A 104,669-nucleotide genomic window follows, 5' to 3' on the forward strand; every position below is an offset into this window, starting at 1 on the left:
CGGTCGGTGTCGGTGTCGACGGCGTGGTGGCCCCGGGCGGCAAGCATCCGCAGCGCGGTCGACTTGCCGGTCCCGGACATCCCGGTGATCAGGACCTTCGCCATGGCATGAGCCTAGGCTCGGCGTCGTCGGCTCGCCCTTCCCTGGGCCCGGCCCCGCCCTTCCCTGGGCTCAGCATCGTCGGTGGTAGACGTTGCGGCGTGGACGGCGCTGCGGGTCGATCCAGGGTGGAGGGATGAACTCGGGTAACCCGTCGGCGGCTAGCCGCACCGCCCAGCCGTCGTGATGCACGGCCCGGTGATGGTGGCCGCACAGCAGCACCCCGTTGTCGAGGCTGCTCACGCCTCCGGCTGACCAGTGCACGATGTGATGGGCCTGCGTCCAGCGCGGCGGCCGATCGCAGCCCGGGAACGCACAACCGGCGTCGCGGATCACGAGGGCCCGGCGGGTCGCGCCGGTGAACAGCCGCCGCAGCCGGCCGAGATCCAGCACCTCGCCGCGGCCGCCGAGCACCGCCGGCAGGACCCCGGCGTCGCAGGCAAGCCGGCGAACGGCCTCGGGACCGAGCCGGTCGCCGGTGTCGAGCGTGCCGACGCCGAGCTGCCGGGCCGCCGCGTCGAACGCGGTCGTCACCACGATCTGGGGCGCCTCGCCGCCGTTGTCCGGCAGCTCGCCCAGTCGGAGAGTGAGCCGGCACACCTCGGCCAGCGCGTCGTGGCGCCGCTGCCCCGGTGTGCGCTCATCCGCCTGGCCGGCCGGCTTGGTGAGCGGGTCGAGGGCGGCGCGGAGCACCGCGCCGGTCTCGGGGTCGAGCAGGCCGGACAGCCGCACCCGACCGTCGCCCGCGGCCGAGAGCGTCAGGTGGCGGTCGCGCTGGGCCCGTTGGTCGGCCCGGTCCAGCGCCCGCTTCGCCGCCTGCTCGGCCATCTCGGGAGCGACGTGCTCCAGGATCCGGTCGCCAAGCCGGCGCAGCCCCTCGGGGTCGAACTGGCCGGCCCAGTCCAACAGCATGCCGGTGGCCTTGTCGGCCGCGACCGCGCCGGCCTCGTCGTGCACCGTGGCCACCGTGCGGCCGATGACCCGGGCCTGCTCGGCGCCGACCGCGCCCGAGGTCACCGCGTCCCGCAGCAGCGCCGGTCCGCGGTCCAGCGTTTCCGCGTCGGCCACCATCGCCCGCGCCGCGCCCGGCGGCATGCGCAGCCGGTGCCGTAACCAGGCGGCCGTGGAGGTGGCGCCCTGCTCGCGCGCCAGACCGGACCGGTCCACCTCCCCCACCAACCCGAGCACCAGGGCCGCGGCCTTGCGCTGCACCAACACGGCCGCGTCCAGCGCCGCCGCCAGCTCAGGCCCGGCCAGCGACCACGGCGGCACCTCGAGGCAGTCGTCGATCGCCTCCCCCGCCCGCGCCAGCGTCCCCCGCATGACCCCACGTTCGCACTGGGGTACGACGGAATCACCGTCCGCGATGGCGCCTCCGACGCTATCCGAAAAACCGGTCAAACCGTCGCCGCCGATGCGCGTCCGGACCCGCTCGGCCAAGCCGCCGGAACCGCAGCCGCGTCCAACCGAACCGCGAAGGCCAACGCCCCGCAGCCACGTCCAAGCCACCGGGAACCACAAGGCCAAAGACCCGCACCCACATCCACGCTACCGGGAACCGCAAGGCCAGAGACCCGCGACCACGTCCGAGCCACCGGGAACCGCAAGGCCACCGCCCGCCCGGAGCCGTGCGGCCGAGCCGTCCGCGGCGGAGCGACGAGGTCGCGTACGACGAGGCTGCCGGGCCGCTCGCGGCGGGCCCTGCCGGCGCCGCTACAGCGACAGGTAGCGCCGCCGCTCGTACGGGGTGACCTCGCGCCGGTACTCCTCCCACTCGGCGCGCTTGTTGCGGAGGAAGTAGTCGAAGACGTGCTCGCCGAGAATCTCGGCGACCAGTTCGGAGTCGGCCATCACGTCGATGGCCTCGGCGAGGTTCTCCGGCAGCGCCTCGTACCCCATGGCCCGGCGCTCGGCGTTGGACAGCGACCAGACGTCGTCCTCGGCGCCCGGCGGCAGCTCGTAGCCCTCCTCGATGCCCTTCAGGCCCGCGCCCAGCAGCACGGCGAAGGCGAGGTACGGGTTGGCGGCCGAGTCGATCGACCGGACCTCGACCCGGGCCGAGGTGGGCTTGCCGTACGCCGGCACCCGCACCAGCGCCGACCGGTTGAGGTGCCCCCAGCAGACGTACGCGGGGGACTCGGTGATCCGGTCCGGCAGGGTGAGCGGGAACAGCCGCTTGTACGAGTTGACCCACTGGTTGGTGACCGCCGTGTACTCGCGGGCGTGCCGGAGCAGCCCGGCGATGAAGGCCCGGGCGACCTTGGAGAGCTTCATCGGGTCGCCCGCGTCGTGGAACGCGTTGCGCTCGCCCTCGAACAGCGACAGGTGGGTGTGCATCCCGTTGCCCGGCTGGTCGGTGAACGGCTTGGGCATGAAGCTGGCGCGTACCCCGGCCGAGAGCGCGACCTCCTTGACCACGTGCCGGAACGTCATGATGTTGTCGGCGGTGGCCAGTGCGTCGGCGTACCGCAGGTCGATCTCCTGCTGGCCCGGCGCCACCTCGTGGTGGCTGAACTCCACCGAGATGCCGATGCGTTCCAGCGCGAGCACGGCCTGCCGGCGGAAGTCCCGGGCCACCGAGTGGGTGGTGTGCTCGAAGTAGCCACCGGTGTCGACGGGGATCGGCGGCGAGCCGTCGGCCGGGCCGTCCTCGAGCAGGAAGAACTCGATCTCCGGATGGGTATAGAAGGTGAACCCCTTCTCGGCGGCCCGGGACAGCGCCCGGCGCAGCACGTGCCGGGGATCGGCCCAGGACGGCGTCCGGTCCGGCAGCAGGATGTCGCAGAACATCCGCGCGCTCTCCCCGCTGACCCCGCCCTCGAACGGGAACACCTGGAAGGTGGTCGGGTCCGGCATGGCGATCATGTCGGACTCGAAGACCCGGGCGAAGCCCTCGATGGCCGAGCCGTCGAAGCCGATGCCCTCGTCGAACGCGGCCTCCAACTCGGCCGGCGCCACGGAGACGCTCTTGAGCGTGCCTAGCACGTCGGTGAACCACAACCGGACAAAACGGATATCGCGCTCCTCCAACGTACGAAGCACGAACTCCTGCTGACGGTCCACATCCACCCCTCGGGCCCGGTGCGCCGCCGGCCGGCCGGGCCGGTCAGGCGGCAAGTCTCTCCCGACCGCGTTTCCGCCGCGTTACGCCCGTCGGCCACGCGCCGGTGCCCCGGCCGGTTCCCCGCCAACATACGCCGGCAGCGCCGCTCCGGCGGGGCCACCCGCGCCGCGCGCCGGGCCGGCAGCCGAGCGCCCGGGCGACCGGCCGGTCGCCGTCGCCGGGGTGGGGCAAGATGGGAGGCATGGTGATGTTGCGTGTCGCCCTCGCCCAGGTGAACCCCACGGTCGGCGAGCTCGCCGGCAACGCCGGCACCGTCCGGCGTATCGCGCGGGCGGCCGCGGACGCCGGCGCGCACCTGGTCGCGTTCCCGGAGCTGATGCTCACCGGATACCCGGTCGAGGACCTGGTGTTCCGCGACTCGTTCGTGCGGGCCTCCCGGCACGCCCTGCACGCCCTCGCGGCCGAGCTGGCCGGCGACGGGCTGGGTGAGCTGCCGGTGCTGGTGGGCTATCTGGACGCCGACGGCCCGCCGGCGACCCGCCCGGAGGCGGTTCCGGGCAGGGGCCCGCGGAACGCCCTGGCGGTGCTGCACGGCGGCGAGGTGCGGGCCACGTACTTCAAGCATCATCTGCCCAACTACGGCGTCTTCGACGAGGACCGCTACTTCGTCCCGGGCGACACGCTGACCGTGGTCCGGATCGGCGGCGTCGATGTGGCGCTGACCATCTGCGAGGACCTGTGGCAGGCCGGCGGGCCGTTCGCGGTCGCCCGCCGCGCGGGCGTCGGGCTGGTCGTCACCATCAACGGCTCGCCGTACGAACTCAACAAGGACGACGTGCGGCTGCCGCTGGTCCGGCGCCGCGCCGCCGAGGCCGGGGCCGCCATCGCGTACGTCAACATGGTGGGCGCCCAGGACGAGCTGGTCTACGACGGCGACTCGATGATCGTGGCGGCCGACGGCACCCTGCTCGGCCGGGCCCCGCAGTTCGTCGAGCACCTGCTCGTACACGACCTGGAGCTGCCGGCCGCGGACCCGGCCCGCCCGGCGACCGAGCCCGGGCCGCGGGCCGCGCCGGACCGGCCGGCGTCCGCGCCCGGAACGGCCTCCGCGCCCGGGGCGGCTTCCATGCCCGGGGCGGCTTCCATGCCCGGGGCGGCTTCCATGCCCGGGGCGGCGGGCGAGGCCGGGACGCCGGCCGCGCCCGCGGAGATGGGCGTACGTCGGGTGACGGTCAGCGACGCGGTGCCGGCGCCGCCGGGGCCGGCCGCCACGGCCGGGATGGCGGAGCCGGTGCCGGATGAGGCCGAGGTGTGGCAGGCGCTGGTGCTGGGGCTGCGCGATTACGTCAACAAGAACCGGTTCCCCTCGGTGATCCTCGGCCTGTCCGGCGGGATCGACTCGGCGCTGGCCGCGGCGCTGGCCGTGGACGCGCTCGGGCCGGACCGGGTGGTCGGCGTGTCGATGCCCAGCCAGCACTCCTCCGAGCATTCCCGGACCGACGCGGCCGAGCTGGCCAAGCGCACCGGACTGGACTTCCGGACCGAGCCCATCCAGCCGATGGTGGACACCTTCCTGGCCAACGTCTCGCTGTCCGGGGTGGCGGTGGAGAACCTCCAGGCCCGGGTGCGCGGGGTGCTGCTGATGGCCCTGTCCAACCAGGAGGGGCACCTCGTGCTGACCACCGGCAACAAGACCGAGCTGGCGGTGGGCTACTCGACGCTGTACGGCGACTCGGTCGGCGGCTTCAACCCGATCAAGGACGTCTGGAAGACGCTGGTGTGGCGGCTGGCCCGGTGGCGGAACGCCGATGCCGCCCGCCGGGGCGAGACCCCGCCGATCCCGGAGAATTCGATCAGCAAGCCGCCGAGCGCCGAGCTGAGCCCCGGCCAGCTGGACACCGACACCCTGCCGGACTACTCCCTGCTGGACGGCATCCTGAGCGGCTACGTGGACGGGGACGCCGGGCGGGACGAGCTGATCGCGGCCGGCCACGACCCGGCGGTGGTGGACCGGGTGCTGCGGATGGTCGACATGGCCGAGTACAAGCGCCGGCAGTCGGCTCCCGGCACCAAGATCTCGATGAAGGCCTTCGGTCGGGACCGGCGGCTGCCGATCACCAATCGCTGGCGGGAGCACGGGGTCGCCAGGGTGTGAGAACCTCCACTGCGCCCTGCCTCCCGGCCCCGCCCCGGTGCGACGATCGGCCCGGGGCGGGTGTCGCGGCAACCCGGGACGCCGGCCCCGGAACCCGGGGACCGCGCCTGCGGCATCGAGGAAGGAGACAGTCATGGTGGAGTCCACCCCCGCCGAGGTGACCGCGCTGTACGGCGGACCGGCCACCCGGCGCATCCGCACCCGCGACCTGCTCACCGCCAAGGAGCGCGGCGACCGGTGGGCCATGCTCACCTCGTACGACCAGTACACGGCGGCCATCTTCGACCAGGCCGGCATCCCGGTGCTGCTGGTCGGCGACTCGGCCGCCAACAACGTCTTCGGGTACGAGACCACCGTCCCGGTGACCGCCGAGGAACTGCTGCCGCTGGTCCGGGCCGTGGTCCGGGCCACCCAGCACACCCTGGTGGTCGGTGACCTGCCGTTCGGCTCGTACGAGGAGGGTCCGGCGCAGGCGCTGCGGACGGCCGTACGGTTCATGAAGGAGGGCGGCTGCCACGCGGTGAAACTGGAGGGCGGCCGGCGGTGCGCGGCGCAGATCGCGGCCATCACCGGCGCCGGCATCCCGGTGATGGCGCACATCGGGTTCACCCCGCAGAGCGAGCACGCCATCGGCGGGTACCGGGTGCAGGGCCGCGGCGACTCGGCCGAGGACGTCCTCGCCGACGCGCGGGCGGTGGCCGAGGCGGGCGCGTTCGCCGTGGTGCTGGAGATGGTGCCGGGCGAGGTGGCCAAGCGGATCACCGCGGAGCTGCCGATCCCGACGGTGGGCATCGGCGCCGGCCCGGACACCGACGCGCAGGTGCTGGTCTGGCAGGACATGGCCGGCCTGCGGTCTGGCAAGGCCCCCCGGTTCGTGAAGCGGTACGCCGACCTGGCCGGCACCCTCGCCGAGGCGACCCGCCGGTACGCCGCCGAGGTCCGGGACGGCGAGTTCCCGGCGGCCGAACACACCTTCTGACCGCCCCGTCACCCCCCACCGGCAGCCGCCCGCCGGCCGCCCCCGAGTGATCAAGAGGTTTGCGTCATCGGCACGCTCTCCGGTGACGCAGACCTCTTGGTCAACGCGGGGAGCGGGGTAACGGACCGGCGAGTTGGGCCGCGAGAAGCGCGGGCGCGTCGGCCAGGGACGGGCCGTACCAGGTGAGGTGCCGGCCGGAGACGAGCGCCGCGGGCAGGCCCGGGAACGCCTCCGGGCCGTCCCCCGCGGCGAACGGGTACGGCTCGTCCGGCAACACCACCAAGTCGGGCCGGCGGGCCAGGATCTCGGTCAGCGCCGGCCGCGGGTACCGTTCCGCGGCGTCGTCGAAGCAGTTCCGGACGCCGAGCCGGGCCAGCAGGTCACCGGCGAACGTGCCGGGACCCAGGACGATCCAGGGCCGCCGCCAGACCGGTACGACCGCACGCCGCATCCCGGCCGGCGACCCGGGCGCGGAACCGGCCGGCAGCCCAGGCGGGGAACCGGCCGGCGACCCGGGAGCCGGCAGCGCCGCCCAGGCGGCGCGGGCCGCCGCCAGCCAGGGCGGATCGGCGCGGTCCAGCCGGGCGAACAGCCGGGACAGCGAGGCCAGGGCCTCGTCCAGGCCGCGGGGATAGGTCACCCACACCGGTACGCCGGCAGCGCGCAGCGCCTCGACGTCCTCCCGCCGGTTCTCCTCGGCGTTGGCCACCACCAGATCCGGGGCGGCGCCGAGCACGCGGTCCAGCGCCGGGTACTTCGTCCCGCCCACCCGCGGCACGTCCAGGCCGGCCGGGTGGCTGCAGTAGTCCGTGGCGCCGGCCAGCAGCTCGGGCGCGGTCACCGCGATGGCCTCGGTCAGCGAGGGGACCAGCGACACCACCCGCCGCGGCGGGGCCGCCAACCGGCACTCGTCGCCCAGGTCGTCGCGCGGGGCCCCATCCGTACCGCTCAGAGGTCGGTCACCCGGATCCCGGCGTGCGCCTTGTACCGCTTGTTGATCGCGATGAGATTGGCGGTGAACGCCTCGATCTGGTGCGCGTTGCGCAGCCGGCCCGCGTAGATGCCGCGCATGCCGGGAATCCGGGCGGCCAGCGCGGCCACCACGCCGACCAGCTCCCGGTCCTCGGTGCAGATCAGCACGTCCAGCTCGATCCGGTCGATCTCGGGGTCGGCCAGCAGCGGCGCGCTGACGTGGTTGAACGCCGCGCACACCCGCGCGTCCGGCAGCAGGGCGGCGGCCTGCTGCACGGCGCTGCCCTCCGGCACCGGCAGCGGGTACGGGCCCTGCTTGTCGAAGCCGAGCGGGTTCACGCAGTCGACGACGATCTTCCCGGCCAGCGGCTCGCGGAGCGACGCCACCAGGTCCGCGTGCCCGTCCCAGGGCACGGCCACGATGACGACGTCCGCACCGCGGGCCACGTCGGGGTTCGCGGCGCCCTCGACCGTGGCCCCCGCCGGCAGGCCCGGCAGGGCGGCGATCTCCCCGGCCGCCTGGGCGGCACGGTCGGCCGAGCGGGAGCCGATCAACACCCGCTGACCGGCCCGGGCGAACCGGTACGCCAGGCCGCGCCCCTGGTCACCGGTGCCGCCGAGGATGCCGATGGTCAGCCCGGAGACGTCGGGCAGGGAACTCGGGTCGATTGCCATGTCCGCCATCCTCGCAAACCCCGGCCGACCCGGCCCGGCGGGTACGCGACCGCCGGAAACCTAGCGGCCGCCGGAAACCTAGGCCCGGGCGAACCGGACCTTCCGCTCGGCCGGGTCCGCGGTGACCAGCCGCACCGGCACCCGTTCCCCGAGCGGGAGGTCGCCGTCGCAGCGGGCCCGCACCGGCGGGTCGTCCAGCGCCACGGTGCCGCCGGCGGGGCGCTTGCCGCCCGTACCGTTGTCGGGGTGCTTGCCGCCCGCGCCGTCGGGGTGGTCGCCGCCGGCCGCTCCGTCGCGGTGGTCGCCGCCGCCCGTTCCGTCGCGGTGGTCGCCGCCGGCCACGTCCACGACCGCCGCCTCGAAGACCTCGCCGACCCGGTCGCGCAGCAGCACCGCCTCGGTGAGGTCCACGGCCGCCCGCTCGGCGCCCGAGGCCACCCGGTCCGAGGCGGTCATCGCCTCGGGCAGCCGGGGCAGCGCGGCCCTGACGTGCTCGGGCAGCTCCGTCCCGGCGTGCAGCGCGAGGCACACCTCGGTGGCGTACCGGTCGGCCAGCCGGCGCAGCGGCGCGGTGACGTGCGCGTACGCCGCGGCCACCCCGCCGTGCCGGTGCTCGGCTGGCACCTCGCCGTCGAAGGCCGTGTAACCGGCGCCGCGCATCAGCTCCGCGGCCTGGTCGAGGAACGCGGCCACCCGCGGCCGGGCCGGGTCGAGGCGGGTGAGCAGCCGGCCGACGCTCATCCCGGCCGGCCAGTCGACGCCCAGGGCGGCGGCGGCCACGCGTAGCCGCTCGACGGCCGCCGCGGCGGGGTCGGGCATGGTACGCAGCAGCCCCACCCGGCCGGCCAGCATGATGTCGGCCGCCACCATCCCGGTCAGCAGCGAGATCTGGGCGTTGTGGTCCTCCATGGCCGCGGGGGCGCGCAGCGTCAGCCGCCAGCCGTCACCGTCGGGCTCGACCTCCTGCTCGGGCATCGGCAGGTTGATGGCGCCCCGGTCGAGCCCGCGTTCCAGCAGCAGGGCGCCGAGCTCCGGCAGCAACGCGATGGGCTCGGCGAGCCGCCCGGCGTCCGCGTCGGCCTGCACGCCGACGTAGTCGAGCTTGGCGCGGCTGCGTACCAGGGCCCGCTGCACGTCCGCCGCCACGACGGCGCCGGCGGAGTCGAGGTCGATCGTCCAGAGCACGGCCGGCCGGTCCTGCCCCGCCAGCAGGCTGGCGGCGCCCTCGCTGAGAATCTCCGGGTGCAGCGACACCTTGCCGTCGGGCAGGTAGACGGTCTGGCCGCGACGCCAGGTCTCGGCCGCCAGGGCGCCGTCCGGGGGTACGAAGCCGGCCACGTCCGCGATCGCGTACTGCACCCGGTAGCCGCCACCCGCCCGCGGGAGCAGGCACATCGCCTGGTCCAGGTCGGTGGAGGTGGCCGGGTCGATCGTGACGAACGGGATGTCCGTCCGGTCGGCCACCGGCCGCGGCGGCCGGGCCGCGGCCTCCTCGGCCTCGCGCTGCGCCGCGGGCGGGAACCGCTCGGGCAGTTCCAGCTCGCGGCGCAGCGCGGCGAAATCGATGTGGGGTGCCACGACCCGTCTGATCACCACGGGTTCTTCCTACCAGGGCGGCCACCGATCCGCTCGGCCCGGGACGCCGGGCCGAGCGGATGTCGGTCAGCCGGCGATGCGCCGGATGGCGCCGCCGGCCCGCTTGGTCGGCGCCACCCGGGCCGCGGCCCGGCCGGCCGGTGACCGCCGGGCGGCCATCTTCCGCGTCGCGCCGCCCTGCGTGGTTGCGGTCCGGACGCCGACCCGCTTGGCCGGGGCGGCCGTACCGGATCGCCTGGCCGCCGCCGCGGAGGTCGCCCCGGCCCGCTTGGCCGGGGCCTTCTTGCCGGCGGTCACCCGCCGCACGCTCGGCCGGGTGGATCCGGCGTTCGCGGCCGCGGTTCGCTTGGCGGTCGCCTTCTTGGCCGGGGCCTTCTTCGCGGCCGCCTTCCGGGCCGGGGCCTTCTTCGCGGCCGCCTTCCGGGCCGGGGCCTTCTTGGCGGTGGTCTTCCGGGCCGCCGAGGTGGTCTTCCGGGCGCCGGTCGACTTCTTGGCCGCGGTGGTGGTCTTGCGCGCCGCGGTGGTGGTCTTGCGCGCCGCCGTGGTCGTCTTGCGCGCCGCCGTGGCGCCCGCCTTCTTCGCGGTGGCCTTCTTGGCCGGCGCCCGCTTGGTGGCCGTCTTGCGGGCCGTCGCCTTCGTGGCCGTCGCCTTCTTGGCCGGCGCCCGCTTGGCGGTGGTCTTCCGGGCCGGGGCCTTCTTGGCGGCCGCCGAGGTCCGCTTGGTCGTGCTGGCCTTCTTGGCCGGAGCCTTCCGCGCCGTCGTCGTCTTGCGGGCGGTCGTCTTGCGGGCCGCCGTGGTCTTCTTCGCGGTCGCCTTCTTCGCCGGCGCCTTCTTGGCCGGCGCCTTCTTGGCGGTGGTCTTCTTAGCCGCCGCCTTCTTGGCCGGCGCCTTCTTCGCCGGCGCCTTGCGGGCCGACGTTCCGGCGGTGCTCTTCCTGGCGCCGGCGGTCCTGCTCGTGGCGGCGCGCTTGGTCGCCGGCCGGGTGGTGGCCCGTGCTGCTTCGGCCATCTGGGTTCCTCCTCGGAACATGCTCTCCGGGCCCCTGGCCAGTCCAGGGGTCGGAGTTCCCCTCGACGCGGGCCCTTGCCGCGCCTATCTCTCCTCCCCGGCCCAGCGGGCGTCCTCCGCATCCCACGCCTCGTTACGCTGCCGCACGTGTTCCAGCGCGTTCGCCGCTTCCGCGGAGCTGGAATACGGGCCCATCACGTAACGGGCGGGGCAGACGTCGGCCTCGGTCTCAACCCGATGGTGTCGCGTGCACCAGAAGTACTGCGCGCCACGTCCGCTGTCGCTCATGGGAACACTGTGCACTGCGGGACGCGTTCGCGCCACCGATTCGCCCAAAAAACGGCATCGCATCCACAGTAGACCCGACGCGTTTCCGCAGGTGAGGAATGACGAAACTCGGCCGTACGCCGGAAACCCCTTTACTGGCAACGATTGTTACGAACATCGCGCCCACCTCGGCCGGACGGCCGGCGCCGGAAACACCGGTTCACCGTCAAAAATAATCGGCGGCGGCAGGCGTCCGACCGGGCCGGAGGCCGTACCGACGATGGCGCGCCGCGGGACGCGGGTCGGCCGCGGCCCGGCGGCCCGCGGTGGGCCGGGCGCGGCCGGTTGACTCGCCCGGATGCCGGCCGGCGCGGGACGGCCGGGCCGGCGGGTTAGGGTCGCCACCATGGCGATCCCTGACTACATCGTCCGGATGCGCAAGCACGTCGGCACCGAGCTGCTGTGGCTGCCCAGCGTCAGCGCGGTGGTGCTGAACGACGCCGGAGAGGTGCTGCTGGGCCAGCGCGCCGACGACGGCCGGTGGTCGGTGATCAGCGGTTTCGTCGAGCCGGACGAGCAGCCGGCCCGGGCCGTGGTGCGAGAGGTCGAGGAGGAGACCGGCGTGCTGGTGGCGCCCGAACGCATCTCCAGCGTGTGGTCCCATCCGCACACCTACCCGAACGGCGACCGGTGCCGGTATCTCAACATCGGGTTCCGCTGCCGCCTCGTCGGCGGCACGGCACGGGTCAACGACGACGAGTCCACGGACGTCCGCTGGGTGCCGCTGGACCGGCTGCCCGCGATGGACGAGCACGCCCTGCTCACCATCGAGCACGCGCTGAATGACGGGCCGGCGGCCTGGTTCACCGCCGACTGAGGTCGAGCCGCCGGATCAGTAGGACTGCAGCTCGATCAGCGTGCCGGCCGGGTCGCGCAGGTGACCGGCGCGCATCGTGGGGCCCCACTCCGGCCGGTCGGCCGCCGCGGCGACGACGCGCGCTCCGGCGCGTACGGCGACGTCCATGGCCGCGTCCACGTCCGCGACCCGCAGGACCAGCAGGACCGGGTCGGCGCCGGGCGGGCCGGCCGGGTCCGTGGACGCGGTGCCGGCGGCGGCCATCAGCCGGCGGTCGAGCAGGGCGAACCGGGTCTGCGCGGCCACGTCCCAGCTGGCGTACGGGCCGGCCGCGTCGCCGCGGGTCAGCACCGCGCCGGCCAGCTCGGGCAGCACGGCGGCGTAGAACCGGAAGCTCGGGGCGAAGTCGTCGACCAGCAGCCGCGGGTAGGGGCCCTCCATGACGCTCCAATCGTTGGTGGTCACCAAGTATTGGTGGTGTCCTACCATAGCCCGGTGACCGACGACGTTCCGGCCCGGCCGCCCACCCTGCTGGCCATCACCACCTTCCTGCTGTCCAAGGTGGGTCACCGGGCGCGGCGGCGGCTCGCCGAGCGGTTGTCGGCGTACGACCTGAAGCTGTGGCACGTGGCCGCGCTGGCCGCGCTCGCCGACCACGGACCGGCCAGCCAGCGCGACCTGGGGACCCGGCTCGGGATGGACCCCAGCGACCTGGTCGGCGTTCTGGACCACCTCGAGGCCGCCGGCCGGGTCGAGCGCCGTCGCGACCCGGCGGACCGCCGGCGGTACGTGGTGTCGGTGACCCCGGCCGGCCGCTCGGTGCTCGCCGAGGTGGTCCGGCTGGCCGCCGACACCGAGGCCGAGATGCTCGCGCCGCTCACCGCCCGCGAGCGACGCCAGCTGCACGACCTGCTGCACCGCGTCTTCACCCACCCCGGTTAGGAAAGGAAGGGCCCCCTCTTATCGTTTTTGGTAGTAAAAGGGCCCCCGCTTAACCGCCGGGGGCGGGATGGAGGCCGGGCATGAGCATGGTCCACGTGCTGTTCGTCGACGGGCCGGCCGGGGGCGGCCGGCGGGAGCTGCCTGCCGAGCCGGACGGCTCGCCGCCGCCGCGGTGGGTGCTGAGCGGGCACGACGAGCCCGGCGACCACCTCTACGAGCGGGCCGCTCGGGAAGCCGGGGGCGGCTGGACGATGCGGTACGTCCGCACCTACCCCGCCGGCATCACCCAGTAGGCGACGCCGCGAGCCCGGGCGCCGCGGACTCGGGGCCGCGCGCTCGGGGTCCTGGGTAGCCTCTGCCGGATGACCACGAACCTGACGGTGTTCTTTCTGGGCGGGACGATCGGGATGGCGGGCCACCGGGCCGGGGTGGTGCACCGGCTGACCGGCGCCGAGCTGGTCGAGGCCGTACCGCAGCTCGCGGACGTGGGCGCCAACCTGGCGGTACGGGACTTCCGGGCCCTGCCCAGCGCCTGCCTGTCGTTCGCCGACATCCTGGAGCTGGCCGACGCGGCCGATGCCGCCGTGGCGGCCGGGGCCGACGGCATCGTGGTGGTGCAGGGCACCGACACGATCGAGGAGACCGCGTACCTGATCGACCTGGTGTGGTCGCGCCCAGCGCCGGTCGTGGTCACCGGCGCGATGCGCAACCCCCGGCTGGCCGGCGCGGACGGCCCGGCCAACCTGCTGGCCGCGGCGCGGGTGGCCGCCTCCGGGGCGTTCGCCGGGCTGGGCTGCCTGGTCGTGGCGAACGACCAGGTGCACGCGGCCCGGCACGTCCGCAAGACGCACAGCGCCAACCCGGCCACCTTCGCGGCGCCCAACACCGGCCCCATCGGAATCCTGGCCGAGGACCGGGCGGTGCTGCTGACCCGGCCGGCCGGCCGGGTGACGCTGCCGCGCCCCCGACCGGACGCCGCGGCCGCCGCGCCCGTGGCGCTGCACACGGTCGCCCTCGACGACGACGGTGGCCAGCTGGTCGGGTTGGCCGACCGGTACGCCGGCCTGGTGGTGGCCGGATTCGGCGTCGGGCACGTACCGGCGGCCCTGGCCGAGCCGCTCGGCGAGCTGGCCCGGCGGATCCCGGTGGTGCTGGCCTCCCGCACCGGCGCCGGTCCGGTGTTCACCGCGACGTACGGGTTCGCCGGCTCCGAACGCGACCTGCACGGCCGCGGCCTGATCGGCGCCGGGCTGCTCGACCCGTACAAGGCGCGGGTGCTGCTGCGGCTGCTGCTGGCCGGCGGGGCCGACCGGGAGGCGGTGGCCGCCACCTTCGCCACGGCCGGCGGCCTGTCCGCCTGACCGCCGCCGCCGGCCGGCTCACGGCGCCGGCGGGCGTCGGCTCAACCCCAGGCCCGGGCGCCGGCGGCGAAGACCTCCGGCGCGCTCTCCACCGGCAGTACGCAGAGCAGGTGGCCGGCGGGCGCCCGCAGGATGCGGCACTCCTGCCACTGCCGCAGCTCCACCGCGCCGAGGCCGACCAGCCGGGCCGTCTCGGCCGCCCACGTCGTCGGTCTCGATGTCCAGGTGGAATCGCGGGGCGTCGTCGCCGCCGATCGCCTGCACGGCCACCTCGGCGTCCGGCAGCACCCCGGGCAGGTTGGTGAACTGCGGCTCCGGCGCGTACGGCCGCGGGGTCACGCCGAGCGCGGCCGCCCAGAACCCCGTGGCCCGGTCGGCGTCGGCCTCGGGCGTGTCGATGATGAGCGCGAAGAGCCGGCTGCGATGCATGCCTCGCAGGCTAGGGCGTGTGTCAAGGTCCTCGGGCCGCCCAGGGGCTTCGACAGACGCCCTGAGGGCGTGTGTCAAGGCCCGACGTCGGCGCGGACGTCCGGACCGGGTTGCTCGGGCGGCCGGCGGACCACCAGCAGCGCGATGTCGTCGGCCGGATGCTCGGCGTCGAGGGTGGCCATCACCGTGTCGGCCACGGTGCTCGGGGACGCCACCGGGACCGCCGCCGTCAGCCGGGCCACGCCGACGTCGAAGACCTCACCGCGGCGCTCGACGAGCCCGTCCGTGTAGGAGACCAGCACCGCGCCGGGCGGCAGGGCCGCCGTGGCGCTGCGCCGGCGCGGCTGCCGGGGCCCGGTGCCGAGCGGCGGGTCGATGGGCGCCGGCAGCAGGATCTTCGGCCCGTCCGGCGCCACCAGCACCGGCCGGGGATGCCCGGCCAGCGACACCCGCAGCTCCGTCCGGTCCGGCGAGATCATCGCGTACAGCGCGGTGGTCAGGCTGCCGGCCTCGAAGTGGACCACCTTCCGGTCCAGCAGCGTCAGCGCCTCCGCCGGGTCGTCGCAGATCAGCGCGTACGCCCGCAGCGCGCTGCGGACCCGGCCCATCACGATCGCGGACTGCAGGCCGTGCCCGGAGACGTCGCCGACCACCATGCCGACCCAGCCGGAGGGCAGGGTGAAGACGTCGTACCAGTCGCCGCCCACCCCGGAGGCGTGGCCGGGGACGTACCGCGCCGCCAACTCCAGGCCGGGCACCTGGGGCAGCTCCTCCGGGATCAGGCTCCGCTGCAGCGCCAGCGCCGCCGCCTGGTCGAGGCTGTTGGCGCGGGCCCGGTTCGCCAGGCTGACCCGGTCGGCCACCATCTCCAGCAGGCGTACGTCGTCCTCGGTGAACTTGCGCGGGCTCAGGCTGCCGACGTGCAGGACGCCGACCAGCTCGCCGTGGGCGATGATCGGCACCCCCAGCAGCGAATGCAGCCCGATCTCCAACAGGATCGGGTTGACCACGTTGTCGGCGGTGACCCGGGAGAGGATGACCGGCTGCTTGGTGAGCGCCACCCGGCCGGCGAAGCCCCGACCGACGGCCACCCGGAACCCCTGACGTACCTCCTCCTCCAGCCCGCGCGCGGCGGTGGCCACCAGTTGCTGGGCGCGCGGGTCGAGCAGCAGGATCGTGGCCGTGTCGACGTCGAGCAGGTCGCGCACCCGGTCGAGCAGCTCGTCAAAGAGGTCGGCCACATCGAGACGGGACAGCGTCGCATCGGTCACCGCCTCGATGCGGTGCAACCGCTGCTCGTCTCGGAGAACATTCGCGCGGACCACCCCAGAATCCTAGTTGCGGTCGAGCAACAACTCCTATCGAGCAGAGCCGACCTCCGGCCGGGTGACGGATTTGTTCTTCAATGGGGTGAACAGCGCCGCGAGCCGGCGCTGTCGGGGGTCCGTCGTACCGTGGAACGGTGCGGATACGGATCGAGGGCCGTGACCTTCCCGGGCGGGTGTGCGACGCCGGCGGCGACTTCCCCGGCTATCGCGGCATCCACGTCGGCGTCCAGCGACGCGACCGCCCGACCGAGTGGCTCGACCTGCAACCGGCCGACGCCACCACGGTGACGTGGGACCTGGACTGCACCGCCGCCACCGTTACGGACGGCCGCCTCGACGCCCGCGGTCCCTACCTGCAGGGCGGGCCGGGCCGGCGCTTCATCTACCTGTCCTGGGGTGAGCTGGACGACGCCGGCGCCTTCACCATGTTCCGGCGGGCCAAGCTGTGGCTCGACGGCGTCGACCCGGACACCGCGCGAGCGGCCGTGGACGCCGGCCGGCTGACGGCGCGGCTGGGCCTGACCGACAGCAGGGGGCAGCCGCGCTGCGCCAGCGTACGACCACCGCACATCAACTGGTCCGCGGGCTAGCGGCGGCGCCGGGCCGTGGGCGACGGACGAGTCGACCTGTACGCCGGATTCTGTGACCGGCGCGCGCCGTAGCCGGCACGCGTCGGCGGCGGCCATCCATCTCGGCCTGCCGTCGCCGGCAGGCTCCAGCGGCCTACCCGCAGGCATCGGGCGGGCCGCCCTCGAACGCCTGCGCGGGTCGTCATCTTGCGGTGACGGCCCTTTCTTGGCCTTGCTCCGGGTGGGGTTTACCGAGCCACCCCGGTCACCCGGGGTGCTGGTGGGCTCTTACCCCACCGTTTCACCCTTACCGTGCCCGTACGGGCTCGGCGGTCTGTTTTCTGTGGCACTGTCCCGCGGGTCGCCCCGGGTTGCCGTTAGCAACCACCCTGCCCTGTGGAGTCCGGACGTTCCTCGGCGGCGGGCCCGTAGACCCGCTCGACGCGACCGCCCGGTCGACTCGTCCGTCGCCCATCCATCCTAACGACGGCGCGAGCCGGCCCATTTCCGCCCCGCCGACGTCCCGTGGCGGGACGAGCGCGCGGGGCCGACCCGTACTAGCCTCGGCTCACCATGGATCTTTCCGAGGCGGCGCTGCTGGTCGGCGCGGGGCTGGCGGCCGGCACCGTGAACGCGATCGCCGGCGGTGGCTCGCTGATCACGTTCCCGGCGCTGATCGCCATTGGGCTGTCTCCGGTGCCGGCGAACGTCACCAACTCCGTGTCGGTGTGCCCGGGATACCTGTCGAGCGTGCTGGGCAGCCGCCAGGATCTGCCGCCGCGCCGCCAACTCCTGCCCCTCCTGCCGACGGCGGTGCTGGGCGCGGCGGCCGGCTGCGTGCTGCTGCTGGTCACCCCGGCCCGGGCGTTCGAGCTGGTCGTACCGTTCCTGGTGCTCGGCGCGTCCGCCGTGCTGGCGTTCCAGACCAAGCTGCGGCGGCTGGTCGGCCATCCCGCCGAGCTGAGTCCGCGCCGCCGGATGGTCACCGTGCAGGCGATGGTCGCCCTCGGTTCGGTGTACGGCGGGTACTTCGGCGCGGCCCTGGGCGTGATGCTGGTGGCGGGCCTGGCGCTGGTGCTGGACGAGTCGCTGGTCCGGGTGACCGCGATCAAGAACCTGCTGTCGGCGCTGGTGGGGATCGCCACGGTGGTCGTGTTCGGGCTGTTCGGGCCGGTGAACTGGGCGGCCGTGGCGGTGCTGGTGCCGGCCACCATCGTCGGCGGGTACGGCGGCGCCCGGCTGGCCCGGCGGCTGCCGCCGGCGATCCTCAAGACGGTGATCGTGGTCTTCGGTACGGCGATCGGCCTGCTGCTGCTCTACCGCGCGCTCCGCTGACCGGCCGGTGCGAGCGAGAACAGGTCGCCGGGCCGGCAGTCGAGCGCGTCGCAGAGTGCGGTGAGGGTGCTGAACCGGATGGCCCGGGCACGCCCGTTCTTCAGCACCGACAGGTTGGCCAGGGTGACGCCGACCCGGTCGGCCAGTTCGGTGAGGGTCATGCCGCGCTCCGCCAGCAGCGCGTCGAGGTGGACGACCACCCGGTGTTCCTCGTCGGGCGGCATTCAGATCACCCCGTCGAGTTCGGCCCGCAGCGCGGTCCCGCGGTCCAGCACGGCCGCGATGGCGAAGACGACCACCGCGGCGAACAGCCAGCTGAGCAGGCCCGCCGCGGAGCGTGCCGGCACGCCGGGCGCCAGCGTGCGGGCCAGCGCCGACCGGCCGAGGTGTTGGCCCGCCTCCGCGACGCAGCCGCCGAGCAGCAGGACCGCGCCGATCCGGCGCAGCCGCCCCGCGACGGCCGGTACGAACGGGTCGGCGAACCGCGCGGCGCGGACCACCCGGAGGAGCAGGACGACGGCCACCAGCACCACGAGGGTTCCGGGCAGCCGGGCGAGGAGGTCCAGCAGTTCCTGGCGCAGGCTCGGCTGCCAGGTGCAGACCTCGGCGGTGCTGGCGGCGACGGAGCGGCCGGTCGGCAGGGTCCCGTTCACCACCAGCCGGCCGAGTTCGCGCAGCGACACCTCGACGCAGACGTCCCGGTGGCGGGCCGCGCCGACGAGGCCGGCCAGCAGGTGCCCGCCGGCCAGCAGCACGGCGCCGAGCAGCAGCAGTTCCATGGCGGCGAGCCACCGCCCGGGACCCGGCACCAACCGCCGGACCAGCCGGGCGAGCCGCCCGCGATCGCGCAGGTCCACGAGAACCGCCTCCTTATCGAAAATCGATATACCGATAATCGATAAGGCGACGACCCGCGTCAAGCCCTCGTACGGCCGCAAAATTGGCTGTACCGTACAGGTATGAGCGCTGTTCCGGAGTTCGGCGACGGGACGCTGGGCCGGATCGAGACCGAGGTCGCGCTCCTGATGCGCCTCGGCGAGGCCACCCGGCGGGCCACCGGCGCCCGGGAGCACCGGGTGCTGGACCGGGCCGCGTACGTGATCCTGCGGCACCTGGCCGACGCCGGCCCGCGGAACGTCTCGGCGCTCGCGGCCCGGCTCAATCTCGACGGCTCGACGGTGACCCGGCAGGTCACCGCCATGGAACGCGCCGGGCTCATCACCCGGGCGGCCGACCCGCGCGACGGCCGCGGCACCGTGGTCTCCCCCACCGACGCCGGCCTCGACCGGGTGGCCGCGGTCCGCGCCGCACGCACCCGGCTGTACGGCGACATCCTGGCCGGCTGGTCCGCCGAGGACCGGACGGCCCTCGCCGGAATGCTCGAACGGCTCAACTCCGCCCTGGCCGCGCACGTCCAGCGCCGCTGAGCCGAATTCCACCGGCGGCTCCACCCGCATCTCCACCCGCAGTTCCACCCACGGGTGGCGGTGTCCGGGCCCCGGCGTTCCTACCGTCGACACCGACACGACGAAGGGAACCCGGTGAACTCGCTGAACATCCTGCTGCCCCTCCTGGCCATCGGCTACGTCATGGTCCGCCGGCTGGCCGGTGAGCCGCTGACCAGCCGGCGGATCGCCGTCCTGCCGCTCATCCTGACGCTGGTGGGCGCCTCGAACGTCGCCGGTGCGGCGCACCACCTCTCGGCCCTGGATGCGGCGGCGCTCGCGGCGGAGATCCTGCTCGCGGTGCTCGCCGGCGTAGCCCGGGGCAGCACCGTGCGGGTGTACGCCCGGGACGGCCACCTGTGGTACCGCTACACCGCCCTCACCATCGCGATCTGGCTGGTCCTGCTCGCGCTCCGCCTCGGCGTCGGCTGGGCGGCCCGGTCCGCCGGCGCCGACGCCGCGGTGCTCTCGGCCGCCCTGCTGCTGATGCTCGGGCTGAGCCTGCTCGGCGAGGGCGCGGTCATCGGCCGGCGGGCGCTCGCCACCGGCGTACCGTTCGCGCCCCGGTCCGCCCGCCGGCTCGCCCGGGCGGGCCTCGAGAACGATCGCGGGGCCGGCGTCGGACGCCGGTGACGGACGGCGGCGGCGGACCCCGGTGATGGAGACTGGCGGCATGCTGGGAGCGACCGACCGTGCGCCCGGGGCCCGGCGGCTGACCCGCAGCGTGCTCGGCCTGGCGGCGCTGACGTGGGCCATCCTCGGCGGCCCGCCCCCGCCGTCCGGCGGTCGCACGGTGGTCCTGCTGGTCCTCGTCGCGATCGCCGGACTCGGCTGGGTGGTCATGGCGCTCCGCCTGGGCGACCCGCGGGCCTGGCTCGCCGCTGCGCTGGCCTGCGGGGGCGCCGGGATCCTCGTCGTGGTGGTGGGCGACCGCTACCTCGGGGTGTTCTATCCCGCCGTGGCCTGCCTGGTGGCGGGGGCCACGTTCGGGCTGGCCGTCTCGGTCGGCCTGACGGCCGTGCTGCTGGTGGCCCTGGTGGTCACCGAGGCGGCGACGGGCACCCCGCTGGTGGCCCTGGGCCTGTCCGCCGGCTATCTGCTGCTCGGGCTGCTGCTCGGGGTGATCCGCCGGCAGCGCGAGCAACAGTCCGAACAGCGTGAGCTGCTGCTCGTCGAGACCGAACACGCCCGGGAGGAACGGGCCCGGGCCGCGGCGCTGGCCGAGCGGGCCCGGCTGGCCCGGGAGATCCACGACGTGCTGGCGCATTCGCTGTCGGCGCTGTCCGTCCAGTTGGAGACCGCGGCCGCGCTGCTGGAGCACGACCGGATCCGGCAGGCCGCCGAGGTGGTCGACCAGGCCGGCCGGATCGCCCGGGAGGGCCTGGCCGAGACGAGGCGGGCGGTCACGGCCCTGCGCGGCGACCCGCTGCCGCTGCCCGAGCTGGTGGCCACGCTGGCCGAGGCGCACGGAGCGGACGTCGGCGAGCCGGTCGAGGTCCGGGTCACCGGCACGCCGCGCCCGCTGTCCGCGGAGAGCGGGCACGCGCTCTACCGGGCCGCCCAGGAGGCGCTCACCAATGTCCGCAAGCACGCGCCGAACGCGCGGGTGGAGATCGACCTGTCGTACCGGCCGGAGGAGGTCCGGCTCACCATTACCGACGACGGCGGCCCGGGCGCCGCGGACCGGCCGCCCGACGCCACGCGCCGGCCGCCCGACGCCACGCGCCGGCCGCCCGACGACGCGGACCGGCCGCCGGACGGCGCGCCGACCGGGGCCGCCGGCCGGTCGCGCGGAGCCGGTCTTCCCCCGGGGTACGGGCTGACCGGGTTGCGGGAGCGGGTCGAACTGGCCGGCGGGACCGTCGAGACCGGCCCGCTCGGCGCCGGCTGGCGGGTCGATGTGAGGATGCCCGGGTGAGCATCCGGGTCGTGGTGGCCGACGACCAGACGGCCGTACGCGAGGGGTTGGCGCTGTTGCTGGACCTGCTCGACGACGTGTCGGTGGTCGGCCAGGCGGCCGACGGCGACGAGGCGCTGGCGCTGGTGGCCGAGCACCGGCCCGAGGTGGTGCTGATGGACCTGCGGATGCCGCGCTGCGACGGGGTACGCGCCACCGAGCTGATCCGGGCGGAGCACCCGGACACCCAGGTGGTGGTGCTGACCACGTACGCCGACGACGAGCACATCCTGGCCGCGCTCCGGGCCGGGGCGCTGGGCTACCTCACCAAGGACTCGGGGCGGGCGCAGATCGCCCAGGCGGTCCGGGCCGCGGCCGTGGGACAGTCGGCGCTGGATCCCCGCGTACAGCAGCGGTTGCTGGCCGCCGCGGCGGCGGCCGCACCACCCGCTGCCGACGCGGTCGGGCCGGACGACGGCGCGAGCCTGCCGGACGGCGGCACGGCGGGCGGGCCGGCGCCGGACGGGCTCACCGCGCGGGAGGTGGAGGTGCTCCGGCTGATCGCCGCGGGCCTGGGCAACCGGGAGATCGCCGCCCGGCTGTACGTCACCGAGGCCACCGTGAAGTCGCACATCAACCGGCTGTTCGCCAAGACCGGCGTGCGGGACCGCGCCCAGGCCGTCCGGTACGCCTACCAACACGGCCTCACCCGCTGACCGCGCCGCCCCAGGCGTTAGGAAGGGCCCCTTCCTATACAAAAAGCGATAACAAGGGGCCCTTCCTTAACGCTCAGGCGACGGGCTCCGGGGCGGCCTCGGCGGTGTCGCGGCGGGCGGGGTCGATCCGGGGGTCGTTCTCGTCGGCGAAGTAGTCGTCGTGGCTGGTGCCGTCCGGCCCGTCGGCCACCTTGCCGGCCCGCAGCGCCAGCGTCACCAGCGCGGCCACGGCCAGGTTGACCAGCACCGCCACGATGCCCACGTAGATCGTCTTCTGGGTGTCGAAGCCGAAATCCGAAAGCTTGAAGGCCGACCCACCGAAGTGGATCCGCTTGGTGACCGGGTTCGGGATCTGGTAGAGCATCCACATTCCGAGCCCCATCCCGGCCACCCAGCCGGCGATCAGCCCACCCCGGTGGAACCACCGGGTGTAGATGCCCAGCGCCACGGCCGGCAGCGTCTGCAGGATGATCACGCCACCGATCAGTTGCAGGTCGATGGAGAACTGCGGGTCCAGGAAGACGATGCAGGCCACCGCGCCGAGCTTGACCACCAGCGAGGCGATCTTCGAGGCGTTCGCCTCCTGTGCCGGGGTGGCGTCCCGCTTCAGGTACTCCTTGTAGATGTTGCGGGTGAACAGGTTGGCCGCGGCGATCGACATGATGGCCGCCGGGACCAGGGCGCCGATCCCGATGGCCGCGTACGCCACGCCCGCGAACCAGTCCGGGAACTGCTGGTCGAACAGCAGCGGTACGACCGTGTTGCTGTCCGGTGTGCCGGCCGTGGAGCCGGGCAGCGGCTTCACCTTGGCGGCGATGGCCATGTAGCCGAGCAGCGCGATCAGCCCCAGCAGCAGGCTGTACGCCGGCAGCGCGGACATGTTCCGCTTGATGACGTCGCGGTTCTTGCTGGCCAGCACCCCGGTGAGGCTGTGCGGGTAGAGGAACAGCGCCAACGCCGAGCCGAGCGCCAGGGTCCAGTACTGCAACTGATTGTTGGCGTTCAGCAGCACGCCATCCCCGGGGGCCGGGGTGGCCTTGAACTTCTCGTCCGCGGCGTGGAAGATCGCGCCCCAGCCGCCCAGCTTGGCCGGCAGCCAGATGATGGCCACCAGGATGACCACGTAGATCAGCGCGTCCTTGACGAACGCGATCAGCGCCGGGGCGCGCAGCCCGGACTGGTACGTGTACGCGGCCAGGATCGCGAACGCGATGATGATGGGCAGGTGCCGGGCGATCGCGCTGTGCCCGGTGACCCCCATCGTCTTGAGCACCGACTCGATGCCCACCAGTTGCAGCGCGATGTACGGCATGGTGGCCGCGATCCCGGTGATGGCGATCAGCAGCGCCAGCGTCGGCGAGCCGAACCGGGTCCGGACGAAGTCGGCCGGGGTCACGAAGCCGTGCCGGTGCGACACCGACCAGAGCCGGACGAGCACCAGGAAGACCAGCGGATAGATGATGATCGTGTACGGCACCGCGTAGAAGCCGAGCGCGCCGGACCCGAACATCAGCGCCGGCACCGCCACGAACGTGTACGCCGTGTAGAGGTCACCGCCGACCAGGAACCAGGTGATCCAGCCGCCGAAGCTGCGCCCGCCCAGTCCCCACTCGTCGAGGTGCGCCATGTCGTTCGGTGCGCGCCACCGGGCGGCCACGAAGCCCATCGCGCTGACCAGCAGGAACAGCAGGGCAAAGATGATGATCTCGGTGAGATGGTCCTTCCACACGGCACTCACCTCCGCTTCTTGGTCATCTGGTAGACCACCGTGGTGGTGGCGACGCCGAGCACGATGAAGGCCAGTTGCAGCCAGTAGAAGGTCGGGAATCCGAGGACCCGCGGGCTGCTCCGGTTGAACAGCGGCGTGATCAGCGGAACGACGATCGGCAGGAAGAGCAGCCAGTTCCAGGGGCTGCGGTCCTTGGCCTCGACCAGGGCCGTCTCCGCCGGTCCGGCGCCAACCAGAGCCGGTTCACCCAGAGCCGGTTCACCCAGAGCCGGTTCACCCAGAGCCGGTTCACCCAGAGCCGGTTCACCCAGAGCCGGTTCACCCAGAGCCGGTTCGACCGGAATGTCGTCGGCCGAATCCCGATCGACCGGGTCCCGGTCGAGCGGATCCCGATCGGCCGGATCCCGATCGGCCGGATCCCGGTCGACGGCAGCATCGTCGGCCGGATCCCGGTGGACCGGATCCCGGCCGACGGGATCGGGCTCGGCGGGCCGCCCAGGCTCGCCCACGGGGGGTTCGCTCATCTGCCACACCTCCTTGAGAAGCCGTAGATCGAATCGACGGCCCGGAGGGTATCGGCGTGGTGACGGCGGTCACGTCACGTGCCCGTGCCAGTGCGCCGAACGGTGTTCGGCCAGCGCCGAACGGTCGCCGGATCGGAGGGTCAGGCGGTGGGGAGGTGGGCGGTCTCGTTGACGCTGCGCACCGCCACCCCGCCGTCCGGCCAGTAGTCGACCACCGAGACCCCGGCCGCGTCGAGGTACAGCCGGTGCAGGAAGGCGTCGTCGGCCGCGAGGGCGTCCCGCAGCAACAGCTTGATCGGCGAGACGTGCGAGACCACCACCACGGCCTGACCGGGGTACGCGGACAGCAGCCGGCGCACCGCGCCGGCGGCCCGGGCCGCGACGGCCACGAACGACTCCCCGTCCGGCGGCGCCACCGCGGTCGAGGCCAGCCAGCGGTCCAGCTCGGCCGGCCACCGGTCGCGCACCTCGGCGAAGGTGCGCCCCTCCCACGCGCCGAAGTCGCACTCGATGAGGTCGTCGTCAATGGCCACCGGTGGATCGTCCACGGCGGCCGCCACCGCCCGGGCGGTCTCCGTACACCGGGACAGCGGCGAGCTGACCACGGCCGCGACCCGGGGCGCCAGCTCGGCCACCCGCCGGCCGGTGGCCGCGGCCTGGGCGCGGCCCAGGTCGGACAGCGGCACGTCGCCCCGCCCCGAATACCGGCCCCCGGCGGTGTACTCGGTGGCGCCGTGCCGGACCAGCACCAGCCGGGTGGCGGTGTCGGCCGGCCGGGGCTCCCAGGAGCGCACCCCGGACGAGCCGGGCGCGGCCACCGCGGCGGCCCCGCCGGACTCGGCGCCGGCCGGCGCGGCCGCCGACTCGGTCGGCGGGACAGACCGGGGGTTGCGGCCGGCCGCCAGGTCCATGGCCGCGTTGGCGAGCGCGTCGGCGTGCCGGTTGCGGTCCCGGGGAATCCACTCGAAGTCCACCGAGTCGAACCGGTCGACCAGGGCCGCGGCCCGGGCGGCCAGCGGCCGCAGGCCCGGGTTGCGGATCTGCCAGCGACCGCACATCTGCTCGACCACCAGCTTGGAGTCCATCCGTACGGCGACCCGCGCGGCGCCCAGCTCGGCGGCCGCCTCCAGGCCGGCGATGAGGCCGCGGTACTCGGCCACGTTGTTGGTGGCCACCCCGATCGAGTCGGACCGTTCGAGCAGGACCTGACCGTCCACGGGATCCCGCACCACCGCGCCGTACCCGGCCGGCCCGGGGTTGCCCCGCGCCCCGCCGTCGGCCTCCACCACCACCCGGTCGATGGCCACCGGCTACAGCCCCGACTCGGCGGTGCGGACCATGATGCGCCGGCACTCCTCGCAGCGCACCACCTCGTCCGGGTCCGCCGCCTTGATCCGGGCCCGGTCGGCGCCGGAGAACTCGATCCGGCAGCCGCCGCAGCGACCGGACCGCAGCAGCGCCGCGCCCAGCCCGCCGGAGGACTCCCGGATCCGGTCGTACAGCGCCACCAGGTCGGCCGGCAGGTCGTCCGCCAGCGGCTGCCGGGCGGCCGTGCGGAACTGCTCCTCCTTGGCGATCTCGGCGAGCGTCTCGTCCCGACGCCGCTCGGTCTCCGCCCGGGTCTCGCGGGTGCCGGTCAACCGCTGCTGTACGTCGTCGAGGGTGCCCTGGGCGGTCTCACGCTGCTCCATCAGCTCCAGCTCGGCGTCCTCCAGCTCGGACTGGCGGCGCTTCAGCGAGGCCAGCTCGTGCTGCAACGCCTCCAGCTCGCGAGCCGGGCCGGCGCCGGCGGTCAGCCGGGTCTGGTCGCGCTGGGCGCGGTTGCGCACCTGCTCGACGTCGCCCTCCAGCCGCGCGATGTCCCGGTCGAGGTCGTCCACCGCGACCTGCGCGCGCACCCGCTCGTCCTCCAGCGCCGACAGTTGCCGCGCGAGGGCGTCCAACTCGGCGTGCTCGGGCAGGGTCCGGCGCCGGTGCGCGAGCTGGGCGAGCGCCGTGTCGACCGCCTGCAGGTCGAGCAGCCGGCGCTGGTCTTGCGGGTCGGCCTTCACGTGGCCTCCTTGTCGGTTGGGGGTACGGCGGACCGGGCGTGCCCGGTCCACGGGTCGGTGACCAGGTCGGAGACCGTCACGGGCAGCTCGAACCGGTCCCGCAGGAAGCGCGCCAGGTCGTCCAGCCAGGGTCGCTCGGTGGCCCAGTGCGCCGCGTCCAGCAGCGCCGGGCCGCCGGCCGCGAGGTGCTCGCTGACCGGATGGTGCCGCAGGTCCGCGGTGAGGTACGCGTCCACCCCGGCCGCCGCGACGGTGGCCAGCCAGGGGTCGCCGGCGCCGCCGGTCACCGCCACCGTGCCGATCATGCGGTCCGGGTCGCCCGCGGCGCGCACCCCCCAGGCGGTGCCGGGCAGGGCCGCGGCCGCCTGCCGGGTGAACTCGGCCAGCCGGACCGGGCGGGGCAGCCGGCCGATCCGGCCGGAGCCCCGGCCCGCGCCGGCGGCCGGCCCCTCGGCCGGGTCCAACGGGCGCAGGTCGGTCAGCCCGAGCCGCTCGGCGAGCGCGTCCGAGACCCCGGGGTTGGCCACGTCGGCGTTGGTGTGCGCCACGTACAGCGCGGCGCCGTTGCGGATCAGGTCGTGCACGATCCGCCCCTTGTACGTGTCGGTGGCCACCGAGGAGACGCCGCGCAGCAGCAGCGGGTGGTGCGCCACGATCAGGTCGGCGCCGCCGGCCAGCGCCTCGGCCACGGTCTCCGGCACGCAGTCGACCACGCAGCTGATCCGGCGTACCGCGGCGGCGCGGTCGCCCACCACGAGCCCGACCCGGTCCCACTGCTCGGCCCAGGCGGGCGGGAAGCGCTCCTCGAGCGCGGCCACCACGTCGGCCAGGCGGGGTTCGGCGGGTCCGGTTGTGCTCACGGCGGCCCAGCTTACCGGCGGCCGGCCGGGGCTGGGCGGCTCAGTGCACCGGCTCGCCCGCGCCCAGCCGGGCGCGGAGCGCGCCGAGCGCCCGGTGCCAGGGGAACTGGTCGATGTAGCGCTCGCCGCTGCCGGGCTGGTGCGGCGGCAGCACGTCCGCGCCGAACAGCACGGTCACGTCCCACTCGCGCAACCGGCGCAGGCCCTCCTGGAACGCCGGGTGCGTCGCCATGGCCGCGTTGGTGAACGGCATGGCCACGATCGGCCGCCCCAGGCACTGGCTCTCGACCAGCAGGCCGAGGGCGAGCGTGTCGGTGATCCCGGCCGCCCACTTGGTCACCGTGTTGACCGTGGCGGGCGCCACCACCAGGGCGTCCGGCGCCGGCAGCACGTCCGGTTCGTCCGGGTCCTTGTACGCCGACCGTACGGGGTGTCCGGTCTGCTCGGCGAGCGCGTCCTCGTCGGCGAACTTGCGGCCGTCCGGGGTGAGGACGGCGCACACGTCCCACCCGTCGTCCTGGGCGGCGGTGACCAGCCGGCCGAGGCGGCGGGTGAGCGGCGAGCCGCAGCCGATGGCGTACAGCACCCGCGGCCGCGATGATCCCGGAACGGACCCGTCGGCCGCCCTCACACGCCCACGCCCATGTGCTCGGCCAGCTCGGCGATCGGGGCCGGTGGGGCGCCCCGGGTCCGGCGGAGCACGTCCGACATCACCTCGTGGGCCAGCGGCCGGCACCGGATCTCGGAGGGCGCCATCCGGTCGCCCTCCAGCAGCATGGCGCCGGCCTTCTCCACGTCGCCCACCTGGGTGCAGCCGCGCGCGATGTCGAGCAGGTGGTGCGCCCGCCGCTCGGGCAGCAGCGCGTTGAACTCGGCCGGCTGGATGGCCTCGTGCGTCTCCACGGCCTGGCGTCCCTCCCCGAGTTCCACGGCCGCGGACGCGCGGTGCAGCAGCACGTTGGTGGGGCCGAAGCAGGTCCAGTAGTAGTTGTGGTCGCCGCCGAGCAGCTCGGCCGCCTCCTCGGCGCCGTTGATCAGGTCGCGTACGGTGGCGCTGTCCCCGATCCGCGCCGCCGCCATGGCGCCCTGCAGCAGCAGCATGCCGTAGACGGAGAGCCGCTCCGGGGTGGCCTCGTTCTCGGCGTTCGGCGCCAGCCGGTTGGCGATGTTGACGTTGATCTCCAGGGCCGGCCGGGCCCGGCCCAGGGCCAGCAGCGCGTTGCCGACCCGGAACGTGGCGAGCCCGGCCAGCAGCTGGTCGCCGGCCCGCTGGGCCACCGCCATCGACCGGTCGGCGGCCAGCCAGGACAGGTCGTGCTCGCCCAGCTTGCGCAGCGTGGACGAGGCGATCTGGTAGACCTGCCCGAGCAGGTGGGCGGCCTTGTGCGCCTCGTCGCCGCCGGAGAAGGCGGCATCGGCCGCCTGGGCGTCGCGGAGCAGCTTGGGCAGGGCGCGGGTCAGCACCCCGTACCGGGCGTACTGGTAGGTGAGCCAGGCGTGGCTGACGGCCTTGCGCATCTCGTCCAGCGGCGGCGGGCAGGGCGCGGCGTCGAAGAACGCGGTCATCGAGTCGTACCGCTCGAGGGCCGCCCGGATCTCCTCCACCTCGATCTGGTCGATGCAGTTGAGCGCGTCCGTGCGCCGCTCGGGGTCGCGGCCCATCAGCAGCTGGACGTCGAGCTGCAGGACGTCGGCGATCTCGTGCAGCACGGAGAACTTGTCCAGCCGCCGCACCCCCCGCTCCACCTTGTCGACCCAGCTCTTGGACTTGCCGAGCCGGTCCGCGAAGACCTGCTGGGACATCCGGCGGCGGCCCCGCCAGTAGGCGACACGGCGCCCGATGGGCAACTCGTCCACGGTCGACCCCTCCCCTGCGCCCCCGGCGTCCCGTGGGCGCTGCTACGTGGGATTTTATCCGGTTCTATCGCTTTTGCGGTGGTCGCACTGTGTGTGCGGCGTTCATTCGGTTCTTCCCCGTAGTTTTCATGCAAGTTGCAACCGCTCGTCTGCCTGGGACCAACGATCCCGCGAGATACCGGTAACGGGGATCGATCTCTTGGGTGGATGTCCAACGCCGAAATGACGAACGCCGATTGAGGGGTGTCTCCGCGATGTGGGGCAGTAACCGACCGCCACTCGTTGAACTGACGTCACTGGAGCGGACCCGGCTGCGCCGGGTCGCCCTGCGGTACGCGGGCCACGGCTGGGACGTGACGCCCGGCGCCTTCCTGGCCCGGGACCGCTTCGTCTGCGGCCGGGTCGGCTGCCCGACCACCGGATGCCACCCGGCGATCGAGGACTGGGAGCGCTCTGCCAGCGCCGATCCGGCCCGGGTGGCCGCCTGGTGGCGGGTCCGCCCGTACGGCGTGCTGCTGGCCACCGGCCGCGCCTTCGACGCCATCGAGGTCCCCGCGTACCTCGGCCAGCGGGTCCTGGACGCCACCCGCCCGTACGCCCGGGCCGAGACCGCCGCCGAGGGCCGCGGCCCGGTGGCGGTGACCCCGGGTGGTCGGTGGATCTTCCTGGTCAGCCCCGGTGAGCCGCTGCGGCCCGAACTCGACCAGTGTCTGTACGTTATCCGACACGGGTTCGGCTCCTGGATCCCCGCGCCGCCCACCCGGTTGGCCGAGGGCGTGGTCCGGTGGGCCGTGGCGCCCGAGGAGACCCGGTGGCGGCTGCCCGACCCGTACTCGGTGCAGGAGATCCTGGTCGACGCGCTGCGCGCGGTGGCCCCCGCGGCGCCGGTGACGCTGCTCGCCGGCCACCTGCCGGCGCCGCGCCGCGGCTACTAGCGGCGTTCGCGCCGCGGCTACCGGCGACGGGCGCGGCCCCCGAAGGGGTGCCAACCGGGCGGACAGCGTCCTCGTCCGCCCGGCAGTCGTTAACGTGATGTCAGATCGGCGCTACGGGGGGTGAGCATGGCCGGTGAGGATGTGACCGCGGCCGGTGGGGACGAGGTCCCGGCCCGGGCCCGACGCGCACACCGCTGGGCCGGCACCCGCCCGATGGGGTCCCGACCCGGCCGGCCCCGGCCGGCGGGCTCGCCGCGACCGGCCGGCACGCACCGACCGGTCCGCTGAGCCGCCCCGCCGGCCCGCGGGGCGAACCCATCGGTCCGTCCGCGCAGGATCAGCGGCGGGGCGCTGTCAGCGCTGGTCGAGGGCCGACTGCAGCGAGCCGCGGTACGCCGCGCTGGTCTCGGTGGCCCCGGACACCGCGTCGAGCCGGGCCGACCGGCCGGTCGCGTACGCCAGCGCCTCGCCCTTGGTCTCGTACCGCTGCCGCACGCTGGCGCTCTTCTGCTCCGAGGTCGGCGTGTCGAACGGCAGCTCGATGGCCTTGACCGCGGTGACCGTGCGGCCGGAGACGGTGATCTGCACCTGCACGTTGCCGTACCCGGGCGCCTTGACCACCGAGCCGTACAGGGTGCGCGGCCCGGTCGGCGCCTTGGGCGCGGCGCTGCTGCGGCCCGGCGCGGGGGCGTGGGCAGTGGCCCGCGGCCGGGTCGGCCGGCTACCGGCCGACGGACCGGTTCCGGACCGGCCGGGATCCGTGGCGGCGCCGGTCGGGGCGGCACCGGTGGCCCGGGCCGGCCCGGGCGCCGCGGCGGTCGGCGCCGCCGCCGGCCGGCCGGTGGCCTCGGTGCGGGCGGCGCCGGCCACCGGGGTGGCCGCGGGGCCGGTCTTGAGCACCACCAGCAGGGTGGTGCCGGCGGCCAGACCGGCGACGGCGAACAGCACGCGGCGCATGCGCAACCCTTCTACAGCTCGAACGTGGCCAGGTGGATCTGCCGGCGCGGCACCCGGGCCCGGCGGAGCGCCGCCGTGGCGGCGGACACCAGACCCGGCGGCCCGCAGAGATAGACGTCCCGCTCGGCCAGGTCCGGCACCAGCCGGCGCAGCCCGGCCGCGCTGAGCACCTGGCGCGGCCCGGCGTCGGTGCGGGCGCCCAGCACATACCACAGGTCGGCGCCGCGGGCCTGCGCCAGCCAGTCCAGCTCGTGGTGCAGCAGGACGTCGCCGGCGTCCCGGGCCCGGTAGATCACGGCGGCGCCGGGCGGAAGCTCCTCCAGCACCGCCCGCACCGGGGTGATGCCGCTGCCGCCGGCGATCAGCAGCGCCCGGTCCCGCCGCCGGTGCGCGGCCGTGAAGCTGCCGGCGGGCCTGGACGCCCAGACCCGGGTGCCGGGCCGCAGCGCGCGCAGCGCGGCGCTGTGCCCGCCCACCACCTTCACGGTGATCCGCAGCCAGCGCCCGTTGCGGGCGGCCGACAGCGTGTACGGATGCGACTGAGCGCGCAGGCCGGGGGCCAGAAACCGCCACCGGACGAACTGACCGCCCAGGTGCGCCAGCCGGTCGAGCCGGTGGCCGGTGAGGTAGACCGAGACGGCGTACGGGCTCTCCGCCACCACGTCGGCCACCCGGAGCCGGTGCCGCAGGTTGAACCGCAGCGGCACGATCACCCGGCCGTACAGCAGCGCCGCCAGCACCAGCAGGTAGAGCGCGATCCACCAGGTACGGGCCGGACCGGGCCGGAACAGCTGCTGGCCGCCGGCGAACTGGTGCCCGTAGCCGAGCAGCAGCACCAGATAGCTGCCCTGGTGCAGGCGGTGCCACAGCTCGTACGGCAGGGCCGTGCGGATGGCGCGTACCGCGGTCAGCCCCAGCAGCACCAGGATGCCGGCCGCGGCGAACGCGGACAGCATGTCCTCGTAGTCGCGCAGCAGCGTGCTGGCCTCGTTGAGCAGGCTGGCCCGTTCCAGCCGGGCGTAACCGACCAGGATCAGCGCGGCGTGCGAGAGCACGGCCACCAGCAGGGTGGCCCCGACGTCCCGGTGCCAGCGGCCCAGCCGTTCGGCGCCGGTCAGCCGGTCCAGCAGCGGCAGCCGGCTGGCCAGCAGCACCTGCGTCAACAGCAGGTAGCCGGCGACCAGGCCGGTGATCCGGCCCGCGGCGGTGAGCCGGGCGGCGCCGTCCGCGAGCGCGCCCCCGGCGGTCTGCGTCCACCAGGGCAGCGCGCTGGCCAGCAGGCCCAGCCAGAACGCGCCGACCGGCACCCAGCGGGCGCCGGGCCAGCGCCGCGGCACCGGCTCGGCCACCGGCCCCGGGGCGCCCGGCGCGCCCGGACCGTCGTACGCGGCCGGGTAGCCGCCGGCCGCCGGGTAGCCGCCGGCCGCGGTCGGGCGGCCGTCCCGGGGGTACGCCCCGGGGCGGCGGCCGGTGTCCTGATAGGTCACGCGTAGATCTTCACCGGGCTGAACTTCTGCCGCGGGAAGACCTTGTCGACCTGGGCGTTGGTGAGGCCGAACCGGCCCTGCGCGACCGAGCCGTACACGTTGAACATGTTGTTGTATTCCGGCACGTCGCCACTGTCCAGCTTGTCCAGACCGTTCCAGGCGCCGAGGATCTTCGAGGCCAGCGGCCGGCCGGACAGCACCCCCACCACCCCGCCGTGGCCGTGGTCGGTGCCGCCCCGGTTGGAGGCCACCCGGCGGCCGAACTCGCTGGAGACCAGCACCGTCACGTCGGCCGCGGCCGGGCCGAGGTCGGTGAAGAAGTCGGCCATGCCCTGGGCCACGTCGTTCAGCCGGTTGAACAGCTGGCCGCCCTCGCGCGGCCCCTGGTTCTCGTGGGTGTCGTAGCCGCCGGTGCCGATCGTGGCCACCCGGACGTTGGCGCCGCCCTTGATCAGCCGGGCCAGCTCCCGGAAGGACCGGCCCACCTCGCCGTCGTACTTCACCCCCGCCGCCGGCTGGTAGTCCTTGGCGGCGAGCGACTTGGCCAGGCCCAGCGCGCTCAGTCCCTCCTGCACCGCGTCCTCGACCGGGTGGTTGATGTCGGTGAAGAGGCCCTTGATGGCCTTCTCGGTGGCCGCGGTGAACCGCTGGTCGCCGCGCAGGGTCAGCGACTCGACGCTGTTCAGCGAGATCGCGCCGTTGGTGCCGACCAGCGACCGCGGCAGGGTGCTGCCGACGCCCACGCTGCGGAACGCCGTGCCGGGGCCGAGGGCGTCGACCAGGGCGTCCAGCCAGCCCCGGCCGCCGGTCTCGGCCGGCAGGCCGCCCAGGTTGCACGCGTCCTGCGCCTGGAAGTGGCTGCGGGACAGCCGCGGGTCGGAGACCGCCGGGATGAAGCCGAGCTGCCGCTTGGCCAGGAAGCCCGACAGCGGCGCGAACGCCTTGGTGAGCATGAACCCGCGGTCCAGCGCCAGCGAGTCGTTCCCCAACAGCAGGTCCGGGCGGGCCTTCTGCAGCACCGGGTCGTTGGCCGGGGCCACCAGGCTCAGCCCGTCCAGGCCGCCGTACAGGAACACGTGGATGAGCGTGCCCGTCTTGGTGGCCGCGAACGAGGCCTGGGTGCTGACGAACTGGCTGGTGGCCAGCGCAGTGGCGGTGGCGGCCGCGCCGGCCACGAAGGTACGCCGGGTGACGCCCCGCCCGTCCTGCTGCTCCTCCTCCAGGTCGTTCAGCGCCCGGAAGCGGTCCCGCTCGGCCGCGTTCTCGGCCTCGACCGCCGCCGCCTCGGCGCGGAGGATCGCCTCCGTCCGGTTCGGCGCCAGCCGCCGCAGGTCGGGGCAGTCGGGGTGCAGGGGGAACTGGTGCACGGTCTTCTCCATCTCGGGCCTCACCGGAGGTGGTGCTGGGGGGAAGCGAGCAGGGCCCGCGCCATGGCGGGAACCGCCCCGAGGAACTTCGCGTCCACCTTCGCGGCCGACGAGACACCGGGGATGCCCAGGATCAGCGCCTTCTGCCGGGCGGTGAGCGGCTGATGCACCAGCCGCTTGGCCAGCGCGTCCACGTACGCCCCGGCGGTGCCGGGCGCCTTGGCGCCCACCAGCCGCTCGGGCTTGACGTACGAGAACTCGGGGTGACCGCCCTCGATCAGGGTGGCGGCCTCGTTCCAGCCGTTCAGCATGGTTCCCGGGCTGGTCCACGCCACGAAGACGTCGGGGTAGCCGTTCGGGGTCGGCATGCCGGTGGGGAACTGCCCCATCTCGGCCATCTTGGACCGGATCTGGCTCAGCCCGCTGGCGAACGCGCCCCGGTCGCCGCCGGGCTGGTAGCCGGGCGACGGGTCGGGGGTCACGCCGAGGGCCCGGTACGTGGCCACCAGGTACTCCATCGGCCGGCGCACCTTCTGGCCCACGGCGGCCCAGAACTCGCTGGAGCTGAACAGCGTCATGAGCACCGGCTTGATGGCCGTCTTGTTCGCCAGGTACGTCTTGGCGAGCCGGTCCACCAGGCTCTTCGGCGGGACGTCCGAGACGAACCGGGTGGCCAGGTTCTGCGCCACGTAGCGCGCCGTCGAGGAGTGGTTGGCCAGGTAGCGGAAGTATGCCTCGCTGGCCTTGTCGCCGCCCTCGGCCGAGTTGTTCGCGGACGAGTAACCGAGGATCTTGACCCGGCCGACGTAGTGCCGGCTGGGCTGGAAGACGTAGTCGAAGTTCTCGTCGATGGTCCGGCCGGTCTGCAGCAGGGCGGCCTGGCGCACGTCGGCCTCCTTGTAGCCGCCGTCCACGCCGACCGAGTACAGCTCCAGGTTCTCCCGGGCCAGGTTCTCGTTGACCTCGTCCTTGTGCGACTGGATCTGGTTGAGATAGATCAGCAGCGCCGGGTGCCGGTTGCCGGCCACCAGCATGTCCGCGTAGTTGCCCAGCGCGTGCTTGCGGACGACGTCCCGGTCGAACGCGCCGCGCACCAGGTCCGAGTTGTCGAACTCGGGCCCGACGTGCAGGAAGTCGTTCCAGAAGTCGACCATCACCTCGAACAGCTGCCGCTGCGACCAGATCTGCCGGGCGATGGTGGCGTCGATGTACTCCTTGTCGGCCTGCACGCCCTTGGCGTTCAGGCTCTCCCGGTTGGCCTTGAGCTGCGCGGGCGTCATCTTCAGGGTGGTCAGCTCGGCGAGCTTCAGCTCGGCCTTGCTGGGCGCGATCCGATCCGGGTCGAGCTGCGTGCGCAGCCACTCGTCGATGCCCATCCGCCGGATGTCGGCGAGCACCGCGGGCGTGGCGCCGAAGGTGGCCCGGCTGGCCAGGTGCCGTACCGGATCCTTGGCCAGCACCGTCTTCACCGTGACGGTGGTGCGGGCGGCCGCCTCGGCGGGGCCGCCGAACACCTGCCCGGTGCTGGGCGAGTTCTTCTTCAGCGCCGCACCGGCCCGGGAGCCCATGTAGCTCTCGTTCTGCTCGGTGTAGGTGCGCACGGTGCTCGGCTGCTGGCCGCTCGGCCGGGCCGCGGTCCCGTCGGTTGGCGCGGCCACCTCGGCGTCCGGACCGGAGCCGAACAGCTTGTTCGTCAGGTCGCGGCCCAGCGGCGACATCGCCACCGCGGCGCCGCCGACCACCACGGCCGCCGTGCCGCCGAACGCGGCCAGCGCCTTGCGGCGGGCCACGGCGCGCCCGTCGTCGTCCCCCGGGTCGGCCGGCATGGCCGCGAGCCGCGGGTCACCGCCGCCGAGCCCCTCCGGGCCCACCCACCGGGACCCCGGGCCCCGGTACGCGCCGGCGTCGCCCGGGTGTACCCGTACCCCGGAATCCGCCGGGCGGTAGGCCGGGTGGCCGGTCGCGGCCGGCTGCTGGTGGCCGTTGCGGGCCGCCGGATACGGCCGCGGCCCCGGGTACGCCGGGCCGGGCTGGTGCTGGCCGCCGGCCTGGTACGCCGGGGCGGCCGGCTGGTCTGCGGCACCGTCGCGGCGCAGCTCCCGGTAGCCGTACGACGTGGGGTGCTCCGGGCCATCCCAGCGGCGGTCCGGCCGGGGTGGTGGCACGTTCTGGTCTGCCATCTACCGATCCCAAATGGGTGAGGGGCGCGCGCCGGCACCACCGGGTCGTCGACCGGCTGGAGTGTCAGGTGGTGTGGCTGCGACGTTTGTGAAGGGGGTTGCTACGGCACGGTAGTCAAGGTGCTGACCTGCTTCAAGGCGGTCGGTTCGGTGCCGGACGCGCGCTTAAGGCGGTACTGAACCCGCCCGTCCCGCCCCGCCGCGGCGCGCCCCGCGAGCGCTGACCCGCCGGCCAGCCACGATGTCGGCGCGGCGGCCGCGCCGGGAGCGCCACCCACGGGCAGCGCCGGCGCGGAGACGTTACGGCGAAACAGGAAAACTTAAGGAACCGCTAAGTAAGTTCTGAGGAGGTGGATTGAACTCCTGGCCATCCGGCGAGCGTGAGGCGCCCTCCGCCGGGTATCCCTGCGCCAACCCGGTTAACGCCGGCAGGGGGGAGGCCAGCGCCATGCTCAGCAAAGAGGATCAGCTCCGCTTCGAGCAGATCACCCGGGAACTGAAGGCGTCCGATCCGAAGTTCTTCGCGCGACTGTCCGATCGCCACCGGATGCGTCGCAAGCGGTTGATGCTCGCACTCACCATCGTGCTCTGGGCCGCCGTACCGGTGCTCGCCGTGCTCGGCGGTGGCATCGCCGGAGCCGTCTACGCCCTGGTGCTGCTCGGCAACGCCGCCATGGTGTGGCAGCTGCGGCGACGCTACCGCTAGCCGGCGCTCGCCGCGACCGCCCACGAACCCGGCCGCGCCGCCGCGTCAGTCCGGCTCATCGGACGGCGGCGGGCCGTCGGGCGGTTCGGCAAACCGCTGGTACGCCGGGCGGAGCCGGGCCAGCAGCCCGGGACCGCCCAGGTCGCGGGCCGGCACGTCGAGCTGGCGCAGCAGCAGGTCCACATCGGCGCGTACCGCCGTCGGCCGGGCCGGCAACGGCACCGGCGCCACCCAGAACCGCTCGACCGCCTCATCCAGGGGGTTCTCGGCCAGCCCGCTGAGCGCCGTCGCGGCGCCCGGCCCGCCGGGCCCGGCGCCCGCCTCCGGACCGGTCGCCCCGGCGCCGCCGGCGGCGGTTTCCGACCCTGTCTCGGCGCCGGCCGATCGGGACCCGGTCCCGGCGCCGGCCGATCCGGACCCCGGCTCGGCGCCGGCCGATCGGGCGCCGGCGCCCGCGGACCGGGCGGCCCGCAGCCGGGCCAGCAGCTCGTCCCGGTCCCGGCCCCGCCAGCGCAGCAGCAGGAACGGGTCGGCGTCCAGCGCCTCGGCCAGCAGATAGAAGGTGGCGGCCAGATGCTTGCACGGGACCGCCGGGTCGGGGCAGCCGCACCGCATGCTCATCTCGTCCACATCGGACGGGAACAGCGGCGCGCCTTCGGCCGCGAACACGTCGGCCAGCTCGGCCGGCAGGTCGCCGGCGAGCAGCCGGGCGCTGTAGAACGCCTGCGCCGCCAGCACGCCCTCCAGCCGCGCCCACACCCGCGCGTCGAACGCCGGCAGCCCGATCCGGACCGGGTACGGCTGCGGCCGCGAGCCCTGCACCTCGGCCGCCACCACCCCGGGCGCCACATCGAGGCGCAGCACCTGACCGGAGCGCGCGTACGACCGGCCCCGGGTCATCCGGGTGCCCAGGGCGAACGACTCCAGCACCTCGACGAAGCGGCGGGACCACCAGGAGGTGCCGATGCTGCCCCGCGTCGACCGGGCCCGCAGGCCCCCCTGCACCCGCCGGGGCGGCCCGAAGTCCGAAAAGTCCCGCCTCACTCCACCACCGCCGACGACTCCAGCGCGAACAACCGGCGCAGCTGCGTGCTGGACAGCTCGGTGAGCCACTGCTCGCCGGTGCCGACGATCCGCTGGGCCAGCCCGCGCTTCTCCGCCATCATGGCCGCCACCTTCTCCTCGACCGTGCCGGCGCAGACGAACTTGCGGACCTGCACGGCCCGCCGCTGGCCGATCCGGAACGCCCGGTCGGTCGCCTGATCCTCCACGGCCGGATTCCACCAGCGGTCCACGTGCACCACGTGGTTGGCCGCGGTCAGCGTGAGACCGGTGCCGCCGGCCTTGAGCGACAGCACGAACAGCGGCGGGCCGCTCCCGGCCGGATCCTGGAACCGGGTCACCAGCGCGTCCCGGTCGACCTTCGACACCCCGCCGTGCAGGTACGCCACCTCCCGCCCGGTCCGCGCCGAGAGGTACGCCCGGAGCATCCCGCCGAACTCGGCGTACTGGGTGAACAGCAGGGCCTTCTCCCCCACCGCGAGCACCTCCTCGACGATCTCCTCGAGCCGGGCCAGCTTGCCGGACCGGCCGGCCAGGTCGGAGCCGTCCCGCAGCAGCTGGGCCGGATGGTTGCAGACCTGCTTCAGCTTGGTCATGGTGGCCAGCACCAGCCCCCGGCGCTCCATGCCGTCGCTGCGCTCGATCCGCGCCAGCATGTCGTCGACCACGGCTTGGTACAGCGCCGCCTGCTCACCCGTGAGGTTGCACAGCACCTCCATCTCGAGCTTCTCCGGCAGGTCGGAGATGATGGCCGGGTCCGTCTTGAGCCGGCGCAGCACGAACGGGCCGGTGATCCGGCGCAGCCGCTCGGCCGCGGCGTCGTCGCCGTGCCGCTCGATCGGCTCGGCATAGCTCTTCCGGAACGCGGTGGCGGCGCCCAGCAGCCCGGGATTGGCGAACTCCATGATGGACCACAGGTCGGCCAGCCGGTTCTCCACCGGCGTACCGGTGACGGCGATCCGGTGCCGGGCCGGCAGCGCGCGGATGGCCCCGGCCTGCCGGGTGGCCGCGTTCTTGATCGACTGGGCCTCGTCGACCACGATCCGGTGCCAGTCGATCCCGGCCAGCGCCACCGCGTCCCGGGCCGCCAGCGAGTACGTGGTGAGCACCAGGTCCGCGTCCCGCACGGCCGCCGCGAACTCCGCTCCCCGGGCCCGCTCCGCGCCGTGGTGCACGTGCACCCGCAGCCCCGGGACGAACCGGGCCGCCTCCCGCTGCCAGTTGCCGACCAGCGACATCGGGCAGATCACCAGCGTCGGCCCGGCGCCTTCTACCCGTTTTGATATGAGCGACAGCATTTCCAGGGTTTTGCCGAGGCCCATGTCGTCCGCGAGGATTCCGCCCAGGCCCAGGGACTCCAGGAAGGACAGCCAAGCCAGGCCGCGCTGCTGGTAGGGACGCAGCTTCCCGACGAAGCCCGGCGGCGCCTCCACCGGCGCGAGGTGCCGCTCCACCCGGCCCGCCAGCAGGTCGCCCAGCGCGCCCTCGGCGCTCACCTCAAGGATCGGCAGCGCGTCCGGGTCGTCCCGCCCGTCGAGGGCCAGCCGGAGCAGGTCGGTGACGCTCATCCGGCCGCCGGAGCGGAGCAGCTTCAGCCCGGCCGCCAGCCGCCGGGAGTCCAGCTCCACCCACTGGCCGCGCAGCCGGACCAGCGGCGTCTTCAGGGTGGCCAGCGACTCCAGCTCCGTCGCGGTGAGCGACTGGTCGCCCAGCGCCACGTCCCAGCGGTATTCCAGCAGCGCATCCTGGCCGATCCCGGCCCGCCCGGCCACCGTGCCGGGCGCCGTGGGGCTGCCGGCGCGCAGCCGGGCCCCGAGCCGGCTGCCCGGCCGACGCCACCAGCCCGGCAGCAGCACGCCGAAGCCGGCCGCGTGCAGCACCGGCGCGCCCTCGGTGAGGAACCGGTGAGCGCCCTCGGTGGTCAGGTCCAGCCCGGTCGGGGTGGCGGTCCGCAACGCGTCGGTGAGCTCGGGCCAGAGCCGGCTGGCCCGGCCCAGCTCGGCGAGCAGGGTCTCCTGCGGCGCGCCGATCGGCCGGCTCGGCGGGCCGAGCGGCCCGTCCGCGGCCCAGACGCTCCCGGCGTCGATCAGCCCGGACCCGTCGGCCGGCCGGAGCCCGAACTCCACCCGCCACCCATCCGGCGCGCCGCCGGCGTTCGCCGCGGCCCCACCATCCGGCGCGCCGCCGACGGCCGGACCGACCCCGCGGTCGGACCCGATCGCTGCCGCCGGGGCGACCGGACCATCGGACCCCGACCCGACGGCCGGCACGACCGCCGGCGCCGTGAGCTCGATCTCGGCGGGAATCTCGGGCGGTTCGACCAGCCGGAAGGTGGCCCGGGTCGGTCCGCCGGCCGCGTCCCGCTGCCAGTCGGCCAGGTCGCGGGCCAGGTCCGCCAGAACGGCGGCGGCCGCCCGGACCGTCCGCTGCCGGCCGGTGAGCGCCGCCAGCCAGCGCCGGGTCGCCTCCGCCCGCCCGGTCGCCCGGCCCGGCGGGACCAGCCCGAGGTCGTCCAGGGCGATCCGGGCGGCCGCGTCGGTCAGCGCGTCCAGGGCGTCGGCGACCAGCGCGGCCAGCGGGGTGTCCGGGTCGGCGGCCCGGACGGCCGGCGGCAGCGCCAGGGCGAGGGACCGGGCCCAGGCCGCGTCGGCCCCGGTGGGCAGCGGGCGCCAGACGGCCCGGGCGCCGGCCGGGTCGAGTTCCAGGCCGGGCAGCGTGCGGCCGCGCTCGACGAGGTCGACGGCGAAGGCCGCGAGCTGGCCGAGCTGCCGCAGGGTCGCCCCGGGCGCCGCGGTCGGAATCGCCCCGTTGGCCGGTTCCACGGCGAGCCGGAGCAGGGCCGGCAGCGCCAGGTCGGCGTCGTACTCCAGGCTGGGCGCCCGCCAGCCGGCCAGGGTGAGCCGCCCGCGCGCCGCCGGGACCGGCTCGGCGCGGATCAGCTCGGGCGACTCGACCGGTACGCCGGCGCGGGTGGGCAGGGCGAGCAGGGTGCTCCCGGTGGTGGCCTTGGCGCCCAGCTCGCCGAGGGCCGCCGCGAGCTCCGGATGCCCGGCCGCGTACGGGTGTGGGCGCTCCCGGGGCGGCCGTCCCGGTCGCCGGGCCGGCTCGGCCGTGGCACCCGGCTGCTCGGCCCACAGCACCAGCCGACCACCCGGCCGCCACACCGCGTGCACGACCTGCAAGGAAGGGCCCCCTCTTATCGTTTCCGGTATAGCAGGGGTCCCTTTTTAACACCCGAGCCCCGCGCCGCCCCCGCTATCCTGCCGAGTCGTGTCGGATCTTCTCGTGATCGGTGGTCTGGGCGTCGACATCCGGACCCGGGTGCCCGGGCTGCCGCTGCCGGCCGCGGATTCGGTGACCGTGCCGCCGATCGAGCCGCGAATCGGGAACACCGGGGCCGGCGTGGCGCTGGCGGCCCGCGCGCTCGGCCTGCGGGTGACGCTGGTGGATGTGCTCGGCGACGATCCGCTGGGCGACATCGTGCGTACGGCGCTGGACCGGGCCGCGGTCGAGGCCCGGCTGCGCACCGATCCGCGCGGCACCCGGCGATCGGTGAACCTGGTCGATCCGGCGGGCCGGCGGATGTCCCTGTACGACCCGCGGGGCCCGTGGACCGGTCCGGCGCCGTTCACCGCCGCCGAGCTGGCCGAGCTGGTGCGGGCGGCCCGGCACGTCCACGTCTCGATCATGGAGTGGGTGCCGCCGGTGCTGGCCGGGCTGCGGTCGGCGCTGCGGCCCGGCGCCCAGCTGTCGACCGACCTGCACGACTGGGACGGGCGGAACGCCTACCACCGGCCCTTCCTGGCCGCGGCCGACCTGGTCTTCCTCAGCGACACCGGGCTCGCCGACCGGGCCGTACCGCTGGCTCGGGACCTGGCCGCGGCGCCGCGGCCGCGGACGGTGCTGGTCACCGGCGGGGCTCGGGCGCCACGCTGGTCCGGGCGGACCGGTCCGCGCTGGCGGTGCCGGCGGCGCCCGCCCCCGGGCCGGTGCTGGACACCAACGGCGCGGGCGACGCGTTCGCGGCGGGCTTCGTGGCCGCCAGCCTCGCCGGCGCGCCGCCGGAGCCGGCGGCCGGCTACGCCGCGCGGGTGGCCGCGGCCGCGTGCACGCACGACGGCATGGAGTACCCGTCGGGGCTGCTTCCCACCCCCCGCCGGGGTTGACCGGCGGGAGCGCCCGGGCCGGGGTTGACCGGCGGGAGCGCCCGGGCCGAGGTTGACCGGCGGCAGCCCCCGGGCCGCCGTCATCGGCGCGCGCCGCCCCTGGCCAGCGTGACCGGCCACGCGCCGCCCGGGCTGGCGTCACCCGTCGTCGCAGCCGTGGTTGCGGGCCCATCGGCCGCCCTCGGCGGGGGTGTCCAGCAGGATCGCCACGTCGCGGTTGCCGGCCAGGTCGTTGTCCTCGACGGCCGCGTTCCGGCACAACCCCTGCCCGGTGACCCAGATCCCCTCGGTCTGGGTCTTCGGCTCGAGCCCGTCCCAGACCCGGTTGTTCCGCATGGTGAGGCCGGTGGTCCGGCCCGCGACGGTGACGCCGGCGCGGTGCGGCGGCGGGCCGAGCAGCCGGTATCCGGCGCCGTCCGGCGGCGGCCCGCCGTCCGGGTCGGGCTCCGGCCAGGCCTCGCCGGTCCACGCGGTCGGCAGCCCGGCCCGGATGGGCGTGAGCGTCAGGCGGTTCCGGTCGTTCGACATCACCATGGCGGTCCGGCCGTCGACCACGAGCTCCTTGCCGAAGTGTGCGTCGGGGGCCCAGTCGGCGGAGCTGTCGGTCATGCTCAGCTGCCCGTACCGGACGTCGGGTCCCTGCCCGGCGGCGGCCGGGCCGGCGCGGCGGCCGTTGCTGCGGATCCGGTTGCCCACCAGGGTCAGATCGGTGGAGGCGGCGTCGAGTTGGATGCCGCTCAGCCCGTTGCCCCAGATGTCGTTGCCGTCCAGCACGATCTCCCGGATGGGCGGCTGCTGCGGGCTGCCGATGTCGTGCAGCCGGAAGCCGTACCGGCCGTTGCCGCTGATCCGGTTGCCCCGGATGAGGTACGGGCCGGTGCCGCCGCCGAAGCTCACCCCCGAGGAGACGTTGCCGTCCATGACGCAGTCGGTGACGATGCCGCCCCGGCCGGCCACCCCGGCGGTCCCGTGGGTGGAGACGTCGTAGCCGGCCACCCGGTTGCCGAGCATGGTGCAGGCCGACACGATCAGGCCGTCGGCGCCCCAGTCGGAGATGCCGTACCGGTTGCCCTCGGCGTGGCAGCCGATGATCCGGATGCCACGCGGCGGCGGCCAGTAGTCCTTCTGCAGCTCCACGAAGATGCCGTTGGTGCCGTTGCCCAGGGTGCTGCAGGCGGTCGCGGTGAGCCGCTCGCTGGGGCCCCAGCCACCGATCCCGATCCCGATGCCGGCCCCGCCCATCTGGCGCCCGTTGTCCAGCCGGCCGCAGCGCTCGGCCACCACCGCGTCGATCACCGTGTCCTGCAGGAAGTCGCAGCCCAGCCCGGTGGCGCCGGTGTCGTGGATCCACAGGTCCCGGAACCGGCCCCGGCGCACGTACTGCAGGCCCAGCCCCTTGGCCAGGTAGTTGTAGTCGTCCATGACGACGCCGGAGCCGTCGATCTCGAAACCGGCGAAGGTGCAGTCGGCGATGTGGTTCTCCCGGGATGCCCCGTGCTGCACGGTGGTGAAGTACGCCAGCGGCACCGGCTGGCTGCGGTCGCCGGGGTTGGACAGCACGAAGCGGGTCACCCCGATGCCCGAGCCGACCAGCGACACCCCGCTGCGCCAGACCGTGCCGGCGTCGCGGATCGCGTACACCCCCGGCGGGCAGTGGATGACCCGGGGGATGCCGTCGGCCGCGTAGCCGGCGCCGAGCCGGTCGACCAGCTCGGCCAGCGCCGGCTGGTCGTTGGTCGCGCCGTCGCCGACCAGCCCGCACTGGCGCGCGTCCCACGTCTGCCCCACCGCCTGCACACCGGCGGGTTCCCGCTTATCCGCCGCGGAAACGGGCACCTGGCAGGCATGGCAACCACCCGGGTACGGCTGGCCGACGGCCCCGCCGACGGAGAGATGATCAACGTGGAGCTGGACACGACCGGCCGGCCGCCGTTGACGCATCACTGGCTGGGCGAGGGCGGGCTGGCCCACGCCGACATCTACGAGCTGGAGTCCGCCGCCGGCGCGGAAGGGTGGATCTACCGGTGGCGCGGCCCGGCCACCTGACGCCCCGCCCGCCCGCCCCGCCCGCGCGCGGCCCCGCCCCGCGGGCAGGCCGGCCCGGGACGCGCGTGCGGGCCGGTCCGGGACGCGCGTGCGGGCCGGCCCGGGACGCGCGGGCGGGCCGCGTCACCGCGCCGGGTGGCCGAGGCCCTGCAGCACCGGGTCGATGGCCGCGCCGGTGCGGGCGGCCCGCCGGCACAGCTCGGCCACCCGGCGGTCGGTCTCGGGCAGCCGCCGGTCCCGCTCGTCCCACAGCCGGTCCACCTCGGCCAGCAGCGGCCCCTCCACCTCCCGTTCGACTCCCTTCAGCGTCGGCGCGCCGATGCGCTGGGCGAAGTCGAAGACCTTCCCCGCGTACGGCAGGGGCAGCAGCGGCACCCCGGTCATCGCGCCGAACATCAGGAAATGCAGCCGCATCCCGACGGCGAAGTCGAAATGCCGCATCAGGCCGAGCACCTGTCGTGGCCGGTAGTCGCCGTGCAGGATCCGGCCGTGGGCGGCGGTCACCATGTTGGACAGCACCCCGTGCGAGTGCCGGATGTCGTCCGGTTCCATCGGCACGAAGATCACGTCGGCGTCCAGCCGGGTGACCAGGAAGTCGCCGACCTGGGCGAGTAGCCGGTGATAGCCGTCCACGTCGAGGCGGGCGGCCGCCCGGCCCGGTTCGCGCACGCTCATCCCGACCAGCCGCCGGCCGGGCCGGATCCCCTCGGCCCGCAGCAACTCGTCGGGGAAGGGTTCCGGCTGGAGCATCATGGCCGGGTCTGCCGTGACGTTGATCTGCCGGGTCACCCCGACCTCCTCGAGCAGCAGGCACGACTCGACGTCCCGCACGGTCACCTCCTGCGCGGCCGCCAGGCTCTCCTGCACCATGGCGCAGTCCACGCTCTCGGTGAGCGGCCCGGCGCCCACGGCGTACGTGCAGACCGGCAGCCCGCGTTCCTGCGCGGCCAGCACGATCCGCAGGTAGCGGCGGGCCTCGCTGTCGTACAGGATGCCGCCCCCGCCGAGCAGCAGCAGGTCGAGCCGGTCCAGGGCGGCCGAGGAGTCGTTCCGGCTCACCCCCTCCCAGGGCACGGCCGTGACGCCGGGGTGCGCCGCGAGGGTGTGGGCGGGGTTGCGGGAGAACACCACGATCCGGCAGTCGGGACGCCGGGCCCGCACATCGGCCAGCAGACCGGTGAGGATCGCCTCGTCGCCGAGGTTCCGACCGCCGTACGAGCCGAGGACGCCGACGGTCGGACCGGCGCCGTCGGGGACGCCGGCGCGCTGGGCACGGTCGGTGGAGGCCACCATGCCGGCCGCGTTCCCCGAAGACGCCGGGTCATGTCGGTACGCCGCCGGGTCGGACGCCCGCCGCTCCCGGCGGATCCGGTACGGGCCGGACAGCGCGACCGGTTCGCGAACACCGACCCGGAAACCGCCCGTCCGGTGCCGAACTCCCAGACCGGGAAATGGAGTGCCCGGAGGCCCCGGCGGGTAGCAATCGACGCATGACGGGGGATCCACAATCGACCCGGGGATCGGACCGGGAGCGTCGGAATCGCACGAGGGTCCTGCTGGTGCTCGGCGGCCTGGCCGCGGCGGCGGTCCTGACCTGGCTCGTCTCGGCGCTGGTGGTCGGCGATCGCTCGTCGGTCGCCAGCGCCATCGTCGTACTGATGGCCCTGGTCGCGGTGGTGCTGCTGGTCCTTTCCCAGCGGCGCCGGGAGTCCGGGTTCGTGGCAGCGGATCCGGGGACCCAGCGCGAGGCCCTGGCGGCCGTCCGGACCGGCCACGTGCCGACGCCGCGCATCGACGCCGTGGCCCGCGAGCTGGCCGAACGGCAGCTGCGGCAGCGCTGGTTGCCGTGGGCGGCCGGCGCGCTCGCGCTGTTCGACATCTACCTGCTGATCGTCGACGCCAACCGACCGATCTCGCTCATGTTGCTGACCGCCATGGCGCTGCTGTTCTGGGCCTGGTGGGCCAACCGGCGGCGGGCCCGGCGCTACCTAAGGGCCAGCGACGCCGGCCAACCCGACGCCGGCGGCGCAGACGCGCCTCGACCGACCGCTGGCGGCGACGGACCGCCGGTGTAGGACGGGCCGGCAACCGCCGGCTGAGGCGGCCTACTCCGGCGGAAGCAGCACCCGGGAGGTACGCCGCTCGCCGTCCAGGATCCGCATGGCCCGGGCCAGGGTCTGCGGGAACACCTCGGTCTCGCCGCGTTCCCGCATCGTCTCGGCGGCCACCAGCAGGGCCCGGGCCTCGGCCAGCAGCCCCTGGGCGGCCAGCACGCACCGCATCACGTCGAAGTGCCCGGTGTCGGACGCCGGGTTGGCCCGTCCGACGAAGTCGACCACCCGCAGGTAGTGCTCAACCAGATCCTGTTCGGCCCTGGTCAGGGCGGGCAACCGCGGATCGTTCATCGTCGAATTGTGCACCAGTCGGGCACGCTGCGTGTCCCCCGCCCGGCCAGTTTTCCGATCACCGAAAACAGCTCGTTTCCCGAGCCGGGACCGTGCCCGAGGCGATACGACGTAGAAACGTCATGCCCGAGACCCATAGATGATGACTATCAGGCACGACGTTTCTCGCCGTTTGCACGTCCGTCAGGCTTCTGCCGGTGAATCGCCCGACTATCTGTCGCGGTCGGCAGTCGCCGGCGGCGAGCCCTCCGCCCCACGGCGCGCTCCGTCCGGGACCGGCTCGGGGTGGCGGGCGTGCCGCAGCGGTGACAGCGCCGCGGCGACGGCCCCGGCCAGCAGGCCGGCCACGCCCACCCAGATGGCCGGCCGATACCCCAGGTGCTGGGCGAGCAGCCCGCCGACCGGGGCGCCCACGGTGAACATCCCCCAGTTCAGCGACCGGATGGTGGCGTTCATCCGGCCCTGGAGATAATCGGGCGTCACCGCCTGGCGGTAACCCATCTCATTCGGACCGCTCACCCCGAGCGCGGCCCAGACCAGGAACTGCGCGGCACCGACCAGGATCCAACCGCCGACCCCCGCTCCGGCCAGGGCCGCCACGATCCAGCCGACCGGCTCGCCGAAACGTTCCAGCAGGATGGACCGGCCGATGCCGTACCGCCCGACGAGCCCGGACAGCGAGTTGCCGACCAGCGCGCCCAGGCCGCCCACCGCGAGCACCACCCCGAGCCCGAACGCCGCCCGGTCGCCCGGGAGGCCCGGGTTCAGCCCGCGCAGCACGAACAGGGTGAAGACGGTCGAGGTCATGCTGGCCATCAGGAACCGGACATGCAGGGTGATCGCGTACGGCGCCAGCACCGGGTGCCGGTAGACCCAGGCCAGGCCCTCCCGAAGCTCGCGACCCAGGTGCCGGTCGTGCCGCTCGGGCGCCGGCTCCGGTCGCCGGATGGTGGCCAACAGCAGCCCGGAGACCAGATAGGACACCGCGTCGACCAGCAGGGCCAGCGGCGCGCCGAGCGCGGCCACCAGCGAGCCGCCCAGGAACGGACCGGTGGTCTGCGCCACCGACCCGCTCTGCTCCATCCGGGCGTTCGCCGCGGTGAGCGCGGCCGGCGGCACCAGCCGGGGCAGGTACGACTGGTGTGCCGCCTCGTACAGCAGGGACAGCGCCCCGAACACGATGACGAAGGCCACCAGTCCGGCGATCCGGAGTGCTCCCGTAACGGCGAGCGCGGCGAGCAGCCCCAGCAGCGCCGCCCGGACCAGATCGGCGCCGACCAGGATGGGCCGCCGCCGGTACCGGTCGGCCACGACGCCGGCGAGCAGCCCGAAGAGCAGGTACGGCACCCACCGCGCGCCGTTGATCAGGCCCACCTCGGTGTCCGACGCCCCCAGCGTGCCGATGGCCACCACCGGCAACGCCACCGTGGTGACGTAGCTGCCGAACATCGAAACGGTGTCAGCGGTCCAGAACGTCGGATACCCGCCGTGCCGAAACACCCGGCTCATGAAAGGAAGGGCCCCTTGTTATCGCTTTTTGTATAGGAAGGGGCCCTTCCTAACATCACCGGCCCGGCGGGCGCCACCGCCGCTGCGGTCAGGGCTTCCCGTCGTACGCGTCGCGCAGGGCCTGGATGTCGAGCTTGCGCATCTTGAACATGGCCTGCAGGGCCCGGCCCGAGGCGTCCGGGTCCGGGCCGCCGAGCAGCTTCGGCAGTTCCGTCGGGACGATCTGCCAGGAGACGCCGTACCGGTCCTTGAGCCAGCCGCACTGGCCCGGCTCGCCACCGTCGGCGGTGAGCTTCTCCCACAGCTCGTCGACCTCGTCCTGCGTCTCGCAGGGCACGTGGAACGACGTGGCCTCGGTGAAGTGGTACTGCGGGCCGCCGTTCAGGGCCGCGAACCGCAGCCCGTCGAGTTCGAACTCGACCACCATGGCGGTGCCCGGGGTGCCGGGCCCGTGCTCGCCGTACCGCTGCACGTGCAGGATCCGCGAGTTGCGGAAGATGGCGACGTAGCGGTCGGCGGCCTCCTCGGCCTGGCCGTCAAACCAGAGGTACGGGGTGATGCGCTGCTGCATGGCGTGTCCCTTTCCTGCTCGGGCGGACCGGCCGGCGGCCGGTCCCGGCCAACGCGCCGGATCCCGGTCCAGCGTCGGCCTTCACCGACGCGTCGTCCGGCACCGCCACGCGGAGGACATCGGCAGCGAGATTTTTCCCGCGGGCGTGCATGCGGCCCCGGCCGGCCCGCCCCGGGCGGAGAATTCGGCCGAATTTTGGCATCCTTGTTCGATGCCGACCCAGTCACCGGCCACGCTGGCCGACTACGCCCGACCCGGCCGGATGACCTCGGCCGGGGCGTACGCTCCGCTGCTCGAACGGCTGCCCGACGGGGTGGCCGGGCTGGCCGCCGTCGAGCACGGCCTGCTGATCCACGAACACATCGCCCACCGGTACGGCGTGACGCTCACCGACGCCGACCGGGACACCGTGCACCTGCGGCCGGTCGAGCAACTGCTGGCCCGGATCGTCGAGCGGGACGACCGGCCGCTGGGGGCGCCCCGGCCGCCGGAGCGCCGGGTGGCGGCCAACTGCCGGCACTTCACGGTGCTGCTGGTGACCGCGCTGCGGTTGCGCGGCATCCCGGCGCGGGCCCGCTGCGGGTTCGGCGCCTACTTCGCGGCCGGGCTGTACGAGGACCACTGGGTGGCCGAGTGCTGGGACGCCCGGCGGGGGCGGTGGGTCCTGGTGGACGCCCAGCTCGATGAGCCGCAGCGGGAGCTGTTCGGCATCGACTTCGACGTCACCGACGTGCCCCGGGACCGGTTCGTGGTCGCCGGCGACGCCTGGTTGCGGTGCCGCGCCGGCGAGGCCGACCCGGACACCTTCGGGCTCAGCATCATCCCCGAGGCCGGCATGTGGTGGGTGGCCGCCAACCTCATGCGGGACGCCGCCGCGCTGGTGGGGTTGGAGCTGTTGCCGTGGGACGTCTGGGGCGTCATGCCCGGGCCGGCGGAGACCATCGACGACGCGCGGACCGCGCTCTTCGACGAGCTGGCCCGGCTGACCCTCGACCCGGACGCGCACGCCGATGAGCTGCGACGGCTGATGGCCGATGACCGGCTCCGGGTGCCGGCACGGGTCCGCAACGCGCTCCGCGACCGGGACGAACCGGTCTGACGGTTCAACCCAGCAGCGCGGCGATCGCCGCGAGGGTGGCCAGCGAGAACGCGGTGGTGGCGATCACCGCGCGGCTGGAGAGCGCCTCGGCCACCCGGTACTCGGTGGCGAAGATGAACGTATTCTGCGCGGTGGGCAGGCCGGCGCAGACCACCACGGCCAGCAGCTCCGGGCCCGGCAGTCGCAGGGCCAGGCCGGCCAGCCACGCCACCAGCGGCTGGACCGCGAGCTTCGCCACGGTGGTCGCGCCGAGCTCCCCGTACCCCCGCTCGGGCGACGCGACGGCCGCCGAGCCGGCGCTCTCGGCCGCGGAGCCGGCGCTCTCGGCCGCCGCCTCCCGGCTCCGGCTGCGCCCCGGTTGACGGTGCAGGGAGGCGCCGAGCGCGACCAGCGCCGCCGGGACGGCGGCGGCCGAGAGCAGCGAAAGGCTGTCGGCCAGTACGCCGGGGGCGCGGAAGCCGGTCGCCGAGGCCAGCACCCCGAAGGCCACCCCCAGGATCACCGGGTTGCGCAGCGGCATGGTGAGCAGCCGGCGGACCCGGATCCGCCGGTCCGGGTCGGCGGCCCGGTCCAGGGCCAGCAGGATGACCGGGGTCACCAGCAGCGACTGTACGAGGACCACCTCGACCAGGAACGAGACGTCACCCAGCACCCGGGTGGCGATCGGGATGCCGAGGTTCGCCGAGTTCACGTAGCCGGCGGCCATCCCCCAGATCACGCCGTCGCCGGGCGGCCGGTGCAGCAGGCGGCGGGCCGCGAGCCAGCCGAGGCCGATCACCGTCCCGGTGCTGGCGGCGAAGGCCAGTAGCGACGGCCCGGCGAAGCCGGACAGCGGCAGCCGGGACAGGGTGAGATACAGCGCGGCGGGCATGGCCAGGTGGAAGACGAACCGGCCGAGGACCGCCGCGGCGGCCTCGTCGAGCAGGCCGGCCCGCCGGATCGCGTACCCGAGGGCCGTGAGGATCCAGATCGGACCGAAGGCCCCGATCATCCCCCTAATTGTGCTGGGTCACGTTGATCACGGTGGTCCCGCCGGGGTCGCGCAGGAAGAACCGGCGCAGCCCCCACTCCTCGTCGGTGAGCGGGTACACGATCTCCACCCCGGCCTCGACGGCGCGCGCGTACACGGCGTCGACGTCGTCCACCTCGACGGAGACGTCGGGATAGACCGTCGATTTCAGATCTTGGCCCATGACGCTGAGCTGGACCTCGCGCTGGTCCGTCCCGAAGAACAGGATCCAGTCCAGCCCGGGCTGCTCGGTGAGCCCGAGCACGTCCCGGTAGAGGGCCCGGCTCTGTTCGAACCGCTCCGACCGGATGTTCGGCTTGATCCGCCTGACCGCCATCGGCGCAGTCTACGGTCGACGGGGCGCCCGCCCGCCGGGGCCGGCGGGCACCCCGTGGACGTCAGCAGCAACCGGTGGCGGCTGCGCCGGCGGCGGACGGCTCGGCGGCGGAGGTTTCGCCGCACCGGCACTCGTCGCCGCCCTTGGTGAGGGTGTCGGCGTCGCCCTTGACCGTGTAGACCTCCCACGGCTCGTCACCGGGCCCGCGTACCCATACCTTGTCCTGGAGGGCGTAGCAGCACTCGGTGTCGTTTTCTTCCAGGGTGATCAGGCCGGCGTCGGTGAGCCGTCGGGTGGCCGCGGTGACCTCGTCGGTGGCGAAGACCTCGACGCCCAGGTGATCCATGACGGTGGGCTCGCCGGGCCCGCCTTCGATGAGGACGAGCTTCAGCGGCGGGTTCTCGACGGCGAAGTTGGCGTATCCGGGGCGACGCTTGGCCGGCTCGGTGTCGAACAGCTTGCTGTAGAAGGCCACGGAGCCCTCGAGGTCGGATACCCGGAGGGCGAGCTGAACGCGGGACATCGGGTTCCCCCTGTCTAGATGGGTTTCGAAGCAGGACCCACTGTTGCACCCTGTTTTGACATCTGTCAACCTAGAGCCATGTCGAAACAAGCCGAGCGCGCCGACCCGGGCTGCTGCGCGCCGCTCGCCGTCCGGCCGATGGCCGTCGAGCAGGCGGCGGAGGTGGCGCCCATGTTCAAGGCCCTCGGCGACCCGGTCAGGCTGCGGCTGATGTCGATGATCGCCTCGGTGCCGGAGATGTGCGTCTGCGACCTCACCCCGGCGTTCGAGCTGTCCGGGCCGACGATCTCGCACCACCTCAGGGTGCTGCGCGAGGCCGGGCTGGTCGACTCCGAGCGCCGCGGCACCTGGGTCTGGTACCGGGTGCGGCCGGCCGCGTTCCGCCAGCTCGGCGCGCTGCTGGCGCTGCCCGCCAGCGTCCCGGCCGGCACGTGACCGGCACCCTGCCGCGCCGGGCCGCGGCCGAGTTCACCGGCACCGCGCTGCTGGTGGCCGCGGTCGTCGGCTCCGGGATCGCGGCCGCTCGGCTCTCCCCCGCCGACGTCGGGCTCCAGCTCCTGGAAAACGCCATCGCCACGGCCCTCGCCCTGGGCGCGCTGATCCTGATCTTCGGCCCGGTGTCCGGCGCCCATTTCAACCCGGTCGTCTCGGCCGTGGACTGGTGGCTCGGCCGGCGCGCCGGGACCGGGCTGTCCGGACGGGAGCTGGCCGGCTACCTGCCCGCCCAGGTGGCCGGGGCCGTCGTCGGGGCCGCCCTGGCGAACGTCATGTTCGACCTCCCGGCCGTCGCCTGGGCCCGTACCGACCGCACCGGCGGCCATCTGTGGCTCGCGGAGGTCGTGGCCACCGCCGGGCTGGTCGTGCTGGTCTTCGCGCTGGCCCGCACGGGCCGGACCGGCGCCGCGCCCGCGGCCGTCGGCGGCTACATCGGCGCCGCCTACTGGTTCACCTCGTCCACCTCGTTCGCCAACCCGGCCGTCACGATCGGGCGCGCCTTCACCGACACCTTCGCCGGGATCGCCCCGGCCTCGGTCCCGGGCTTCGTGGTCGCCCAGCTGGCCGGCGGCCTGGTGGCCATCGGTGCCATCGCCCTCTGGTTCCCCGACGCCGCTCGCGATGCCGGCGACGTCGTCGTACCCCCGCTCTCCCCCGAAACGGTGCGCCAATGACCAAGCCCAGCGTCCTGTTCGTCTGCGTACACAACGCCGGCCGGTCCCAGATGGCCGCCGGCTGGCTCCGCCACCTGGCCGGTGACTCCGTCGAGGTCCGCTCCGCCGGCAGCGAGCCGGCCGATCGGATCAACCCGGTCGCGGTCGCGGCCATGCGCGAGGTCGGCATCGACCTCACCGAACAGATCCCGGTACGACTGAGCTGGGACGACGCCCGGGCGAGCGATGTCATCGTGACCATGGGCTGCGGTGACGCCTGCCCGGTGTTCCCCGGCAAGCGCTACGAGGACTGGAAGCTCACCGACCCGGCCGGGCAGCCCATCGAGGTGGTCCGCCGGGTCCGGGACGAGATCAGGGTACGGGTTGCCGCGCTGCTGGCCGAGCTGACGGGAAGCTAGGCCGCCGATCACCCCGGGTGACGACCGTTCGTTCGCCGGACGTACCCGACAAGGCCGATGATCTATCGTCGGCGCATGCGACTCGCGGCCGCGCAGGTCTATCCGGTCAAATCCCTCGGTGGCGTGTCCGTCGAGGAGGCCGCCGTCGAGCGGTGGGGGCTGCGGCACGACCGCCGGTGGCTCGTCCTGGACGCGGACGGCGGCTACCTGACCGCCCGTCGTGAGCGCCGGATGCTGGGCGTCACCGCGGTTCCCGGAGCCGGGTCGATCACCCTCACCGGCCGGGACGGCTCCGTCCACACCGTGGGCGAGCCGGTGGACGGACCGCCGGCGTCCGCGGCCATCTCCCGGCTCGACCGGGTACGCCTCGCCGGCGACGACGCGCACGAATGGCTGTCGACCCAGCTGCACCAGCCGGTACGTCTGGGTTGGCTCGACGATCCCCGCCGCCGCTCGGTCTCGACCAGCCATGGCGGCCGGCCAGGCGATCCGCTCAACCTCTCCGACGCCGGCCCGCTGCTCGCCACGACCGTACCCTCGCTGCGCCGGCTCGACGAGTGGATCGCCGAGGAAGCGGCGGAACGCGGGGAGGCCGCACCGGAGCCGCTGCCGATGGCCCGATTCCGGCCCAGCATCGTCCTGGATGGAGCGATCGAGCCCTTCGCCGAGGATGGCTGGCAGACCGTACGCGTCGGCGAGATCCACTTCCGCTTCGCCGAACGCTGCGACCGTTGCCAGCTCACCCTGATCGATCCGAGCACCCTGATCGGCGGGAAGGAGCCCATCCGTACGCTCGCCCGGCACCGCAGGTTCGACGGGCGGACCTGGTTCGGGGTCCGACTGATCCCGCTGAACACCGGTGTGATCCGGGTCGGCGACGAAGCATCCGCCGGACAGGTGTGACGTCGGCGTGGCGTTCCCCCTGTCGCTGCGCGGCTGCCGAGGAGGCACTCGACCCGGCACATGGATGTTTCAATAGCGGCCTGTCGATCTGAGCTTGTCGGTCATCGGGAGGACCACGGTGGGAGAGGGCGACGTGGAGTTCACGCTGCCGGGTGATCGGGTGCTGGGCTGGGCCGAGTACGGCGACCCGGCCGGGACGCCGGTGGTGTTCCTGCACGGCACCCCCGGGTCCCGGCTCAGCCGCCCCGACGACGCCGCCCTGTCGGGCATCCGCCTGCTCACCATCGACCGCCCCGGGTACGGCCGGTCCACGCCGGTCCGCCGACCGACCCTGCTGGGCGTCGCCGACGCGGTCGACGCGCTCACCACGTCGCTGGGGATCGAGCGCTTCGGCGTGGTCGGCTTCTCCGGCGGCGCGCCGTACGCGCTGGCCTGTGGCGCCCGCCTCCCGCACCGGCTCACCGGCGTGGTGGCGGCCGGCTGCACCGGCCCGTACCGGGAACTGGGCACGCTGCGCGGCCGGGAGCGGCTCCAGGCGCTCGCTCTGCGCGGCGTCCCGGGTCTCGGCCGGCGCTTCGTGACCCGCGCCGCCGCCTGGTACGCCGACGACCCGCTCCAGCAGCACCGCCGGCTGCTGGCCTCCGGCGCGGACCCGTGGCTGCGGCCGGGCGAGGAGTCCAACATCGAGGGCGCCCGCCAGGGCGCCGCCGGCCTGGCCGGCGACTGGCTGGCCACCGACATCGCCCGGTGGGGCTTCCGGCTCGCCGACGTGCCGTGCCGGACGCTGATCTGGGCCGGCCGGGGCGATCCGGGCAGCGCCGTGGTCGACGCGCCGCGGATCGCCGTCCGGATGCCCCACGCCGAGGTCCGGATCGCCGAGGACGCCGGGCACACGCCGTCGCCGGACCACTGGCGGGACATGCTGGCCTGGGTGCGGGAACCCTAGCGGCGGTAGTTCTGCCCCGGCGCCTTGCCGGGGATCGGCTTGGCGATGAGCGCGACCGGGATGAAGAAGCAGATCTGCCCGATCGCGACGGTGAGCGTCCACAACGCCTTCTCGTCGTAGTGCTCGGCCGCCCTGCCGAACAGCTCGTCGGGGACGCGCTCGCCGAACGGGTTCGGGGTGAGCACGGCCTCGACGATCTCCAGCGTCACCCGTTCGGCGTCGGTGAAGCAGGGCGCGTCCCGCCACGAGGCCACCGCGGTGATCCGCTCCTCGGCCTCCCCGGCCGAGCGGAGCTGCCCGGCCGCCCGGAGGGTGTGGTAAGTGCTGCCGACCAGCTGGCCGGCGCGCAGATGTGCCAGGTCGATGGTCGCCCGCGGGACCGACCCGTTCATGGCGGCCCTGGTCATCCCGCCGGCGATCTCCCCGATCTCGGGAAAGAACTGCATCGGGTCGGGCAGCCGCGACTGGATGGTGTCCTGCTCGGTGGTGTCCTGCTCGGTTGGCATGAAGGCTCTCCCGTTCCGGCGCCCCTGTGGCGCCTCAGCCCTCCGACGGGCCGGCCGGGGGATTTGTGAGGGGCAACGCTCATCGAACTCAACCGGTTCTACTCGGGCGCTCGATTCGCGGACGGTGGCCCGTGGCTTCGGCCGCGGTGCACACCTCCTGAGCCGCCGGTCGCCGGCGCTCTGAGCGGTCGCTCTCCGGGTTGCTGTCGGCACCGGCTTACGGGAAGGCGCGACTCGGGCCTCGGATCCTAGAGTGGTGTCCGTGCGCCTGAGAGGGAGCTAGCACTCACGTCCGGCGACCCGACACACTGGAGGTTCCGTGGCCAAGGGCTACTGGGTCAGTGTTTACCGCACCATTTTCGACCCCGAAAAGCTGGCTGCATACAACGAGCTGGCCGGTCCGGCCGTCCGGGCCGTGGGTGGGCGCACCCTCGTCCGCGGCGGTCGGGTCGTCGCACACGACGCCGGTATCGCCGAGCGCACCGTCCTGGTCGAGTTCGACAGCTTCGACCAGGCCGTCGCGGCGCACGAGAGCGAGGCCTACCAGGAGGCGCTGGCCGTCCTCTCCGACGCCGTCGAGCGCGACTTCCGCATCGTCGAAGGCATCGACTGACCGGGCCGACCGCCGCCGGACTTGTCAGGCATGTCCCCGGGACGGATCGTTGGTCAGGTCTGATGCCGACCCGCCGGCAAGGCTGCTGCACTCTGGGCAGGCCGAGACCATCGGGTGCGCGCATGCGAGTACGTGATCAAGGAAGTCCTGTGCGGCGTGTAGTCGACGGATCTGGTCGGCGATCCGGTCCCGCCGGTCACGTACCAGTCCGACGCGGCGCTGACCGTCGCCGCGATACAGCTCTCCGATCTCGGTCAGTGACATGCCTGCTCGTTGGCAGAGCCGGATCAGACGCGCCCGCGTGATCGTTTCGTCGTCGTAGACCCGGTGCCCGTTGGCAAGCCGGGCCGGTTCGAGCGCCCCGACCTCCTCCCAATGCCGCAGCACATGCGTCGGGACGCTGACCAGTGCCGCCGCGTCTCCGATTCGCCATGTCGTCACGCGAGCTCCTTCATTGACTTCAGGTCAACCTGAACTTCTACGGTCCTCCCGTCGAGCGCGATGCGCCAGGGTAAGGGGAGAAGCTCATGATCCAAACGATCCGTCAGACTACGGTGGCGGCCGGTGCGCTGGCTGCGCTGCCGTACCGCCTGATCCGGCCGCGTCCGATCGACCGGCGCTTTCTGGCCGGGCTGTCCGACGCCGGTCTCCCGCGCGGGGATGTCGAGGTCGAGCTGCTCGCTTTGAACCAGACGGCGCGGTCGGTGCCGACGCCGCTGATCGCCGAGGCCGTCCGGACACCGCGCCGGGTTGGCAACGCCCTGACCACGTACGTGATCCGGCATCCGAAGGTGACCGTGCTGCTCGACCCGTCGGTCTGCGTCGACGTCGGCGATCGGGTGATCGACGAGCTGCCGTGGACGCTGCGGCCGGCGGTGCGGCCGCGCCATCAGGTGGTGCCAACCACGACGGCGCTGGAACGGGCCGGCATTCCGGTCGACACGATCGACTTCGCACTCCCCACCCATCTGCACTGGGACCACGTCTGCGGACTGCTCGACCTTCCTGGGCTGCCGGTCATGGTGCGGGAGCGGGAACGGGACTGGATGATGTCCGGCGACGCCGCACCCGCAGGCGGCGTCCGAGCCGCGCTACAGGGCCGCCGGCTGGACAGCTACGAGTTGGAGGGGCCGCCGGTGCTCACCTTCGAACGCAGTCACGACCTGCTCGGCGACGGGTCAGTGATCATGGTCGAGCTGGCCGGGCATACGCCGGGGAGTGCCGGTGTCCTGCTGCGTACCCCTGACGGACCAGTGCTGGTCGCCGGGGACGCGGCCTGGCACGGGCTGCAGATCGAACACGTCCGACAGAAGGCGCCGTACCCGGGATGGCTCGTCGACCACGATCGCGACGCGGCCTTCCGTACTTTGCACCGGCTGCACGCCGTCCGGAACCAGGTCCACATCATCCCGACCCACGATCCGAGCGCCTGATCCCCGCTCCGAACCCGCCGGCTCGATCGCGCCGCCCCCACCATCGTCTGACCGGAGGGGGCTGATGGCCCGCGACATGGAGCCGGCTTCGGTGCTGGTGGTGCGTGGTGGGCGCGGCAGGTTTCGAACCTGCGACCCCTCGCTTGTAAGGCGAGTGCTCTCCCACTGAGCTACGCGCCCGGGCCGCCCTCACGGGCAAAATCCGGCAGCGCCACCTTACCGTGCCGCCCCCGCCCGCCCACACGCCCCACTCCCCGTCGATCTTGCACTTCTGGCCCCGACAAAGCAGGCATCCCGTGCGAATCGGGGGCCCAAAGTGCAAGATCGACGAGAGGAGCCGTGCGGGGAGGGCTCAGGCGGTGGCTTCGGTGAGGGCCTTGCGCCAGCCCTGCTGGTCGCGGGGCTCGCCGGGCATGTTCATCTCGGCGAAGCGGACCACGCCGGCCTTGTCGATCACGAAGGTGCCGCGGTTGGCGATGCCGGCCACGTCGTTGAAGACGCCGTACGCCTGGGCCACCGCGCCGTGCGGCCAGAAGTCGGCCAGCAGCGGGAACTGGAAGCCCTCCCGGTCGGCCCAGATCTTGTGGCTGTAGACCGAGTCGACGCTCACGGTGAGCACCTGGACGTCGTCGTTGACGTACTCGTTGAGGTTGTCCCGTACCTCGCACAGCTCACCCTGGCAGATGCCGGTGAACGCGAGCGGGTAGAAGACCAGCAGCACGGCGCGGCTGCCACGGAAGTCCGACAGCCGGACTTCCTGGTTGTTCTGGTCCTTCAGGACGAAGTCCGGCGCCTCGGCACCAACCTCGATGGGCATGCGTACTCCTCGCAAGTCGGGTTGAAGCCCAGCCAACCACGGGCGCCGATCGGCCGATGCGGCGCCCGGGGTCGGTGCTACTTCTTGGCCTTGCTGCCCCGCCGCAGCACCAGGCGGGCGCCGCTCCAGTCCCGCCCGGCGTTCACCGTGGAGGTCTGCTGGAGGCCGGCCGTGGGCGCCGACTCGCTGACGTCGCTCGGCTCGACGTGGCCGGGCCGTCCCGCCTTGGGGGTCAGCAGCCACACCACGCCGTTGTCGGCCAGCGGGCCGAGGGCGTCGACAAGCAGTTCGAACAGGTCACCGTCGCCGTCGCGGTACCACACCAGCACCGCGTCGACCACCTCGTCGGTGTCCTCGTCGACCAACTCACCGCAACGATCGGTCAGGGCGTCCCGGAGTTCCTGGTCTACGTCGTCGTCGTAGCCCATCTCCATGACGACCATCCCCGGTTCGATGCCGAACCGGTCCGCCAGGCTCCGCACCCCGTCGGCGGCCTGACCCGCGGTCGCGCTCACTGTCGCATGCCTCCTCGTCTTTCACTGCCCGCGGTGTCCGGACGACACCGACACGGCAGAGTTCACACACTTGTTTGTCGGCGCGCAAGTGGCGCACCGGGGTGCAGGAGAATTTACCCTGCCAGCAGCGTCTGGGCACCCTCGGTAATGGCGTCTTCGGTGACCAGTACCTGACGGGCGGCCGGTCCGAGCGGGATGAACGAGTCCACGGAAGCCACTCTACGGACCGAGCCGACATATCCGGCGTCCACCAGGGCCGCGATCACTCCCTCGGCGACCCCGCCGGACCGCCGGGTCTCATCCACCACCAGCACCCGGCCGGTCGCTGTGGCCTCCCTCACCAGGTCGGCCACCGGCAGCGGCGACAACCAGCGCAGATCCACCACCCGGCAGCCCACGCCCTCGGCAGCGAGCCGGGCGGCGACCCGCAGGGACATCCGAACCCCATTACCGAAGGTGATTATCGTCAGGTCCTCGGCCGAGCCGAGGCCGTACGTCCGGGCCCGGCCGATCGGCACGTGCCCATCCGCCCACGCCGTCGGCGCCGGATAGCCGGTGAGCCAGCCGCCGTCGCCGTCAGCGTACAGATCCCGGGTGTGGTAGAGCGCGATCGGCTCCAGGAACGCGCAGACGCTGCCGTCCACCTCGGCGCTGGCCAGGCAGGTCCGCAGCATGGCCGCGGCGTCATCGGGCCGCGCCGGCACCGCCACCACCAGCCCCGGCACGTCGCGCAGCACCGCCACCGAGTTGTCGTTGTGGAAATGCCCGCCGAACCCCTCCTGGTAGGCCAGGCCGGCGACCCGGACAACCATCGGATTCCGGTACGCCCCGGCGGAGAAGAACCGCATGGTGGCCGCCTCGCCGCGCAACTGGTCCTCGGCGTTGTGCAGGTACGCGAGGTACTGGATCTCCGGCACGGGCAGCAGCCCGGTCAGCCCGGCGCCCAGGGCGAGCCCCAGCACCGACGTCTCGTCCAGCAGCGTGTCGAAGACCCGGGCCGGGCCGAACCGCTCACGCAGCCCCTTGGTGACCCCGTACACGCCGCCCTTGGCCGCCACGTCCTCGCCGAACACCGCCATGGCCGGGTTGCCCAGCATGGCGTCGGTGAGCGTGGCGTTGATGGCCTGGGCCAGGGTGAGCGGCTCCGCCAGCTCCGGCAGGCGGTCACCGAACGCGGCCGCCCGCGCCGCCGCGCCGGCGCCGGCCGCTCGGTCCGCGGCCTCGGCGATGGCCCGTACGGTCCGGGCCGGTCGCCGGGGCGCGAGCGGGGCCACCACCTCGGCCGCGCCGGCCAGCTTCTCCTCCCCCAGCACGTCCTCGGCCACCTGCCGGACCCGCCAGCCGATCTCGTCGTACCGGGCCAGCAGCTCGTCCGGGGTGGCCAGGCCGGCCGCCACGAGCAGCCGGGCCGTGGCCAGCACCGGATCCCGGTCCAGGTCGCGGGCGATGTCGGCGGCCGGCCGGTACGCCTGCTCGGCGTCCGCCCCGGCATGGCCCATCAGCCGTACGGTGTTCAGGTGCAGCACCGCGGGCCGGCGGTGCCGCCGCACCCAGGCCACCGCCTCGGCCGCCACGTCGTACGCCCGACCCAGGTCCGCCCCGTCGGCGGCGAAGTACCGCAGCCCTGGCCGGGCCCGCAGCGTTGCCTCCACCCAGCCGCGCGGCGACCGGACGCTGATGCCCAGCCCGTTGTCCTCGCAGACGAAGAGCACCGGCATCCGCAGCCCGGTGTGGTCGCACCAGCCGGCCGTGTTGAGCGCCGCCGTGGCGCTCGCGTGGTTCACCGAGGCGTCGCCGAACGAGCAGACCACCACGGCGTCGCGGGGCCACGGCGAGCCTCCGCTGGCGGCGTCGGCGGTCAGCCGGCGCTGCCGCTCGATGGCCAGCCCGATGCCGACGGCGCGGGGCAGGTGCGAGGCGATCGTCGAGGTGGTGGGAATGACGGCCAGCCCGGCGTTGCCGAACACCTTGTGCCGGCCGCCCGCGATCGGTTCCCGGGCCGACGCCACGACGCCGCGCAGCACGTCCCGGGCCGCGTCGGCGATCCACCCCGGCAGGTCCGCCGCGCCGTCCGCCCCGGCGGGAGCGGTCCGGCCACCGCTCGGGGCCGACCCGACACCGACCACGTCCACAGCGCCCGGGACCGACCCGGCACCGGCCGGGTCCGCGGCGCCCAGGGCCGACCCGGCGTCGGCCGGAACCGGGTCGAAGGCGGGATCCGCCACGTAGCGGACCGGCCCGGGATCAGCCTCGGTCATGCCTGGCTCGGCTGGCAGGGCCGGGTCGGCAGCCAGGGCCGGGTCCGTGGCCAGGCCCGGGTCCGTGGCCAGGCCCGGGTCCGTGGCCAGGCCCGGGTCCGTGGCCAGGCCCGGGTCCGTGGCCAGGCCCGGGTCCGTGGCCAGGGCCGGGTCGGCGGGCGCCTCCGGGCCGGTGGGCGGGTCGGCGGCGGCGAAGTCGATGAGCAGCTCCGGACCGGCGTCGGCGGGGTCATCGGGCGCGGCCAGGTCGGCGGCCGCCGAGTCGGCCACCTCGATCGGGTCGGGGACGTCGATCGGCCCGGCGGCCCCGGCCGGGCCGCTCGGCTCGGGCGCCCCGGCCAGTCCGGCAGCCTCGACCGGGCCCGGCGCATCGACCGAGGCGTCGGGCGCGGCCGGAGCCGCCGCGTCGGGCGCGGCCTGGGCCACCGCGTCGGGCGCGGCCGGGGCCACCGCGTCGGGCGCGGGCGGGGCCGCCGCGTCGGGCGCGGGCGGGGCCGCCGCGTCGGGCGCGGCCTGGGCCACCCGTACGCAGTAGAAGGCGCCGGACCGGTAGTGCAGCAGCGCCGGGTCGGTCGGCCGCAGCGCCGCGGCCACGGCCGCGTTGCCCTCGTGGCCGGCCGACGAGATCGTGTAGTACCCCTCGCCGAAGCTGCGCAGCCAGCGGGCCGCGAGATCGAGGTGCCGGCTGGTGACCTGGGCGTCGAACAGCTCCCGGGCCCGCTGCCCGGTCAGCCCCGTCCCGTCCCGGACCGGCTGCCCGGCCGCCCGTGCCCCGGTCGGCCGGGACAGCGCGGCGACCGCCTCGCGGAACCGCTCGTCGAGATCTTGAGGGGTGGTCACGCCGGAAAGCATTACCGATCGGCGCCACCCGCGACCACTTTCGGCCCTCGTGTCGGGCTGCGTGTCGCCGCGGCCGACCATGGGCGGCGCCCAGGTCAGGACCCGCCGCAGTCCTCCGGGCAGCCGCCGTTGGAGATCTTCTCCACAAGATCACCGAGGGTCGCCAGCTCGTCGTCGCCGAGCCCGTCCAGCAGCCGCGAGTCGCCGAGCACCCGGCGTACCCGCACCTGGGCGCGCCGGCCGGCGTCGGTCACCACCAGGGTCTTCAGCCGGCGGTCCGCCGGGTCGGCGCGCCGGCACACCAGCCCGGCCTCCTCCAGCTTGTCGACCAGGGCCGTGACGTTGGAGCGGTCGCAGTTGAGCTGCTCGGCCAGGTCACGGGCCGGCAGCGGCCGGTCCGGGTCGAGCCGGTCGAGGGCCCGCGCCGCCGCGGGGGTCAGGCCGAGGGCCGCGAGGTCCGCGTCCATGTGATGCCGGATGGCGCGGGCCACGTGGCTGAGCCGGCGCACCACACCGGCCGCGAGCGCCGCGCGCTCGGGCGCCGGAAGCGAGGTGGTTTCGGCCATGAGCCCATGGTACGGCCGGTGCGGGGGGACCCCGGCTGGGCGACGATCGCGGCGCCTCACTCCCGCCAGCCGACCAGCTCCACCCCCTTGGCGGTGTCGACCCGGAACGCCATCGTGAGCTCAGCCGACCGCCCGGGGTCCAGCCGGAGCCGCCAGGTCAGCTCCCCCAGGTCGGTCCGCTCGACGGGCGGTGGCTCCAGCCGCGTCTCCCGCACCGCGATGCCGTCGTCCCGGGACACCGGCAGCTGATCGAGCACCACGACCTCGGCCGGGCGCGGGGTGTGGTTGGCCACGGTCACCCGGTACTCGACCTCCCGGCGCCGGGCCGCGCCGAGCGTGGCCCGGCCGGCCTCGCGGCGGACCAGCTCGCGCTCGACCCGGATCCGGTCGTCCAGCCCGAGCGCCAGCTCCAGCTCCTCGCCGGGCGCCCAGATCCGTAGCGGGGTGCCGGTGACCAGGTCGGCGCCGTGGAACACCGCGGCCGGGCCCGGCAGCAGGGTGTGCGCGGAGGTGTTCCGCACGGTGGCCCGCAGGTATGCGGCCGGCTCGCGTACCGGCGCGGTCACGTGGTCCAGCCGGGCCGGCAGGTCGAACACCGCCACGGTGGCCCGGTGGCTGCTGCCGTCGCCCGGCACCGCCACCGCCCGCGCCGGCCGGTAGGTGGCCGCCGCGACCCCCTGCTCGACCGTGGCGACGGCCTGCTTGAACTCGCGGGCCGGTTCGGGGCCGCCACCGGCCCGGGCGAAGGCCGCCGCGGCCGGAATCGCGCCACCGGCGGGCCGGGGCCGCGGCGCGGGAGGCGGGACCGGCCGGTCCCGGTCCAGATACCACGGCGTCAGCTCCGGTACGGTCGTCGACCCCGCCGGGCGGGCGGTGGACAGCCGCAGGTCGCACTCCGGCCAGTCCTCGCCGGTCCGCTGGCTGACCAGCCCGAACCAGGTCACCCCGAGCGTCTGGTCGACCAGCCGGAGATCGTACGAGGAGCGCCAGCCGGCGCCGTCGACCAGGTACGTCAGCTCCACCTCGATGTCGTCGCCGGGCTCGGCCGCCGACGCCTCGGCGTGGTCGCCGGGCTCAGCCGTCGGCGCCTCGTCATCGTCGCCGGGCGCGCCCGACTCGGCCGGCTCGGCCAGCGACAGCGTGACATCGGCGACCAGATGGTCCGGCTCCCCGTCGCCGAGCGCCTGGAGCGAACGATCGATGGCGGCGATCTCCTCGGCCAGCTCGACCCGCCGCCGGCCGAGTTCGCGGCGCCGGTCGCGCGCGCCGGTGATCTGCTCGGCGATCGCGTCGGCGAACCGCGCGAGGTCGCCGGGGGTCACCTCACCCGCCGCGAGCGCCCGGGCGTACGTACCGGTGGCTCGGTCCGCGACGCCGGCGAGGAAGGTGTCCCGGCGCTGCTCGACCTCGTCGGCGTCGGTGAGGCCGGCCTCCTCCGCCGCCAGTTCCGTCCGGCGACGGGTCAGCTCGGCCACCCGCTCATCGGCGCTGCGCGGCATCCGGCGGGTGGCCAGGTCGACGCCGAGCACGGTGGCCCGGCCATAGCCGCTCACCCGCAGCGAGTCCCGGTGCAGCCCGAGCGGAAGGGGGGAGATCCGGATCCGGTGCTCGCCGGGCGGCAGCGTGACCTGCGCCAGGCGGCTCACCCGGGCCCGATCCGGAAAGACGGTGACGGCGACGATGGGCGCTTCGACGGGCTCCAACTCCACCCCCGCCACCCTAATCCGGTCTCAACGTCCCCACTGCCCGCAGCATCCCCACCGCCCTCGGCCGGGGAGGGATCAGCCGGGGAGGAAGGAGAGGCGGATCTGGCGGGTGGGGTTGTCGCCGTTCGGGTCGACCAGGCAGATCGACTGCCAGGTGCCGAGCGCCAGGTCGCCGTCGAGCACCGGGATCGAGGCGTACGGCGGGATGAAGGCCGGCAGCACATGGTCCCGGCCGTGCCCGGGCGAACCGTGCCGGTGCCGCCAGCGCTGGTCGGTCGGCAGCAGCTCGTTCAGGGCCGTGATCAGATCCTCGTCCGAGCCGGAACCGGTCTCGATGAGCGCAACCCCGGCGGTGGCGTGCGGCACGAAGACGTGCAGCAGTCCGTCGCCCTGCCCGGCCACGAACCGGCGCGCCTCGGTGGTGATGTCCCGCACGGTCGGCCGGGACCCGGTGTTCACGGTGATCATGTCGGTGCGCATGGCTGCCAGTCTTACCCCAGTCGGTTGAGAGGGGACCCTGATACAACGGATTCCGGTCGGAGGGGGCCCTCCCTTCGGTTACCGGCCAGTACCTGTGTCGAGCGTCGCGTCGGGGGCCGCCGGAGGTGACGGGACCGGGGCACAAGGGGCAGTATTGCGCTAGAGACCTATCCCACACGAAACCGAGGGAACGCCTGTGGCAACGGAGCGCAAGCGCCCGGTGATCAGCGACGGCCTGCCGAGCCAGCTGCCGGACATCGACCCCGACGAGACCGCCGAATGGGTCGAATCGCTGGACGGCGTCATCGACGAGCGGGGCGCCAAGCGTGCCCGCTACGTGATGCTGCGTCTGCTGGAGCGGGCCCGGGAGCGCCAGGTCGGCGTCCCGCCCCTGACCACCACGGACTACATCAACACCATCCCGCCGGAGCAGGAGCCGTGGTTCCCGGGCGACGAGCACGTCGAGCGGCGGATCCGGGCCTACATCCGGTGGAACGCCGCCATGCTCGTGCACCGGGCGCAGCGGCCGGAGATCGGCGTCGGGGGCCACATCTCGACGTACGCGAGCTCCGCGTCGCTGTACGAGGTGGGCTTCAACCACTTCTTCCGGGGCAAGAACCACCCGGGCGGCGGCGACCAGATCTTCTACCAGGGCCACGGCTCGCCGGGCATGTACGCCCGCGCCTACCTGGAGGGGCGGCTCACCTCCGACCAGCTCGACGGCTTCCGGCAGGAGCTGTCGCATCCCGGTGGCGGCCTCCCGTCGTACCCGCACCCGCGGCTCATGCCGGACTTCTGGGAGTTTCCCACCGTCTCCATGGGCCTGGGCGGGATCAACGCGATCTACCAGGCGCGGTTCAACCGCTACCTGCATCACCGGGGCATCAAGGACACGTCCGACCAGCACGTCTGGGCCTACCTGGGCGACGGTGAGCTGGACGAGCCGGAGACGCTGGGCGCGATCGGCGCGGCGGCCCGCGAGGAGCTGGACAACCTCACCTTCGTGGTCAACTGCAACCTGCAGCGCCTGGACGGGCCGGTGCGGGGCAACGGCAAGGTGATCCAGGAGCTGGAGTCGTTCTTCCGGGGCGCCGGCTGGAACGTGATCAAGGTGATCTGGGGCCGGGAGTGGGACCCGCTGCTGGCCGCCGACACCGACGGCGCGCTGGTCAACCTGATGAACGTGACGCCGGACGGCGACTACCAGACGTACAAGGCGGAGTCCGGCGCGTACGTCCGGGAGCACTTCTTCGGCCGCGACCCGCGGACCCGCAAGATGGTCGACCAGCTCAGCGACGACGAGATCTGGAACCTCAAGCGCGGCGGGCACGACTACCGCAAGCTGTACGCGGCGTACAAGGCCGCGCTGGAGCACACCGGCCAGCCGACGGTGATCCTCGCCAAGACCATCAAGGGCTGGACGCTGGGCTCGCACTTCGAGGGCCGCAACGCCACGCACCAGATGAAGAAGCTGACGCTGGAGGACCTGAAGACCTTCCGCGACCGCCTCTACCTGGACATCCCGGACTCGGCGCTGGAGGCCAACCCCTACCTGCCGCCGTACTACCACCCGGGCAAGGACTCCGACGAGATCGCCTACCTGCAGGAGCGGCGGGCGGCGCTCGGCGGCTACCTGCCGACCCGGGAGATCAAGAGCCACTCGCTGGCCATCCCCGAGTCGAAGCAGTTCGGCGACGTCAAGAAGGGCTCCGGCAAGCAGAAGATCGCCACGACGATGGCCTTCGTCCGGCTGCTCAAGGACCTGATGAAGGACAAGGAGTTCGGCAAGCGCTGGGTGCCGATCATCCCGGACGAGGCCCGCACCTTCGGGATGGACTCGCTCTTCCCGACGAAGAAGATCTACTCACCGCACGGGCAGAACTACACGGCCGTGGACCGCGAGCTGTTCCTGTCGTACAAGGAGGACACCTCCGGCCAGATCCTGCACGAGGGGATCAACGAGGTCGGCTCGGTGGCCTCGTTCACCGCGGCCGGATCGTCCTACGCCACGCACGGCGAGCCGATGATCCCGGTCTACATCTTCTACTCGATGTTCGGGTTCCAGCGCACCGCCGACGGGCTGTGGGCCGCCGCGGACCAGATGGCCCGCGGCTTCCTGCTGGGCGCCACGGCCGGCCGCACCACGCTGAACGGCGAGGGCCTGCAGCACGAGGACGGGCACTCGCACCTGATCGCGGCCACCAACCCGGCCGTGTTGGCATACGACCCGGCGTTCGCGTTCGAGATCGCGCACATCGTCGAGGACGGCCTGCACCGGATGTACGGCGAGAAGCAGGAGAACGTCTTCTACTACCTCACCGTCTACAACGAGCCGATCCTGCAGCCGGCCGAGCCGGCGGACGTCGACGCCGAGGGCATCAAGCGGGGCATCCACCGGTACGCCCCGGCGCCGGAGATCCCCGGGCGCGACGGCGGCGCGGCGCCGCGGGCCAACATCCTGGCCAGCGGCACGGCCATGCAGTGGGCGCTGCGGGCCCAGGAACTGCTGGCCCAGGACTGGGGGGTGGCCGCCGACGTCTGGTCGGTCACCTCGTGGACCGAGCTGCGCCGGGACGCGGTGGAATGCGAGGAGGAGGGCCTGCTCAACCCGAGCGCCGAGCCGCGGGTGCCGTACGTGACGGCCAAGCTGGCCGACGCGGAGGGCCCGAAGGTGGCGGTCAGCGACTGGATGCGCGCGGTGCCGGACCTGATCTCGCGCTGGGTACCGGGCCGGTACACCTCGCTGGGCACCGACGGCTTCGGCCTGTCGGACACCCGGCACGCGCTGCGCCGGCACTTCCACGTGGATGCCGAGTCGGTGGCCGTGGCCACGCTGCGCCAGCTCGCGCTCGAGGGCGCGGTGCCGGCCGGGGTGGCCGCGGAGGCGGCCAAGAAGTACGCCATCGAGGACGTCAACGCCGCCCCGGTCGGCGAGACCGGCGGCGACTCCTGACCGGCGCCGCGTAACGCCCCGTTGATCAAGAGGTTTGCGTCAGAGTTCACGCGGATTCTGACGCAAACCTCTTGATCATCTTTGGATCGGGGAGGACCGGGGCGGACCCGGAGGCGGGGTCAGTGGGTCAGGAGGCCCAGGCCGGAGTCGGTGGACTCGTCGGCGCCGGCCGCCACCCCGACCGGGGCGCGGTCCGGCACGGTCAGGCCGGTGAGCCGGGCGAGCGATCCCTCCAGGTCGGCGCCCACCTTGCGCATGCCGAGCCGCAGCAGCGCGCCGCTCACCTTGCCGGCCGGCCAGCGCACCACGATGAGCCGGGCGGAGGTGCCCTCGGGTTCCTCGCTGAGCTGGACGTACACCTCGGTCCGGGCCTCGGCCCGGGCGCCGGCGCCCTTGGCCCGCTCCCGCCAGCCGATCAGGGTGGGCGGCTGGTAGACGATCACCTCGGCCTCGTGGCTGGCCCCCCGTCCGGACGCGTACACCCGTTGCCGGCGGCCGTAGCCCTCGCCCGAGAGCACCTCGGCCTGCCGCACTCCGGCCAGCCAGGAGGGCAGTTGCTCGGCCCGCTGGACCACGTCCCACACCGCGTCGATCGGCGCTCGGACGTACGCGCTGCGCTCAACCAGGATCATTGTTCATCCGTCTCCACTGAGGACATCCATGATTAAGCAATTTTATGCCCATTTAGAGGGCGAATCGGACGGCTTCCGCCCGACACGCCGGGGGAATTAAAGTCCGAGCAACACTCGCGTTTCTCGGAGGTTCGATGACCACCCCGGCACCCATGCCCGCCTTCCCGCCGGCCTTCACCTGGGGCGTGGCCACCGCCTCGTACCAGATCGAGGGCGCGACGTCCGCGGGCGGCCGGGGCCCGTCCATCTGGGACACCTTCGCCGCGCAGCCCGGCCGGATCGCCGACGGCAGCAGCGGCGAGGTGGCCTGCGACCACTACCACCGGTACGCCGAGGACGTCGCGCTGATGGCCGGGCTGGGCGTGTCCGCGTACCGGTTCTCGGTGGCCTGGCCCCGGATCCAGCCGGCCGGCGCCGGGCCGGCCAACCCGGACGGCCTGGGGTTCTACGACCGCCTGGTCGACACGCTGCTGGCACACGGCATCGACCCGGTGGCCACCCTCTACCACTGGGACCTGCCGCAGGCGCTGGAGGATCGGGGCGGGTGGCTGGACCGCGACACGGCCGAGCGGTTCGCCGAGTACGCCGACCTGGTCGCCGCCCGGCTGGGCGACCGGATGAAGCTGTGGATCACCCTGAACGAGCCGTTCGTGCAGATGACCTTCGGGTACGGCCTGGGCGTGCACGCCCCCGGCCGGGCCGAGCTGTTCGGCGCGTTCCCGGCGGCGCACCACCTGCTGCTCGGGCACGGCCTCGCGGTGGCGGCGCTGCGGGCCCACGGCCGCACCCCGGTGGCGATCACCAACAACTACTCCCCAGTCCGGGTGCTCGGGGAGGGCGACGCCGACCGGGCGGCCGGCGCGGCGTACGACGCGTTGCAGAACCGGCTGTTCACCGACCCGCTGTTCGGCCGCGGCTACCCGGACGCGCCGGGCGTCGACCCGGCGGTCGTGCGCGACGGCGACCTGGCCGCCATCGCCGCCCCGCTGGACGCGCTGGGCGTCAACTACTACAACCCCACCGGCATCCGGGCGCCCGAGGCGGGCGCGCCGCTGCCGTTCGAGCTGGTCCCGCTGGCCGGCTACCCGACCACCAGCTTCGACTGGCCGGTGGTCCCGGACGGGCTGTACGACCTGCTTACCCTGCTGCAGGACCGGTACGGCGCCGACCTGCCGCCGATGCTGATCACCGAGAACGGCTGCGCCTACGACGACGAGGTGAGTCCGGACGGCCGCTGCGACGACCCGGACCGGATCGCCTACCTCGACGGCCACCTGCGGGCGGTGGCCCGGGCCATCGCCGACGGGGTCGACGTGCGCGGCTACTTCGTCTGGTCGCTGCTGGACAACTTCGAGTGGGCCGAGGGCTACACCAAGCGGTTCGGCCTGGTGCACGTGGACTACGACAGCCAGGTCCGCACCCCCAAGTCGTCGTACGCCTGGTACCGCGACCTCATCGCCCGGCCGTGACCGCCGTACAACCGTCCCAGCCGGACCTGCCGGGGCAGCCGGCGGCCGGTCTCGGCGCCCTGGGCGCGGCGGCGGCCGGCGCGGCGCCCACGGCGGCCGGGCTTCCGGCGGCGCCCGGCGGCGCGGCGACCACGCCCGGCGGCGCGGCGCTGCCGGCGGCCCTGGCCGAGCCCACGGTCCGGGTGGGTCGGGGCTGGATCGCCGGGATCTTCGCGGCCAACCTCGGCGTCTGGATGGCGTTCTTCACCCCGATCCAGATCCTGCTGCCCGAGCAGATCTCCCGGATCGACCCGACCCGCAAGGAGACGATGTTCGGCCTGGTCACCGGGCTGGGGGCGCTGGCCGCCGTGCTGGCCAACCCGCTGGCCGGGGCGCTGTCGGACCGCACCTGCCCGCGGCTGTTCGGCCGGGATCTGGGCCGGCGGCACGTCTGGACGGCCGGCGGCGCCGTGCTCGGCGCCCTGGCGCTGGCGCTGCTGGCCGGCCAGCACACCATCGCCGGGGTGGCGGTGGCCTGGGTGGCCGCGCAGATCTGCTTCAACGCCATGCTGGCCACGCTCACGGCCGCGATCCCGGACCGGGTGCCGGTGGTCCAGCGCGGCGGGGTCTCGGGCTGGGTCGGCATCCCGCAGGCCCTCGGCCTGGTCGTCGGCGCGGTGCTGGTGACGGCGGTGGTGCGCGGGACCGGGGCCGGCTATCTGGCGGTCGCGCTCGGGGTGCTCGCGCTGGCACTGCCGTTTACGCTGGTCACCGCCGACGACCCGCTGCCGCGCGAGCACCGGCCGCCGCGCGACTGGCGGCGCCTGGTGACCGGGCTGTGGATCGACCCGCGGCGGCACCCGGACTTCGCCTGGGCCTGGGGCACCCGGTTCCTGGTGCAGATGGGCAACGCGCTGGGCACGCTCTACCTGCTCTACTTCCTCACCGACGGGGTCCGGCTGGCCGACCCGCAGGGCGGGCTGCTCATGCTGATCCTGCTCTACACGGCCGGGATGATGGCCACCGCCGTGGTGGCCGGCCGGCTGTCCGACGCGTCCGGCCGGCGCAAGGTGTACGTGATCGTCTCCGGCCTGGTGATGGCCGTGGCCGCGGTGCTGCTGGCGGTCTGGCCGGTGTGGCCGGCCGCGGTGGTGGCGGCGCTGCTGCTGGGCGCCGGGTACGGCGTCTACCTGGCCGTCGACGCCGCGCTGATCACCCAGGTGCTGCCGCGGGCGACGGACCGGGCCAAGGACCTCGGCGTGATCAACATCGCCAACTCGGCGCCGCAGGTGCTCGGCCCCGCGCTGTCGGCACCCATCGTGGTCCACCTGGGCGGCTACCCCACGTTGTACGCGGCCACGGCCGTGGTCACCCTGCTCGGCAGCGCCCTGGTGGTGAAGATCCGTTCCGTGCCGTGAGCCGGGGCCGAGGCGTTAGGAAGGGCCCCTTCCTATACAAAAAGCGATAAGAAGGGGCCCTTCCTTCACAGCCAGGCCAGGGCGGCGGTCGCGGCGGCCAGGGCGAGGGCGGCGGTGACCGCGCCGGTGGCGATGAACCGGGGCCACCGCACGGTCACCCCGGCGGCCCGGCAGCGCTCCACCCAGAGCAGGGTGGCCAGCGAGGCCCACGGCAGCACCAGCGGGCCGACGTTCGTCCCGACGAGCAGCCCGAGCAGCTGATCGGTGTGCCCGGCCGGGATCACGGCCTCGCCCGCCAGGTAGGCCGGGAGATTGTTGATCACATTGGCCAGCACCGCGCCGGCGCCGGCCGCCCGCCAGACGCCGGCCGCGCCGGGATCCGCGCCGATGGCCGCGTGCAGCAGGTTCGACAGGCCGTACCGGACGACCGTGTCGACGATCAGGAACAGGCCGGTGACCGAGGCGAGCAGCGGCCAGGGCACCAGGCTCCACCGCAGCGCCGCGCGGTCCCGGACGGCGTACGCCACCACCAGCACGACGGCGCCGGCCACCGCCACCACCTCGATCGGCACCCCGGCCACGATGCCCAGCACGAAGCCCGCGCAGGTGGCGGCCGCCACCCGGAAGAGAACGCGGTCGGCCGGGGCGTGCCGGTCGGGCGGGGCGTACCGGTCCCGGCCGCGCGCGCCGCGCCGCCAGTAGAACAGCCACAGGGAGGCGGCGGTGGCAAGCACGGCCGCGAGCTGGGGCAGGGCCATCCGGGCCGCGAACCGGGTGACCGCGAGGTCCAGCCGGCCGGCCGCCAGCAGGTTGGTCAGGTTGGCCACCGGCAGGCTCAGGCTGGCCGTGTTGGCCAGCCAGACCGTCGTCATGGCCAGCGGCAGCGGCGGGGCATCGATCCGGACCGCCATGGCGATCATCACGGGGGTGAGCAGCACCGCCGTGGTGTCCAGGTTGAGCACCCCGGTGGTGACGGTGGCCAGGCACACGGTGAGGGCGAACAGCGCCGGGTAACTGCCGCCGGCCAGCCTCGCCAGCCGGGTGGCCAGCACGTCGAACAGCTCGGCCCGGGCGGCCAGCTCGGCCAGGATCAGCACGGCGAACAGGAACACCAGCAGCGGCCCGATCCGGCGCAGCGTGGCGCCGGCGTCGTGCGGCGACACCAGGCCGGTGACCAGGCAGAGCAGGCCGGCCAGCAGCAGGCCGAGGGCCAGCAGCTCGGGCCCGGCCAGCCGACGCCGTGCCGGCGCCGGCCGGGGCTGCTCCACCGTGCCGCCACGCCGTCCCACTCCGCCGCCCACCGTTCCCCCTCGCACCGCGCCGCGGCTCGGGCGCGCCCGAGCCGCGGGCAGGGTACCCAGCCGGCGGGCCGCGCATTCGAAACCTGGTGGCGGGCGCCCGCCGGGTCCGCCGTAGGCTTGACCCCGTGACGGTACGCGTACGCTTCGCCCCATCCCCGACCGGAATGTTCCATGTCGGCGGCGCCCGGTCGGCGCTGCAGAACTGGATCTACGCCAAGCAGCAGGGCGGGGTGCTGGTCCTGCGGATCGAGGACACCGACGCCGCGCGGAACCGCCCGGAGTGGACCGAGGGCATCCTGTCCGCGCTGGAGTGGATCGGGATCGACCGGGACGCGTACGAGGGGCCGTACTTCCAGTCCAGCTATGCGGCCGAGCACCGGGCCGCGGCGGTGCGGCTGTACGAGGCGGGCCGCGCCTATTACTGCGACTGCACCCGGGAGGACGTGCAGCTGCGCGGCGGCTCACAATACTCGGGCTACGACGGGTTCTGCCGGGACCGCGGGCTGGGCCCCGGCGAGAAGCGGGCGCTACGGTTCCGTACCCCGGACGAGGGCGCCACCGTGGTGGTGGACCTGATCCGCGGCGAGCCGACCTTCGAGAACCGGCTCATCGAGGACTTCGTGATCGCCCGCGGCGACGGCTCGCCGGTGTTCCTGCTGGCCAATGTGGTGGACGACATCACCATGGAGATCACCCACGTGATCCGGGCCGAGGAGCACCTGCCGAACACGCCCAAGCAGCAGCTGCTGTGGGACGCGCTCGGGGTCAAGCCGCCGGTCTGGGCGCACGTGCCGGTCGTAGTGAACGAGAAGCGGCAGAAGCTGTCGAAGCGCCGGGACAAGGTCGCGCTTGAGGCGTACCGGGACGAGGGCTACCTGGCCGACGCCATGCGCAACTATCTGATGCTGCTCGGCTGGGCGCCCTCGGGCGACCGGGAGATCGTGCCGTGGTCGGTGATCGAGTCCGAGTTCCGGCTGGAGGAGGTCAACCCCTCCCCCGCGTTCTTCGACGAGAAGAAGCTGCGGGCCTTCAACGGCGAGTACATCCGGGCCCTCCCGGTCGAGGACTTCGCGGCGGCCTGCCGGCCGTGGCTGACCGGCACCGACACGATCGCCCCGCCGCCGTGGCGGCCCGAGCAGTTCGACGAGGGCGTGTTCGCCGCGGTGGCGCCGCTGGCGCAGACCCGGATCGCGCTGCTCAGCGAGATCGTGCCGAACGTCGACTTCCTCTTCCTCGACGCGCCGCTGGTCGAGGAGGCGGCCTGGGCCAAGGCCATGAAGGAGGGCTCGGCGGAGCTGCTGGACGCCGCGGTGGCCGCCTTCGAGACGCTGCCCGAGTGGACCGCCGAGGCCACCAAGGCGGCGCTGGAGCAGGTGGGCGCCGAGCGCGGGCTCAAGCTCGGCAAGGCCCAGGCACCGGTGCGGGTCGCGGTGACCGGCCGGACCGTCGGGCTGCCGCTGTTCGAGTCGCTCGAGGTGCTCGGCCGGGACCGCGCCCTCACCCGGCTGCGCGCCGCCCGCGTACGGCTGCCCTGACCGCCTGCCGCTGGCGGGCCCGAACGACGGGTCCGCCCGGTAGGTCCGGCCGGTTCGGCTTCATAGACACCTTGCTATGTTAGCGATAACAGCCTAGCTTTACGGCATCGGGTCGGGCACGTCGACGACAGGGAGCCGCGCGATGGTCAGACAGAGATCCTTCCGACCGGCGCTCGCGGCCGCGGCGCTGCTGGTCCTCGTGCTGGCCGGCGCGGCGCTGGGCGGCAGCCTGACCGGGATGGCGCCGGCGGCGGCGGCCGACAACCCGTACCAGCGGGGTCCGGATCCCACCCTGGCGAGCATCTCGGCCAGCCGCGGCCCGTTCGCCACCGCGCAGCTGACCGTGGCGCCGGGCAACGGGTTCAACGGCGGGTTCGTCTACTACCCCACGGACACCAGCCTCGGCACCTGGGCCGCGGTGGCCATCGTGCCCGGCTACAGCGCCCTGTTCGCCAACGAGGAGGCCTGGATGGGCCCCTGGCTGGCGTCCTTCGGGTTCGTGGTGATCGGCGTCGAGACCCTGAGCCGCAGCGACGGCGCGGACGCCCGGTCCACCGAGCAACTCGCGGCGCTGGACTGGTTGACCACCAGCAGCCCGGTGCGGGACCGGGTCGACCGCTCCCGGCTGGGCGTCCTGGGTCACTCGGCCGGAGGCGGTGGCACCCTCACCTCGGCGCTGCGCCGACCGGCGCTGAAGACCGCGGTCGGCCTCGCCCCGGGCGCGCCCGGCAACGCCTACAACATGTCGGCCGACCAGGTGCCGCTGCTGCTGCTCTCGGGCCAGAACGACGGCACGGTCACGCCCGCCTACGTGCAGGGCATCTACGACACCATCCCGGCCGGGGTGGAGCACGCCTGGGCGGAGCTCGCCGGCCAGGACCACCTCTCGTTCACCAGGTCGAACCCGACCGAGATGCGGGTGCTGATCCCCTGGCTGAAGCTGTTCCTGGACAACGACACCCGGTACAGCCAGTTCATGTGCCCGACGCTGGCGAACAGCAGCGGCGTGTCGCGGTACAGCGCGACCTGCCCGCTCGTCCCGCCCGGCGGCCCCACGCCGACCCCCAGCACGAGCGGCCCGTCGACCCCGCCGTCCAGCCCGCCGCCGTCCAGCCCGCCCCCGTCCAGCCCGCCCCCGTCGAGCCCGCCGGCCGCCGGCGCCTGCGCCGCCACGTACCGCACCACCAGCACCTGGCCGGGTGGCTTCCAGGGCGAGGTGACGGTGACCGCCGGAAGCTCGGCGATCTCCGGCTGGACCGTCCGGTGGAGCCTGGGCGCCGGCCAGAGCATCACCCAGCTGTGGAACGGCACGCTGAGCACCAGCGGCTCGTCCGTCACGGTGCGGAACGTCTCGTACAACGGCGCGGTGCCGGCCGGCGGCTCGACCACCTTCGGCTTCCTCGGCGCCGGCGCCCCCACCGCCCCCACCCTCAGCTGCACCACCCCGTAACGGACGAAAGGAAGGGCCCCTTCTTATCGCTTTTTGTATAAGAAGGGGCCCTTCCTAACCGGCCGGCGGCCGCCGGGGCGAGGGCCGCCGGGGCGAGGGCCGCTGGGGCGAGGGCCGGTCAGCCGCGCAGCTGGTCGGCCGCCTCCCGGAGGGCGTCGTCGAGCGGCTGCGGCTTGCGCCCGAACGTCTCGGTGGCCGCCGTCGAGTCCATGATGAACGGCCGGGTGAACTGGTAGCGGGTGGTGCGCAGCTCCCGGACCATCGGGCTGGCCACGCCGGCGGCCCAGAAGACCGGGTACGGGATCGCGGTCAGCTTCGGCGTCGGCGCCCCGGCCACCTGGGCGAACCGGGTGAGCAGTTCCCGGACGGTGAGCGGCGCGGGGCTGGGCACGTGCCAGGCCCGCCCCCAGCCGCGCTCGTCGGCGGCAACGGTGACCAGCAGCCGCGCCACGTCGTCGGTCGAGGTCCAGGTGTGCGGCACGTCCAGCGGCGCCGGCGAGTATGCCCGGCTGCCGGCCAGCACCGCCTTGCCGGGGCCGAAGCTGAGCAGACCCCGCCCCTGGATGTAGTCGCTGCCCCGTACCTCGGTGGCGCGGATCCGGCCGGCCTCGTGCGCGGCCAGCGCGGCCCGCCACATCTCGCCACGGATCCGCAGCTTGGGATGGGTGGCGGCGAGCGGGGTGGCCTCGGTCATCGGCCCGTCGACCGGACCGTACGAGTAGAGCGTGCTCGTGGTGGCCAGGGTGGCGCCGGTGCGCTCCGCGGCGGTCAGCAGCGCGGCCGACAGCGGCGGCCAGTCGGTGAGCCAGGTGTGGTACTGCGGGTTGGCGCAGTTGTAGAGGGCCACCGCGCCACGGGTCAGCTCGGTGAGCCGGCCGGCGTCGGTGGCGTCGGCGCTGACCCGCTCGATGAGCGGGTGCTCGGGGCCGGTCCCGGAGCGGGTGACCACCCGGACCCGCTCGCCGCGCCCGGCGAGAAGCAGCGCGGCGGTCGACCCGACCTGGCCAGCGCCCACGATGACATGCGTCGACATGATTGACCTCCGACTAAGCGAGAGCACCGCTCTCTGTTGAGTACAACTCTCACATGACGACCGCCGGCTCGTCAAGAGCAGTGCTCTCGAATGTGTGCAACAATCGCTGACATGTCCGCTGGATCGATCCGTGCCCGCGTCCGCGCCGAGATGACCGACGAGATCAAGGCCACCGCCCGGCGCCATCTGGCCAGCGACGGCGCCAACCTGTCGCTCCGGGCCGTGGCCCGGGACATGGGGATGGTCTCCTCGGCCCTGTACCGCTACTTCGCCAGCCGGGACGACCTGCTCACCGCGCTGATCATCGACGCGTACGGCGGGCTCGGCGCGGCCGCGGAGGCCGCCGACGCCGCGGTGGCCGACCGCGCCGACCTGCGCGGCCGGTGGTTGTCGATCTGCCACGCGGTCCGCGACTGGGCGCTGGCCAACCCCGCCGAGTACGCCCTGCTGTTCGGCAGCCCGGTGCCCGGCTACGCGGCGCCGATGGACACCGTGACGGCCGCCAGCCGCACCCCGGCCACCCTGGTCGGCGTCCTCGTCGACGGGGTACGGGCCGGCACGCTGGTCGAGCCGGACCCGGCCGACGCCCTGCCGGAGGTGGTCCGGGACGACCTGATGGCCACGATGGCCGACTTCGCCCCCGAGCTGTCCCCCACCCGGATCGCCCGCGCCATGCTCGCCTGGACCAGCCTGTTCGGCGTGGTCAGCTTCGAACTCTTCGGGCAGTTCAACAACGTCGTCCATGCCCGCCGGGAGTTCTTCGACCACCAGCTGCGCCGGCTCGCCGACCAGCTCGGCCTGCCGTGATCGCGGAGTCGCGCCGCGCGTCGGGGCCACCCGCGGGCGACCACCCGCGGGGGTAAGCGGCGGCCCTGCCGGAGGCGGGCCCGCCCCCACGGGATCGGCCATCGGCGTTACGATTCCGCACACGATCATCGGGTACGGATCGCACATGGTTCCAAATACCGGACCGGTTGCTGCGCCGGAACGGTATCCCGCGCAATCTCTTGAAGGTGGGACCCGGCAGTCCCGGCCCACGATCGCCGGATCGTTGGACCGCACGGGCGCGGCGGCCCAGCCATCGTCGGACGGGGCGAGGAGGTCGGCATGGTCGGTCGGATGCGACGGCCGGGGATCCTGACCGTGCTGGTGACGCTGGCCCTCGGCACGACGCTGGCTCTCGGCCTGGCGCTGGGTGGCGGCCGGGCCGCTGAGGCGGCCCCCAACCCGAAGCCCACGCCCACCACCCTGACGATCAAGCCCGAGGGCATCGGCGACCCGGTGAGCCTGCGGTCCGATCGGGACGCCGCGCTCTTCGCCACCCTGCTCGACCAGGTCGGCTGGCTACGCACCGGCGTCGGGCAGGGCGAGCCGTCGGCCGGGGCCGACCTCGGTCGCAAGTACACGGTCGTGGTCACCGTCGGCGACGAGGCGCGGCAGACGTACGACCTGTATCCGATGGCCAAGGGCGGGCCGCGCGCCTACCGGCCGAGCATCCAGCCGGACCAGCGGGTGACCTCTGCCGCCTGGTTCTACGGGCGGTTGAACATGATCGAGGCGCTGCGCGCGGTCGGCTTGCCGCTCCCCGGCGAGCCCACCAAGGTCACCGGCGGCATCGGTGGCGGCGGCGCGGCCGCCGAGTCGGACGGGCTCGACCCCACCCGGGACTTCACGGCGGCGGTCGGCGACCTGCGCCGGGTGCTCATGCTCAACACCGCCGTGATCGTGATGATCACGCTGGGCCTCGCCGGCATCGCGTACCTGATCCGGCGCCGGACCAACTGACGGCCGCCTAGACCTCCAGCACCAGCTTGCCGCGAACGTGGCCGCCCTCGATCACCCGGTGTGCCTCGGCGGCGGCACCCAGCGGGAACGTCCGTTCGACGTGGACGGTCAGCCGCTCCGCATCGATCAGACCGGCGAGCAGTCCCAGGTCGGTGGCGGACGGCTTCACGAAGACGTACACGCCGCCGAGCTCGGCCACGCCGACCGGGTCCGCGATCGAGGCCAGCCGCTGCGCGTCCGTGAGCAGCTCGGCCGAGGCGGCCAGGGCGTCCCCGCCGAACATGTCCAGCACCGCGTCGACACCGCCCGGCGCCACCGCGCGCACCCGGTCGGTGAGGCCCGGCCCGGAGGCGACCGGCTCGGCGCCGAGGGACCGGACGAAGTCGTGGTTGCGCTCGCTCGCCGCGCCGATCACGGTGGTCGCGCCGAGGGTCCGGGCCAGCTGCACCGCGAGGTGCCCGACGCCGCCGGCGGCCGCGTGCACGAGCACCGTGTCGCCCTCCGCGACCTCCACGGCCCGCAACGCCTGGTACGCGGTCAGCCCGGCCAGCGGCAGCGCGCCCGCCTCCGCCCACGAGGCCCGGAGCGGCTTGTCGGCCAGGGTCCGCTCCGGCGCCGGCACCAACTCCGCGTACGTGCCGAACTGGATGTCGTCGCGCCGGACGTACCCGATGACCTCGTCGCCGGCGGTGAAGCCGCGCACCGCGGGACCGGCCGCCACGACCACGCCGGCCAGGTCCCAGCCGGGCACCAGCGGAAAGTGCGTCGGGAACGCGCCGTCCAGATGCCCGGCACGGATCTTGCAGTCGACCGGGTTGACACCGACGGCCCGGGTGCGCACCAGGACCGTGTCCGGGCCCACCGGCGGATCCGGCACCTGCTGCTCGACGAGCAGTTCGGGTCCGCCGTACCGGGAGATCGCCATCGCCTTCACGACGCCACCCTAGGGCTTCACGCGCCGCCCCCGCCCGCGATACCGCGGGCTCAGCACCAGCGCCGCGGCGGCCGCTCCCGGCGGGCGCCCCGGGTCCGCGGGCGCACACCGAGGTGCCGGTGCGCGCCGGCCCAACCCGGCCGGGCGCTCTGGCAGTCCGGCCGGCGGGCCGGCGGTGGCGCCTCGGGACCGGCGCCGTCCGCGCCGCCCGGCGCGGTCCGGCCGCCGCCGTGCCGCGAGCACTGGCCGGGCAGGCAGGACTGCTCGTCGTCCGCGCGCTCGATCTCCCCGGGCACCTGCGGCCTCCTCCCCCGTCGCCACCGGTCGGCGGGCAGGCGAGGCAAACCGCGGCCGGGGATCGGCCGGGTGCCGGCACGCCCACCCGGGTCCGGCCCTGACACGGTACTGGCCCGTACCGACAGTCTCGACGGCGGCCGGCCCGGTGGCGTGGATCGATCAGCCCCGGCGCTCCCGCCCGGCGCGCTGCCCGGCCGGCGCGGCCGGCGCCTCCGCACGGCCCGGGAACAGCGTGAACCAGAGCGGCCCGGCGACGAACCAGATGGCCAGCACCGCCGACAGCCGGATGATCCAGTCCCGCAGCGCGCCGGTCCGGGCCTGATCGTCGACCAGGACGATGGCGGCCACCAGCAGCACGCAGGCGATCGCCCAGGCCAGCGCCGCCTTGGCCCACTCCCGCCACTCGTGCCGGGTGCGGGCCCGGCCGCGCCGCGGCGGCCGCCACGGCGGCGGGCCGCCGGCGAAGCGGTACGCGAAGCGCTGGTCGGCCCAGCGGACCATGGCGGCCCCGAAGGCCACGGACGACCCCAGGTACGCGGCCGCCAGCCCGTGCGTGAAGTTGGCGGTGGCGCCGCGGCGCAGATCCAGCGTCGTGGCCACCAGCAGCACCAGGTCGACCAGCGGCACCGACACCAGCAGCACGGCGCCCAGCCGCCGGCGCCGCAACAGGTACCGGGCCACCAGTCCCGCGCCGAGCAGCACCCAGAAGCCGATCTCGCATCCGGCGATCACCGCGAGAACCATCGTCGTACCTCCCCGTCTCCCGCCTCCAGGCTGCCCCGGCGGCGGCGGGCGGGCGTCGGCGGCGGGGCGGAAACCGGGGTCCGTCGAAGGATGGACGGCTCCATCGTTCGACGGACCGGGCCGGCGCGGGTTCGTCGCCACGGAGGACGCCGCCGCGGCGGTGATGTGCTGGGATCGGGACATGACGACCGGCCCACCGACCCGCCGGGCCACCCGGGTGGACGTCGCGCTGGCGGCCGGGTCGTTCGGCGGCGGCCTGCTCCTGCTCAGCCTCGGCACGTACCGGTCGGTCAACCCGGCCGCGCACTTCCCCACGGCGCTGTTCGCGCTGCCGCTGGCCGCCACCTGCGTGGCGGTGGGGCTGCGCCGGGCGGCCACCCGGACCAGCCTGGCCCTCGGCACCGCCGGGGTGCTGGCCGATCTGGCCATCGGCGGCTCGCTGGGCACGCTGCTGGTCTACACCCAGGTGCTCTACGACGCCTGCGTGTACGGGTCGGCGCGGACCTGGCGGTGGTTGCTGCGGTCCAGCGTGGCGCTCGCGGTGCTCGGCGCGCTGGCCGGGGTGCTGGCCGCCCGCGCCTGGTACGGCGTGTCGGTGGGGGTCGTCGTGGTGCTGGTGACGCTGCTGCCGGTGCTGACCGGGATCAGCGTGCGGCAGTACCGCGACCAGGCCGCCACCGCGCGGGCGCAGGCCGAGCAGACGGCCCGGCTGGCGGAGCTGGGCCGGCGGCAGGCGGTGCTCGCCGAACGGCACCGGATGGCCCGGGAACTGCACGACGTGGTGGCCAACCACCTGAGCGCGGTGGCCATCCACGCCACGGCCGCGCTGTCCGTCTCCGGCCTCGACGCGGAGCAGGTGCGGCAGGCGCTGCGCGTCATCCGGGAGAACAGCGTGCAGGGGCTGGGCGAGCTGCGCCAGATGATCGGGCTGCTGCGCGAGCCGGCCGCCGGCCCGGTCCCGAGCGAGCCGGCCGCCGGCCCGGCCCCGAGCGAGCCGGCCGAGCCGGCCATCCGGGTCGGCCTGGCCGACCTGGACCGGCTGCTGGACCGGTCACGCTCGGCCGGGCTGGCGGTGACGGCCCGGACCACGGGAACGCCCCGTGAGCTGCCGGTCGGCGTGGACCTGGCCGCCTACCGGATCCTGCAGGAGTCCCTCACCAACGCGCTCAAGCACGGCCAGGGACCGGTCGACCTGGCCGTCGACTACCGGGCCGACGCGGTGGCGTTGAGCGTGCTGAACCCGATCCCGGGCGCCGCCGGTGGGGACGGCGTTCCGGGCGCCGGCGCCGGCCTGATCGGCATGCGGGAACGCGCGGCGCTGGTCGACGGATGGTTCACGGCGGGCCCCGACGGCGACCGCTGGCGGGTGGCGGCCGAACTGCCCACCGGCCGGGTCCGATGAGCGTCCGGGTGGTGCTGGCCGACGACCAGCCGGCCGTGCTGGCCGGGCTGGCGCTGATCCTCGGCGGCGCGCCGGACATCGAGGTGGTCGGGCAGGCCGGCGACGGCGAGGCGGCGGTGGCGCTCTGCCGCGCCCTCCGCCCGGCGGTGGCCGTGCTGGACGTACGGATGCCGCGCCTGGACGGCATCTCGGCGACCCGGCGGATCGTGGCCGACGGCCTCGCCGACGTCCTGGTGCTGACCACCTTCGACCTCGACGAGTACGTCTTCGGCGCGCTGCGCGCCGGCGCGGCCGGGTTCCTGCTCAAGGACACCGACGCCGCGGGGCTGGTGGCGGCGGTCCGCACGGTGGCCCGCGGCGACGGCATCGTGGCGCCCGGGGTCACCCGGCGGCTGATCCGGGCCTTCGCGGCCACCGCCCCGGGCGCCTCGGCCGACGCCCGGGCCGCGCTGCCGACGCTGACCCCGCGGGAGCGGGAGGTGCTGGTCTGCATCGGGCTGGGGCTGTCCAACCAGCAGATCGCGGACCGGTTGGCCATGGCGGAGAGCACCACCAAGACGCACGTGAGCCGGATCCTGGCCAAGCTGGGCCTGCGCAGCCGGGTCCAGGCCGCGATCCTCGCCCAGGAGGCCGACCTGTCCGGCGGCGAGGGTGCCGGGCGTACCGGCCGGGGTGCGTGACAGGCTGGTCGTGTGCCCACCGACGACGCCACCAGCGCGGATCCCGCGGCCGAGCCGCCGCGCGCCGCGGGCGCCGGCGGTGGCCTGGCCGCCACCCGGCGCCGGATCGAGCGTGCCGCCGGGTCGCTGGCGACCGCCAGCGTGGCCCGGATGGAGGAGACGCTGCCCTGGTTCCGCGGGCTGCCCGCCGAGCAGCGGTCCTGGGTGATGCTGGTGGCCCAGGCCGGCGTGCGGTCCCTGGTGGAGTGGCTCGGCAACGGCGGCGGCGCGGCCGACAGCCCGCAGGAGGTCTCCGACGAGGTGTTCGCGGCCGCGCCGCGGACCCTGGCCCGGACGATCAGCCTGCAGCAGACCGTGGCGTTGATCAAGGTGACGATCGACGTGGTCGAGGAGCAGGTGCCGGTCCTGGCCGCGGAGGGCGAGCAGGGTCCGCTGGCCGAGGCGGTCCTGCGGTTCTCTCGGGAGATCGCCTTCTCGGCCGCCCGGGTGTACGCCCGCGCGGCCGAGACCCGCGGGGCCTGGGACACCCGCCTGCAGGCGCTGCTGGTCGACGCGCTGCTCCGCGGCGACTCGCGGGACGTGCTGGCCAGCCGGGCCGCGGCGCTGGGCTGGGCGGACGCCCAGCCGGTCGCCGTGGCGGTGGGCCGGTCCCCCGGCGGCGAGGTGACGGCCATCCTGCTCACGCTCTACCGGGCCGCCCGCCGGCTCGGGGTCGAGCTCATCGGCGGGGTGCACGGGGACCGGCTGGTGGTGGTCATCGGCGGCGCGCCCGACCCGATCGCCGCCACCGGGCGGCTGCTGGCCGCGTTCGGCGACGGGCCGGTGGTGGTGGGGCCGGCCGTGCCGAGCCTGGACGAGGCCACCGAGTCGGCCCGGGCGGCCGTGGCCGGCTTTCGCGCCGCCCCCGCCTGGCCCTCCGCGCCGCGGCCGGTGACCGCGGCCGACCTGCTGCCCGAGCGGGCCCTGGCCGGCGACGCCGAGGCCCGCCGGGGGTTGCGGCAGGAGTTCGCCGCCCTGGTACGCGCCGGCGGCGAGCTGCTGGAGACGTTGGACGCCTACTTCGCCAGCGGCGGGGTGCTGGAGAGCGCGGCGCGGATGCTGTACGTGCACCCCAACACGGTCCGCTACCGGTTGCGGCGGATCGCCGAGGTCACCGGCTACTCGCCGCTGTCACCGCGGGACGCGTACGCGTTGCGGATCGCGCTGACGGTGGGCCGGCTCGACCCGGCGGCCCCAGCCGCCCCGAATCAGACGTAGCCGTTGATAGGGGACGGTGAGCCGCAGAACCCGCATGATCTTCACCTATCTTTGTAGGATCCTCACAAAGGTTCTAGGAGGGTTTGGTGACTGCCGGCAACCATGTGACCGTCGAGTATCCCGCAGAGTCATAGTCGTGCTTGCCGTACTCTCCCCCGGTCAGGGCTCACAGAAGCCCGGCTTCCTCACCCCGTGGCTCGACCTCCCCGGCGCGGCCGCCCGACTGCGCTGGTGGTCGGCGCTGGCCGGCGTCGACCTGGCGTACCTCGGCACCGAGGCCGGCGCCGAGGAGATCCGGGACACCGCCCGGACCCAGCCGCTGCTGGTGGCCGCGGCCCTGCTCGCGGCCGAGCACCTGCCGGTGTACGACGTGACGCTCACCGCCGGGCACAGCGTCGGCGAGCTCGGCGCCGCGGCGCTGGCCGGGGTGCTCACCCCGGAGTCCGCCGTCACGCTGGCCGGAGTGCGCGGCCGGGAGATGGCCGCGGCCTGCGCCCTGGAGCCCACCGGCATGTCGGCGGTGCTCGGCGGCGATCCCGAGGAGGTCCTCGCGGCGGTGGACCGGCACGGGCTCTACCCGGCCAACCGCAACGGCGCGGGCCAGCTGGTCGCCGCCGGCGCCGTCGACAACCTGGCCAAGCTCGCGGCCGAGCCGCCGGCCCGGGCCCGGGTCATCGCCCTGCAGGTGGCCGGCGCGTTCCACACCCGCTACATGGCGCCGGCCGAGGAGGCCCTGGCCGGCATGGCCGCCGGGATCACCCCGGCCGACCCGGCCCGGATCCTGCTGTCCAACCTCGACGGCTCGGCCGTGAACAACGGCCGGGAGATGCTGCAGCGGCTGGTCCGCCAGGTCACCGCGCCGGTCCGCTGGGACCTGTGCATGCGGACGATGGCCGACCTGGGCGTGACCGGCGTGCTGGAGCTGCCGCCGGCCGGCACCCTGGCCGGGCTGGTGAAGCGGGAGCTGAAGGGCGACGGCGCGCCCGAGATCGTCACCCTGAACACCCCGGACGACCTGCCGGCGGCGCGGGATCTGATCGCCCGGCACGGCTCGACGGCCGGGCACGAACCGGCCATCTCGTTCCGGGTGGTGGTGGCCGGAACGGCCGGCACCTTCACGCCGGCCGACCTGCCGGAGGGCACCGAGGTACGCACCGGGCAGGTGATCGGGCACGTGGTCACCCGGCAGGGCCCGGTGGAGGTCAAGGCGCACGGGAACGGCCTGCTCACCGAGTGGCTCGCCCACTCCGACGACCCGGTCGCCCCGGGCCAGCCGCTGGCCCGGATCGGCGGGCAGCTGTGACGACCGGTACGACCACCCGACCTGGAGCGGCGGCGCGGCCGGCTCCGCGGCCGCGAACGAAGGGATGGCACCGCTGATGGGTTCCCGCCTCCTCGCCATGGGGCACTACCAGCCCGCTCGCCTGATCACCAACGACGACCTCGCCCGGATGGTGGACACCAACGACGAGTGGATCCGGGACCGGGTCGGCATCGTCACCCGCCGGGTGGCCGACACCGAGACGGTGGCCGACATGGCCACCGCGGCGGCCGGCAAGGCGCTGGCCAACTCGGGCCTCACCCCCGCCGACATCGACCTGGTCGTCGTGGCCACCTGCACCTCCGTGGACCGCAGCCCCAACGTGGCCTGCCGGGTCGCGGCGAAGTTGGGCATCACCGCCCCGGGGGCGTACGACATCAACACGGCCTGCTCCGGGTTCTCGTACGCGCTCGGCACCGTGGATCACGCGCTGAGCGCGGGCGCGGCCCGGAACGCCATCGTGATCGGGGCCGAGAAGCTCTCCGACTTCACCGACTGGACCGACCGGTCGACCTGCATCCTGTTCGGCGACGGCGCCGGCGCGGCCGTGGTGACGGCCACCGCCGAGGGCGAGCCGAGCGGCGTGGGCCCGGTGCTCTGGGGCTCGGTGCCGGAGCGCAGCGAGGCCGTCCGGATCGAGGGCCGGCACGGGTACGTGCAGCAGGAGGGCCAGTCGGTGTTCCGCTGGGCCACCACCGCGCTCGCCCCGCTGGCGCTGCAGGCCTGCGAGCGCGCCGGCGTGGCCCCGGAGGAGATCGCGGCGTTCGTCCCGCACCAGGCCAACGCCCGGATCATCGACGGCATCGCGAAGCGGCTCAACCTGCCCAACGCGATCATCGCGAAGGACATCGTCGAATCCGGCAACACCTCGGCGGCCAGCACGCCGCTGGCCCTGTCGAAGCTGATCGAACGCCGCGAGGTGCCTTCCGGGGCGCCGGTGCTGCTGTTCGGCTTCGGCGGCGGCCTCACGTACGCCGGGCAGGTCGTGCGCTGCCCGTGATGTCCCACCGGCCGGCGGTGCCCACCGCCGGCCCGGCCGCGGCGCGCGCCGCGGCCACCCCGGTCGCGGCCGACCGCCACGACCACCCGGTCCCGGCGCACCGCCGTGACCACCCGGGGCCGACCCGCCGGGTACCGGTCCCCGCCGCTCATCCATGGAGAGGAAGCCAACAACAATGACCCGTGACGAGATCACCGCCGGCCTCGCCGAGATCCTCGAAGAGGTCGCCGGGGTGAACCCGGACGACGTGGCCGTTGACAAGTCCTTCACCGACGACCTGGACGTCGACTCGCTCTCCATGGTGGAGGTCGTGGTCGCGGCCGAGGAGAAGTTCGGCGTGAAGATCCCGGACAACGAGGTGCAGAACCTCAAGACCGTGGGTGACGCCGTCAGCTACATCGAGGCGCAGTCCTGAGATGAGTCGACCCGACGTCGTCATCACCGGGCTCGGCGCGACGACCCCGCTCGGCGGGGACGTCGCGTCGACCTGGGACGCCATGCTCGCCGGCCGCTCCGGGGTGAGTCCGCTCACCCAGGAGTGGGCCGGCCAACTGCCGGTCCGGATTGCCGCCCAGCTCGCCGTCGAACCCGTCGAGGTCCTCGACCGGGTACGGCTGCGCCGGCTGGACCGGTCCGAGGCCATCGCCATCATCGCCACCCAGGAGGCGTGGGCGGACGCCAAGCTCGCCGACACCGGCCTGGAGCCGGAGCGGCTGGCCGTGAGCCTCGGCTCCGGCATCGGCGGCGCCACCACCCTGCTCGCCCAGGACGACATCCTGGAGGCATCCGGGCCGCGCCGGGTGTCCCCGCACACCGTGCCGATGCTCATGCCCAACGGCCCGGCCGCCTGGGTCGGCCTGGAGGTCGGGGCGAAGGCCGGGGTGCACGCGATGGCCAGCGCCTGCGCGACCGGTGCGGAGGCGCTCGCGCTCGGGCTGGACATCATCCGCTCCGGCCGCGCCGACGTGGTGGTGGCCGGCGGCACCGAGGCGGTCATCCACCCGCTGCCGATCGCCGGCTTCGCCTCGATGCGGGCCATGTCGACCCGCAACGACGAGCCGGAGCGGGCCTCCCGGCCATGGGACAAGGGCCGCGACGGGTTCGTCCTCGGCGAGGGCGCCGGGGTGCTCATCCTGGAGTCGGCCGAGCACGCCGCCGCGCGCGGCGCCCGGGTGTACGCCCGGCTCGCCGGCGCCGGGATCAGCTCCGACGCGTACGACATCGTGCAGCCGCACGCCCAGGGTGAGGGCGCGATCCGGGCCATCCGGGGCGCGCTCGCCGACTCCGGCGTGGCGGCCGAGGACATCCGGCACGTCAACGCGCACGCCACCTCCACCCCGGTGGGCGACATGCTGGAGATCGGCGCGCTGAAGGCCGCCGTGGGCGAGCACCCGGTGCTGTCGGCCACCAAGTCGATGTCCGGTCACCTGCTGGGCGCGGCCGGCGCTCTGGAGTCGATCGCCACCATCCTGGCCATCCGGGACGGCATCGTGCCGCCCACGATCAACCTGGACGACCCGGACGACGGCCTCGACCTGGAGGTGGCCGCCCACAAGGCCCGGCACCTCGACATCCCCGCCGCGCTCAACAACGCGTTCGGCTTCGGCGGGCACAACGTCGCTCTCGTCTTCACCCGGGCGTGAGACCCGACCCTGCCCTGGAGGCATCCGTGAGCACCACATCCGTCGGCACCGAGTCCGCCGAAATCGACTACCGCGACCCGGAGGTCCGGCTCCGGTCCCTGTTCGACGCCGGCACCCTCCGCCTGGCCATGTCCCGGGACACCTCCGGGATGCTCTGGGCGCGCGGCGAGATCGACGGCACGCCCGTGATCGCCTTCTGCTCGGACGCCACCAAGATGGGTGGCGCCATGGGCATCGACGGCTGCCGGCACATCGTCGACGCGATCGACACCGCGGTGCAGGAGCGGGTGCCGGTGATCGGTCTCTGGCACTGCGGCGGCGCCCGGATTCCCGAGGGCGTGGTGGCGCTCGACGGCGTCGGCCAGGTCTTCGCCGCCATGGTGCGGGCCTCCGGCCGGGTGCCGCAGCTGTCGGTGGTGCTCGGCCCGGCCGCCGGCGGCGCCGCGTACGGCCCGGCGCTCACCGACATCGTCATCATGGCGGGCGCCGGCCGGATCTTCGTCACCGGTCCCGAGGTGGTGCGCAGCGTCACCGGCGAGCAGGTCGACATGGAGCGGCTGGGCGGCCCCGAGCCGCACGGCCGGCGATCCGGCGTCGTGCACATCACCACCAAGGACGACGAGTCCGCGCTGGCCCAGGCCCGCGCCCTGGCCAGCCTGCTCGGGCACCAGGGCCGGTTCACCCCGGCGGACGTGTCCGGCGGCGCCGAGGGGCACGACCTGGCCGCGCTCATGCCGGCCGAGACCAACCGGGCGTACGACGTGAAGCCGGTGGTCAAGGCCCTGCTCGACGAGCCGGGCGTGGAGCTGCACGCCAAGTGGGCGCCCAACATCGTCACCACGCTGGGCCGGTTCGCCGGCCGTACCGTCGGGGTGATCGCGAACAACCCGCTGCGGCTCGGCGGCTGCCTCGACGCGGCCAGCGCCGAGAAGGCGGCCCGGTTCGTGCGGATGTGCGACTCGCTCGGCGTACCGCTGATCGTGCTCGTGGACGTCCCGGGTTACCTGCCGGGGCTCGGCCAGGAGTGGGACGGCGTCGTCCGGCGCGGCGCCAAGCTGCTGCACGCGTTCGCCGAGGCCGTCGTGCCGCGGGTGACGCTGGTGACCCGCAAGGCGTACGGCGGCGCGTACATCGCGATGAACTCCCGCTCGCTCGGCGCCACGGCGGTGTTCGCCTGGCCGAACGCGGAACTCGCGGTGATGGGCCCCAGCGCCGCGGTGAACGTGCTCTACCGCAAGAAGCTGGCCGCCGCGCCGCCCGACCAGCGCGAGGCGCTGCGGGCCGAGCTGATCGAGGAGCACACCCGGGTGGCCGGCGGGGTCAACCGGGCGCTGGAGATCGGCGTGGTCGACGAGGTCATCAAGCCGGCCGAGACCCGGCGGCGGCTCGCCGAGACCCTCGCGGCGGCCCCCGCCGCCCGCGGCGCGCACGGCAACATCCCGCTGTAGCGGTAAGGATCGGCCGGGCCCCCGCTGCGGACAGCGGGGGCCCGGCCGTTCGCCCTCATGATCGTCGCAGGATTTCGGGGTAGACACGCCGCGTTGGTGCTCCGGAATCTGCCAACGATCATGGCGATCAAGGCGCTCCGGGAGGATCGGCGCGACCGGCTCGCGCAGCACTGGGTCGGCTCAGCGGCGGCTGGCCAGGATGGCGAGGGTTTCCCGGCGCACCTGGCCGGGTTCGTGGATCAACCGGCGCCCGCTGAAGCGGACGGTCAGGATGCCCAGCGTGGCCAGCTGCGCGTCCCGGCGCAGGTCACGCTCGCGCTGGCGCGGATCGCCGTGTGCCATGGCGCCGTCAAGCTCGATGTTGACGCGCTCCCGCTCCGCATACAGGTCGAGGTAGACCGTCCGGGAGCCCAGCCAGATCGGCACCTGACGGGCGAACGCCGGCATGCCGGGCCCGACGAAGACGTGATCGTGTCCCCAGATCTCCAGGGGACTACGACAGCCGGCCGCGAGCCTGGCAAGCAGTCCACGCAACTGCGCCCGGCCGGGCAGCCTCGGCGCACCGGACAGTGCCCGTTCGAGGCGTCCCACGGTGGTGAGCCGGTCGTTGACCGCCCGGATCACCGGACCGGCCCGGTCGTCCGGCGGCAACACCGGCCAGGCGTCGACCAGCGAGTCCTCCAACCGGATGACCGGCATGGTCCGGCGCACCACCACGCGCGGCGGAATCAGGATCAGTTCCTGACGCCGATGCACAACCAACCCGGGGCCGGCATGAAGTCTCGTCTCCGCCGGCACGTCCACATGCACCGGCTCTCCGGGCAGCTGCTGGAGCACGCCGTGCACGTCCAGCGCGGTGACGCTGCTCAACGCGGCCCGCCCCGCCGCGTACGCCACCGCGGCTCGCTGCGCCACCCCACGGTCAAGCCTGGTGAGAGGTGCTGCGGCAACCGGAGAACCAGCCGCGGACGACCGCGCTGGCGGCGAGGCATCCACGAGTCGCCAACCTACGTACACACCGGGCAGCACTCGCCGCAGCTCGCCGTCTCGGAGCGCCCGACGCAGCGCCCATGGCCGCACGACCTCAAGCGCGGCGTCTCGGGTGAGCACCCCGCCGCCAAGGTCGACAAGTGCCGCAAGCTCCGCATCCACCCACGTACCGTGGCTGCCCCGCGGCCGGCCCGGCAACCGAACCAAACCGGATCCTGTGGACAACTCTCGCCTGTGGACGAAGCGATTCATGATCGTTGCACAATTTCGGTGCGCCCATGCGGCGCGTCAGCACCGAAACTGGCCAACGATCATGGTCACCGGGCCTGGCCGCGCCGGGCCCGGCGTTTGTCCAGGTCAGGAGGGGGTACGCGGCGCCCATGATCGCACTGATCGTTGCCCTTCTGGTGGTGTGGCTGGTGCTGGCGGTGGTCGGGCTGGTGGTCCACGGCCTGTTCTGGCTCTTCGTGATCGGCGCCATCCTGTTCGTCGTGACCGGCATCATCGGCTGGGTCCGCCGGCGGGTGTGACCCGAGCCCCGTCCGGGGAGGTCCGGATGCCCGGCCACCCGGTCCCGTAGGGGCGGCCCGCCGTACCCCGGATCCGGCGGCGATGTTCCGGCCACGGCCGCCGGCTACGGGCCCGGCATGTCCGCTTTGACCGGCGCCGCGCGGCGGTCGCGCCGCGCTTTCCCGCGTTTTGCCCCCGGCCGGCCGGCGGGCGGGATCAGGTGCGGCCCCGATTGAAACTCAGCACTCTCCGTCAGCATGCTCGCAGGCGTCATCCGCGTCGAGCGGAGCGCCCACCCGGTCTCCCGGGCGGCGGTCCGGCTCGCCGGCGCCCGCGGCATGGAGGAGAGTGCGGACGTGGTCCCACGGTTCAGTGTGGTCGTACCGTGTTTCAACGAGGCCGGCTACATCGCGGCCACCATCGATTCGTTGCGGGCGCAGCGGTTCGCCGGCGGGCACGAGATCATCGTGGTGGACAACAACTGTACGGACGCCACCGCGGCGATCGCCCGGGACCGCGGGGCGACGGTGGTGAGCGAGCCCGAGCCGGGGGTGTGCGCGGCCCGGCAGCGGGGCGCGCTGGTCGCCCGCGGCGACATCATCGTCTCGGCCGACGCCGACACCCGGTACGGGCCGGACTGGCTGAACCGGATCGACCGCGCCTTCGCCGCGGACGACCGGGTGGTGGCGGTGGTGGGCCCCTGCCGGTACGCCGACGGTCCGGCCTGGGGTCGGGGCTACGCGCGAGTGCTGTTCGGGCTCGTCGGGTTGATCTACCGGCTGACCGGCCGCGTGCTGTACGCGACGGCCACCAACATCGCCGTGCGCCGCGAGCACTTCCCGGGCTACGACACGCGGCTCACCCAGGGCGGAGACGAGCTGGACCTGCTGCGCCGGCTCCGCCGCCGCGGACGGGTGGCGTTCGATCCCGGGAACCCCAGCCACAGCTCGGGCCGGCGGCTGGCCCGCGGCCTGCTCTACAGCGTGTTCGTCTCGCTGCTCGTGCACTATCTGGCCGCGTACCTGCTGAACCGGCTGTTCGGCCGCCGCGTCCTCGGCGCCGCGCCCGCCTTCCGGACCGGCGGAACCGCCGGCGTCCTCGGCGCCGCGCCCACGCCCCGGACCGGCGAAACCGCGGACGTCCTCGGCGCCGCGCCCACGCCCCGGACCGGCGAAACCGCGGACGTCCTCGGCGCCGCGCCCACGCCCCGGACCGGCGGAACCGCACCGGCCGGCCGCCGACCCGCCGGCCGGCGGCGGGTGGCGGGGGCGGTCGGCGCCACGCTGGCGGGGGCCGTGGCCGGGGCGGTGCTGCTGATGCCCACGGCGCTGGCCGGGGACGGGATGTCGCACACGTACCACTCGATCGCGCGGCTCGTCGTCGACGCCGCACACCCGGCCGGCCACCGGTGAGCCGGCTCGGCGCGGCCGCCTGCGGGGCGGCCGGGGTGGCCGGGCTGGCCGCCGGCTACGCGCTGTTCATGGCCCCGGGCTGCCAGCTGTTCGGGGCGTACCCGCACCGGGTCCGCACGGCCGAGCCGGTGGTGGCGCTGACCTTCGACGACGGGCCCAACGAGCCGTACACCTCGCAGCTCCTGGACTACCTGGACAGCCGGCGGATCCGGGCCACCTTCTTCCAGGTCGGCCGGTGCGTGGAGCGGTTCCCGGACACGACGGCCCGGATGGTGGCCGCCGGGCACGTGGTGGGCAACCATTCGCTGACCCACCGGTTCGGCACGTACCTGCGGCCGGGCCGGTACGCCGAGGAGGTGCGGCGGACGCAGGAGATCCTCGTACGCCACGCCGGCCGTACCCCCGCGCTGGCCCGCTCCCCCTGGCTGTGGCGGCACCCGGCGCTGCTGAGGACGCTGCGGGCCGCGGGACTGCGGCCGGTGTCCGGGGTGTTCTGCCACCCGCTCGAGGTGCTGCAGATCAGCGCGGCGGCGATCGCCCGCGCGGCGGTGGCGAAGACCGGCCCGGGCACCATCCTGATCTTCCATGACGGGTTCGACGCCCGGGGCGGCGACCGGGGACAGACGGTGGCGGCGGTCCGGCGCACGGTCGAGGCGCTGTCGGCCCGCGGGTTCCGGTTCGTCACGGTGGACGAGCTGCTGGGCGTGCCCGCGTACCGGTGACGGCGCGGCCGGGGTCAGGTACGCGCGGACGTGGCGGCCGGCGCCGATGACGGCGGCGGCCGCAGGCCGTCGAGCATGATGCCGAGCAGCCGGTCGGCCTCCTCGGGCGCGGACTCGCTGGCCAGGCCGACCCCGTGCACGAGCCGGAGCACGGTCGGGGCGTCCACGTCCGGCCGGACGACGCCGGCGGCCTGGGCGCGGTCGAGCAGGCCACCCAGCGCGGACCGCATGGTGTCCTTGCACCGGGCGAGCGTCTCGGAGTCGGCCGCGAGCATCGCCTTCAGGGCCGTCCACAGCCCCCGCTTGACCTTCAGGTAGTCCAGTTGCAGTCGCAGCCAGGCCGCGAGGGCGTCGGCGGGCGGCAGCCGGCCGGCCAGCTCCTCGGCCTGTGCCCGCAGCGCCTCCACGTCGTCGCGGTAGACGGCCGCCAGCAGGTCGTCCCGGCTGGGGAAGTGCCGGTAGAGGGTGCCGGGACCGACCCCCGCCCGGCGGGCGATGTCATCCAGGCGTGCCTCGGCACCGTGCTCGGTGAACGCCTCCCGGGCGACCGCGATCAGCCGCTCGTAGTTGCGGCGGGCATCCGCGCGCATCGGGCGTTCGGGCTGGGACACGGCACACCTCCATTGATCCGGAGATTCCCTCCGGATAGTCTTGCCAAACCGGAGAGCATCTCCATATGCTAGCGACGGCTATAAGCGGAGACTATCTCCGCTTCCTGTTCTCGATTCTCCGGAGTATCCCTTGTCGGAACAGACTCTGCTCTCCGCCCGTACCCTGGCCGCGCCCGAGCCGGCCGCCACCCGGCACCGGCTCGCGCTGGCCATCATCGTGACCTGCCAGCTCATGCTCATCCTCGACGCCACCGTGATGAACGTGGCGCTCCCGCGCGTCGCCGACGACCTGCGGTTCTCTCCCACCGGCCTGGCGTGGGTGCTGAACTCCTACACCCTCGCGTTCGGCGGGCTGCTCATGCTCGGCGGCCGGGCCGGCGACCTGCTCGGCCGCCGCCGGATGTTCGTGGCCGGGATCGCGTTGTTCACCCTCGCCTCCCTGGCCGGCGGCTTCGCCACGTCGCCCGGCTGGCTGCTGGCCGCCCGCGTGCTGCAGGGCGTGGGCGCCGCCGCGGCCGGGCCGAACACCATCGCGCTGATCACCACGACCTTCACCGAGGCGCGGGAGCGGCTGCGCGCGCTGGCCCTGCTCTCCGGGGTGGCCAGCGCCGGCTTCGCGATCGGGCTGATCGTCGGCGGCCTGCTCACCGAGCTCGCCTCCTGGCGCTGGGTGCTGTTCATCAACGTGCCGTTCGGGGTCGCGGCCGTCCTGCTGGCCCCCCGGTTCGTCCGGGAGCCGGCGCGGCACCCCGGCCGGCTCGACCTGCCCGGCGCGGTCACCGCCAGCGCCGGCGTGGCCGCGCTGGTCTACTCCTTCATCACGGCCGCGGGCGAAGGCTGGTCCAACCCGACGGCCCAGCTCGCCCTCGGGGCCGGCCTCGTCCTGCTGGCGGCCTTCGTGTTCATCGAGTCGCGGACCCGGCAGCCGCTGCTCCCGCTGCGGCTGTTCGCCGACCGCGACCGGGCGGCCGGCTTCCTCAACTTCCTTCTCGGCCCGGCCGCGATGATGTCGATGTTCTTCTTCCTCACCCAGTTCCTCCAGCAGGTGCGCGGCTACACCGCGCTGACCACCGGGCTCGCGTTCCTACCGCTGGCCGCCGGCATGTTCGCGATGACCCGGCTGGTGCCCCGGCTGCTGCCGCGGCTCGGGCCGAAGCCGCTCGCCCTGACCGGTACGGCCCTGATGGTCGGCGGCGTCGGCTGGCTGACCCAACTGCACGTCGGCAGCGGGTATCTCACCGGCCTGCTCGGGCCGATGCTGCTCATGGGGCTCGGTGGCGGGCTCGCGTTCGTGCCGCTGACCCCGGTCATCATGGCCGCCGTGCCGCCCCGGGACACCGGCGCGGCCGGCGGGGTGCTGCAGACCATGCAGCAGACCGGCGCCACGCTGGGACTGTCCATCCTGGTCACGGTGTTCGGCGCGGCGGTGCGCGGAGCGGCTGGGTCGCACCCCGGCCCGAATGGCGAACGGCAGGCGCTGGTGCACGCGATGACGTCGGCGTTCAGCGTCTCGGTGCTGATCGCCGCGCTGGCGTTCCTGGTGGCGCTGACCTTCCGGCCGGCCGGCCACGACGCGCGGGTCAACCGGCGGGTTGGTAGTCGAACCAGTCGAAGGCGGCGCTACCCCCGGTGACGTACATCCCGATGACCCGGCCGCCGCCCCCCGGGCGGCTGCCCCGAGGAGCCGTCACGGGGTGTGCCGCAGGGCCGCGTCGAGCCGGGCGAGGTGCCCGGCCACCGGACCGGCCGTGAGCATTCCGCTGCCGGCCCCGGCGTGCTCGGCCGCCGCCGGCGCGAGGGCGTGCCGGGCGCGCGCGATCAGCGTCCGGTCGCCGAGCTGCTCGGCGGCCCGACCGGTGAGGGACCACAGCGCCTCGAACAGCAGGTCGGGAGGGGGTTCCGGGGTGCGGCGCAGCGCCGCCGCGGCGGCGTCCCGGCGGCCGGCCGCCACCAGCACGAGCGGCCGGGCCCACGGCGCGTACGGGCCCCAGTCGGTGTCCTCGGCGAAGTCGGCCGGCCGGTCGTGCCACACCCGCAGGCAGAGCAGCGCCAGCGGCAGCAGCCCGCGTTCCACCCCGGGCATGCCGGCCCCGGGGAGCAGGCCCGCGGCGTCCCGGTACGCGCTCTCCACCGCCGCCTCGGCGGCGCCGGTCAGCGCCAGGCGGAGGGCCCGGTACCACCGGGTGAACACCCGGACCAGCGGTCGGTCGTGCCGCTCGGCGAGCCGGTCCGCGGCCGCGGCGGCGCCGTCCGCGCCGGCCACGTCGCCGAGCGCCGCCCGGGCCTGCAGCCGGACCAGGTGGCCGAGGATCTCGAAGTTGACCAGGCCGTGCCGGGCGCCGAGCGCGACGAGTTCCACGCCGATCCGGTCCCGGTCCGGCGCGAGCCCGGCGCGGTGGAACGTCTGCAGGAACACGCCGTTCAGGGCGAAGGCCAGCAGCGCCGGGTCGCCCAGCCGGCGGGCGATCCGCTCCGCCTCCCGGGCCGCCGCCGGGCCGCGCGTCGCCGAGGCGCCGCGCGACTCCACCGCCACGGTCGCCAGCAGGCGGACCCGGGTGGCCTCCGGCGAGCCGGGCGGCAGGGCCGCGAGGGCCCGCTCGGCCGCGGCCACGATCCGCGCCGCCAGCGCCGGGTCGTCCGACCGGGACCAGATCGCCGGTACGTCGTACCCACCGATCACCCGCGCCGTGATCTCCGGATCACCCCGCCGCTCGGCCGCCGCGATGGCCGCGAACCGCTGCTCCCGGGCGGCCGCCAACCCGGTTCCCCCGGTCACCGCGAGGCTGCGCAGCAGGCCGACCGTGGAGTCGAGCCGGGCCGGCGTGCCGGCGGCCACCGTGCTGTCGTACGCGGCGGCGGCCCGCGCCCAGAGCCGGTCGGCGGCCGGCGCGGCCTGCGGCAGCAACGCGGCGGACTGCCGGAGGATGTCGGTCTCCAGCCGGCGCAGCCGCGGGCCAGGGTCGATCCCGAGCTGGTCCCGGAGCAGGTCCCCGGCCCGACGCAGCACCGCCAGCGCGTCCCCCTGCCGGTCGGCCCGGTACAGGGCGAGGGCGAGCAGCCGCCAGGACTCCTCCCGCCACGGTCGGTCGGCCACCTGGGCGTCCAGCTCGGGTACGACCTCGGCCGGCCGGCCGAGCGCCAGCAGCGCCTCGGCCCGCAGCTCCACCGCGCGAAGCCGGAGCTCGTCGAGCCGCGAGCGTTCGGCGAGCGCCCACGGCGCCTCGTCCAGCCCCGCGTAAGCGGGTCCGCGCCACCAGCCCAGCGCCCGGTCCAACCCGGCCAGCAGCGCGGCCGGTGAGCCCTCCGGGGCGGTCAGGCCGCTGGCCGAAGCCGGCGGGCCGATCGAGACTGCCGAGTCGATCGAGACTGCCGAGGCCGCTGAGGCGGCAGCGGCGGTTGAGGCCGCCGACGCCGCCGCCACGGCGTCGGAGAATCGCCAGGCGTCCACCGTGTCCGGGGCGGCCCGCAGGGCGTACCCGGGTCCCTCGGTGACCAGCAGCCGGGCCGGCTGCCGCGGCGCGCGCCCCGGCTCGACGGCGCGGCGCAGCGCGGCCACGAACGTGCGGACGGCGCTCACCGCCCCGGGCGGCGGGTCCGTCCACAGGTCCTCGACGAGGCGGTCGACCGGCACCACCCGGCCCCGGGCCACGATCAGGCGGGCCAGCACGGCCCGGTGCCGCGGCCCCCTGAGCTCGACCGGCACGCCGCGATCGTCCCAGGCCGTCACCGGCCCGAGGACACCGAAACCGACCCGCACCGCCCCGCCCTCCCGGCCGCGCTCGCGCCCAGGTCACCGTAGCGCGCTCATCGGCTGCTCATTCCCGGCCGGCACGCTGGGGTCGAGCTTTTCGATCAGGAGGGGACATCGCCATGACCATCGCCATTCCCGGTTTCGACCAGCGGCGGATCGCCGTCGCCGACGGGGTACGGCTGAACGTCGCCGTGGGCGGCTCGGGAGATCCGATCGTGCTGCTGCACGGCTTCCCGCAGACCCATCTCATGTGGCGGCACGTGGCCACGGACCTGGCCAGCGAGTACACCGTGATCTGCCCGGACCTGCGCGGCTACGGCGCCAGCGACAAGCCGGCGGAGCGCGACCGCGACACGTACGCCAAGCGCACCATGGCGGCCGACGTGGTGGCCGTGGCCCGCGCGCTCGGCCATGACCGCTTCGCGCTGTGCGGGCACGATCGCGGCGCCCTGGTCGCGGTGCGGGCCGGTCTCGACCACCCCGAGGCGATCAGCCACCTGGCGATCCTGGATGTGCTGACCACCCTCGACATGTGGGAGATCCTGCACGGCGTGGACGCGGCCGTGGCCTTCCATCTGTACCTGATGGCGCAGCCCCCGGGCCTGCCGGAACAGCTCATCGGGGCCAGCCCGGACGCGTTCTTCGGGCACTTCCTCGACGCGTGGGCCCGGGATCCGGGCGCCATCGGGCCGGAGATCCGGGCGGAGTACCTGCGGGCCTCCCGGGAGGCTGTGCCGTCCATCGTCGCCGACTACCGGGCGTCGGCCGGGATCGACGTGGAGCACGACCGGGCCGACCGGACCGCCGGCGCCCGGTTGAGCATGCCGGTCACCGTCCTGCAGCAGGACTGGGGCGCGGCGCTCGGCTACGACGCGGCCGGGTTGTGGCGGGCCTGGGCCGCGGACCTGGAGCACCGCACCACCTCGGCCGGGCACTACATGGCCGAGGAGGCGCCCGGGGAGATCAGCCAGCTGCTGCGGTCCCTGCTCGCGCGCTGACGACCGGCGCGCCGGCTCCGGCGGGCCGGGTCGGTCAGCGGCAGGAGGTGGCGGGCAGGCCGGGCACCGGCACCGGCGACCGGCCCGCCGGCCGGGCCTTCCCGGCCAGCACGTCGGCCAGCCCGGTCATCGCGGCCGGGCTGGACGAGTACGTGGCCATCAGGCGCTTCGAATCGGCGCCGGCCAGCACGTACGGCGTGTCCATGGCCACCGTGACGGCGGCGCCGGCGCGCAGGTCCTTGGCGCCGTCGCCGTACCCGACGAGATGCACGACGGCGCCGCCGCTGTCGACGACCTTGACCCCGTCGGCGCGCAGGGCGGTCACCAACAGCTTGCGGGTGCTGTCCCGGCCGGTCGAGGCGGTGACCGTGACCGGGCCGGCGAGCGCCCCGCACCCGCCGCGCAGCTCGGTGACCGCGGCCGTGGCGAGCCGCCGGGCCGCGTCCTGGTGCGCGCCGCTGGCCAGCGTGGACATGGCCGGGGCCGGCTTGCCGGCCAGCCGGAACCGCAGCGTGAGCACCCGGGTGGCCGCGTCGACCAGCCGGGCCCGCGGCAGGCTCCCGTCGCGCAGCGCGGCCAGGATGCCGGCATGCGCGGCGGCGATGTCCGGCGGCATGAGCAGCAGGTCGTTCCCGGCCTTCAGCGCCCGTACGGCCGCCTCGCCGGCCGGCCAGCGCTCGGCGGGCGCCATGTTCATCCCGTCGGTGACCACCACGCCGCCGAAGCCGAGCTGGCCCTTCAGCACCTCGGTGATCGCCTTGGTGGAGAAGGTGGCCGGGGTGCCGGGGTCGATGGCGCGGGCGTCGAGGTGCGCGGACATGACCAGGTCGGTGCCGGCGGCGATGCCGGCCCGGAACGGCGCGAAGTCCACCCCGTCGAGCGTCTTGCGGTCCTGCTTGAGCACGGGCAGGTCCGAGTGCGAGTCGGCGGCCGTGCCGCCGTGTCCCGGGAAGTGCTTGAGCGTGGCCGCCATCCCGGCGCCCTGCAGCCCGCGGACCGCGGCGCTGACCTGGTCGGCGGTCGCCTTCGGGTCGGCGCCGAAGGACCGGGACCCGATCACCGAGCTACGCGCCCGGAGCACGTCCGCGTCCGGGGCGAAGTCCACGTTCAGGCCCATGGCCGCGAGCTCCTCGCCGGCGGCCGTCCAGGCCCGCTCGGTGAGCTGCGGGTCGGCCGCGGCGCCGGCGGCCATGGCGGCCGGCAGCAGGGTCACCCCGTCCTTGATCCGGGTCACCACGCCGTACTCCTGGTCGGTGCCGATCAGCAGCGGCGCCCTGCCGGCGGGCAGCTTCGCGGCGGCGTCCTGCAACCCGGCGGTGAGGCGCCGGACCTGGGCCGGATTGTCGACGTTCGTGGTGGCCTGGTTGGCGCCGGTCGGGTCGTCGGCGGAGAAGCCGACCAGGATGAGGCCGCCGAGCCGGTACTTGGCGATCATCTCGGCCGGCGTGTCCACCCCGGCCAGCTTGCGGTTGCCGGCGGCCGAGCCGGCCGACACCTTGGTGGCCGAGTCGCCGTACGCGTACGGCATCAGCACCTCGCCGGCCAGGTCCTCGTCGCTCAGCGAACCCACCAGGGCCGCGGCCCGCGCGGCGGGATCGGCGCCGCCGCCAGCGGGGGCGCCGGGGCTGCTCGGCGTCGCGGCCTGGCTCGCGGCCGGGGTCGGGCTGGCATGCTCGGCCCTGCCGTCACAGCCGGCGACCGCGAGGGTCGCGAGGGCGGTGACGGCGGCCACGGCGGTGAGCCGGCGCTGCGGAAACGACACGCCGTCCATCCCACCAGCTACCCCCGGATCGGGGCAACTTGACCTTTCCGCCCCGGCGCGAACTCCCGGGGGCGGGTCAGCCGACCTGGGTGAGGAGGGTTACCGGGGCGCCGTCGCCGGCGTAGCGGTACGGCTCCAGCTCGGCGTCCCAGGCGGTGCCGAGCGCCTTGTCCAGGGCGTGCGCGAGCGCCTCGGGGGCCCGGGCGGCCGCCATGATCGAGCGCAGCAGGTCCTCGCCGAGCTGGATGTCGCCGGCCGCGCCCATGACGGCCCGGTGCAGGCCGCGCCCGGGGACGTACATGAACCGTTCGCCGTCGACCCCCGGACTCGGGTCCTCGGTCACCTCGAAACGAATCATGGGCCACTGCCGGAGGGCAGCAGCCAGCTCCGCGCCGGTCCCCGGGCGTCCGGACCAACCGCACTCGGCACGCCGGGCGCCGACGTCGGCCGGCTGCTCGGTCCAGTGCAGGTTGACCGGCGCGGTGAGGACGCGCGCGATCGCCCACTCGACGTGCGGGCACACGGCGAGCGGGGTCGAGTGGACGTATACGACGCCACGCGTTTGCACGGTGACCTCCCGGTGAACGAGGTGCGTCTTCCCCTACGACCTCGATCACGAGTGGGCACTGAGACACATGATGACTGCTGTTGTCGACGATGCGCCAGCGAATCGGAAAACTCGTGCCGTACGGATGGGATGGAATACCCGGACCGGTCGGCGCGGTTGCGCTTCGTGTCGGTCGCGATGTCGACGCGCGGCGTCCGGCCGGCTCAGAGGGTCGTGTAAAGTTTTACTTGGCGGCCTGTGCCGCCCGCACATCCCCTCAGGCAACCCCGGCGACAGCGTTCCCGTGCCGGTGCGACGCACCGACCCGGCCACTGCCGCCCCGTCCCCGGACTTCTGTCCTCCCGTTCGTCTTGCAAGGAGTACCCCCGTGGCGAGCAACACCTCGAAGACCGCGCGCGCATCCGTCCGCGCCGGCCAGGCCGGCCAGGGTGGCGCCCTGAGCGTGCTCGGTGAGTTCAAGTACCTGATCCCGCTCAACGGCGGCAAGCACGCCTACGTGCGTAACCTCACCAACGGCAAGACCGCGCACCTGCGCACCGACTCCGAGGCCTTCGTCGAGGAGATCCGGACGCTGGCCACCGCCGGCCACGCCGCCAAGATCCGGGCCGAGCTGAACGGACTGGCCGCCGCGTACCCGTCGGACGGCTGGGACACCACCGAGAAGCGCCTGGTCGACGCCGGCGTCTTCGAGGCCTGAGCCACCCGGCCACCGGCCTGAGTCACCGGCCACCGGCCGGCCCAGCATCATCCAGGCGCCCCGCCGCGCACCGCGCGGCGGGGCGTCGCGCTGTCCGTGCGCCGCGGCCGCTCAGGCGAGCAGGTCCACCCGGCCGCTGTCCAGGTCGTAGATGGCGCCCACCACCTCGACCGAGCCGTCGGCCACGGCCGAGGCCAGCGGCTCCCGGGCGGCCAGCTCGGCGACGGTCCGGATGATGTGCCGACGGGTCGCCGCGGACGCCACGCGCGGGTCGTCCAGGCCCACGTCCAGCACGGCCGGCGCGATCTCGTCGACCAGGTAGCCCAGGCCGCCGCCCGGCCGGTCCCCGGTCTGCAGCGCCCGGACCGTGGCGGCCACGGCGCCGCAGCGCTCGTGCCCGAGCACCATCACCAGCGGCACCCCGAGCACCGTCACGGCGAAGTCGATCGAGCCGCGGACCGCCTGGTCCAGCACGTGCGCGCCGGAGCGGACAACGCACATCGACCCGAAGGTCTGGTCGAAGACCGCCTCCAGCGGCACGCGGGAGTCGATGCAGCCCACCACCACGGCGTGCGGCCGCTGGTCGCCCGAGGCGGCGGCCGCGGCGGCCACGTCGTGCCCGTGCAGCGGCTGCCCGCCGACGAACCGCCGGTTGCCGGCCAGCAGCTCGGCCAACGCGGCCCGGGGGGTACGGGTGGACGAGGGGGAGATACTGGAAGGACGCTCCCCCGGCACGAGGGTCGGATCTGCGGACGGTGAGGCCATCCGCCCAGCTTGCCGCCTCCACCCGGCGGCCGGGAAGCGGGGTGCGAATCTTCTCACGCCCGCGGTTCGCCCGGCCGGCCAGCGGGTAGATGCACCCTTCCGGCGCCTGGGGAGGTGGCCATGTCCGAGCGGGCCGTGGGCGGGATGCCCGAGGTACGGCGGGTCACGCTCGCCGACGGGGTGCAGCTGCACGTCGAGCTGACCGGATCGGCCGAGGCGGCCGTCACGGTGGTGCTGCTGCACGGCTGGACGCTGGACCGGCGGATCTGGCACCGGCAGGTGTCGGCGCTGGTGGCCGAGTTCGGCCCGGACGTGCGGGTGGTGGCGTACGACGCCCGCGGGCACGGCCGCTCCGGCTGCACCCGACTGTGCACGGCCACCCTCGCGCAGCTCGGCGACGACCTGGCCGAGGTGCTCGACCAGGTGGGCGGCGGCGGGCCGGTGGTGCTGGCCGGGCACTCGCTCGGCGGGATGACCCTGATGGAGTACGCCCACCGGCACCCCGCGGCGTTCGCCGAGCGGGTGGCCGGACTGGTCCTGGTGGCCACCACGGCCGAGGGCCACGCGCACACGGTCTACGGTCTGTCGCCCCGGATCACCCGGCTGGTCCGGCTGGCCGAGACCGGCGCGGCCGGGGTGCTGGCCCGGTGCGGCACCTTCCGGCCGCCGCACGCCCTGCTGCGGGCGATCCGCCCCACGCTGCGCTGGCTGCTGTTCGGCGACCGGTGCGAACCGGCTGACCTCCGGCTGACCGCCTCGGCCGTGGCCCGCGCCTCGCTGCGGGCCATCGGCGGCTTCCGCCCCTCGGTGGGCGCCCAGCACCGGCTGGCCACCCTGGCCGGCCTGCCCGCCATGCCGGTGGCCGCCCTGGTCGGCGACCGGGACCGGTTGACCCCGCCGGCCTGCGCCGAGTCGATCGTGCAAACTCTCCCGGGCACCGAGCTGACCGTCTGCCCGGGCGCCGGCCACATGCTCATGCTGGAGCGTCCCGCCGAGGTCAACGCGGCCCTGTCCGGCGTGCTCCGGCGCGTGCTGGCCGGCGTACCGGACCGGATGCCGGCCGGTCGACGGCGCCGGTCGGGGCGGCGGGCCGCGCCCACCGCGCGCATCTCCGGCCCGACCCCTCGGGCACGCCGGGCCCGGACCGGGGACGTATCCTGATCGGTCCCCCGATCGGCGCACCATCGCCGGCCGCAGACCGCCCGTGGGAGAACCCGCCTTGACCGACCGCACCGTGCTCGACCAGGAGATCGCCGTCGAGCAGCGACACCTGGACCGGGTGTACGCCCGGCTGGAGCAGCTGCGCCAGGCGGCGGCCCGGGCCGAGCGGGACGGCTACCGGCTGGCCCGGGTCGGCAACTTCGGCGCGCTGGTGGAACGGGACGCCATGGTGTTCCACGCCGCCCGGCGGCGGCACGTGCTGGACGCCGAGCACGAGGGGCTGGTCTTCGGCCGCCTCGACCTGCGGGACTCCTCGATGCTGCACGTGGGGCGGCTCGGGGTGCGCGGCGAGCGGTCCGAGCCGCTGGTGGTGGACTGGCGGGCACCCGCCGCGGCGGCCTTCTACCGGGCCACCGCAGCCGACCCGCAGGGGGTGGTCCGGCGCCGGATGATCTCCTCGGCCGGTGAGCGGGTGACCCGGATCGAGGACGATCTGCTGGACCCGGACGCCGCGCCGGACGACCTGCGGGTGGTCGGCGACGGCGCCCTGCTGGCCACCCTGAGCCGGGTCACCGGCACCGGGATGCGGGACATCGTGGCCACCATCCAGCGGGAGCAGGACGAGGCCATCCGCTCGCCCGGCGCGGGCGTCACGATCGTCTCCGGCGGCCCCGGCACCGGCAAGACGGCCGTGGCCCTGCACCGGGCGGCGTACCTGCTCTATTCCGACCGGGCCCGGTTCGCCGGCGGCGGCGTGCTGGTGGTCGGGCCGTCGGGGGTGTTCGTCAACTACATCTCGTCGGTGCTGCCGTCGCTGGGCGAGGACACCGCCACGCTGCACTCGCTGGGCTCGCTGGTGGCCGGGCTGACGGTCACCCGCACCGAGCCGGCCGGCACCGCCACCGTCAAGGGCTCGCTGCGGATGCGCCGGCTGCTGGAGCGGGCGGTCCGGGACGCCGTTCCGGGCGGTCCCACCGAGCTGCGCCTGCTGTACCGAGGTCAGCTGCTGCGGCTGGGCCGGACCGAGCTGGACGCGATCCGGGAGCGGGCGCTGCCCCGCGGCGCCCGTCGCAACGAGGTCCGGCGGGTTGGCATCGACGGGTTGTTCGAGGCGCTCTGGCGGCAGGCCCTCGAGCTGCGCATCGGCAACCTGCCGGAGCAGCGCGAGTTCGAGGACGAGCTGGCCGACCGGACCGACTTCCGGGACTTCATCCGGGCCTGGTGGCCACGGCTGCACCCCCGGCACGTGCTGGCCTGGCTGGCCGACCCGGCCCGGCTGCGGTCGTACGCGGCGGGCATCCTGTCCCGGGCGGAGATCGAGCTGCTGGTCTCCTCGTACCGGTCGCTGGCCGCGGACGGCCCGTCCATCCCGGACGTGGCGCTGCTGGACGAGTTGGACGAGCTGATGGGCCGGCCGCCCCGGCCCGCCCGCCGGCGCCGCGATCCGTTCCTGGTGGCCGGCGGGGTGCGCGAGGTGAGCACATACGCCGACCGGGAGCGCGCGGCGCGGTCCGCGGCGACCAGCCGGGACGAGGACTACCGCGAGTACGCGCACGTGGTGGTGGACGAGGCCCAGGACGTGTCGCCGATGCAGTGGCGGATGCTCGGCCGGCGCGGCCGGCTCGCCTCGTGGACCGTGGTGGGCGACCCGGCCCAGACCGCCTGGACGGGCGACCCGGCCGAGCTGACCCGGGCCCGGGACAAGGCGCTCGGCCGGCGCCGGCGGCACGAGTTCACCCTCTCCACCAACTACCGCAACTCCGCGGAGATCTTCGCGGCCGCGGCCGCGGTGATCCGGGAGATCGATCCGGACCTGCCGCTGCCGCGGGCGGTCCGCAGCACCGGCGTGCCGCCGGAGGCCCGCACGGCCGGCCCGGACGAGCTGCCGGCGGTCACGGCCGAGGCGGCCGCCAAGATGCTGACCGAGGTCGAGGGCACGGTCGGGGTGATCACGCCGGTGCAGCGCCGCGCCGAGGTCCGGGACTGGCTCGGCGAGCTGTCCGGACCCCGGCTCCAGGTGGTCGACGCGCTCCAGGCCAAGGGCATGGAGTACGACGGCGTCGTGCTGGTGACGCCCGCGGAGATCCGCGACGGCACCCCCGCCGGCCCCCGCACCCTCTACGTGGCCCTTTCCCGCGCCACCCAGCGCCTCACCACGATCGACCTCACCCCCTGACCCCCACCCCCCCTCCCCGCCCTCCCCTCCCCACCCTCCCCT

At 74.4% G+C, this 104,669-nt stretch carries 100 protein-coding genes, 1 tRNA gene, 1 other RNA gene and 2 pseudogenes; 49 read left to right on the forward strand and 55 right to left on the reverse strand.

What is annotated here, in order from left to right; genetic code table 11:
* Positions 1 to 171 precede the first annotated feature (171 nt).
* Both ACFFHU_RS19720 and ACFFHU_RS19725 read right to left on the reverse strand, forming a co-directional pair.
* On the reverse strand, positions 172 to 1,422 hold the full coding sequence (locus ACFFHU_RS19720; protein ID WP_377340958.1) for an HNH endonuclease signature motif containing protein: 1,251 nt from the start codon (positions 1,420 to 1,422) through the stop codon (positions 172 to 174).
* 390 nt (positions 1,423 to 1,812) lie between these two features.
* The gene (locus tag ACFFHU_RS19725) at positions 1,813 to 3,162 is read right to left on the reverse strand and encodes a glutamine synthetase family protein (RefSeq protein ID WP_377340960.1); all 1,350 of its coding nucleotides are present in this window, start codon (positions 3,160 to 3,162) and stop codon (positions 1,813 to 1,815) included.
* 248 nt (positions 3,163 to 3,410) lie between these two features.
* Between ACFFHU_RS19725 and ACFFHU_RS19730 the strand changes: the two genes are divergently transcribed.
* Both ACFFHU_RS19730 and panB read left to right on the forward strand, forming a co-directional pair.
* Positions 3,411 to 5,318: an NAD+ synthase gene (locus ACFFHU_RS19730; protein ID WP_377341233.1), complete on the forward strand. Its 1,908-nt coding sequence runs from the start codon at positions 3,411 to 3,413 to the stop codon at positions 5,316 to 5,318.
* Between the two features lie 133 nt (positions 5,319 to 5,451).
* Positions 5,452 to 6,297 (forward strand): 3-methyl-2-oxobutanoate hydroxymethyltransferase, encoded by an 846-nt coding sequence (panB, locus tag ACFFHU_RS19735; RefSeq protein WP_377340961.1) that lies wholly within the window; start codon positions 5,452 to 5,454, stop codon positions 6,295 to 6,297.
* Positions 6,298 to 6,397: 100 nt separating this feature from the next.
* On the opposite strand, the gene ACFFHU_RS19740 is transcribed toward panB, so the two are convergent.
* The 5 genes from ACFFHU_RS19740 to ACFFHU_RS19760 form a co-directional block, all read right to left on the reverse strand.
* Positions 6,398 to 7,198 carry a helical backbone metal receptor gene (locus tag ACFFHU_RS19740; protein ID WP_377340962.1) on the reverse strand — a complete coding sequence of 267 codons (801 nt, stop codon included), beginning with the start codon at positions 7,196 to 7,198 and terminating at the stop codon, positions 6,398 to 6,400.
* A 47-nt stretch (positions 7,199 to 7,245) separates the two neighbouring features.
* Positions 7,246 to 7,944, reverse strand: a complete 699-nt coding sequence (gene npdG / locus ACFFHU_RS19745) for an NADPH-dependent F420 reductase (protein ID WP_377340963.1) — start codon at positions 7,942 to 7,944, stop codon at positions 7,246 to 7,248.
* Between the two features lie 78 nt (positions 7,945 to 8,022).
* A complete protein-coding gene (locus tag ACFFHU_RS19750; protein WP_377340964.1) occupies positions 8,023 to 9,540 on the reverse strand; it encodes an RNB domain-containing ribonuclease in 1,518 nt (505 codons plus the stop codon).
* 66 nt (positions 9,541 to 9,606) lie between these two features.
* Positions 9,607 to 10,548 carry a hypothetical protein gene (locus ACFFHU_RS19755; protein ID WP_377340966.1) on the reverse strand — a complete coding sequence of 314 codons (942 nt, stop codon included), beginning with the start codon at positions 10,546 to 10,548 and terminating at the stop codon, positions 9,607 to 9,609.
* Between the two features lie 84 nt (positions 10,549 to 10,632).
* Positions 10,633 to 10,836 (reverse strand): hypothetical protein, encoded by a 204-nt coding sequence (locus ACFFHU_RS19760; protein WP_377340967.1) that lies wholly within the window; start codon positions 10,834 to 10,836, stop codon positions 10,633 to 10,635.
* A gap of 385 nt (positions 10,837 to 11,221) precedes the next feature.
* Here ACFFHU_RS19760 and ACFFHU_RS19765 point away from each other — a divergent pair, with 385 nt between their 5' ends.
* Entirely contained in the window at positions 11,222 to 11,692 is a 471-nt protein-coding gene (locus tag ACFFHU_RS19765; protein ID WP_377340968.1) for an NUDIX hydrolase, read from the forward strand.
* Between the two features lie 15 nt (positions 11,693 to 11,707).
* Here the strand turns inward: ACFFHU_RS19765 and ACFFHU_RS19770 are convergent, their stop codons facing one another.
* Entirely contained in the window at positions 11,708 to 12,136 is a 429-nt protein-coding gene (locus ACFFHU_RS19770; RefSeq protein ID WP_377340969.1) for a VOC family protein, read from the reverse strand.
* 30 nt (positions 12,137 to 12,166) lie between these two features.
* Between ACFFHU_RS19770 and ACFFHU_RS19775 the strand changes: the two genes are divergently transcribed.
* From ACFFHU_RS19775 to ACFFHU_RS19785, 3 genes are all read left to right on the forward strand, one after another.
* Positions 12,167 to 12,613, forward strand: a complete 447-nt coding sequence (locus ACFFHU_RS19775) for a MarR family winged helix-turn-helix transcriptional regulator (RefSeq protein WP_377340971.1) — start codon at positions 12,167 to 12,169, stop codon at positions 12,611 to 12,613.
* Between the two features lie 80 nt (positions 12,614 to 12,693).
* Positions 12,694 to 12,906, forward strand: coding sequence for a DUF8847 domain-containing protein (locus tag ACFFHU_RS19780; protein ID WP_377340972.1), 213 nt, complete (start codon positions 12,694 to 12,696; stop codon positions 12,904 to 12,906).
* A 69-nt stretch (positions 12,907 to 12,975) separates the two neighbouring features.
* Positions 12,976 to 13,974, forward strand: a complete 999-nt coding sequence (locus ACFFHU_RS19785) for an asparaginase domain-containing protein (RefSeq protein ID WP_377340974.1) — start codon at positions 12,976 to 12,978, stop codon at positions 13,972 to 13,974.
* A gap of 18 nt (positions 13,975 to 13,992) precedes the next feature.
* Here the strand turns inward: ACFFHU_RS19785 and ACFFHU_RS19790 are convergent, their stop codons facing one another.
* On the reverse strand, positions 13,993 to 14,403 hold the full coding sequence (locus ACFFHU_RS19790; RefSeq protein ID WP_377340976.1) for a VOC family protein: 411 nt from the start codon (positions 14,401 to 14,403) through the stop codon (positions 13,993 to 13,995).
* 74 nt (positions 14,404 to 14,477) lie between these two features.
* The gene (locus ACFFHU_RS19795) at positions 14,478 to 15,728 is read right to left on the reverse strand and encodes a PP2C family protein-serine/threonine phosphatase (RefSeq protein ID WP_377340977.1); all 1,251 of its coding nucleotides are present in this window, start codon (positions 15,726 to 15,728) and stop codon (positions 14,478 to 14,480) included.
* A gap of 137 nt (positions 15,729 to 15,865) precedes the next feature.
* Here ACFFHU_RS19795 and ACFFHU_RS19800 point away from each other — a divergent pair, with 137 nt between their 5' ends.
* Positions 15,866 to 16,321, forward strand: a complete 456-nt coding sequence (locus ACFFHU_RS19800; RefSeq protein ID WP_377340979.1) for a DUF5990 family protein — start codon at positions 15,866 to 15,868, stop codon at positions 16,319 to 16,321.
* 23 nt (positions 16,322 to 16,344) lie between these two features.
* Here ACFFHU_RS19800 and rnpB read toward each other — a convergent pair.
* Positions 16,345 to 16,763: RNase P RNA component class A (rnpB, locus tag ACFFHU_RS19805), an RNA gene on the reverse strand.
* A 110-nt stretch (positions 16,764 to 16,873) separates the two neighbouring features.
* Between rnpB and ACFFHU_RS19810 the strand changes: the two genes are divergently transcribed.
* Entirely contained in the window at positions 16,874 to 17,635 is a 762-nt protein-coding gene (locus tag ACFFHU_RS19810; RefSeq protein WP_377340981.1) for a sulfite exporter TauE/SafE family protein, read from the forward strand.
* Here ACFFHU_RS19810 and ACFFHU_RS19815 read toward each other — a convergent pair.
* Both ACFFHU_RS19815 and ACFFHU_RS19820 read right to left on the reverse strand, forming a co-directional pair.
* Positions 17,617 to 17,859, reverse strand: a complete 243-nt coding sequence (locus tag ACFFHU_RS19815; RefSeq protein WP_377340983.1) for a helix-turn-helix domain-containing protein — start codon at positions 17,857 to 17,859, stop codon at positions 17,617 to 17,619. The genes ACFFHU_RS19810 and ACFFHU_RS19815 overlap by 19 nt on opposite strands.
* Positions 17,860 to 18,492: a DUF2975 domain-containing protein gene (locus ACFFHU_RS19820; protein ID WP_377340984.1), complete on the reverse strand. Its 633-nt coding sequence runs from the start codon at positions 18,490 to 18,492 to the stop codon at positions 17,860 to 17,862.
* A gap of 102 nt (positions 18,493 to 18,594) precedes the next feature.
* On the opposite strand from ACFFHU_RS19820, the gene ACFFHU_RS19825 reads away from it, so the two are divergent.
* From ACFFHU_RS19825 to ACFFHU_RS19840, 4 genes are all read left to right on the forward strand, one after another.
* Positions 18,595 to 19,062 (forward strand): MarR family winged helix-turn-helix transcriptional regulator, encoded by a 468-nt coding sequence (locus tag ACFFHU_RS19825; protein WP_377340985.1) that lies wholly within the window; start codon positions 18,595 to 18,597, stop codon positions 19,060 to 19,062.
* A 114-nt stretch (positions 19,063 to 19,176) separates the two neighbouring features.
* Positions 19,177 to 19,713 (forward strand): hypothetical protein, encoded by a 537-nt coding sequence (locus ACFFHU_RS19830; protein ID WP_377340986.1) that lies wholly within the window; start codon positions 19,177 to 19,179, stop codon positions 19,711 to 19,713.
* A 40-nt stretch (positions 19,714 to 19,753) separates the two neighbouring features.
* Entirely contained in the window at positions 19,754 to 20,998 is a 1,245-nt protein-coding gene (locus tag ACFFHU_RS19835) for a sensor histidine kinase (protein ID WP_377340987.1), read from the forward strand.
* Complete coding sequence (locus ACFFHU_RS19840) at positions 20,995 to 21,693, forward strand: response regulator transcription factor (RefSeq protein WP_377340989.1); 699 nt, start codon at positions 20,995 to 20,997, stop codon at positions 21,691 to 21,693. The genes ACFFHU_RS19835 and ACFFHU_RS19840 overlap by 4 nt, the downstream gene beginning before the upstream one ends.
* A 73-nt stretch (positions 21,694 to 21,766) precedes the next feature.
* Here ACFFHU_RS19840 and mctP read toward each other — a convergent pair whose 3' ends face one another.
* Together mctP and ACFFHU_RS19850 are read right to left on the reverse strand one after the other, a co-directional pair.
* Positions 21,767 to 23,422: a monocarboxylate uptake permease MctP gene (mctP, locus tag ACFFHU_RS19845; protein WP_377341234.1), complete on the reverse strand. Its 1,656-nt coding sequence runs from the start codon at positions 23,420 to 23,422 to the stop codon at positions 21,767 to 21,769.
* 5 nt (positions 23,423 to 23,427) lie between these two features.
* On the reverse strand, positions 23,428 to 23,658 hold the full coding sequence (locus tag ACFFHU_RS19850) for a DUF3311 domain-containing protein (protein WP_377341235.1): 231 nt from the start codon (positions 23,656 to 23,658) through the stop codon (positions 23,428 to 23,430).
* Positions 23,659 to 23,706: 48 nt separating this feature from the next.
* Between ACFFHU_RS19850 and ACFFHU_RS19855 the strand changes: the two are divergent.
* A pseudogene (locus ACFFHU_RS19855) lies at positions 23,707 to 23,973 on the forward strand (hypothetical protein); the annotation flags it as partial.
* Positions 23,974 to 24,086: 113 nt separating this feature from the next.
* Here ACFFHU_RS19855 and ACFFHU_RS19860 read toward each other — a convergent pair.
* The 5 genes from ACFFHU_RS19860 to ACFFHU_RS19880 form a co-directional block, all read right to left on the reverse strand.
* Positions 24,087 to 25,253, reverse strand: a complete 1,167-nt coding sequence (locus tag ACFFHU_RS19860) for a bifunctional RNase H/acid phosphatase (RefSeq protein ID WP_377340990.1) — start codon at positions 25,251 to 25,253, stop codon at positions 24,087 to 24,089.
* Positions 25,254 to 25,256: 3 nt separating this feature from the next.
* Positions 25,257 to 25,997 carry a zinc ribbon domain-containing protein gene (locus ACFFHU_RS19865; RefSeq protein ID WP_377340991.1) on the reverse strand — a complete coding sequence of 247 codons (741 nt, stop codon included), beginning with the start codon at positions 25,995 to 25,997 and terminating at the stop codon, positions 25,257 to 25,259.
* Positions 25,994 to 26,818 carry a Nif3-like dinuclear metal center hexameric protein gene (locus ACFFHU_RS19870; RefSeq protein WP_377341237.1) on the reverse strand — a complete coding sequence of 275 codons (825 nt, stop codon included), beginning with the start codon at positions 26,816 to 26,818 and terminating at the stop codon, positions 25,994 to 25,996. Before ACFFHU_RS19870 ends, ACFFHU_RS19865 begins: the two co-directional genes overlap by 4 nt.
* 79 nt (positions 26,819 to 26,897) lie before the next feature.
* Positions 26,898 to 27,488, reverse strand: a complete 591-nt coding sequence (locus tag ACFFHU_RS19875) for a flavoprotein (RefSeq protein ID WP_377340993.1) — start codon at positions 27,486 to 27,488, stop codon at positions 26,898 to 26,900.
* The gene (locus ACFFHU_RS19880; protein ID WP_377340995.1) at positions 27,485 to 28,714 is read right to left on the reverse strand and encodes a helix-turn-helix domain-containing protein; all 1,230 of its coding nucleotides are present in this window, start codon (positions 28,712 to 28,714) and stop codon (positions 27,485 to 27,487) included. Before ACFFHU_RS19880 ends, ACFFHU_RS19875 begins: the two co-directional genes overlap by 4 nt.
* 254 nt (positions 28,715 to 28,968) lie before the next feature.
* Between ACFFHU_RS19880 and ACFFHU_RS19885 the strand changes: the two genes are divergently transcribed.
* Positions 28,969 to 29,649 (forward strand): bifunctional DNA primase/polymerase, encoded by a 681-nt coding sequence (locus ACFFHU_RS19885; protein ID WP_377340996.1) that lies wholly within the window; start codon positions 28,969 to 28,971, stop codon positions 29,647 to 29,649.
* Between the two features lie 354 nt (positions 29,650 to 30,003).
* Here ACFFHU_RS19885 and ACFFHU_RS19890 read toward each other — a convergent pair whose 3' ends face one another.
* The 4 genes from ACFFHU_RS19890 to ACFFHU_RS19905 are packed head-to-tail and all read right to left on the reverse strand — an operon-like array spanning position 30,004 to position 35,640.
* Positions 30,004 to 30,606, reverse strand: a complete 603-nt coding sequence (locus tag ACFFHU_RS19890) for an FMN-binding protein (RefSeq protein WP_377340998.1) — start codon at positions 30,604 to 30,606, stop codon at positions 30,004 to 30,006.
* 11 nt (positions 30,607 to 30,617) lie between these two features.
* Complete coding sequence (locus ACFFHU_RS19895) at positions 30,618 to 32,093, reverse strand: ferredoxin reductase family protein (protein WP_377340999.1); 1,476 nt, start codon at positions 32,091 to 32,093, stop codon at positions 30,618 to 30,620.
* Entirely contained in the window at positions 32,090 to 33,472 is a 1,383-nt protein-coding gene (locus ACFFHU_RS19900) for a DUF1501 domain-containing protein (RefSeq protein WP_377341001.1), read from the reverse strand. The genes ACFFHU_RS19895 and ACFFHU_RS19900 overlap by 4 nt, the downstream gene beginning before the upstream one ends.
* Positions 33,473 to 33,480: 8 nt before the next feature.
* Complete coding sequence (locus ACFFHU_RS19905) at positions 33,481 to 35,640, reverse strand: DUF1800 family protein (RefSeq protein WP_377341002.1); 2,160 nt, start codon at positions 35,638 to 35,640, stop codon at positions 33,481 to 33,483.
* A gap of 448 nt (positions 35,641 to 36,088) precedes the next feature.
* Between ACFFHU_RS19905 and ACFFHU_RS19910 the strand changes: the two genes are divergently transcribed.
* Positions 36,089 to 36,346 (forward strand): DUF3040 domain-containing protein, encoded by a 258-nt coding sequence (locus tag ACFFHU_RS19910; RefSeq protein WP_377341004.1) that lies wholly within the window; start codon positions 36,089 to 36,091, stop codon positions 36,344 to 36,346.
* Between the two features lie 45 nt (positions 36,347 to 36,391).
* Here ACFFHU_RS19910 and ACFFHU_RS19915 read toward each other — a convergent pair whose 3' ends face one another.
* Together ACFFHU_RS19915 and ACFFHU_RS19920 are read right to left on the reverse strand one after the other, a co-directional pair.
* Positions 36,392 to 37,390 carry an SWIM zinc finger family protein gene (locus ACFFHU_RS19915; RefSeq protein WP_377341005.1) on the reverse strand — a complete coding sequence of 333 codons (999 nt, stop codon included), beginning with the start codon at positions 37,388 to 37,390 and terminating at the stop codon, positions 36,392 to 36,394.
* The gene (locus ACFFHU_RS19920) at positions 37,387 to 40,590 is read right to left on the reverse strand and encodes a DEAD/DEAH box helicase (protein ID WP_377341006.1); all 3,204 of its coding nucleotides are present in this window, start codon (positions 40,588 to 40,590) and stop codon (positions 37,387 to 37,389) included. The genes ACFFHU_RS19915 and ACFFHU_RS19920 overlap by 4 nt, the downstream gene beginning before the upstream one ends.
* Before the next feature lie 807 nt (positions 40,591 to 41,397).
* Here ACFFHU_RS19920 and ACFFHU_RS19925 point away from each other — a divergent pair.
* Positions 41,398 to 41,574 (forward strand): PfkB family carbohydrate kinase, encoded by a 177-nt coding sequence (locus ACFFHU_RS19925; RefSeq protein ID WP_377341239.1) that lies wholly within the window; start codon positions 41,398 to 41,400, stop codon positions 41,572 to 41,574.
* A gap of 138 nt (positions 41,575 to 41,712) precedes the next feature.
* Here the strand turns inward: ACFFHU_RS19925 and ACFFHU_RS19930 are convergent, their stop codons facing one another.
* The gene (locus tag ACFFHU_RS19930) at positions 41,713 to 43,362 is read right to left on the reverse strand and encodes a right-handed parallel beta-helix repeat-containing protein (RefSeq protein ID WP_377341008.1); all 1,650 of its coding nucleotides are present in this window, start codon (positions 43,360 to 43,362) and stop codon (positions 41,713 to 41,715) included.
* A 57-nt stretch (positions 43,363 to 43,419) separates the two neighbouring features.
* On the opposite strand from ACFFHU_RS19930, the gene ACFFHU_RS19935 reads away from it, so the two are divergent.
* A complete protein-coding gene (locus ACFFHU_RS19935; protein WP_377341009.1) occupies positions 43,420 to 43,620 on the forward strand; it encodes a DUF8847 domain-containing protein in 201 nt (66 codons plus the stop codon).
* Between the two features lie 123 nt (positions 43,621 to 43,743).
* On the opposite strand, the gene ACFFHU_RS19940 is transcribed toward ACFFHU_RS19935, so the two are convergent.
* A complete protein-coding gene (locus ACFFHU_RS19940; protein WP_377341011.1) occupies positions 43,744 to 44,913 on the reverse strand; it encodes a polysaccharide pyruvyl transferase family protein in 1,170 nt (389 codons plus the stop codon).
* Positions 44,914 to 45,110: 197 nt separating this feature from the next.
* Here ACFFHU_RS19940 and ACFFHU_RS19945 point away from each other — a divergent pair, with 197 nt between their 5' ends.
* Complete coding sequence (locus ACFFHU_RS19945) at positions 45,111 to 45,695, forward strand: hypothetical protein (protein WP_377341013.1); 585 nt, start codon at positions 45,111 to 45,113, stop codon at positions 45,693 to 45,695.
* Positions 45,696 to 45,725: 30 nt separating this feature from the next.
* Here ACFFHU_RS19945 and ACFFHU_RS19950 read toward each other — a convergent pair whose 3' ends face one another.
* The 3 genes from ACFFHU_RS19950 to ACFFHU_RS19960 form a co-directional block, all read right to left on the reverse strand.
* Positions 45,726 to 46,025, reverse strand: a complete 300-nt coding sequence (locus ACFFHU_RS19950; RefSeq protein ID WP_377341015.1) for a hypothetical protein — start codon at positions 46,023 to 46,025, stop codon at positions 45,726 to 45,728.
* 210 nt (positions 46,026 to 46,235) lie between these two features.
* Positions 46,236 to 47,534, reverse strand: coding sequence for an MFS transporter (locus tag ACFFHU_RS19955; protein ID WP_377341017.1), 1,299 nt, complete (start codon positions 47,532 to 47,534; stop codon positions 46,236 to 46,238).
* An 88-nt stretch (positions 47,535 to 47,622) separates the two neighbouring features.
* Positions 47,623 to 48,105, reverse strand: a complete 483-nt coding sequence (locus tag ACFFHU_RS19960; protein ID WP_377341019.1) for a VOC family protein — start codon at positions 48,103 to 48,105, stop codon at positions 47,623 to 47,625.
* Positions 48,106 to 48,316: 211 nt separating this feature from the next.
* Between ACFFHU_RS19960 and ACFFHU_RS19965 the strand changes: the two genes are divergently transcribed.
* A complete protein-coding gene (locus ACFFHU_RS19965) occupies positions 48,317 to 49,204 on the forward strand; it encodes a transglutaminase family protein (protein WP_377341020.1) in 888 nt (295 codons plus the stop codon).
* Positions 49,205 to 49,208: 4 nt separating this feature from the next.
* Here the strand turns inward: ACFFHU_RS19965 and ACFFHU_RS19970 are convergent, their stop codons facing one another.
* The 3 genes from ACFFHU_RS19970 to ACFFHU_RS19980 form a co-directional block, all read right to left on the reverse strand.
* The gene (locus ACFFHU_RS19970; protein ID WP_377341021.1) at positions 49,209 to 50,195 is read right to left on the reverse strand and encodes an AEC family transporter; all 987 of its coding nucleotides are present in this window, start codon (positions 50,193 to 50,195) and stop codon (positions 49,209 to 49,211) included.
* 4 nt (positions 50,196 to 50,199) lie between these two features.
* Positions 50,200 to 50,550, reverse strand: coding sequence for a VOC family protein (locus ACFFHU_RS19975; RefSeq protein WP_377341023.1), 351 nt, complete (start codon positions 50,548 to 50,550; stop codon positions 50,200 to 50,202).
* Between the two features lie 61 nt (positions 50,551 to 50,611).
* Entirely contained in the window at positions 50,612 to 51,073 is a 462-nt protein-coding gene (locus ACFFHU_RS19980; RefSeq protein ID WP_377341024.1) for an ArsI/CadI family heavy metal resistance metalloenzyme, read from the reverse strand.
* A gap of 78 nt (positions 51,074 to 51,151) precedes the next feature.
* Between ACFFHU_RS19980 and ACFFHU_RS19985 the strand changes: the two genes are divergently transcribed.
* The 5 genes from ACFFHU_RS19985 (at position 51,152) to ACFFHU_RS20005 (ending at position 54,489) form a co-directional block, all read left to right on the forward strand.
* On the forward strand, positions 51,152 to 51,508 hold the full coding sequence (locus ACFFHU_RS19985; RefSeq protein ID WP_377341025.1) for an ArsR/SmtB family transcription factor: 357 nt from the start codon (positions 51,152 to 51,154) through the stop codon (positions 51,506 to 51,508).
* On the forward strand, positions 51,505 to 52,242 hold the full coding sequence (locus ACFFHU_RS19990; RefSeq protein ID WP_377341027.1) for an aquaporin: 738 nt from the start codon (positions 51,505 to 51,507) through the stop codon (positions 52,240 to 52,242). The genes ACFFHU_RS19985 and ACFFHU_RS19990 overlap by 4 nt, the downstream gene beginning before the upstream one ends.
* A complete protein-coding gene (locus ACFFHU_RS19995) occupies positions 52,239 to 52,640 on the forward strand; it encodes an arsenate reductase ArsC (protein WP_377341029.1) in 402 nt (133 codons plus the stop codon). Before ACFFHU_RS19990 ends, ACFFHU_RS19995 begins: the two co-directional genes overlap by 4 nt.
* 75 nt (positions 52,641 to 52,715) lie before the next feature.
* Positions 52,716 to 53,543 carry an MOSC domain-containing protein gene (locus tag ACFFHU_RS20000; RefSeq protein ID WP_377341031.1) on the forward strand — a complete coding sequence of 276 codons (828 nt, stop codon included), beginning with the start codon at positions 52,716 to 52,718 and terminating at the stop codon, positions 53,541 to 53,543.
* A 118-nt stretch (positions 53,544 to 53,661) separates the two neighbouring features.
* The gene (locus tag ACFFHU_RS20005; protein ID WP_377341032.1) at positions 53,662 to 54,489 is read left to right on the forward strand and encodes an alpha/beta fold hydrolase; all 828 of its coding nucleotides are present in this window, start codon (positions 53,662 to 53,664) and stop codon (positions 54,487 to 54,489) included.
* On the opposite strand, the gene ACFFHU_RS20010 is transcribed toward ACFFHU_RS20005, so the two are convergent.
* Positions 54,486 to 54,995, reverse strand: coding sequence for a carboxymuconolactone decarboxylase family protein (locus tag ACFFHU_RS20010; protein WP_377341034.1), 510 nt, complete (start codon positions 54,993 to 54,995; stop codon positions 54,486 to 54,488). The two genes, ACFFHU_RS20005 and ACFFHU_RS20010, sit on opposite strands and share 4 nt — an antisense overlap.
* A gap of 319 nt (positions 54,996 to 55,314) precedes the next feature.
* Here ACFFHU_RS20010 and ACFFHU_RS20015 point away from each other — a divergent pair, with 319 nt between their 5' ends.
* Positions 55,315 to 55,608, forward strand: coding sequence for a DUF1330 domain-containing protein (locus ACFFHU_RS20015; RefSeq protein ID WP_377341035.1), 294 nt, complete (start codon positions 55,315 to 55,317; stop codon positions 55,606 to 55,608).
* A 24-nt stretch (positions 55,609 to 55,632) separates the two neighbouring features.
* Here ACFFHU_RS20015 and ACFFHU_RS20020 read toward each other — a convergent pair whose 3' ends face one another.
* The gene (locus ACFFHU_RS20020; RefSeq protein ID WP_377341037.1) at positions 55,633 to 56,049 is read right to left on the reverse strand and encodes a helix-turn-helix domain-containing protein; all 417 of its coding nucleotides are present in this window, start codon (positions 56,047 to 56,049) and stop codon (positions 55,633 to 55,635) included.
* A gap of 86 nt (positions 56,050 to 56,135) precedes the next feature.
* On the opposite strand from ACFFHU_RS20020, the gene ACFFHU_RS20025 reads away from it, so the two are divergent.
* Positions 56,136 to 57,041 (forward strand): MBL fold metallo-hydrolase, encoded by a 906-nt coding sequence (locus ACFFHU_RS20025; RefSeq protein ID WP_377341038.1) that lies wholly within the window; start codon positions 56,136 to 56,138, stop codon positions 57,039 to 57,041.
* 105 nt (positions 57,042 to 57,146) lie between these two features.
* Here the strand turns inward: ACFFHU_RS20025 and ACFFHU_RS20030 are convergent.
* From ACFFHU_RS20030 to ACFFHU_RS20060, 7 genes are all read right to left on the reverse strand, one after another.
* Positions 57,147 to 57,221, reverse strand: a tRNA-Val gene (locus tag ACFFHU_RS20030).
* A 172-nt stretch (positions 57,222 to 57,393) separates the two neighbouring features.
* Positions 57,394 to 57,858 carry a peroxiredoxin gene (locus ACFFHU_RS20035; protein ID WP_377341040.1) on the reverse strand — a complete coding sequence of 155 codons (465 nt, stop codon included), beginning with the start codon at positions 57,856 to 57,858 and terminating at the stop codon, positions 57,394 to 57,396.
* 77 nt (positions 57,859 to 57,935) lie between these two features.
* Positions 57,936 to 58,373, reverse strand: a complete 438-nt coding sequence (locus ACFFHU_RS20040; protein WP_377341042.1) for a DUF3052 domain-containing protein — start codon at positions 58,371 to 58,373, stop codon at positions 57,936 to 57,938.
* A gap of 113 nt (positions 58,374 to 58,486) precedes the next feature.
* Positions 58,487 to 60,721, reverse strand: a complete 2,235-nt coding sequence (locus tag ACFFHU_RS20045; protein ID WP_446687013.1) for a transketolase C-terminal domain-containing protein — start codon at positions 60,719 to 60,721, stop codon at positions 58,487 to 58,489.
* Positions 60,722 to 61,566: 845 nt separating this feature from the next.
* Complete coding sequence (locus tag ACFFHU_RS20050; RefSeq protein WP_377341046.1) at positions 61,567 to 62,037, reverse strand: MarR family winged helix-turn-helix transcriptional regulator; 471 nt, start codon at positions 62,035 to 62,037, stop codon at positions 61,567 to 61,569.
* Positions 62,038 to 62,093: 56 nt separating this feature from the next.
* On the reverse strand, positions 62,094 to 63,746 hold the full coding sequence (locus ACFFHU_RS20055) for a mucoidy inhibitor MuiA family protein (RefSeq protein WP_377341048.1): 1,653 nt from the start codon (positions 63,744 to 63,746) through the stop codon (positions 62,094 to 62,096).
* A gap of 72 nt (positions 63,747 to 63,818) precedes the next feature.
* The gene (locus ACFFHU_RS20060; protein ID WP_377341050.1) at positions 63,819 to 64,223 is read right to left on the reverse strand and encodes a YjbQ family protein; all 405 of its coding nucleotides are present in this window, start codon (positions 64,221 to 64,223) and stop codon (positions 63,819 to 63,821) included.
* Positions 64,224 to 64,419: 196 nt separating this feature from the next.
* On the opposite strand from ACFFHU_RS20060, the gene aceE reads away from it, so the two are divergent.
* The gene (aceE, locus tag ACFFHU_RS20065; RefSeq protein ID WP_377341052.1) at positions 64,420 to 67,176 is read left to right on the forward strand and encodes a pyruvate dehydrogenase (acetyl-transferring), homodimeric type; all 2,757 of its coding nucleotides are present in this window, start codon (positions 64,420 to 64,422) and stop codon (positions 67,174 to 67,176) included.
* 191 nt (positions 67,177 to 67,367) lie between these two features.
* Here aceE and ACFFHU_RS20070 read toward each other — a convergent pair.
* Positions 67,368 to 67,808: pseudogene (locus tag ACFFHU_RS20070) on the reverse strand (SRPBCC family protein); the annotation flags it as partial.
* A 134-nt stretch (positions 67,809 to 67,942) separates the two neighbouring features.
* Here ACFFHU_RS20070 and ACFFHU_RS20075 point away from each other — a divergent pair.
* Both ACFFHU_RS20075 and ACFFHU_RS20080 read left to right on the forward strand, forming a co-directional pair.
* Complete coding sequence (locus ACFFHU_RS20075) at positions 67,943 to 69,277, forward strand: GH1 family beta-glucosidase (RefSeq protein WP_377341053.1); 1,335 nt, start codon at positions 67,943 to 67,945, stop codon at positions 69,275 to 69,277.
* A 149-nt stretch (positions 69,278 to 69,426) separates the two neighbouring features.
* Positions 69,427 to 70,674: an MFS transporter gene (locus ACFFHU_RS20080; RefSeq protein WP_377341241.1), complete on the forward strand. Its 1,248-nt coding sequence runs from the start codon at positions 69,427 to 69,429 to the stop codon at positions 70,672 to 70,674.
* A 65-nt stretch (positions 70,675 to 70,739) separates the two neighbouring features.
* Here the strand turns inward: ACFFHU_RS20080 and ACFFHU_RS20085 are convergent, their stop codons facing one another.
* On the reverse strand, positions 70,740 to 71,975 hold the full coding sequence (locus ACFFHU_RS20085; protein WP_377341055.1) for an ArsB/NhaD family transporter: 1,236 nt from the start codon (positions 71,973 to 71,975) through the stop codon (positions 70,740 to 70,742).
* A 125-nt stretch (positions 71,976 to 72,100) separates the two neighbouring features.
* Between ACFFHU_RS20085 and gltX the strand changes: the two genes are divergently transcribed.
* Together gltX and ACFFHU_RS20095 are read left to right on the forward strand one after the other, a co-directional pair.
* A complete protein-coding gene (gene gltX / locus ACFFHU_RS20090) occupies positions 72,101 to 73,510 on the forward strand; it encodes a glutamate--tRNA ligase (protein ID WP_377341056.1) in 1,410 nt (469 codons plus the stop codon).
* A gap of 142 nt (positions 73,511 to 73,652) precedes the next feature.
* The gene (locus ACFFHU_RS20095) at positions 73,653 to 74,960 is read left to right on the forward strand and encodes a poly(ethylene terephthalate) hydrolase family protein (RefSeq protein WP_377341057.1); all 1,308 of its coding nucleotides are present in this window, start codon (positions 73,653 to 73,655) and stop codon (positions 74,958 to 74,960) included.
* Positions 74,961 to 75,078: 118 nt separating this feature from the next.
* Here ACFFHU_RS20095 and ACFFHU_RS20100 read toward each other — a convergent pair whose 3' ends face one another.
* Positions 75,079 to 75,993, reverse strand: a complete 915-nt coding sequence (locus ACFFHU_RS20100; protein WP_377341058.1) for an NAD-dependent epimerase/dehydratase family protein — start codon at positions 75,991 to 75,993, stop codon at positions 75,079 to 75,081.
* Between the two features lie 111 nt (positions 75,994 to 76,104).
* Between ACFFHU_RS20100 and ACFFHU_RS20105 the strand changes: the two genes are divergently transcribed.
* Complete coding sequence (locus ACFFHU_RS20105) at positions 76,105 to 76,800, forward strand: TetR/AcrR family transcriptional regulator (RefSeq protein WP_377341059.1); 696 nt, start codon at positions 76,105 to 76,107, stop codon at positions 76,798 to 76,800.
* Between the two features lie 300 nt (positions 76,801 to 77,100).
* Positions 77,101 to 77,778 carry a hypothetical protein gene (locus ACFFHU_RS20110; protein WP_377341061.1) on the forward strand — a complete coding sequence of 226 codons (678 nt, stop codon included), beginning with the start codon at positions 77,101 to 77,103 and terminating at the stop codon, positions 77,776 to 77,778.
* Between the two features lie 7 nt (positions 77,779 to 77,785).
* On the opposite strand, the gene ACFFHU_RS20115 is transcribed toward ACFFHU_RS20110, so the two are convergent.
* From ACFFHU_RS20115 to ACFFHU_RS20125, 3 genes are all read right to left on the reverse strand, one after another.
* Positions 77,786 to 78,703 (reverse strand): NADP-dependent oxidoreductase, encoded by a 918-nt coding sequence (locus ACFFHU_RS20115; protein WP_377341242.1) that lies wholly within the window; start codon positions 78,701 to 78,703, stop codon positions 77,786 to 77,788.
* Between the two features lie 59 nt (positions 78,704 to 78,762).
* On the reverse strand, positions 78,763 to 79,008 hold the full coding sequence (locus tag ACFFHU_RS20120; protein WP_377341063.1) for a hypothetical protein: 246 nt from the start codon (positions 79,006 to 79,008) through the stop codon (positions 78,763 to 78,765).
* Positions 79,009 to 79,168: 160 nt separating this feature from the next.
* Positions 79,169 to 79,753, reverse strand: a complete 585-nt coding sequence (locus ACFFHU_RS20125) for a hypothetical protein (RefSeq protein WP_377341064.1) — start codon at positions 79,751 to 79,753, stop codon at positions 79,169 to 79,171.
* Positions 79,754 to 79,934: 181 nt separating this feature from the next.
* Between ACFFHU_RS20125 and ACFFHU_RS20130 the strand changes: the two genes are divergently transcribed.
* From ACFFHU_RS20130 to ACFFHU_RS20165, 8 genes are all read left to right on the forward strand, one after another.
* Positions 79,935 to 81,155, forward strand: coding sequence for a sensor histidine kinase (locus ACFFHU_RS20130; protein WP_377341065.1), 1,221 nt, complete (start codon positions 79,935 to 79,937; stop codon positions 81,153 to 81,155).
* Positions 81,152 to 81,835 carry a response regulator gene (locus tag ACFFHU_RS20135; protein ID WP_377341067.1) on the forward strand — a complete coding sequence of 228 codons (684 nt, stop codon included), beginning with the start codon at positions 81,152 to 81,154 and terminating at the stop codon, positions 81,833 to 81,835. Before ACFFHU_RS20130 ends, ACFFHU_RS20135 begins: the two co-directional genes overlap by 4 nt.
* A gap of 12 nt (positions 81,836 to 81,847) precedes the next feature.
* The gene (locus tag ACFFHU_RS20140) at positions 81,848 to 83,092 is read left to right on the forward strand and encodes a PucR family transcriptional regulator (RefSeq protein WP_377341068.1); all 1,245 of its coding nucleotides are present in this window, start codon (positions 81,848 to 81,850) and stop codon (positions 83,090 to 83,092) included.
* 136 nt (positions 83,093 to 83,228) lie between these two features.
* Complete coding sequence (locus tag ACFFHU_RS20145; protein WP_377341069.1) at positions 83,229 to 84,395, forward strand: acyltransferase domain-containing protein; 1,167 nt, start codon at positions 83,229 to 83,231, stop codon at positions 84,393 to 84,395.
* A gap of 73 nt (positions 84,396 to 84,468) precedes the next feature.
* Positions 84,469 to 85,413 carry a beta-ketoacyl-ACP synthase III gene (locus tag ACFFHU_RS20150; protein WP_377341243.1) on the forward strand — a complete coding sequence of 315 codons (945 nt, stop codon included), beginning with the start codon at positions 84,469 to 84,471 and terminating at the stop codon, positions 85,411 to 85,413.
* 175 nt (positions 85,414 to 85,588) lie between these two features.
* Entirely contained in the window at positions 85,589 to 85,828 is a 240-nt protein-coding gene (locus tag ACFFHU_RS20155) for an acyl carrier protein (protein ID WP_377341070.1), read from the forward strand.
* 1 nt (position 85,829) lies between these two features.
* Positions 85,830 to 87,056, forward strand: coding sequence for a beta-ketoacyl-ACP synthase II (fabF, locus tag ACFFHU_RS20160; protein WP_377341072.1), 1,227 nt, complete (start codon positions 85,830 to 85,832; stop codon positions 87,054 to 87,056).
* Between the two features lie 62 nt (positions 87,057 to 87,118).
* Entirely contained in the window at positions 87,119 to 88,504 is a 1,386-nt protein-coding gene (locus tag ACFFHU_RS20165; protein WP_377341244.1) for an acyl-CoA carboxylase subunit beta, read from the forward strand.
* A gap of 180 nt (positions 88,505 to 88,684) precedes the next feature.
* Here ACFFHU_RS20165 and ACFFHU_RS20170 read toward each other — a convergent pair whose 3' ends face one another.
* Positions 88,685 to 89,419 (reverse strand): endonuclease domain-containing protein, encoded by a 735-nt coding sequence (locus ACFFHU_RS20170; RefSeq protein ID WP_377341074.1) that lies wholly within the window; start codon positions 89,417 to 89,419, stop codon positions 88,685 to 88,687.
* Between the two features lie 455 nt (positions 89,420 to 89,874).
* On the opposite strand from ACFFHU_RS20170, the gene ACFFHU_RS20175 reads away from it, so the two are divergent.
* The 3 genes from ACFFHU_RS20175 to ACFFHU_RS20185 all read left to right on the forward strand — a co-directional run bounded on the left by ACFFHU_RS20175 (position 89,875) and on the right by ACFFHU_RS20185 (position 92,138).
* Positions 89,875 to 90,024, forward strand: coding sequence for a hypothetical protein (locus tag ACFFHU_RS20175; protein WP_377341076.1), 150 nt, complete (start codon positions 89,875 to 89,877; stop codon positions 90,022 to 90,024).
* A gap of 237 nt (positions 90,025 to 90,261) precedes the next feature.
* Entirely contained in the window at positions 90,262 to 91,416 is a 1,155-nt protein-coding gene (locus ACFFHU_RS20180) for a glycosyltransferase family 2 protein (protein ID WP_377341077.1), read from the forward strand.
* Positions 91,413 to 92,138: a polysaccharide deacetylase family protein gene (locus tag ACFFHU_RS20185; RefSeq protein ID WP_377341078.1), complete on the forward strand. Its 726-nt coding sequence runs from the start codon at positions 91,413 to 91,415 to the stop codon at positions 92,136 to 92,138. The genes ACFFHU_RS20180 and ACFFHU_RS20185 overlap by 4 nt, the downstream gene beginning before the upstream one ends.
* Before the next feature lie 14 nt (positions 92,139 to 92,152).
* On the opposite strand, the gene ACFFHU_RS20190 is transcribed toward ACFFHU_RS20185, so the two are convergent.
* Positions 92,153 to 92,749, reverse strand: a complete 597-nt coding sequence (locus ACFFHU_RS20190; protein WP_377341080.1) for a TetR/AcrR family transcriptional regulator — start codon at positions 92,747 to 92,749, stop codon at positions 92,153 to 92,155.
* Between the two features lie 130 nt (positions 92,750 to 92,879).
* Here ACFFHU_RS20190 and ACFFHU_RS20195 point away from each other — a divergent pair, with 130 nt between their 5' ends.
* Positions 92,880 to 94,382: an MFS transporter gene (locus ACFFHU_RS20195; RefSeq protein WP_377341082.1), complete on the forward strand. Its 1,503-nt coding sequence runs from the start codon at positions 92,880 to 92,882 to the stop codon at positions 94,380 to 94,382.
* A 54-nt stretch (positions 94,383 to 94,436) separates the two neighbouring features.
* On the opposite strand, the gene ACFFHU_RS20200 is transcribed toward ACFFHU_RS20195, so the two are convergent.
* On the reverse strand, positions 94,437 to 96,506 hold the full coding sequence (locus tag ACFFHU_RS20200; RefSeq protein ID WP_377341084.1) for an AfsR/SARP family transcriptional regulator: 2,070 nt from the start codon (positions 96,504 to 96,506) through the stop codon (positions 94,437 to 94,439).
* Between the two features lie 113 nt (positions 96,507 to 96,619).
* On the opposite strand from ACFFHU_RS20200, the gene ACFFHU_RS20205 reads away from it, so the two are divergent.
* Positions 96,620 to 97,498, forward strand: a complete 879-nt coding sequence (locus tag ACFFHU_RS20205) for an alpha/beta fold hydrolase (RefSeq protein ID WP_377341086.1) — start codon at positions 96,620 to 96,622, stop codon at positions 97,496 to 97,498.
* Positions 97,499 to 97,532: 34 nt separating this feature from the next.
* Here the strand turns inward: ACFFHU_RS20205 and ACFFHU_RS20210 are convergent, their stop codons facing one another.
* Both ACFFHU_RS20210 and ACFFHU_RS20215 read right to left on the reverse strand, forming a co-directional pair.
* A complete protein-coding gene (locus ACFFHU_RS20210; RefSeq protein ID WP_377341087.1) occupies positions 97,533 to 99,269 on the reverse strand; it encodes a glycoside hydrolase family 3 protein in 1,737 nt (578 codons plus the stop codon).
* Between the two features lie 67 nt (positions 99,270 to 99,336).
* Positions 99,337 to 99,828 (reverse strand): DUF3145 domain-containing protein, encoded by a 492-nt coding sequence (locus ACFFHU_RS20215; RefSeq protein WP_377341089.1) that lies wholly within the window; start codon positions 99,826 to 99,828, stop codon positions 99,337 to 99,339.
* A 367-nt stretch (positions 99,829 to 100,195) separates the two neighbouring features.
* Here ACFFHU_RS20215 and ACFFHU_RS20220 point away from each other — a divergent pair, with 367 nt between their 5' ends.
* Positions 100,196 to 100,525, forward strand: a complete 330-nt coding sequence (locus ACFFHU_RS20220; RefSeq protein ID WP_377341091.1) for a hypothetical protein — start codon at positions 100,196 to 100,198, stop codon at positions 100,523 to 100,525.
* A 111-nt stretch (positions 100,526 to 100,636) separates the two neighbouring features.
* Here ACFFHU_RS20220 and ACFFHU_RS20225 read toward each other — a convergent pair whose 3' ends face one another.
* Positions 100,637 to 101,290 carry a carbonic anhydrase gene (locus tag ACFFHU_RS20225; protein ID WP_377341093.1) on the reverse strand — a complete coding sequence of 218 codons (654 nt, stop codon included), beginning with the start codon at positions 101,288 to 101,290 and terminating at the stop codon, positions 100,637 to 100,639.
* A gap of 144 nt (positions 101,291 to 101,434) precedes the next feature.
* On the opposite strand from ACFFHU_RS20225, the gene ACFFHU_RS20230 reads away from it, so the two are divergent.
* Positions 101,435 to 102,451 (forward strand): alpha/beta fold hydrolase, encoded by a 1,017-nt coding sequence (locus ACFFHU_RS20230; RefSeq protein WP_377341246.1) that lies wholly within the window; start codon positions 101,435 to 101,437, stop codon positions 102,449 to 102,451.
* A gap of 58 nt (positions 102,452 to 102,509) precedes the next feature.
* Entirely contained in the window at positions 102,510 to 104,627 is a 2,118-nt protein-coding gene (locus ACFFHU_RS20235; RefSeq protein WP_377341095.1) for a HelD family protein, read from the forward strand.
* Positions 104,628 to 104,669: the final 42 nt, after the last annotated feature.

The sequence above is a fragment of the Plantactinospora siamensis genome, assembly GCF_042434095.1.
GTDB lineage: Bacteria > Actinomycetota > Actinomycetes > Mycobacteriales > Micromonosporaceae > KBS50.

Excerpts from the sequence above, each read along its gene's own strand:
- ACFFHU_RS19720 (WP_377340958.1), bottom strand. The coding sequence starts at position 1,422 with ATGCGGGGGACGCTGGCGCGGGCGGGGGAGGCGATCGACGACTGCCTC.
- ACFFHU_RS19730 (WP_377341233.1), top strand. The coding sequence starts at position 3,411 with ATGTTGCGTGTCGCCCTCGCCCAGGTGAACCCCACGGTCGGCGAGCTC.
- panB (WP_377340961.1), top strand. The coding sequence starts at position 5,452 with ATGGTGGAGTCCACCCCCGCCGAGGTGACCGCGCTGTACGGCGGACCG.
- npdG (WP_377340963.1), bottom strand. The coding sequence starts at position 7,944 with ATGGCAATCGACCCGAGTTCCCTGCCCGACGTCTCCGGGCTGACCATC.
- ACFFHU_RS19755 (WP_377340966.1), bottom strand. The coding sequence starts at position 10,548 with ATGGCCGAAGCAGCACGGGCCACCACCCGGCCGGCGACCAAGCGCGCC.
- ACFFHU_RS19760 (WP_377340967.1), bottom strand. The coding sequence starts at position 10,836 with ATGAGCGACAGCGGACGTGGCGCGCAGTACTTCTGGTGCACGCGACAC.
- ACFFHU_RS19765 (WP_377340968.1), top strand. The coding sequence starts at position 11,222 with ATGGCGATCCCTGACTACATCGTCCGGATGCGCAAGCACGTCGGCACC.
- ACFFHU_RS19780 (WP_377340972.1), top strand. The coding sequence starts at position 12,694 with ATGAGCATGGTCCACGTGCTGTTCGTCGACGGGCCGGCCGGGGGCGGC.
- ACFFHU_RS19785 (WP_377340974.1), top strand. The coding sequence starts at position 12,976 with ATGACCACGAACCTGACGGTGTTCTTTCTGGGCGGGACGATCGGGATG.
- ACFFHU_RS19790 (WP_377340976.1), bottom strand. The coding sequence starts at position 14,403 with ATGCATCGCAGCCGGCTCTTCGCGCTCATCATCGACACGCCCGAGGCC.
- ACFFHU_RS19810 (WP_377340981.1), top strand. The coding sequence starts at position 16,874 with ATGGATCTTTCCGAGGCGGCGCTGCTGGTCGGCGCGGGGCTGGCGGCC.
- ACFFHU_RS19815 (WP_377340983.1), bottom strand. The coding sequence starts at position 17,859 with ATGCCGCCCGACGAGGAACACCGGGTGGTCGTCCACCTCGACGCGCTG.
- ACFFHU_RS19825 (WP_377340985.1), top strand. The coding sequence starts at position 18,595 with ATGAGCGCTGTTCCGGAGTTCGGCGACGGGACGCTGGGCCGGATCGAG.
- ACFFHU_RS19835 (WP_377340987.1), top strand. The coding sequence starts at position 19,754 with ATGCTGGGAGCGACCGACCGTGCGCCCGGGGCCCGGCGGCTGACCCGC.
- ACFFHU_RS19885 (WP_377340996.1), top strand. The coding sequence starts at position 28,969 with ATGTGGGGCAGTAACCGACCGCCACTCGTTGAACTGACGTCACTGGAG.
- ACFFHU_RS19890 (WP_377340998.1), bottom strand. The coding sequence starts at position 30,606 with ATGCGCCGCGTGCTGTTCGCCGTCGCCGGTCTGGCCGCCGGCACCACC.
- ACFFHU_RS19900 (WP_377341001.1), bottom strand. The coding sequence starts at position 33,472 with ATGGAGAAGACCGTGCACCAGTTCCCCCTGCACCCCGACTGCCCCGAC.
- ACFFHU_RS19905 (WP_377341002.1), bottom strand. The coding sequence starts at position 35,640 with ATGGCAGACCAGAACGTGCCACCACCCCGGCCGGACCGCCGCTGGGAT.
- ACFFHU_RS19910 (WP_377341004.1), top strand. The coding sequence starts at position 36,089 with ATGCTCAGCAAAGAGGATCAGCTCCGCTTCGAGCAGATCACCCGGGAA.
- ACFFHU_RS19935 (WP_377341009.1), top strand. The coding sequence starts at position 43,420 with ATGGCAACCACCCGGGTACGGCTGGCCGACGGCCCCGCCGACGGAGAG.
- ACFFHU_RS19940 (WP_377341011.1), bottom strand. The coding sequence starts at position 44,913 with ATGGTGGCCTCCACCGACCGTGCCCAGCGCGCCGGCGTCCCCGACGGC.
- ACFFHU_RS19945 (WP_377341013.1), top strand. The coding sequence starts at position 45,111 with ATGACGGGGGATCCACAATCGACCCGGGGATCGGACCGGGAGCGTCGG.
- ACFFHU_RS19950 (WP_377341015.1), bottom strand. The coding sequence starts at position 46,025 with ATGAACGATCCGCGGTTGCCCGCCCTGACCAGGGCCGAACAGGATCTG.
- ACFFHU_RS19955 (WP_377341017.1), bottom strand. The coding sequence starts at position 47,534 with ATGAGCCGGGTGTTTCGGCACGGCGGGTATCCGACGTTCTGGACCGCT.
- ACFFHU_RS19960 (WP_377341019.1), bottom strand. The coding sequence starts at position 48,105 with ATGCAGCAGCGCATCACCCCGTACCTCTGGTTTGACGGCCAGGCCGAG.
- ACFFHU_RS19965 (WP_377341020.1), top strand. The coding sequence starts at position 48,317 with ATGCCGACCCAGTCACCGGCCACGCTGGCCGACTACGCCCGACCCGGC.
- ACFFHU_RS19970 (WP_377341021.1), bottom strand. The coding sequence starts at position 50,195 with ATGATCGGGGCCTTCGGTCCGATCTGGATCCTCACGGCCCTCGGGTAC.
- ACFFHU_RS19975 (WP_377341023.1), bottom strand. The coding sequence starts at position 50,550 with ATGGCGGTCAGGCGGATCAAGCCGAACATCCGGTCGGAGCGGTTCGAA.
- ACFFHU_RS19980 (WP_377341024.1), bottom strand. The coding sequence starts at position 51,073 with ATGTCCCGCGTTCAGCTCGCCCTCCGGGTATCCGACCTCGAGGGCTCC.
- ACFFHU_RS19985 (WP_377341025.1), top strand. The coding sequence starts at position 51,152 with ATGTCGAAACAAGCCGAGCGCGCCGACCCGGGCTGCTGCGCGCCGCTC.
- ACFFHU_RS19995 (WP_377341029.1), top strand. The coding sequence starts at position 52,239 with ATGACCAAGCCCAGCGTCCTGTTCGTCTGCGTACACAACGCCGGCCGG.
- ACFFHU_RS20000 (WP_377341031.1), top strand. The coding sequence starts at position 52,716 with ATGCGACTCGCGGCCGCGCAGGTCTATCCGGTCAAATCCCTCGGTGGC.
- ACFFHU_RS20010 (WP_377341034.1), bottom strand. The coding sequence starts at position 54,995 with ATGCCAACCGAGCAGGACACCACCGAGCAGGACACCATCCAGTCGCGG.
- ACFFHU_RS20025 (WP_377341038.1), top strand. The coding sequence starts at position 56,136 with ATGATCCAAACGATCCGTCAGACTACGGTGGCGGCCGGTGCGCTGGCT.
- ACFFHU_RS20035 (WP_377341040.1), bottom strand. The coding sequence starts at position 57,858 with ATGCCCATCGAGGTTGGTGCCGAGGCGCCGGACTTCGTCCTGAAGGAC.
- ACFFHU_RS20050 (WP_377341046.1), bottom strand. The coding sequence starts at position 62,037 with ATGGCCGAAACCACCTCGCTTCCGGCGCCCGAGCGCGCGGCGCTCGCG.
- ACFFHU_RS20060 (WP_377341050.1), bottom strand. The coding sequence starts at position 64,223 with ATGCGCACCGACATGATCACCGTGAACACCGGGTCCCGGCCGACCGTG.
- ACFFHU_RS20075 (WP_377341053.1), top strand. The coding sequence starts at position 67,943 with ATGACCACCCCGGCACCCATGCCCGCCTTCCCGCCGGCCTTCACCTGG.
- ACFFHU_RS20095 (WP_377341057.1), top strand. The coding sequence starts at position 73,653 with ATGGTCAGACAGAGATCCTTCCGACCGGCGCTCGCGGCCGCGGCGCTG.
- ACFFHU_RS20100 (WP_377341058.1), bottom strand. The coding sequence starts at position 75,993 with ATGTCGACGCATGTCATCGTGGGCGCTGGCCAGGTCGGGTCGACCGCC.
- ACFFHU_RS20105 (WP_377341059.1), top strand. The coding sequence starts at position 76,105 with ATGTCCGCTGGATCGATCCGTGCCCGCGTCCGCGCCGAGATGACCGAC.
- ACFFHU_RS20110 (WP_377341061.1), top strand. The coding sequence starts at position 77,101 with ATGGTCGGTCGGATGCGACGGCCGGGGATCCTGACCGTGCTGGTGACG.
- ACFFHU_RS20115 (WP_377341242.1), bottom strand. The coding sequence starts at position 78,703 with ATGGCGATCTCCCGGTACGGCGGACCCGAACTGCTCGTCGAGCAGCAG.
- ACFFHU_RS20125 (WP_377341064.1), bottom strand. The coding sequence starts at position 79,753 with ATGGTTCTCGCGGTGATCGCCGGATGCGAGATCGGCTTCTGGGTGCTG.
- ACFFHU_RS20130 (WP_377341065.1), top strand. The coding sequence starts at position 79,935 with ATGACGACCGGCCCACCGACCCGCCGGGCCACCCGGGTGGACGTCGCG.
- ACFFHU_RS20135 (WP_377341067.1), top strand. The coding sequence starts at position 81,152 with ATGAGCGTCCGGGTGGTGCTGGCCGACGACCAGCCGGCCGTGCTGGCC.
- ACFFHU_RS20155 (WP_377341070.1), top strand. The coding sequence starts at position 85,589 with ATGACCCGTGACGAGATCACCGCCGGCCTCGCCGAGATCCTCGAAGAG.
- fabF (WP_377341072.1), top strand. The coding sequence starts at position 85,830 with ATGAGTCGACCCGACGTCGTCATCACCGGGCTCGGCGCGACGACCCCG.
- ACFFHU_RS20175 (WP_377341076.1), top strand. The coding sequence starts at position 89,875 with ATGATCGCACTGATCGTTGCCCTTCTGGTGGTGTGGCTGGTGCTGGCG.
- ACFFHU_RS20180 (WP_377341077.1), top strand. The coding sequence starts at position 90,262 with ATGCTCGCAGGCGTCATCCGCGTCGAGCGGAGCGCCCACCCGGTCTCC.
- ACFFHU_RS20205 (WP_377341086.1), top strand. The coding sequence starts at position 96,620 with ATGACCATCGCCATTCCCGGTTTCGACCAGCGGCGGATCGCCGTCGCC.
- ACFFHU_RS20210 (WP_377341087.1), bottom strand. The coding sequence starts at position 99,269 with ATGGACGGCGTGTCGTTTCCGCAGCGCCGGCTCACCGCCGTGGCCGCC.
- ACFFHU_RS20225 (WP_377341093.1), bottom strand. The coding sequence starts at position 101,290 with ATGGCCTCACCGTCCGCAGATCCGACCCTCGTGCCGGGGGAGCGTCCT.
- ACFFHU_RS20230 (WP_377341246.1), top strand. The coding sequence starts at position 101,435 with ATGCCCGAGGTACGGCGGGTCACGCTCGCCGACGGGGTGCAGCTGCAC.